This is a genomic window from Allobacillus halotolerans (assembly GCF_018967645.1).
Taxonomy (GTDB): Bacteria; Bacillota; Bacilli; order Bacillales; family Alkalibacillaceae; genus Allobacillus; species Allobacillus halotolerans.
In genome coordinates this window covers 65,728-147,860 of the sequence record NZ_JAHLZF010000005.1, presented here as the reverse complement: position 1 = coordinate 147,860, position 82,133 = coordinate 65,728, and the positions used below count along the sequence as shown (strand labels likewise).

The following is an 82,133-nucleotide window of genomic DNA, read 5'->3' as shown; positions in this document are numbered from 1 at the left end:
TTACCACACAGCTCTTCTACAATCTTGCCTACTTTCCGTGTTGAAACACCATTAATAACCATCTCTAACATACTTAAGACGAGAGCCTGATCTCTTCTTTCATAGCGCTCGAATACACTTGGTTCGAACTCTCCATTGCGCGTGCGGGGAACTAATAGTCTCAGTTCAAATGAGCCAATCATATAGCCACGCTCATAAAAGCCATTACGGTAATCGGTTCTTAGGTCATTCCTTTCGTATTGGCTAGCTTTTAAATACTCTTCCTGCTCTTTCAACATTATTTCATTTAACACCATCACAAGAGCGGACTTTAGTACGTCATCCAGCTTTGAATCCATTACCTTTTCTTTTAATTCATCGATATTTAGGCTAAAATTAACTTGGGTCATCTTTCTCATCCTCCTAAAGTATTTTGTGGTTGAAATCACTTTAACACAGGAGAGAAAGATGGCCTATTCTTTTTACACAATTATATGGACTTTATCGCTTCGTCGAGCGGTTAGCGCGCTTTGTCGAGCGTTTGGCACGCTTCGTCGAGCGGTTAGAGTGCTTCGTCGAGCGGCTGGAGCGCTTCGTCGAGCGTTTGGAGCTGTTTGTCGAGCGTTTGGAGTGCTTCGTCGAGCGGCTGGAGCTGTTTGTCGAGCGTTTGGAGCGCTTCGTCGAGCGTTTGGAGTGTGCTTGTCGAGCGGCTAGAGCGCTTCGTCGAGCGTTTGGAGCACTTTATCGAGTGGCTAAACGCGCTTCATCAAGCGGTTGAATCAATTTTATGGATGGCTTGCACATATATCGGGCGTCTAGGCGCTATACTCAAACGAGCAAGTCACAGCCATATGTTTGAACAGTCAGCCCACTTCGTTCTCACACCTTATTGCCTTTGTATACAATGAAGAAATAGTTACAGTTTAAAAGATACACTTCATTTGGTAAAATAACGTTATGCAGTAGAGGAGGAAGGAAAATGGCTAAAAAAGATTCAAATGCCATTGCAACCAATCGGAAAGCCCGTCATGATTTCTTTATAGAAGAAACATACGAAGCTGGATTAGTTTTGCAAGGAACCGAAATCAAGTCCATTCGAGCTGGTCGGGTCAACTTGAAAGATGCCTTCGCAAGGGTATCTAATGGTGAAGTGTATGTTCATAACATGCATATTTCAACTTACGAACAAGGCAATCGATATAACCATGAACCAACCCGTTCTAGAAAGCTGTTACTTCATAGAAGCGAAATCAACAAGCTGATCGGACAGACACAAATGAAAGGGTACTCGCTCGTTCCACTAAAGATATACATCAAAAATGGAGTCGCTAAATTACTGATCGGTCTCGGTAAAGGTAAGAAAAAGTACGATAAACGAGAAGATCTGAAACAAAAAGCGGCGAAACGCGATGTTGAGCGTGCGATGAAGGAGCACTTCCAGTAAGCTTCCCTTTGTAAGCAACATCTTTTCATTTCCGTGGAAATATGCTATAATACTAATTGTAAGACAAAACATTCATCACAAAATGTTTCCCTTTTTACGGGGACGTTTTGGATTCGACAGGGATAGGTCGAGCTTGAGTTGCAAGTCGAGGCGACGGCTCGTAAAACGTCACTCAGTTAATAATAACTGGCAAACAAAACAATTTCGCTGTAGCTGCGTAAGCAGTTCTACAGGATCCTTCCTGCTATCGCCCGTGTAGCAGATAGAAGGGTCTCAAATGAAGCGGGCTACGCTGAAATCCACCGTCTGAGGATTTCAGAAGAGACTAATCAGACTAGCCACTCGGAAGCCTGTTAGTGGGCCGAAGAGCTGGCGAATGACGAATACGCTAACTAAGCTTGTAGAAGCTTGAGTGCCGATATCTCTGGACGCGGGTTCGAGTCCCGCCGTCTCCATACATCAATACGACGAATAATAAACGTCACATTTCTTGTACATCGAGAGTTGTGGCGTTTTTTATTTTGCTACAGATTTTTTGAAGTAAGTATCAGTAAGCGTGCGTAAATGTTCTGAATAATTGATATATTTATGTTATAATTGTATATTAGCCAACAAACGAACCGTTATAGGGGAGAGCAAAATGAAATTAAAATCAAGTAAGTTCATTTTTATAACAATCTTATTGATCCTTAATTTAGGATATATCTCAATAGAGATTTACAAATCAATTCTAAGCAAACCTTTAGGACCGACCATCACTCAATCAGAGTTTTCCAGAATAAGTACATTATCCGATTTTGCCTATCTGTTCGAAGTTGCTTTTATCCTTGTTTCACTTACATGGATTTTATTAATGTTCATCAAAAGAAACCGAACTCATTTCATACAACACGCTGGTATTCATGCATCATTACTAATATCCTTATTTGTTATTAATTACATTTTAAGTTGGTCCTTTAATGCGCCTGTTGGAAATCTAACGCAATTGTTGTATGGTCCTTTTGTATTTGTGATTGGTGCAATGATTTATTTTGTGCTTACTGAATTACTCTCTAAGATTCGCTATAAAAAAGTATAACGCATTGGTCGGGGACGCAATTGCTACGGAAGCAATTGCGTTTTTTGTATTTTAAGCTAAACATTCAAAAAAGCGTGCTAACCGTTCAAAAGGTCATTGTCACCGTTCAAACAACTGAGCTAACTGTTCAAAAAGAGGCTGTTACCGTTCAAAAGCTCGTACTAACCGTTCAAAACGTCGTGCCGACCGTTCAAAACATCGCGCTAACCGTTCAAAAAATCCCAACAGCCGCAAAAAAATCACTTAAACGACTTAATCAAGCATACCAACCGCTTAATCACACACTCATCCATGAATTTTCCGCTTCCTAATTTTCCATACATGGATAAAAACACACGAAATCGGGTAATTTCTAAAGTAGTAGGAAGGGAAGGAGAAGATGCGGATGATTAAATTATTGAAACGAGGAAACCGTTCATCTGGTTTATCTGCATTAGGGAATGTTGCAATTGCAATTATTAAAGGAATTGCAGCCTTGATCAGTGGTAGTGGTGCCATGTTTGCGACAATGATCCACTCCATCGCAGATTCGCTCAACCAGGGGATGGTTTTCTTCGGAAGTGCTTTAGCTGAAAAGAAGCCAACGAAACGTTTTCCGACTGGATATGGAAGAGTGGTGAATTTATTTGTCTTATTGGCGGTTATCGTCGTATCAATCATGGCATATGAGACCATTTTGAATGGATGGCATATCATTCAAGATCCTGAACCTTCATCCAATTTGTGGTTAATGGTTATTGTCATGGTCATTTCGATTGCGATCGATGGTGGCGTGTTGCTGAAAGTCATGAAAGAAGTCGTCCAGGAAGCGCGTGCTGAAAAAGACGGTAACTTTATAATCGAATCGTATAAAAATATCGAATATGCCCAACCACCGACACGGTTGGTGTTTTACGAAGATAACGTAGCGACGCTTGGTGGGGCAGTAGCTTTAATTGCGATTGCTATATCACATATTACCGGTAATTATATTTATGATGGAATCGGAACAATGATCATTGGTATTTTACTAATTGGGATTGCCATAAAAATCGGTTACGACAATACGATTGGGTTAATTGGTGTTGCTGCACCGAAAAAGATTGAGACGAGTGTCGCACAGATTATTTTAAACGATCCAAAAGTCGTCGATATCCAAAAGATGCGCATTTTGCAAGAAGGTGGAGACTACCATGTGGAAGCTTATCTTGAGTTGGAAAAAGGAATGACGCTTGCCGATGCGGACGATGTTAAATTCCGTGTAGCTGAAAAGATTCTCGATCAATCTTATATTGATGATGTGTTTTTAGGAATCATTGAATCAGATGACAAACAGACTTGGACAGATATTACATTAGATAAGGACAATAAATAAAAAAACGGTTAACGATGTTTCAGTCGTTAACCGTTATTTTATTTTGAGGCTCGTGATAATTAATAAGATGCCTCCAATTAGGCAAACAGCTTTTAATAATGAAATTTTCCCTGCAAGTCCATACAGTCCAATGAGTGTGGTTGAAAGTAAGATCGTTGGACCGACCAATGCTAATAAAGAATTGATCACTAAAGCTTTGGACAAATCATTGAATTTAAACATCATGAATGCAGCGGTGATTTCAATTCCACCTGAGATGATTCGTAAAAAGATGATGGATAATAATGTTCGTTCCATGACCTGCATAATATCCTCCTTGAACACACGACTTTTTACAAGATATGCGACAAGGAGGAGAACTAGTCCATTTATTCAGTTAGGTACGTTCAGGTCGAATGAATAAAACAATGGAGCCGAGAAGGAGAATGCCGATCCCACCAGCAACAATATAGCTTACTGCCAGGAAATTTTTCATTAACAAAGACATCAACGGAGGTCCAGCCGCAACCCCGATAAATCTTGCAGCACTATAAATCGAAGTAATCGTTCCGCGAGCATCTTTTTGAATATTTTCGGTAATCATGGCGTCCAATGTTGGCAGTAATGCGCCGATAGCGAGACCAGTGATGCTGATGACGAGCAGAAGGATTTCAGCTGAATCGGATGAGCCAACAAAGCTGACACTGACAGAAAGGATGATCATCGATAAAATCATGACCGTTTTCATGACTGTCAAACTGCCCTTGATCCACTTACCGATGGTGAAAGCCGTGATACATAAAACAATTAGCGGAACGGCGAGCAGAACCCCTTTTCGCACACCTTCGATACCGTATTCTTTTTCAAAAATATCGGATAGAAAGAATAACACACCGAATAAGACGAGCATCACATATGCTCCTATGCCGAAAATCGTATATAACCACGGACCTTCAATACTGAATATCTTTTTCGTTTTCGCCAAAAATGTTCGAAAGGCGGGTGGTTTGGCAATGTCTCTCGGTACTTTGATAAAAAAGACGACCAATATAAAGGAAATTAAGCTAAAGACAGCAATCGAGATAAACGGTAAATACCAAAGAATCGTTGCGAAAAAGGCGCCGACAATTGGGCTTAACACCTTACCGAATGTGTTGGACGTCTCAACGACACCTAAGTTCTCACTGGCCTTCTCATCATCGTCTTTATACAAATCGCCGACGAGAGGAAGAATAATGGGTGTGGCACCGGAAGCACCGACACCTTGTAAAATTCGGCCGACAACAATCCAAGCAAATGGGTTTTCTATTTTCCACGAAGCGTATGCGGCAATCACACCGCCAATCAAGGTCAAAAGTAAACTCGGCAAAATGACAATTTTTCTGCCGTACCGATCCGATAAATAACCAGCAATAGGTATTAAAAAAATGGCTGAAACAGAATAGCTGGTGATGATTAAGCTTGACTGAAATGAAGAGATGCCGATTTTTTCTTCAAAAACCGGCAACACTGGAATGAGCATGGAATTACCTAATGTCATGACGAGCGGAATGGAGGCTAACGTGATTAGCCCCCAAACACCTAGCGGGTCTTTTTGATTCATTGATTAGCACCTCGGAATTTTTTCATACTATAGTTAATGTGTCCGAGATGATTTTTTCTATGAAGGTAGATGATTGGAAATAAATTTCAAACTGTTCGTTGTTATCTATCGGAAAATCTTTAAAAAGGTGCTATAATAATATTCGTTAAGTTTAATGATGGAGGCTGTTTCATGTTACAAGCAACTAATGTCGGGCTTCGGTTTTCAGATCGCAAGCTCTTTGAAGATGTTTCAATAAAATTTACCAATGGGAATTGTTACGGTTTAATCGGTGCGAATGGTGCCGGAAAATCAACATTCCTAAAAATTCTATCGGGTGAAATTGAACCCCAAGAAGGTCATGTTTCTGTAGGAAAAGATGAGCGGATCGCTGTTTTGAAACAGGATCACTTTGCTTATGAAGAAGAAAATGCCCTCAATGTCGTCATGATGGGACATGAGCGTTTATATGAAGTGATGCAAGAAAAGGATGCAATCTATTCCAAAGGTGACTTTACGGAAGAAGATGGCATGCGTGCGGCAGAGCTAGAAGGCGAATTTGCTGAAATGAATGGTTGGGAAGCTGAAGGTGATGCTGCGACATTACTGCAAGGTCTTGGCGTGAAAGACGAATTCCACGACAAAAAAATGGCGGACCTTCCTGAAACGGAGAAAGTAAAAGTACTTCTTGCACAAGCGCTATTCGGTAACCCGGATATTTTACTATTGGATGAGCCGACAAACGGACTTGATTTACAAGCGATCCGTTGGTTGGAAGAATTTTTGATCCAATTTGAAAATACCGTCATCGTCGTTTCACACGACAGAAACTTCTTGAATAATGTCTGTACACATATTGCTGATTTGGACTTTGAAAAAATTACGCTCTATGTCGGGAACTATGATTTTTGGTATGAGTCCAGCCAGTTAGCATTAAAAATGGCGCAGGACCAAAACAAGAAAAAAGAAGAAAAGATTAAAGACTTGAAAGAGTTTATCGCGCGGTTCAGTGCCAACGCGTCAAAATCACGCCAGGCTACGTCCCGTAAAAAGCTATTGGATAAAATTACGTTGGATGATATCAAGCCATCCTCACGGAAATATCCGTACATTGCCTTCCAACCGGAACGTGAAATCGGCAATGATTTGTTGGAAGTCAACGGACTTTCTAAAACAATCGACGGTAAAAAAGTATTGAATAACGTCACTTTCCGTTTGAACAAAGACGATAAAGTCGTTTTACTCGGTGATGACATCGCGAAAACAACTTTGCTTAAAATTTTAGTCGGTGAAATGGAACCGGACGAAGGAAGCTATAAATGGGGAATCACGACATCCCAATCCTACTTCCCGAAAGACAACAGCTACTACTTTGATGGAGTAGATAAAACGTTGATTGATTGGTTACGTCAATATTCACCGGAAGATGAAAGTGAAACATTCTTGCGTGGATTTCTTGGCCGTATGCTTTTCTCTGGAGAAGATGTGTTCAAAAAAGCAAGTGTCCTTTCCGGGGGAGAAAAAGTACGTTGTATGCTATCCCGCATGATGTTGAGTCATTCAAACGTATTGATTTTGGATGATCCGACGAACCACTTGGATCTCGAATCCATTCAATCGTTGAACGATAGCTTAATCCAATTTAAGGGTTCTGTGATCTTTACTTCTCACGACCATCAATTTATCCAAACGATTGCCAATCGCGTAATTGAAATCACCGATGAAGGTGTCGTTGATAAATCCGAATCATATGAGGATTATATTGAAGCAGAAAAGAAAATTACAACACCTGTTTTGTAATAGTTGTCATATAAGAAACCATCTTTCGTCTCGTGCGGAAGGTGGTTTTTTCACTTCAACTAAGTTTCAGGAATGCCTGACAAGTTGCCTTCTCCCAGGTAATTTTTAATTTGAGTAAAAAGATACTGTTAAAAATCGGGATAATTCATGTATAGTTATACTATGGGAGTGTTGACCAGTGAAAAACCATTTAAAAAATATAGATTATCCACTTTTCGTTATTATATTATTGTTAGCATCGGTTGGTATTGTCATGGTTTATAGTGCGAGCTTTGTGTTCGCAGGATTAGACCCTGATTTAAATAATCCTGATTTTTTCTTCGACCGTCAGAAACGTTTTTTGATTTTTGGATTTTTCGTTTTTGGCCTCACAAGCCTATTCAATTACCGTAAGCTAGGTCCGTTTATTCCCATATTTATATTAGGAACAATCTTTTTATTGGTGTTGGTTTTAATTCCAGGTGTCGGAGTAACGAGAAACGAAGCGACACGTTGGTTGAATTTAGGATTCATTCTTCTCCAGCCGTCTGAAGTGGCTAAAGTTGCTTTGATCTTATATTTTGCGAAAGCTTACACAAACAAACAAGAGAAGTTGCATCATTTTGGACAAGGCGTTATGCCGCCATTGATTGTGTTGTTACTTGTTTTTATATTAATCGTATTTCAACCCGATTTGGGTACGGCCGTTTCAATCATTATCCCTTGTGGAATTATTTTGATGTTTGCCGGGATCCGATTCCGTCACCTATTCTTACTGGGAGGAACAGCATTAGCTGGTGTAATTTTATTGATTTTGACAGAAGGTTACCGAATGGAGCGACTAACCGGATTTCTAAAACCTTTTTCAGATCCAAGTGGTGAGGATTATCAGTTGGTTCATTCATTGATTGCCATTGCGAGCGGACAAATTAATGGCGTTGGATTAAGCAACAGTGTACAAAAGGCCGGATTTTTACCGGAAGCGCATACCGATTTCATCATGTCGGTCATTGCTGAGGAACTAGGCTTACTCGGCGTATTGTTTGTCATCGGCTTATACATTGCATTTATGTTTAAAGGGTTAATGATCGCCAAACGAGCGACAGACCAATTTGGTCAGTTGCTTGCATATGGAATTACTTTTCAGATTACCTCACAAGTATTCATTAACTTAGGGGCGATTACCGGGTTAATGCCAATTACAGGAATTACATTGCCGCTCATCAGTTACGGTGGTTCTTCTTTGTTGATTACCTTTTTCCTTTTGGGTATATTGATGAATATTGCGATTAAAGGAAACATCCGAAGAAGAGGGATGGAACCAAAAAAGAAAGAATCTGAGCGAACATTTCAGGCACTCTAGACAACAAAGCAAAACCCGTACGATGACTTAAACTTTCTTCAGCATCAACGTACGGGGTATTGTAGGATAGTCCGAACCAGATATAAATGACCCAATTGTTAGATATATGAGCCCAAGTCAAAAATATATGAGCCAATTCGAGCGTATATGAACCCAATTCGAACGTATATGAGCCCAATCCACGGATATATGCACCCGAAACATGTGAATATGCACCCAAATACAAAATATATGAACCCTCGCGCTAACTATATGGCAGAGAGCCATAAAAAATTTTATTTACAAACCGGGCATAGACCATAGACTTCGAATTTATGGCTTTCAATCATATATCCTTGAAACTTCGGTTGAATGAAATCCATCGGACATGTTTCGATGGATTTTGTTTTACCACAATTGTTACAAATAAAGTGGTGATGATGATGTTCATGCCCACAAGAAAAACGAAAATGTTTTTCACCATCCAATTCGGTTGATTCCAAAATATGCAGATCATGAAACAAATGCAAGTTCCGGTAGATTGTGTCGTAGCTGATTCCAGGATATTTTACGCTCAACTTTTCCCAAAGATCACTTGCGGTCCGGTACCCATCTTCTTCCGCAAAAAACTCTAAAATATCTTTCCGTTTATCGGTAAACTTATAGCCCTCGTCTTTTAATAGATTCAACGCCTCATTCAAATTCATGAATGCTCACCTTCAATTCTTCCGAGTGATTTAATCTTTTTGGCCAATAACGTCAAACCGAGTAGCAAAACAGCTGTGAGAACAATCGTCCCACCAGGTGGGATCTCTAAATAATAGCCGGAAATCAGTCCGACAATGACAGCTGTTTCTCCATATAGAATACTGTACCAAATCGTTTGTTTAAAGCTTTTTGCCACGCGCATGCTCGTTGCGACCGGAAGTGTCATCAGTGCAGATACGAGCAAAACACCGACAATTCGGATTGAGGCGGCAATCACTAAAGCGGTTAAAATCATGAATAGGTAATGAATGAATCGAGCACGGATGCCGGATACTTCAGCAAATTCTTCGTCAAAAGAAAGGGCAAATAACTTTTTATAAAGGACAGAGACAATTAGGACGACGAATATAGCTGTACCTAAAATCAATAGCAAATCATTTCGACTGACGGCCGCAACGGAACCGAATAAATAGGAATAAATATCTGTGTTGATCCCGTTCGCTAAAGCAATAAATACAATCGCTAATCCAACACCGAGTGAGTGAATAATCGGTATCGCAATTTCTTGGAATTCTCGATATACTGAGCGCAATTTTTCAATAATGACGGCACCAGCGATGGAAAAAATCATACCGAATTGAAATGGTGTAATCATGGTCGCCATCGGTTGTTTTTGCATAAACATGCCAAATGCAATTCCCGCTAATGTGACATGGGAAAGACCGTCCGCAATCATCGCTTGTCGCTGTACAACGATAAATGTTCCGAGCAACGGTGCGATTAAACCGACGAGCAATCCCGTAAAAAATGTGTTTCGAAGTAGTTCGTAATTTATTAGGGCTTCTAGCATCTAATTTCTCCCCTCACCTAATGGTCATGATGGATGACATTGAAGTCATGACCATAAAATGTTGATCTTTTTTCATTGCTTAACTGTTCAAATTCGTTTGGATCTCCATGATAATGCAAGTTTTTATTGAGACATAGCAAGTCATTCACTTGTGTTGTAATTGTGCCGATATCATGGGAAACAAGAATTAATGTAATACCCAGGTCCCGATTTAAAGTGGATAGTAATTGGTAAAATTGCTCAACGTTATCTGTATCGACACCAACCGTTGGCTCATCCAAGATGAGAAGCTTCGGTTTATTGACGAGTGCTCGTGCAATAAATACTCGTTGTTGTTGCCCACCGGATAGTTCACCAATATTTTGATTGGCAAAGTCGATCATGTTGACTTGTTTCAAAGCCTGGTTGATTTGTTCGTTCACATTGGACTGGGAGCGAAAAAGTGAACTGCCAGCGGTCAGCCCCATGCCGACAACTTCTTTAACGGTTGCGGGAAAGCCACGGTTGAAGCTGTTGGCTTTTTGTGAAACAAAGCTAATATGCCCCTTATTCTTAAATCGCTGAATAGGCTTGCCAAATATTTCGATGGATCCTTTTTGGACCCTTTCAATTCCTAAAATCAATTTAATCAACGTCGTTTTACCTGAACCATTTGGACCAACCAAACCAACAAAGCTACCTTCTTCAATATCGAAACTGACATCTTCCAATACTGAGTGATGATTATAGCGATGCGAAAGATGACTGACGGATACTAGCGGTGTGCTCATGAGGCCAACCTCCTTATTTTTTCGTTTCTTTAATGACGTTTAAATTTTCTCGCATTAAATCAAAATAATCTTTGTTTTGCTGAATGTCTCTTTCGGTCAATGATTCGAGTGTGTGAATCTTCAATATACGTAAATCCATTTCTTCCGCAATCGTCTTAGCTAGACGGTCTTGGCTGATTGTTTCTAATATGATGTGATCAATGTCTAGATGATTCACTTCATCAAAAATTTGTTTCAGCTCTTTCTGAGAAGGTTCTTGTGAAGAAGAAACGCCGCGAACCGATAGTTGCTCGACTCCATAACGCTCCGTCCAATAGTCAAATGCTTCATGCGTGACAAACAATGTATAATCGTGAATTGTTAACGTAGCATATTCCTGATCTAACTGTGCGAGTTCAGTTTGTAGCGCGGAAAGATTTTGGCGAAAACTTTCTTCAAATTCTGGATAAATCTCAGTCAAGTCACTAGCAATAATTTCTGCCGCATGGCTCATTCGGACGGGGTCCAACCAAAAATGAGGATTATAATCATGTTGATGCCCGTGTGACTCCTCGTCGTGTTCATGCGTATTGTTAGGATGACTATCATTGTTTGTTTCAAATAGTTCTTCATGATCGGCTAACTGGTAAACAGATAAACCTTGCTCAGCAACTGCATTAGCAAGCGTTTCACCGAAGGCTTCTAATTGATCTCCGATATAAAAAAACGCGTCATTTGAAGATAATTCAATCATTTTTTTCGATGAAGGCTCGTAAACATGCGGATCTGTACCAGGTGGAATGACCGTATCAACATCTACATGCTCGTTCGCAATTTTAGAGATTAAAAACTCAAGCGGATACATTGAAACAGCGACGGAGTGACTTTTTGTCTGCTGTGATTCATTATTCGAATTGCATGCACTCATTAGTACAATAAATAATAGCAATGTCGTCAAAAATATTTTCTTCATTTAGCGTTACTCCTTATAGACGGATATCGTAATGGTTACGATTTAAAATGAACAAAAAAAGTATATCTTATTCAATCCAACTAGTAAATAGGAATGCTTACGATTTATAAAAATATACAACGTTTTTTCTTGATTTTTCTCCATACATACGAAACAATAAAATCACACAAATGAAAGGTGGGAACAAAATGCAAATCACATTAAAAGTATCCGGAATGACTTGCGGTCATTGCAAGCAGTCTGTGAATGATGCACTCAGTAATCTGGAAGGCGTTCAATCCGTAGAAGTTAATCTAGACTCAGGGAACGTAGATGTCGCGTACGAAGATTCCCTCGTTTCAAAGGAACAGTTGATTGAAATCGTTGAAGATCAAGGTTATGACGTTGTCGCTTAAGACATAAAGTGTACAGGTCCCATTTAGGGGCCTTTTTTTATGTGAAATTTCTTTTGCTAGTTGAATTAGTTACATAAATTAGAACTCATGGGACTCCAAGGGCATTATCATACAGGGAAGCGGCCTAGACTCCATTTTAATCCTTTCAATCTGGAGGAATACAAATAGCACAACTAAAGCTTTTAAAAAAGAGCAATCATAAAATAGATTCAATTATTTTAAAAAAACAAAATTCTGAAAGTACAAAATTCACAAATTCCATGATAGAATGGAAAGCGGTTACATAGTTTCAGACAGAGAGGTTGAGGCAGATGGAGAAAGTCATGAGAAAGTTTTTTTTGTTTTTGTCCGATAATAAATTTTTTACGAAAATGGCGAGAAAATATGGATTGAAATTTGGGGCAGGCCGTTTTGTGGCAGGTGAAGAAATCAATGATGCGAAAACGACGATTCAGGGATTAAATGAAAAAGGATTGTCGGTTACGCTTGATTTTCTAGGTGAATTCGTAAGTGAGTCAGACGAAGCGAGATCCAGGGCTGATGAATGTGTAAATGCGATTCAAATGATCGGCGAAAACCAGCTTGACTCTCAGCTTTCTTTAAAATTGACTTCATTAGGATTAGATATATCTGAAGACCTTGTCCTTGAGAACATGGAAAAAATCTTAGAAGCAGGGAAGAAACACGATGTGTTTGTCACCATTGATATGGAAGACTACGCACGTCTACAAAAGACATTAGATATATTTGAGAAGTTAAAGCAAAACTATGACGGGATCGGCACAGTCATGCAAGCGTATTTATACCGCGTATCAGATGACGTAGAAAAGCTGGATCAATACAGTCCGAATTTACGCTTAGTGAAAGGTGCTTATAAAGAATCGTCAGAGGTTGCTTTTCCTGAAAAGAAAGATACCGATGAAAACTTCAAAAAAATCATTGCCCAACATCTCCAAAATGGAAATTACACGGCAGTGGCAACACATGATGACGCGATTATTGAATTCACGAAGAAATTTGCAGAAGAACACGATATTCCACGCGATAAATTTGAGTTCCAAATGTTGTACGGGATACGCAACGAACGACAGGATGAATTATCAAAAGAAGGATATAAAATGCGTGTCTATGTACCATACGGAAATGATTGGTATGGCTATTTTATGAGACGTCTAGCTGAACGACCAGCCAACGTAGGATTTGTGGTGAAAGGGATATTTAAGTAATAGAACGATTTTTGAGCCGCCCGATAAGCGGGGCCGAACCGTCCGACAAACGCGTGGAGCCGCTCGATAAAAGCGTGAAACCGCTCGATAAAAGCGTGAAACCGCTCGATAAACGCGCGGAACCGCTCGATAACCGCGTGGAACCGCTCGACAAATGCGTGAAACCGCTCGACGAACGCGTGAAACCGCTCGACGAACGCGTGTAGCCGCTCGACAAACGTGTGTAGCCGCTCGACAAACGCTTGGAACCGCCCGACAAACGCTTTGAGCCGCTCGATAAACGCGCCGAACCGCTCGACAAACGCGCGGAACCGCTCGATAAAAGCGTGAAACCGCTCGACAAACGCGCGGAACCGCTCGATAAACGCGCCGAACCGCTCGATAAATGCGTGAAACCGCTCGACAAACGCGCTGAACCGCTCGACGAACGCATTGAGCCGCTCGACGACCGCGCGGAGCCGCTCGATCAGCTGTTCCAGCCGCTCGATAAACGGTCCAAGCCACCAAATAAAAAACTTCCTGAAGGGTAGCGTCGAAACTATTGCTCTACCCTTCATGCAGGACAAAAAAAGCAATTAGATTTGATATAAAAAGTTAGAAATTTTGAATAATCATTATAAAATGGTTTGCGAATTATCGGAAAATAATTTATAGTATAAGATAGAACACTTTGGATAGTCATTGACTGTCCAAAAAAATTTTCGAGTAAAATGAATGAGTATTCATTCAAAGAATAGGGGGAAGTTTCATGAACCGTCAAATCAAGCGTGCAGCTGTTTTAGGCTCTGGTGTTATGGGAGCTGGAATTGCAGCACATTTGGCAAACGTAGGAATACCTACATTGATGTTAGATATTGTTCCTCGTGAGCTAACGGAAAAGGAAGAAAAGAAGGGTCTGACATTACAAGACGCTGCTGTCCGAAACCGTATAGCGAATGAAAGTAAAGCAAAATTGAAAAAACAAAAACCTTCTCCAATCACGAGTCAAAAAAGCCTTGATCTAATTACGACTGGGAATTTTGACGATGATATGGAGAAATTGAAAGACGTTGACTGGATTATTGAAGTCGTTGTCGAAAACTTGGACATTAAAAAGAAGGTTTTCGAACAAGTGGAAGAGCACAGAACAGAAGGTACGATCGTTACGTCGAATACTTCAGGTATTTCGATTAATGCAATGGTGGAAGGCCGTTCGGAAGATTTTCAAAAGCATTTTCTTGGAACGCACTTTTTCAATCCGCCACGTTATCTGAAGCTTCTTGAAGTGATTCCGACTGAGAAAACAGATCCGGAAGTCCTTTCATTCGTGAAGGCATTCGGTGAAGATGTACTTGGTAAAGGTGTCGTTGAAGCAAAAGATACACCAAACTTTATCGCGAACCGCATCGGAACGTACGGCTTATTAGTGTCCGTTCAAGAGATGCTCAAAGGTGGATATAGCATTGGTGAAGTTGACTCTGTAACTGGTCCTATGATTGGTCGTCCGAAGAGTGCGACTTTCCGTACGCTTGATGTCGTCGGTTTGGACACGTTTATTCACGTAGCCAAAAACGTGTACGACCAAGTTGAAGGTGAAGAAAAACAAGTTTTTGAAGTGCCAGAATTCATGAAGAAGATGAATGAAAAAGGCATGATCGGTGCCAAAGCTGGCAAAGGATTTTATCTGAAGAAAAAAGGTGAGAAGGGCAGTGTCATTTATGAATTGAACCCTGAAACCTTGGAGTATGAAGATGAACAGAAAAAATTAAAAACTGAAGCAACCGGTCAAGCCAAGCAACAAAAAGGTGCCAAACGAAAAGTAAAAGCACTGGTGAATGCAAAAGGCGACCGTGGTGGCGATCTTGTTTGGAATATTACAAAACCAACGCTCATTTATTCCGCTGAATTACTCGGTGAAATTGCCGATGATGTGAAGGCGATTGATGAAGCGATGAAATGGGGCTTCGGTTGGCAGCTCGGACCATTCGAAATGTGGGACGCAATCGGAGTGAAATCTTCTGTTGAACGAATGAAAGAAGAAGGCGCACAAGTACCTGCTTGGATTGACGAAATGCTTGAAAGCGGATTCGAAACATTTTATAAATCCGAAAACGGAAAAGAGTATTTTTATCACAACGGTGAATATGTGGAAAAAGACGTCAATCCAAAAGAAATTAATTTGAAATTACACAAAGAAACACATGGTGTCATCAAGAAAAATTCAGGCGCTAGCTTGATTGATCTTGGAGATGACGTTGCACTACTTGAATTCCATTCGCAAAGTAATGCGATTGGTCCAGACATTCTTCAAATGATTAACTATTCATTGGAGGAAGTCAATAAAAATTACAAAGGTCTTGTCATCGGCAACCAAGGAAAGAATTTCTGTGTTGGTGCAAACCTTGGAATGATGTTGATGGAAGCACAGGACTTTAACTTCATTGAGCTGGAAATGATCGTTAAACAGTTTCAAGATACAATGATGAACATTAAATACAATGAAAAGCCTGTTGTTGTCGCGCCATTCGGGATGACGCTAGGTGGAGGCGCTGAAGTCAGTCTTCCAGCAGCGAGCATTCAAGCGTCCCAAGAAACGTATATGGGCTTAGTTGAATTTGGCGTCGGTTTAATTCCAGGTGGTGGCGGAACGAAAGAGCTTTACTTGAAGTCACTACGCGGTTTGCCGCAAGGTCCTAATTTTGATTTAACGAAAGTGGCGAATGACGTATTTGAAAAAGTGGCAATGGCACAAGTTTCAACTTCAGCTGCTGAAGCACGTAAAAACGGATTCTTGGATAACCATGACAAAATCAGTGTCAATGGCGATCACTTAATCTATGACGCAAAACAAAATGTGCTTGGCTTGTCAGAAGCAGGCTACCAAGCGCCTAAACGTGAAAAGGTACCTGTTGTTGGTGAACCGGGCTATGCAGCGATGTTACTCGGAGCAAAAGGACTTGTCCAAGGAGGCTATGCTTCTGAGCATGACTTGAAGATCGCTGAGAAATTGGCTTATGTTCTTGCAGGTGGAAAACTAGCATACGGAACAATAGTCGATGAACAGTATCTACTTGATCTAGAACGTGAAGCTTTCATCAGCTTAATTGGTGAAGCGAAAACACAACAACGTATGCAACATATGTTGATGAAAGGTAAACCACTACGTAACTAATAAACGAAACAACTCCAATTCGAAAAAAGGGGGAGAAATTGTGAGAGAAGCAGTCATTGTTGCAGGTGCAAGAACACCTGTCGGTAAAGCGATGAAAGGATCATTTGCGAACACGCGTCCAGATGATCTTTCCGCTGTAACAGTAAAAGAAGTATTGAAACGAGCGAACAATTATGACGGCCCAATTGATGATATTATTATCGGTTGTGCGATGCCTGAAGCAGAACAAGGGATGAACATGGCAAGAAATATCGGAGGTCTTGCTGGGTTGGATCATGATGTACCTGGCATTACAATCAATCGTTATTGTTCATCAGGACTACAAAGTATTGCCTATGCAGCTGAGCGAATTATGCTTGGAAATGCGGAAACGATTATCGCTGGTGGAGCTGAATCCATGAGTTTGATTCCGATGGGAGGACACGTCATCAAACCAAACTTGGACTTAGTCGAAGATGCACCAGGCTATTACATGTCAATGGGACATACAGCAGAGGAAGTTGCACAACGATTCGGGATCTCCCGGGAAGACCAAGATGCTTTTGCTGCTCGAAGCCACGAGCGTGCCGAGAAAGCATTAAAAGAAGGTAAATTTGATGATGAAATCGTTCCGGTTGATGTTGTACAACGCAAAGTCGGTCCAGAAAATAAAGTTCATGAAACGACAGTAACAGTTTCCAAAGACGAAGGTGTGCGTCCAGGTACAACACCTGAAGTTTTATCGAAATTGAGACCTGCGTTCACTATGGGCGGGTCCGTCACTGCTGGTAACGCTTCACAAATGAGTGATGGTGCAGCATCAGTTTTAGTCATGGACCGTGAAAAAGCAGAGAAAGAAGGACTGACACCAATTGTGAAATTCCGTTCATTCACCGTACAAGGTGTCGAGCCTGAAATCATGGGGGTCGGACCAGTTAAAGCAATTCCGAAAGCAGTAGAAATGGCTGGTCTTGAATTGTCGGATATCGGATTGTTTGAACTCAACGAAGCATTTGCTTCTCAATCATTACAAGTCATTCGTGAACTTGGATTAGATGAAAACATCGTTAACGTAAACGGTGGAGCAATTGCATTAGGTCACCCACTCGGTTGTACAGGTACGAAGCTGACTGTTTCATTAATGAATGAGATGAAACGTCGTAACGTGAAATATGGCGTCGTCACAATGTGTATCGGTGGCGGTATGGGTGCAGCTGGCGTATTTGAATTACTATAAAACATTAATTATTGGAGGGTAAACGTATGAGCGAAACACAAGAAAAAGTAATTAAAGGCGGAGGCTTCTTAGTAGAAGACATTGCTGCTGAAGATATGTTAACACCAGAGGATTTTACAAGTGAGCATAAAATGATTGCCAAAACGACGGAGGAGTATGTAAAAGGTGAAGTTTGGCCAGTCCTTGATAACTTGGAAAATCATGAGTTCGATAAGTCTGTTGACTTGCTTAAAAAAGCAGGAGAGCTTGGTCTTCTAGGTGCAGACGTACCAGAAGAATACGGCGGACTCGGATTGGATAAAGTCAGTTCTTCCTTGATCACTGAGAAAATGTCCCTTGCTGGTGGATTCTCCATCACTCACGGTGCACACGTTGGTATCGGCTCGCTACCAATCGTTTTCTTCGGCAACAAAGAACAAAAAGAAAAATATCTACCTGTCCTGGCAACTGGTGAGAAGTTAGCGGCTTACGCATTGACTGAGCCAGGTTCAGGATCTGACGCATTAGGTGCAAGTACTACAGCTAAGTTAAATGAAGCGGGAACTCATTACGTACTTAACGGTGAAAAACAGTGGATCACTAACTCAGCATTCGCAGACGTATTCGTCGTCTATGCGAAAGTCGATGGCGATAAGTTTACAGCATTTATCGTTGAACGTGAATTCCCTGGCGTATCTACTGGACCTGAAGAGAAGAAAATGGGAATCAAATCTTCTTCTACACGTACATTAGTGTTGGAAGATGCAGAAGTACCAGTTGAAAACGTACTCGGTGAAATCGGCCGTGGTCACATTATCGCGTTCAACATTTTGAACGTTGGTCGTTATAAACTAGCAATCGGTGGCGTCGGTGGTGCGAAACGTGCCATTGAAGTCGCAACGAAATATGCAAACGAGCGTAAACAGTTCAACACACCAATCTCAAGCTTCCGAATGATTCAAGAAAAACTAGCAAATATGGCAGCTCGTACGTATGCCAACGAAAGTTCCGTTTACCGTACAGTTGGTCTTTTTGAACAGCGTATGGGTGGCTTATCCCAAGAAGAGTTGAACGACGGATCAGAAGTTGCGAAAAGTATCGCGGAATACGCAATCGAATGTTCCATGAACAAATATATGGCAACAGAACTACTTGATTATGCAGCTGATGAAGCTGTTCAAATCCACGGTGGCTATGGCTTCATGCAAGAATATGAAGTTGAGCGTATGTACCGTGATTCAAGAATCAACCGTATTTTTGAAGGAACAAACGAGATTAACCGTATGCTCGTCCCAGGCACATTCATGAAAAAAGCCATGAAAGGCCAGCTACCACTTCTTGAAAAAGCAACAGCATTGCAAGAAGAGCTGATGACAATGATGCCTGAACCGGTTGGTGACGAAACACTTGAACAAGAGCGTTACCTACTGAAAAACGCGAAGAAAATCGGCTTATTGGCTGCAGGAATCGCTGCTCAGAAGTTCCAAGATAAGTTAGAACAGGAACAAGAGTTATTAGCGAACATTGCTGATATGGCTGGCGAAATTTACAATATGGAAGCTGCAATCCTTCGTACAGAAAAAGCAATCAACAAAGACGGCGAAGAAAAGCATAAACAGAAAGTTCTTTACACACAAGTTTATGTTCAAGAAGCATTTAACAGCATCGAAGCGGATGCAAAAGAAACATTAGTTGCGAGTGACTCTGGGGACAGTCTGCGCATGATGCTTGGTGCCCTTCGTAAACTGACTCGTCATGACCCAACAAACGTAGTTGAGAAAAAACGCGAGATTGCGAAAACATTGATTGAAGAAGAAAAATATACGGTTTAAAGATCGGTTAATAGATTTGCAAAAACCTCAGTGGAGTGCCTTCTGCTGAGGTTTTGCATTGTTTTTTCATTACGTCAACAGTAACCAAAGCTTGTGTCTTCCCTCATCCAAACGGAAATATGCTAAACTAACGGTGGAGGTGTTTTCAGATGACAGTAACGATCTATCAATATCCAAAATGCGGCACATGTCGGAAAGCATTAAAATGGTTGGATGAGAACAATATAGCTTATGAATCAGTACATATTGTCGACAACCCACCAAGTGAATCCGAATTGAAGAAGATTATCGAACAAAGCGATCTGCCGATCAAGAAATTCTTCAATACATCAGGAAAAAAATACCGTGAATTAGGGTTGAAAGACAAGCTGGATGACATGTCTGACGATGAGAAAATCAAGCTACTTGCATCAGATGGAATGTTAATGAAACGTCCATTGGTGACGGATGGCAAAAAATCAACAGTAGGATTTAAAGAAGAGACGTTTGAATCGGAATGGAAATAAAACAGCAAGAATGTGTCATCCATTCAATAAATATAGTAGAATATAAGTAGTTAAATGGTTATAGGAGCATTCCTGTAATAAAAGAATTTAGCTAAAAATAAGCTTATACGGGATTACACAAAAATAGCCCTCCTTGGTAGTATAGAGAGTGTCACGTACGAAATGACCTCGAAAATACCGAAGGAGGACTCAAAATGGATTTTACACAAAATAAAAGGTTAAAGCAAATTACTGAAAACACAATTATTATTGGCGTTGATGTTGCCAAATACAAGCATGTTGCCCGTGCTGTGGATGATCGTGGAGTCGATCTAGTAAAACGATTGGTAATCAAAAATACAGCCGAAGGCTTTACTGAGTTAGTTCGCTGGGCTGAATCCTTATCCAATGAACTGAATCGAACCCACATCATTATCGGTATGGAACCAACAGGACACTATTGGTTAAACTTAGCTTATTTTCTTAAAGATCGAGGTCTGAAAGTCGTACTTGTCAATCCGATGAAGGTAAAAAAATCAAAGGAATTAGACGATGATTCCCCAACGAAAAACGATACGAAGGATGCCAAGGTCATTGCACAAAACGTACGTGACGGTCGTTTTCATGAACCAACTTTACCTGAGGATGTGTATGCAGAATTGCGTGAAGGCATGAGGCTTCATGACATGATTCAAGAGGACTTGAATTCTATTCAAGCTCAAATGCATAATCTATTGGATCGCTATTTCCCTGAGTTTTTGACTGTATTCAAGAATTGGACCGGGAAAGCAGCACTCCATTTATTGAAACAAGGTTATTTACCGAACAAGATTATCGATACTTCAGAAGATGTGTTATTAGCTGAGATAAAATCAGCAACTCAACGTGCTGTCGGCCTAAAGCGTGTTCGAGAATTAAAACAAGCTGCCGATTCGACGGTTGGCATTCAAGTAGGATTGAACATGGCACAAGAGGAATTACGTTATTTGGTCGATCAATACATTCATTTAAACCAACGGTTATTAACGCTTGAAGAATCACTTGAGGAACTCGTAATACATGTACCTGGAGCTTCGGAAATGGTAGCTATCAAAGGAGTTAGTTCCATGACAGTTGTCGCTTTCTTTGCGGAGGTCGGAGACCTCTCAAATTATCGAGATCCACGCCAAATCATTAAATTAGCGGGACTCAATTTAACGATGAATCAGTCCGGAACACATCATGGAAGCACCAGAATTTCCAAACGTGGTAGGAAACGTTTACGCTCTGTCCTTTATCAAGTAGCGATTCCACTTTCTTACCATAATCCAGCGTTTAAGCAATTGCATGGCTATTATCGAAATCGTCCGAATAACCCTCTAACTGGTAAACAATCGTTTATTGCCTTAAGTCGTAAGTTAATCAAGATCTTTTATGTATTAGGAACACATCAGTGTTCATTTAGTGAGTCCAAAATGTTAGATGATATACCCGTATTGGCTAAAAGTAAAGAAGTTGCTTAGTATATTGAGCCGTTTAGACTGCTATTTTAATTGACAATTGAAGCACGGATTAGCCGGTCGTTATTATTTCCGTTAGGGCTTTGACCCACCAAAGGAGCATTTCCGGCATCCACACATGGATAGGTTGAACGAAGGAATTTACGCGCATAGACGCCGAGAGACATGGGAGGGTTTACCGCCATGTGAAAGTGGAGATCCAATCGTGCGATCATACAACTATCTTCCTTTTTTAGGAAATTGAGCTACTAGGCTTATTTATGCAAAACTAACAATTCCAATTTCAACCGAAAATGTTTGAATATACAACTAAACACCCTGCGCTTCTAACTAAGTCAATTAGAAAATCAAAGTAAAACGGCGAAAAACTAAGAAATAATTAATCTATTGAGGGAGGGGTCGAACGATGAATTTACCAAAAGATTTACGTTATTCAAAAGAACACGAATGGGTGAAAGATGAAGACGGTAAGGTTCGAATCGGCATTACGGAATTCGCACAAGACGAACTAGGGGATATTGTGTTTGTTGAATTACCAGAAGTCGGTGACGAATTGGAATTGGATGAGCCATTTGGCAGTGTTGAATCCGTTAAGACAGTGTCTGAATTATACGCACCTGTTTCAGGAAAAGTTGTCGAAGTTAATGAAGAATTAGAAGACAGCCCTGAATTAGTGAACGAATCCCCATACGAAGGAGCTTGGATGGTTGTTGTTGAATTAGACGACTCATCTCAGCTAGAAGAACTAATGGATGCTGACGCATATCAAAAAATGACAGAAGAAGAAGAATAGAACCTTGAAAGCTGATCGATCGTGATCAGCTTTTTCCATAGGTAATGAAAACAAAATTTGGTGATCATACATGGATGAGTTGTCAAAGGTAATTATCGTAGAAGGAAAGCAAGATAAGAAAAAAATTAAACGGGTACTTGAGGATGAAGCTTTTATTTTATGTACATTCGGAACACTTGGTTTACATGCGTTAGATTTAATGATTGAAGAGCACCAGCTAGATGATCGTGATGTGTTTATTTTGACGGACGAAGATGAACCAGGCATCAAATTAAGAAAGTTACTGAATCAAGAAATCTCTCATGCTCAAAACCTCTATATCGACCGAAAGTATCGGGAAGTTGAAGAAACACCTGAGTACGTGTTAGCATCAATTTTACAAGCAGCTGATATAAATGTTGATGTGGATTTTTTGAAAGGGTTTGAATAAGCATGAATGTGATCAACGAAAAAAATGCGCAATTTCTAGTCAAGAAAAAAGAGTATCATATATTATTTATCAATAGCCCCTTCTGTGGTACATGTAAAGTGGCAAAACGAATGCTTCTTTATATAGAAGACACACTGGAAGACAGTAAATTTTATGAACTAAATGGACTGACTGCACCAGATTTTCTACAACAGTACAATATTATGAGTGTTCCATGTTTAATGGTGTTTAAAGACGGCAAGCCAGTCGATCGAATCTATACATTTCACTCTGTGCCATATTTATTGAAAGAACTTGGACCCTACTTGGTCACGGAGAAAAATAAAATATAATTATACTTATACATCTGGCATGCCGAACGAAGGATTCTCCTTGCGTTCGGTATTTTTTATGGAAGGCAAGAAAATGGAAAGCCGCTGATAAACGTCGTGAAGCCGTCGATAAATGCAGAGAAGCCGTCGAAAAAACATGAGAAGCCGTTGAAAAATCGGTAGAAGCCGTCGATAAACGCAGAGAAGCCATCGAAAAGTGCTGTGCAGCCGCTGATAAATGCCGCAAACCCGCCGATAAATCTTCCGTTGAACTCGATTATTCCATAAAAAAAGCACCCCTTAAAGGAGTGCCTTTCAAAAAACGCCTATGCAATCGCTTTGCTAATCACCTGCAAGATCTCCACAAAGTCAGCTTGATCACCGAATCGACCGACCACTTCACCATTCTTATCAATGACGATTGTCGTTGGGACGGAAGTGCAATCATATAGGTCATATACTTCTCGTCCGTTATCTTTCAAAACGGGCTGAGTCAAGAATTGTTCTTGATATTTCAACGCTTCTTCCTCAGAACGTTCCCGGCCAGTCACATTAATCGTAATCATTTCTAATTCATCACTTCGCGTCGTTTTATAAAATTGTTCTTTTTTCGGAAGATCACGTGCACAGTCTGGGCACCAAGATACCCAAAAAGTTAGGACAACGACTTTTTCGCCGAGTACTTCATCGAGAGAGAATGTTCGGTCTTCATTTAAGTATGGTAGTTCGTATTGTGGTGCTTTCATTTTATATTTCCCCCTTCTTTAAAAAATACGATTGACGACCAATTCGCTTCATGATAATATTAACATTAATATAAATCGCATAGCAAAATTTCTTATCAAGAGTGGCGGAGGGAAAGGCCCTGTGAAGCCCGGCAACCATCGAATTTATTCGAAAGGTGCTAATTCCTGTTCATGCTGAATGCATGGCAAGATAAGAGAGAGAGTAAATGTTTCTTTCTTGTTCTTGCAAGGGAGATTTTTTTATGTGTTAGCAACGCATCGCTTTAACGCGTTAAATTTACAATTAGATAAATATACTCTTATCAAGAGAGGCAGAGGGACTGGCCCGATGAAGCCCGGCAACCACTGGATGATATTTAAAATCATCCAACAGGTGCTAATTCCAGCAAAGCAGGGGATGCTTTGAAAGATAAGGGAACGAAGGCCCGATTCCTTTCTGTTCTCTTATGCAGGAAGGTTTTTTTATTTACTAAAGAAAGAGGGAGTTACATGATATCGATTAAAAAGCTTTCGAAACATTTTCAAACGAAGGATCAAACGGTTCAAGCAGTCGATGATGTTTCATTAGATATTGAAAAAGGTGAAATTTTTGGTGTGATCGGTTATTCCGGTGCAGGTAAAAGTACATTCGTACGTCTGTTGAATCGGTTGGAAGAGCCGACGAGTGGAGAGATTACACTTGATCAGCAGTCATTAACTCAATTAGGAAAAAATGATTTACGTAAAAAGCGACAAAAAATAGGAATGATCTTTCAGCACTTTAATCTGCTATGGTCACGTACAGTGTATGAAAACATAGCATTTCCTCTAGAAATCGCAGGGGTGGATAAACAGAACAGTAAAGAAAAAGTGGATGAATTGATTGAGCTTGTTGGCTTGAAAGGACGGGAAAACAGCTATCCTTCTCAACTAAGTGGTGGGCAAAAGCAACGCGTCGGCATAGCCCGAGCACTCGCAAACGATCCCGAAGTACTCCTTTGTGACGAAGCAACTTCCGCCCTCGATCCGGAAACGACGGATGATATTTTGGATTTACTCGTATCCATTAATGAAAAACTGAAATTGACGATCATCTTAATTACGCATGAGATGCATGTCATACAAAAAATCTGTCATCGTGTAGCAGTCATGGAGCAAGGGAAAGTGGTTGAAGTCGGTGACGTGTTGGAAGTGTTCATCAATCCAAAAGAGAAAACGACGAAGCGATTCGTTCAACAATTATCGCCACTTGAACATGACCCGGAACGACTAAAAGATTTCATTACGGAAGATGAAAGCAAAGAAGTGGTGAAGCTGCATTTCGTTGGCGGTACAGCGAGACGGAGCTTAATCAGCGAAGTCGCAAAACAGTTCGATGTTTATGTGAATATATTGCAAGGATCGATTTCACAAACCCAGGAAGGCTCATACGGTACATTATTCGTTGAACTGGACGGGGAGCGAAAAGTGATTGATGTATCGATGGATTATATTCGCAACTCAGGTGTAGAAGTAGAGGTGGTTACAAATGCTTAACGAATTATTTCCGAATGTCATCATGGATGATTTATGGACAGCAACATACGAAACATTATACATGACAGTCATTTCAGTGATCGGTACTTTTATTCTTGGAATCATTCTTGGTTTAGTGCTTTATTTGACCGATCGAGGAAATCTTTGGAGCAACCGGTTGGTGAACGGAATCACTGCGACGCTCGTCAACGTGTTCCGTGCCATCCCGTTCATTATATTAATCTTATTGCTCATTCCATTTACAGACTTTTTGATGGATACCATCCGTGGACCGAAAGCAGCTTTACCAGCATTGATTATCGGTTCGGCACCGTTTTACGCACGGTTAGTTGAAATTGCCTTAAAGGAGGTAGATAAAGGGGTAATTGAGGCAGCAAAGTCAATGGGGGCCAAGACACACACGATTATTTTTAAGGTTTTATTGCAGGAATCGAAACCAGCACTAGTCGGAGGTCTGACGGTTACAGCAATTGCGTTAATCGGTTATACAGCTATCGCAGGAGTGATTGGCGCAGGCGGCCTTGGTGATTTAGCGTATATGAATGGTTTCCAACGAAGAAATAATGATGTTGTCTTTGCATGTACTGTCTTTATCGTCGCCATCGTCTTTATTTTTCAATGGGCTGGCGACTTTACGGCAAAAAAAATGGATAAACGATAAAAGGGGAGTTTAAAAACATGAAAAAATTATTATTGGCTTTATTAGGAATTACATTGATTGTGACGTTGGCAGCGTGTGGATCATCTGAAGAAGAAAGTAATGGTGATTCTAACGGAGAAGATACTACTGAAATTGTCGTTGGTGCAACAAGCGTCCCTCACGCTGAAGTGTTAGAAGAAGCAAAACCACTTCTTGAAGAAAAAGGAATTGACCTAACGATTGAAACGTATCAAGAATATGTCTTGCCAAATGAAGACTTAGATAACGGTACACTTGATGCAAACTACTTTCAACACATTCCTTACTTTGAATCACAGCAAGAAGATATCGGGTATGATTTTGTGAATATTGGTGGAATTCATATCGAACCATTAGGCATTTATTCCAAGAACATCGAAAGTATCGATAATGTGGAAGAAGGAACAGTCGTGCTACTAAGTCGTTCTGTTGCCGACCACGGTAGAGTTCTTACTTTGCTTGAACAGAATGATTTGATCAAAATAGATGAAAATGTAAACAAAGACGCTGCAACTGTTGAAGATGTGGTTGAAAACCCATTGAATCTTGAATTTGATGCAAGTATTGAACCAGCATTGCTTCCGGAATTTTATGAAAGAGAAGAAGATGCATTGGTCGCAATTAACACAAACTATGCAATCCAAGCGGGCCTTGAACCAAGAGAGGATTCGCTAATTATTGAAGAGTCCGACTCACCTTATGTGAACATCATCGCAGCGCGCGCAGAAGATGAAAATAACGAAGCGCTTCAAACTTTGGTCGAAGTTCTTCGTTCAGAAGAAATCACGAATTTCATTGAAGAAAAGTATGAGGGCGCTGTCGTACCGGTTAAATAAAATCTGAATCTTTAGCATTCGAGAGAAATGTTCAGTTATCCATACCAATTATAAGAATGAGGGGTATAACATCAAATAAGATGTTTATACCCCTCTTCATTCGGATAAACCTAATCTATAAGGGTTTTTGAATCCTTAACATTCGTGGTATTCTATATAACATCAAAGACGAAAGGAATGATTTTTCATTATTAATGACAATGAGATTGACTTGAATTACACAGAGGATATGGAGAAATCCATGCAGCAATCTCACGGAATGGGGTACAAAGAATACAGTATGAACCTCAATCGAAGACTACAAGTTGAACAAAAGCGAGAGAATGATTATAAGAAGTGTAATAACTTAGTTTCAGAAGTTGGACGACAATTACATCGTTAATGAATAAAAAAAGCCCATCAACTCCAGCCAAATTATTGGTTGGAGTTGTTTAAATTAGGTGGTGGATCTTTAGGTTACATAAGACCTTCTGGGAGTTTTTGTGAAAAATATCCCGTAGTAGAGAGTGGTTATCAAACACGGAAGCCGATCAATATTAGAATCATCCGTTGTTGAGCGTGCCTATCAAGCCCGGAAGCCGACCAATTTTAGAGCCTTCCGTAGTAGAGAGCGCTTATCAAGCACGGAAGGCGAACAATAATTGAATCTTCCGTAGTAGAGAGCGTCTATCAAGCACGGAAGGCGAATAAAATTAGAAACTTCCGTAGTAGAGAGCGCTTATCAAGCCCGGAAGCGGATCAATTTTAGAGCCTTCCGTAGCTGAGAGCATCTATCAAGCCCGGAAGCGGATCAATATTAGAAACTTCCGTAGCTGAGAGCATCTATCAAGCCCGGAAGCCGACCAATTTTAGAGCCTTCCGTAGTAGAGAGCGCTTATCAAGCCCGGAAGCCGATCAATTATAGAAACTTCCGTTGTTGAGCGTGCCTATCAAGCCAAGAATTCGAACAATTATTGAAGCTTCCATCAAAGCACGTTCTCGACGGCATTTCGCGCTGCACAAGCACTCATTTAAGTATCGAGACGAGAACGCCAATCAAGCCCGGAAGCCGATCAGTATTAGAATCTTGTTTATAGAAGGCTACTAACCCCGCGTTTAAAAAACTGAGTCGGAGAGTCCTATATAAGCGAGATTCTGATTCTCATCATTCGGCCTTTCATTCTCACCATGAAAAACTCCTTCTATATCAATCTAAAACTCCACAATTCCAATGCCAAGAAATCAACATTTTACGAAAAATCAATAACTTACGTCGTTTCAGTTTAATATTCCTTGTATCTTTACTATAATAGAGGTTGTGCCGAATAAAGGTCATTCTTCGGCGGATGGTTGATTATAAATTATAAATGTTATAAACTAAGAATGAGAATAGATTGGGAATGACCAATATATATCATAGAAAATGGAGGTATTGATATGGCTGGATCAACTTTAGAGATTAAAGATCTGCATGTCGAAATTGAAGGGAACGAAATCCTGAAAGGGGTTAACCTAACGATAAAGGGTGGAGAATTCCACGCAGTGATGGGACCGAATGGTACAGGTAAGTCTACATTGGCGAGTGCTATCATGGGTCACCCGAAGTTTGAAGTGACGAAGGGATCCGTTCATTTAGATGGAGAAGATGTTCTTGAAATGGAAGTAGACGAGCGTGCTAAAGCCGGTCTATTTTTGGCTATGCAATATCCAAGTGAAATCAGCGGTGTCACAAACTCTGATTTTCTACGTTCTTCAATTAATGCGAAGCGTGAAGAAGGCAACGAAATTCCATTAATGCAGTTTATCAAAACAATGGATGAGAACTTGGACTTCTTAGATATAGATAAAGATATGGCTCAGCGTTATTTAAACGATGGATTTTCCGGCGGTGAGAAAAAGCGGAATGAAATCCTTCAGTTAATGATGTTGGAACCAGCAATCGCGATTTTAGACGAAATTGACTCCGGTCTAGACATTGACGCATTGAAAGTTGTTTCTGAAGGAATCAATAAAATGCGTAGTGAAAACTTCGGTTGCTTAATTATCACTCACTATCAGCGTCTACTGAACTACATCACACCAGACCATGTACACGTTATGATGCAAGGTCGTGTTGTGAAGTCTGGCGGACCAGAACTAGCTCAACGCCTAGAATCAGAAGGTTATGAGTGGATTAAAGAAGAGCTTGGAATCGAAGACGAAACTGTAGGTCAGTAAGTGATCATAAAGATTGGAGGGTGAATAATGGCAGTAGATACAAAACTACCATACGATGAACAATATATTACTGAGTATTCTCAGAAACGAAACGAACCTGAGTGGTTTCGTGATATTCGTTTAGAAGCTTTACGTCAATCGGAAGATCTCCCAATGGCGAAAGCAAATAAGACACGGATCATTGATTGGAACTTCACGAATTTCAAACATGATGTAGCTGGTGAACCAATCCAGGACTTCGATACACTTCCTGAACAAGTTCGTGTTCTTTTAGGTGAAGAAGGAAGCGCACAAAACTTGATTATTGTCCGGAATAACGATGTAGCGTATGCAAACCTTTCACAAGAATTGAAAGATAAAGGCGTTATTTTTGAAGACATATTCACTGCAATGAACGAACATAGTGACCTTGTTCAAAAGTACTTCATGAAAGATGGCGTTGCGATCGATGAAAACAAAATGACTGCACGTCATGCGGCATTAATGAACAGCGGTATATTCGTGTACGTTCCAAAAAACGTTGTTGTCGACGAACCAATCCAGGTTGTTTTTTGGCAAGAAGATGACGAAGCGGGCATGATCAATCATGTTTTATTAGTCGCTGAAGAAAATAGTGAAGTCACGTATCTTGAAAATTATTACTCAGCAAATGCGAATAAAGAATCTGTTGCAAACTTGGTCAGTGAAGTATTCGCTCACCAAAACGCAAAAGTTTCTTATGGTGCTGTCGATCACTTGGCAGAAGGGACAACGGCTTACGTTAACCGTCGTGGCGTTGCAGACCGTGATGCGAATATCGAATGGGCACTTGGTCAAATGAATGACGGAAATACGATTTCTGACAATACTACCCATCTAAAAGGTGACAATTCTTTCTGTAATGCAAAGTCCGTTTCTGTTGGTCGTGGAAAACAAAGACAGAACTTCACAGCGAAGATTGTAAACTGGGGTAAAGATTCTGATGGTTATATCCTTCAGCACGGTGTCATGAAGGATCGATCTACAGCTTACTTCGATGGAATTGGTCAAATTGAGCATGGAGCAACACGAGCGAATGCGGAACAAGAATCTCGCATTTTGATGTTGGATGAAGGTGCACGCGGTGATGCCAACCCAATCTTATTGATTGATGAAGATGACGTAACCGCAGGACACGCAGCTTCTGTCGGCCGTGTTGATCCAATGCAGTTATACTACATGATGAGTCGCGGGATCTCTAAAGAAAATGCAGAGCGTCTGATTATTCACGGATTCTTAGATCCAGTTGTTCGTGAAATTCCAATCAAAACTGTTCAAAAACAATTGAAAGAAGTTATTGAAGGGAAAGTATACTAATGAATATGGCAGAAGTTCGCAAGCAGTTTCCAATACTGGATCAGGAAGTTAATGGTCATCCATTAGTCTATCTCGATAGCGCTGCGACTTCCCAGAAGCCTCAAGTAGTTATCGATGCGATAGATGATTATTACCGTCGCAATAACTCTAACGTTCACCGTGGTGTTCATACACTGGGTTCACGTGCTACTGAAAGTTATGAAGGTGCACGCGACAAGGTGAGAGAGTTCATCAATGCATCATCCATCAAAGAAGTTGTTTTCGTTCGAGGCACAACGACCGCAATCAACATGGTTGCGTCTAGTTACGGCCGACAGAACTTGTCCGAAGGGGACGAAATTGTTCTGACGAAAATGGAGCATCATAGTAACATCATTCCGTGGCAGCAAGTAGCGAAGGAAACAGGCGCTAAGTTGAAGTATCTTCCACTTTATGAAGATGGAACGATTTCACTGGATGATGTACGTGAAACGGTAACCGATCGAACGAAGATTGTTGCTGTGACACATGTTTCTAACGTTTTAGGTACAATCAATCCTATTAAGGAAATTGCCGAAATTGCACATGAGCATGGGGCAGTCATCGCTGTTGACGGTGCACAAAGTGTTCCGCATATGAAAGTTGATGTGCAAGAATTGGATGTTGATTTTTATGCCTTCTCAGGTCATAAAATGATCGGTCCTACAGGAATTGGTGTACTCTACGGCAAGCAATCGTTGTTAGAGAACATGGAGCCGGTTGAATTCGGCGGTGAAATGATTGATTTCGTTCATTTGTATGAATCAACATGGAAAGAGCTGCCTTGGAAATTCGAAGGTGGCACACCAATTATTGCAGGAGCAGTCGGACTGGCCGCGGCCATCGACTTCCTGAATGAAGTTGGTTTAGATGAAATTGAAAAACATGAACATGATGTTGTTCAATATGCAATGGAGAAAATGAATGAGATTGATGGAATGACAATCTACGGACCGGATGCACAGGAACGCGCAGGTCTTGTTACGTTCAACTTAGAAGGCGTCCATCCTCATGACTTGGCGACAGCGCTTGACTCACTCGGCATTGCAGTTCGAGCAGGTCACCATTGTGCACAGCCATTAATGCGTGAACTTGAAGTCGTTGCAACTGCAAGAGCGAGCTTTTACCTGTATAATGATAAGAAAGATGTAGATCATCTTGTCGAAGGACTAAAAAAAGCGAAGGAGTATTTCGGAGATGTCTTTTAACAATCTAGATACACTCTATCGACAAGTCATCATGGACCACTACAAAAATCCGCGAAATCGCGGTACAATAGAAGATGAAGGTTCGATTACCGTTGAGATGAACAATCCTACTTGCGGAGATCGAATCGATCTACAGATGAAAGTGGAAGATGGAATCGTTCAAGACGCAAAGTTTGAAGGTGAAGGATGTTCCATCAGCATGGCATCTGCTTCTATGATGACGCAGACTGTAACAGGTAAACCAGTTGAAGACGCGCTCAAAATGTCAGAGATTTTCTCTGAAATGATGTTGGGCCAGAATATAGATGAAAAGGAATTTAATCTGGATGATATGGGAGATGTTCAATCCTTGCAAGGAGTAGCAAAATTCCCAGCCAGAATTAAATGTGCGACGCTCGCGTGGAAAGCCATGGAGAAAGGCGTCGGTGACGAACAGTAATCAGGCAGTTACGCCTGGTTCACTGTTTAATCATTACAAGGAGGGTGAAGTATGGCTAAGAAAGCACCTGAAGTAGGCGATTACAAGTATGGTTTTAGTGACCGCGACGTATCGATTTTCCGTACTGAACGTGGTCTGACTGAAGAGGTAGTTCGTGAAATTTCTCGCCGTAAAGAAGAACCAGAGTGGATGCTTGAGTATCGTTTGAAAGCATATGAAATATTTCATAGTAAGCCAATGCCACAGTGGGGTGGAGACCTAGGCGAATTGGACTTTGATGAAATCACTTATTATGTGAAGCCATCTGAGCGTTCTGAACGTTCTTGGGATGAAGTACCTGAAGAGATTAAACAAACATTCGATCGTCTGGGAATCCCAGAGGCTGAGCAGAAATATCTTGCGGGTGTTTCAGCACAGTACGAATCGGAAGTTGTTTATCATAACATGGAAAAAGAACTAGAAGATATGGGTGTTATCTTTAAAGATACGGACTCTGCTCTACGTGAAAACGAAGACTTGTTCCGCGAGTATTTCGGTAAGTTGATTCCATCTGCCGATAACAAATTCTCAGCACTAAACTCTGCAGTTTGGTCTGGTGGTTCATTCATCTACGTACCGAAAAACACAAAAGTAGAAACACCACTTCAAGCTTACTTCCGTATTAACTCTGAAAATATGGGACAGTTTGAGCGTACGTTGATCATTGTAGATGAAGGCGCATCTGTACACTATGTTGAAGGTTGTACAGCACCTGTTTACACTTCCAGTTCACTTCACAGTGCGGTTGTTGAAATCTTTGTGAAAAAAGATGCGTATTGCCGTTATACAACGGTCCAAAACTGGGCGAACAACGTTTATAACTTGGTTACGAAAAGAGCAACAGCAGAAGCGAACGGTACAATGGAGTGGATTGATGGTAACTTAGGTTCTAAGTTGACGATGAAATACCCATCCATTCTATTGAAAGGCGAAGGCGCTCGTGGTTTGACACTTTCCATCGCATTAGCTGGTAAAGGACAACACCAACACGCTGGTGCCAAAATGCATCACTTGGCTCCAAATACGTCTTCTACAATTGTTTCGAAATCCATTTCTAAACAAGGTGGTAAAGTAACGTATCTTGGATTGGTTCACTTCGGTAAGAAAGCTGACAACGCACGTTCGAACATTGAGTGTGACACGTTGATCATGGATAACGAATCCACATCTGATACGATTCCTTACAACGAAGTGTTGAACGAAAACATTTCCTTGGAACACGAAGCGAAAGTTTCTAAAGTATCAGAAGAGCAGCTCTTCTACTTGATGAGCCGTGGTTTGAGTGAAGAAGAAGCGACAGAAATGATCGTCATGGGCTTCATCGAGCCATTCACAAAAGAACTACCAATGGAATATGCTGTTGAAATGAACCGCTTGATTTCCTTCGAAATGGAAGGGTCTATTGGTTAAGTTATAATCAATCTCCCATCACCAAATTGTGTGATGGGGGATTGTTTAAATTACTGGAACGTGAAGAGGCTGGGATCACATTGAACTAGATTTAAATATTACGAGTGAGTAGGCACTGACTGATGTCAGTGCCTTTTTTGTGCGTGAGAAAACGTTAATATTGAAGGCTTTTCAATTAACCCTGAAGCCGCGCGCAAAAACCCTGAAGTTTCACGAATTAACCCTGAAGGGCCGCGCATCAACCCTGAAGCTTCACGAATTAACCCTGAAGCTTCGTGAATTAACCCTGAAGGACCGCGCAATAACCCTGAAGCTGCGCGCATTAACCCTGAAGGTTCATGAATTAACCCTGAAGACGCGCGCAAAAACCCTGAAGGATCACGAATTAACCCTGAAGCTGCGCACCATAACCCTGAAGTCGAGGAAATGTAGCACTAGAAAGGCATCCGCGAAGTGAAAGTTTAATCGCTTTTCTCGATCAACGTTAACGAATAGTCACCAACTTGGTTTTCTTTATATAAATTTGTAACGGATGTCGTGTATTTCTGAATGGTAGCAGGGAATCTTACGTTTAATGCAGGAACGTTTACGTCGAAGTCGTTTTTGTATAAAAAAGTAGCGACACGATGATAGTCTTCGCTCGTTACTTTGAAATCAACGTGTACTGTTTTTCGCTTTTTTCCCGATTGAGGATCGACCACTTCATCCGTATAAAGATTGGTTGCTTCTATTTTTAAATCATCATTTAATATAACTGTTTGTTTCATCGTTTAATCACCTCACTGATCTGTGGAAACATCTTATCATGTAAGCGTTCTTCCCCCCCAAGTCAATTGCTTAGGTCATAATCTCTAAGCAGATTATTCTATATGCCGGTCAACGAGTGATAGAATAAGGTTTGTAATGATGAACATACTTACAATCTAAGACTGAAGTGTTCGTGAAAGGATGTTATATATGAAGTTAAGCGTTTTAGATCAAGCACCAATCACTAGCGGAAATACCGCTGTCGGTGCACTTGAAAAAGCGGAAGAGTTAGCTATTGTAGCTGATGAGTTAGGATATACGCGGATGTGGATGGCAGAGCACCACGGAACGAGAGCATTTGCGAGCTCTGCTCCAGAAGTGACTGCTGCACGATTAGCTGCAAAAACGAATCAAATTCGAATTGGGACAGGCGGCGTCATGATGATGCACTATTCACCATTAAAAATGGCCGAAGTATTTAAAACATTAAGCGCATTCTCGCCAGGACGAATTGATTTTGGTGTTGGACGTGCACCTGGTGGAGACCCTCAATCGATGTATGCATTAGCTGAAGGTCGTCAACCAAGAGTGGATAATATGTATGAAAAATTCGATCACACCTTGCAACTCATCAATGACGAACTGACTGAGGATAAATTGTATGCAATGATTGCAAGTCCACGAGGCGTTACATTACCTGAAGCATGGATGCTCGGTTCAAGCGGAAACAGTGCCCTTGAAACAGCAAGAAGAGGGGTAGGTTACTCGTTTGCACAATTTTTTAATGGACAGTTATCCAACGAAATTTTAAATATGTACCGAGAAAATTTCATTCCATCTCCTTTTATGGAAAAACCTGAAATCAATGTTGCCTATTTAGTGACAGCAGCAGAAACAAAAGAGGAAGCTGAGTATGAAGCAAAGCCACAAGATATCGCTCGATTGTGGTTGATGCAAGGGAAAATGGGGCAATTGCTAACACCTGAAGATGCCAAAGATTATCCGTTGTCTGAAATGGACCTAATGAAAATAGAAGAGAGCAGAAAACTGCACATTGTCGGTTCCGCAAAGGAAGTTGCTGAGAAATTACAAGTTGAGCAAGAACAATATGGATTTGATGAAGCGATGATTTGTAGTATTCAACATTCACAAGAGAAACGATTGCAAGTGTACCGTTTATTGGCAAAAGAGTTATTCTAACAATCGTTTATAAACAGGGTACCTATTCATCACACATGTTAAAAATTTATTCGATAATTTTTGTTGAAAAAACTGCGTACTAATTCTTATTGGATTTGTCTAATCAAGCATACGGTCATCTTTTCGAACGTTCACGCTGAATTAGACATTTTTCCCTCGTTTATTGAACAAAGCAAAGGGAAATCTACATTTATAAGTGGCCTTTTATCACTTGATACATGAATTGCATAAAACTCTGCAACATGTTCAATTTCAACTTAGAGAAGGAGAGGTTTAGCATGTTAGATGAAAAAACAATCAAGACAGTTAAAGAAACAGCTCCCGTATTGAAAGAACATAGTAATGAAATCGGTAAACGATTTTACCAGTTACTGTTTAAGAAAGTGCCCGATCTCTATAACCTTTTTAACCAAACGAACCAAAAACGAGGCATTCAGCAAGAAGCGCTTGCTTATTCGGTTTATGCGGCAGGTGAAAATATAGATCATCTCGAGGCGGTTGAGCCAGTCATTAGACGGGTAACAGAAAAGCATGTGGCAATAGGTGTAGAAGCTGAGCAGTATCCGGTTGTAGGAGAAACATTGTTGGAAGCTGTCAAAGATGTACTTGGCGAAACGGCATCCGATGATATATTGGACGCTTGGGGGAAAGCGTATAAATATATCGCCGATGAATTTATCCGGATTGAGAATGAACGATATGAAGAGTTGGAGAACATGCCGGGTGGCTGGAAAGGATTTCGGGATTTTGTCGTCGACAAGAAAGAAAAAGAAAGTGACTTGATTACATCATTTTACTTAAAACCAAAAGACGGCAAGCCGATTGCTACTTTCAAGCCGGGGCAGTATCTAACAATTAAAGCAGACATTCCAGGAGAAAAGTATACGCATATTCGTCATTATAGTTTATCAGACGCTCCGCGAAAAGATTACTATAGAATTAGTGTAAAAAAAGAAGAAAGTAGTGAGCAAAACCCTTCAGGAATCGTTTCAAACTATTTACACGAATCCGTTGAAGAGGGTGATGTATTATCTTTTTCCGCACCAGCAGGTGACTTTGTTGTCGAGCCATTAGACAAGCCGCTTGTATTAATTAGTGGTGGAGTCGGAATTACACCGATGATGAGCATGTTAAATACGTATACCGAAAAAGATAAAAATCGAAAAATTATTTTCATCCATTCAAGCCGCAATGGAAATATACAACCATTTAAAGAACAATTGACAAACCTTGCACAAAATAATAAGCAAGTTGATTATTATGTTTGTTATGACTCTCCAACTGACGAAGACCAAAGAGAGAAGCGATATAATAAAGAAGGTCATATTGATCTAGATTGGTTAGAGTCAATCTTACCAACGAATGATGCTGACTTTTACCTCTGTGGGCCAATGCCATTCTTAGAAGCGATGGTTGGTCAATTGAATCGTTGGAATGTACCTAAAGAGCAAGTGAAATATGAAGTATTTAACCCTGTTGCAATTTTAGGTGCAGAAGAAGGTCAACAATAAAAATAAAATATAAATATGGCTGCCAGTCCCCTCTCATCCCGTACAGAAAATGAGAGGGGACTCTATATAATTGTTGTTCATTTTCTGAAGTTAATATGCTGACTTAAAAATGATTGATGTGTAAGAGTTCATGATGATCATCAGATACGTGGGTACGGTCTTTAACTACTTGACTGATGCTGGCTAGAGATTGAAGGCTTGGAAAAAATGTATATGAACCGTATTGATCTCCTCTAGTTACTTCACTATGAAACGCTCCTGATTAACGATATAATTAAAGTAGATGCAAAATAAACGACAGAATGAATGCCAACAAAGCGTTTAGCGTTTAAGAAGGGAATCTCGTTCGATGGTTTTTTTGATTATGTTCATGATAGGGGTCACCACTGCATTCATCGGAAGTATAGCCGGATTAGGTGGTGGTGTGATTTTCGTTCCCACCATGCTTTTCTTAGCACAAGTGAGCAGCGAATTTTCTTGGGCGACTCCCCAAAACATCGTAGGGATCTCTCTTGTCGTCATGGTTTTTACAGGATTATCTTCAGCATTGACCTTTATGAAACGAAAACGAGTGGATATCGTCAGTGGTTCACTGTTTTTGGCAGGGAATTTACCTGGTGCCTTGCTCGGTGTTTACTTAAATCAATATATTCAATCCGGTTTGTTTGAATTGTTATTAGGCTTTTTAATGTTAGTCATTGTTGGGCTTTTTTTCATTAAAAAGTATTTACCTCAACGTCAGTATGATGAAAATCATGAGAAAAAGACACATATTCATCGGAAGTTTTTAATCGCGGGTTATGAAGTGAAATACTCTTTCTCCGTAATATTAGGCATACTTGTCGGCTTTACTGTAGGAATGCTGTCTGGCTTATTTGGCATCGGCGGTGGATCATTGATGGTTCCGGCAATGATTTTATTATTTGGCATGCCGGCGCATATCGCAGCACCAACTTCCATGTTTATGATTTTCTTTTCGAGTTTACTATCATCTTCAGCTCATATTCTTTCTGGTCATATTGTATGGACGTATGCATTAGCAGCCATTCCAGGCTCGTATCTCGGTGGCGTATTGGGCGCGCGTGTCAATCAGCACTTAAGAAGCGAATCAATCGAATGGATTTTACGGATTATTATGACCATTGTAGGCATACGATTAATTATATAGCTGTATAGAAGGAGTAGCTTTATGAGAGAAAATATTCATTTGTACTTTACAAGTGACTTACATAGCCATTTTGAAAATTGGCCAAAGATTATCCATTCAATGAAGCATGAAATGAGCAAGCATGCAGATGAATTTCATCTCATTTTAGATAATGGTGATCACCTGGATCGATCGCATTTTTATACGGAAGCAACCCTGGGTGAAGCGAATATCCGATTGCTGAATGAAGCGGATTATCATGTGGTGACTCTCGGCAATAATGAAGGCATTACGTTACCTGAAGAGCAATTATATCACTTATATGATGACGCCGACTTTTCAGTAACTTGTGCGAATATCGCACCGATTAATCAAGATAAACCTGATTGGTTAAAACCTTATGAAGTCTTTGAAAGTGACCAGGGAACTAAAATAGGGGTGATCGGTTTAACGGCTCCTTTTCAATTGTTTTACGAACAACTTGGCTGGACGACTTATGAGCCAATCGAAATGTTAGAGCAATATATGCCAGAGTTAGAAGAGCGTTGTGACATCATCGTGCTACTTTCACATTTAGGTGTTTATCAAGATGAGTTGATCGCGGAAAAGTTTCCGATTGATGTGATTATCGGAGGCCATACGCACCACTTATTTAACCAAGGACAAGTTCATGATGGAACATTACTGAACGCGGTCGGTAAACATGGTTTTTATTTCGGTAAAGTTCATTTGGTGTACGACCATCAGAAGAAACAAGTCATACAAAGTGAAGGCACGGCTGTAGAAATTGGGGATGAGCAAGATGAAGAGACAAAGGCATTGATTGAAAATATTCATCAGGAAGCTGAGGAAGTATTGGGGAAAACAGTGGTTGTCTTAGATGAAAATTACCCTGCGAATTGGTATGAGGAAACAGAGCTGATGAATAACTTTGTTGATGAATTACAAACATGGACAAATGCTGATTGTGCCATGTTAAATGCCGGTGTTTTATTGCATGGATTCTCTGCTGGTGAAGTAACGAGGAAGGATATTCATAGTAGTTGTCCGCATCCGATGAATCCGTGCGTAATGGAAATGACCGGAAAGGAATTGTTGGAAACAGTAAGGATGTTTGAAGGAAAAGAATTTATCGAGTTTGAATTGAAGGGTCTAGGCTTCCGTGGCAAACGAATCGGTAAAATGATCTACTCTAATTTAACCGCTCAAGTCCACCCAAAGACAGACTTTGTCGAGAAAATTTGGTTGGATGAAGAAGAAGTTGAACCGAATCGAGCATACCAAGTTGCAACAGCAGACACCTTTTCATTTCCATCACTAGTACCGACCATTGCTTCCGTTAAAGAGAAACATTACTTTATGCCTGAATTCATTCGTGATGTTTTGGAGAAAAGCGTGACGAAGCTGTAGCTGATTCATAAAAAAGATTTAAAAGTGCTGGCTCAAACAAATTGGGACTGGCACTTCTTTTTTTCCTTTTCATAGGGTAAAAAAGAGGAGGCTGGTTTTATGATTCATACAGAACCGATTTGGATTGAAGGTCACGGATTTACGTTTGTTCATGTCGAGTTACCGAAAACTAATCTATTAGTCATTTATAATGATTTTGGCTACATTATGTGCGGTGCCTTGGACGTCGACCTGCTAAACGATAAGCTAGGTGACAGAAACATTGTAGCTGGCCGTGCGGTCGGAGTAAGAAATCGCGACGAATTGTTGTATGCACCCCTACAAAAAGTAACGAATTATTCTATCGAAAAATTTGGCTGGTATGAAGGCATTATGGGGAAGCAGGCATTATTGGCTTTGACGAAATAAGGTTGTCAGCAGTTGCATAATAATTTATGATGAAATTAGTCGAATAATAGTGATGGGGATAATTTATGAAAACAGCAAAAATCCAAGACCTTAATGAAGGAGATATACTAGCTAGACCAATTACTGACTCATACGGAAGAGTTCTTTTACAAAAAGGAGTTAAATTTACAAACCGGATCATCCAACGGTTGGCGGATTTTCAGTTTAAATACGTCTATGTTCAAGACGAACTGACAGAAGACATTTATCCTCAAGACCTGTTGGATGATCAAATTAGATTTGAAACAATCCATTATATTCGGGAGTCTTTTCGTGCGTTTAATGAACAGCCGACAAATCTAAAGAGAAATCAATACATATTGGAAAAGTCATTGAAAGAAGTTCAAAAAAAAGTTGGAGAAATCAATGAAATCATCCAAGACAACGAGGAAATTTTATCGATTATGTCGGATCTATTTTTGTATGACGACTATGTGTACATGCATTCATTAAATGTAACGGTATATTCGTTGGCACTTGCAAATGAGCTCAACTATCCGAAGCATAAAATCGAGCAAATCGGCATTGGCGCGCTATTACATGATCTAGGAAAAACACAAGTACCTAAATCCATCTTAAATAAACCTGGAAAATTGACGGATTTAGAATTTTCGATTATCAAAGAGCATACAATCTATGGCTATGATCTGCTTAAGCATGCGAATCTTCCGAATGAAGTAAAATACTGCGTCGTTCAGCACCATGAACGATTAAATGGAAGTGGTTATCCATATGGACTTGTCGGTCCCAATATTCATCCGTACGCACAAATTCTCGCGGTGACCGATGTGTTCGACGCTGTCACGACAAACAGAGTTTATCGACCCGGTTTGTTGCCACACGAAGGTTTGGAGATTTTGTATTCCGGAAGCGGCGAATTGTTTCTGCCAGAGTACGTCGATTTATTCCGGCGCAATATCTCTATTTATCCAAATGGCGCAGAAGTCGAATTGAGTAACGGAGCAAAAGGAATTATTTGTGAACAGAATAAACACCTACCAGACCGGCCAAAAGTGCGCATTTTAGAAAATGAAGAAGGAAAGCTACATAAAAGCCAAGTCTATGAAATTAATCTAGCAACAACTTTAGATGTCATGATTACTCAATGTAATGTAAGTTCATTTAATGGATGAAGACTCGCCCGGTGGCGAGTCTTTTCTTTTGGAGTGGGGTTTGTTAGGTTGATCAACAGTAAGCTCGTGTTGATCGACAGTTGGAGAGCTTTTATCGGCAGTCAGTGCGCCTTTATCAACAGTTGGAGAGCTTTTATCAACAGTCAGTTCGCGTTTATCGACAGTTGGGAAGCGTTTATCAACAGTGAGCTCGCGTTTATCGACAGTTGGAGAGATTTTATCAGCAGTCAGTGTGCGTTTATCGACAGTTGGAACGGCTTTATCAACAGTGAGCGCACGTTTATCGACAGTCAACCCCTCTTCATCGACAGTCAGCGCACCTAAATCCATAAGTCATGTCCGCTTACTCTGATGCATAAACTTCAGTGTAAGGGGGTTTTCGTGTGCGCAGACGACCGAATAAGCTAGTTTGGAAGAAAAGAAAGCCCAAAAGTTTAGGCCAGATCCTATCGATGACTTTTGTTGTATTTATTTGTGCGCTTATTCTGTCTGTCTGGGTGATTGATAAAGGAATTGAACCGACTTTAATTGATATCGCAGAAAAAAAAACAAGTCAATTTGCACGAGAAGCCATCAATGAAGCGGTCAGTAAGAGAATTGTTGACGACCTTCAAGTAGAAGATTTGGTTCAAATTGAAACAGACAACAATGGTGAAATTGTATCCGTCGGTTGGAATGCGGTTGTTGTAAACCGGGTTCTTCGAAATACGACGTTTCGTGTACAAAACTACCTGAAGCGAATCGAACGGGGTGAAATTACCCCAGAAGACTCCTTGGATTTTGATATTGATGATGATGTAGTCATTCAAGAAGATACAGTGGAAGAGCATCGGGCGATTGTACGAATTCCGATCGGGCAAGCAACAGGGAATACGTTGTTAGCGAATCTCGGTCCCCAAGTTCCTGTCCATTTCAGTGTAGTTGGTGATGTGCAATCAGACTTTCGCCGGAAAATAACGGAATACGGTATTAACAATGCGATGATTGAGTTGTCGATTAATATTCAAGCAAATGTGCAAATCGTTATTCCTTTTTCTACATCGACAACAGTTGTTGAGACAGATATACCCGTATATGTTGGAGTCATTCCAGGAAAAGTACCGAACTTTTATAGTTCAGGCAGTGATTCTTCATCCGACATTGATCTAGCCGTACCTCCTGAGGAATTTACAGGACAATAGAAGTATGCTATATTATCGGTACGAGTAAAAATTAAAAAATTAAATAGAAAACAACCACCACTGATGGGGTAGAGGCGCAGTTAACAAAAGTAAGTTATGCGAGGGTGACACCGATGACCATAAACGAAAGGGTTAATTGCCGAAGTATGATTGCAGTCACGGCATTCATGCTGGAATGTACTTGAAGAAAGTGCATTCTCTCGTACCGAAATAACGGGGAGCTACAGATCGGGGAAATGGACCAAAAGTAATGGTAGATTTCTCTATCATTACTTTTTTTATTTGTGAAAAATAAAATGCCTAAAATATTTTCCACCAGAAGAAAATAGGCTAGTAGTAAGTCCAAGAAAAACTTAGAAAAGAATGAATTACATTACACAAAAAGGAGTGGGGTCAATGGAAGGTACGATTTATTCATTAATACCGCCGATTTTAATGATTATCCTTGTGTTGCTTACGCGCAAAGTGTTGCTTTCGTTAGGCGCAGGGATAGTTGTTGGGGCATTAATGATTGAGAGTTTTGATATTTTTGAAACCATTAAACGAATTTGGTTTACGTTCCAGGAATTATTTTATGCCGAAGGTGCCTGGGATCTGTGGAGTATCCAGCTAATTATCTTTTTATTATTTTTAGGCATGTTGATTGCATTCTTAACAGCATCTGGCGGAGCAAAAGCTTTTGGGGATTGGGCTATTCACAAAATTCGTACACGCGAAGGTTCACAGTACATGACGGGTTTGTTAGGAATGGGAATTTTCATTGATGACTATTTCAACAGCTTGACGATTGGTCAAGTCTCTCGTCCAGTTACCGATCGACATCGTGTTTCTCGTGCAAAGCTCGCTTACTTAATTGATTCAACATCAGCGCCCGTGACGGTTTTGTCTCCGATTTCGAGTTGGGGGGCTTATATCATCGGGATTATCGCAACCATTATTTCTGCGAATGAGTTGACGAATTATCAGGCGTTTAATTCCTTCATTCAAATGGTACCGTACAACTTTTATGCGATTTCTGCAATTTTACTCGTATTTTTAGTTGCTTGGTTGAACTTAGACATCGGACCGATGAAAAAGCATGAAGATCGTGCTAAAGAAACGGGTCAATTAGTTGATCCCGATAACGACGATATACCAGGGGATTTACAATCAGAGATTTACGAAAACAGTTTAGGAAAAGTCGGGCATTTAATGATTCCGATTGTCGTATTGATCGCTGTGACTCTATCAATGATGATTTATACAGGTATTCAAGCAAGTGGTGAAACCAATTTGATTTCTATTTTTGCTGATACAGACGTTAACCTATCGTTAGTTGTTGGTGGTTTCGTCGCATTGCTCGTATCGATCATTTTCTATTTCAGACAAGGCGGTGAAAAAACGAGTTTTGGCCGTGTAAGTATCGAAGGCATAAAAGCTATGCTCCCAGCAATTTATATATTAGTTTTAGCTTGGATGATCGTTTCCATCATCGACGCTATCGGGACAGATGCTTACTTGTCGGGATTAGTGGAGAAATCGAATATTAATGTTGCTTACTTGCCATTCTTACTCTTTATCGTCAGTGGCTTTATGGCTTTTTCAACAGGAACTTCATGGGGAACATTTGGGATCATGCTACCGATTGCAGGTTCAATGGCCGTGACACTTGATCCAAGTTTATTCATACCAGCATTGGCATCAGTACTTGCTGGTTCAGTATTTGGCGACCACTGCTCACCGATTTCAGATACATCTGTCCTGTCATCAACCGGTGCAGGGGCCAACCATATCGATCACGTATTAACACAGATCCCATATGCCGTTTTAGCTGCAGTGGCTTCAAGCGTTGGATACCTATTATTTGCATGGACGGATTCCCTGCTCTTGTCGCTAATCGTTACGATTGCTACTTTAGTTCTATTAGCCTATTTGGCAAAACAATTATTCATGAAAAAAGATACAGCATAAATTTAGCTCAAAGCCGCTTTAATTACGGATAAAATCGTAATTAGAGCGGTTTTATTTATGTGGTAAAACTAGGAATTTTTTACCTATTAATTTAAATATTTCTTTTTATCAAAATACTTTGACAATAACTGATTACCCTATTATAATAAGCAAATAAGTAGTTGTGAGTATTCTGAACTTTTAAACATTATATGCTCGCAAACTACATAGAATTTTAGTATAAATATCGAAAGGGGAGAGAAACATGAACGAACGTTCACAGTGGGGAACTAGGCTAGGATTCCTGCTTGCGGCGATGGGGTCGGCCATTGGTTTAGGTAACATCTGGCGTTTCCCCGCAGTCGCTTATGAAAATGGTGGGGGAGCATTTTTTATTCCGTACTTATTTGCTTTATTAACTGCAGGTATACCGCTTCTCATCATGGAATATACAATCGGGCATAAGTATCGTGGATCTGCACCGCGATCCTTAAGTGGAATCAGCAAAGGTTTCGAATGGATTGGTTGGTGGCAAGTGCTAATTTCTTTTGTCATTTCAACCTTTTACGCGGTCATTATCGCGTGGGCAGTCATGTTTGCTTACTTTTCATTCGGACAACAATGGGGAGACGATACGAGTGGATTCTTAACTGGTAACTTCCTAGAAATGACGGATCCAGGGAAATTCGGAAGTATTGTTCCATCCGTCTTCATCCCATTAATCTTTATCTGGGTAGTCGTTCTAGGTGTCTTGGTCCGTGGTGTCAGAAGAGGGATTGAGGTTGCAAACAAAATCTTTATTCCGACATTGGCTGTCTTGTTCTTATTGATCGTTATTCGAGCGGTTACATTAGACGGAGCATTAGATGGTTTGAATGCGTTCTTCCAGCCGAATTGGGATCAAATCATGAGCGGTCAAGTCTGGGTCGCGGCATATGGACAGATTTTCTTTAGTTTATCCATTGGTTTTGCGATCATGATTACGTATTCTTCTTACTTGGGAAGAAAGTCAGACATTACTAATAATGCGTTTATTACAGGGTTTGCGAACTCTTCATTTGAACTGCTTGCAGGAATCGGAGTTTTCGCAGCACTTGGATTTATGGCGATGGCAACAGGTCAAAACATCACTGATGAAGGATTTGTACAAGGCGGAATTATGTTGGCGTTTGCCGTCTTCCCGGAGATCATTAACCAAATGCCATTCTTACCAGGTGTATTCGGTTTCTTGTTCTTCGCGTCACTCGTCTTGGCAGGTCTATCATCGTTGATTTCAATTTCAGAAACGTATATCGCTGCTGTTTCTGAGAAATTTAATATTTCTCGTACGAAATCAGTATTATTTGGTGGAGGTCTTGCCGCAATAATTTCCATTGCTTATGCCACGCAAGGTGGGCTTGTATTGCTCGATACCGTCGACCACTTTATTAATAACTATGGTGTAGCATTGGCGGGTCTGTTTGAAGTTGTCGCAGTCGCTTGGTTTGCGAAAGGATTGAGAGATCTACAATCCCATGCAAACTCGGTATCTGACATTCCATTGGCTGCATGGTGGAGAGTATCGCTGGGTGTCATCACACCAGTTGTTTTAGGATATATGATGCTTCAAAACATCAAATCAGAAATCTCAGCAGCATATGAAGGTTATCCGTTAGACTTCCTGTTTAACTTCGGTTGGGTAGTTGCGATTGGTGTCATGATGGCTGGTGCCTTATTCGCAACGAAAAAATGGCCAGCTCAACAAGTAAACCAAGCTGCTGATGACGATGATGAGGAGGTGGCGAACTAATGTCTGCCGGAGCCGTTGTGATGATGATTTTAGGAATGGTTATTATTTGGGGAGGCTTAGCCTCAAGTATTGTTTATGCAAGGAAGAAAGCAAAGGAAAGCTAAATAAAATGATTTCATGAAAGAATCGGTTGCTGATGTTTCAAAAACATCAGTGACCGGTTTTTTTATTGGTTATCAGTCGTTGATCTATAAAGTTTTTAAAAATAATTGCAAAAATTTTGTGATTAAGGGTTGATTTTTAAAAAGATAATACATATACTGTTTTATAACAGCAGTAAATAATAATAGTTGTACTATAAAAGGAGGGTTCATAGTGAAACAGACTTCTTGCTGTGAATGCGGAAAAGTGATTGAGCATAACTGCCAGCATCTTGTATGTGAATATTGCTTATCAAAAAGAGCAGAGTAATTTTTTTGCTCAAACTGTATTAGTACAAATGATAGATATTAAATATGTAGTATAACAATAGGGGTGTAAAGGATGTCTACGACTGATTTATCTCAACATTACGACCAGGTTAAACAGGTGGAGAAAGAGATTTTGACAGAAGGTGCCGTTGATTTTCTTCACAAACTGCACAGAAATTTTAATGAAAAACGAAAATCTCTTTTGGAACAGCGTGAAAAAGCGCAAGAGGCTTTCAATCAAGGAGCTACGCTACACTTTTTAGATGAGACAAAAGATATTCGTGAAAGTGATTGGACGGTTGCTGATATACCTGAAGACCTTCAGGATCGCCGGGTAGAAATTACTGGACCAGTCGACCGTAAAATGATTATCAATGCATTGAACTCAGGTGCAAAGACGTTTATGGCGGATTTCGAGGATTCTTCCAGTCCGACATGGAGCAACATGATCAACGGACAAAAAAATCTAAAGGATGCTATTCGCCGGGAAGTTGATTTCACGGCCGATAATGGAAAGTTTTATCAATTAAACGATAATCCTGCTGTACTAATCGTCCGCCCACGCGGATGGCACTTAGAAGAGACACACTTAACGGTAGAAAATGAGCCAATGTCAGGGAGCCTTGTTGATTTCGGTTTGTATTTTTATCACAATGCGAAGCAACTGATCGAGCAAGGTTCAGGCCCATATTTTTATTTGCCTAAATTGGAAAATCACCAAGAAGCAAGGCTTTGGAATGACGTTTTCGTATTCGCGCAAGATGAGCTTGGCATTCCTCAAGGGACAATTAAAGCAACAGTTCTTATTGAAACGATTTCTGCAGCTTTCGAAATGGATGAAATTTTATTTGAATTGAAAGAGCATTCAGCAGGGTTGAACTGCGGACGTTGGGATTACATTTTTAGCTATATCAAAAACTTTCAGAATCACGAGCATGTACTCTTTCCGGATCGTAAATTGGTGACGATGGAAGTACCGTTTATGAGAGCGTATTCACTGTTGACAATCCAAACTTGCCATAAGCGGAATGCTCCGGCAATTGGAGGAATGGCAGCACAAATTCCTGTGAAAAATGATGAAGCGAAAAACAAAGAAGCTTATGAAAAAGTGCGCAACGATAAATTACGTGAAGTAAAAGATGGCCATGATGGCACATGGGTGGCGCATCCGGCGATGGTTCAGCTTGCAAAAGAAGTCTTTGATGAACACATGCCGACAAAAAATCAAATTGATTGTCAGTTAGATAATTTGCAAGTGACAGAGGAACAATTACTTGAAGTACCTGAAGGGCCGATTACCGAAGGGGGTCTTCGTGCGAATATCGAAATCGGCATTCAATATATTTCAGCTTGGCTAGGGGGACGTGGTGCCGTTCCGTTAAACAACTTAATGGAAGATGCAGCAACTGCAGAAATTTCCCGGGCACAGGTCTGGCAATGGATCAAGCATCCTGAAGGAAAGCTTGAAACGGGGGAAAAAGTGACGATTGATTTAGTGAAAGATTTGTTGGATGACAAGTTACAGGCTGAGCATCCACAAGCTACAAAACTATTTTTAGATCTGATCGAACAAGATTCGTTTGAATCATTTTTAACATTACCAGCTTATCACGTATTAAAGGAAGGGGAATAAAAGATGAATAACAGAGTAGAACAGATGAAAAAAGATTGGGCAGAAAATATGCGTTGGGTCGGTGTTGAACGCCCCTATTCGGCTGAAGATGTCGATCGTTTAAAAGGAAGTTTACAAATTGAACAGACGTTAGCCAAAAGAGGATCTGAGAAGCTTTGGAGGTTAATCAATGAAGAAAACTATGTAAATGCACTTGGTGCGTTAACGGGTAACCAAGCGGTTCAGCAAGTGAAAGCGGGATTGAAAGCTATTTATCTAAGTGGCTGGCAAGTAGCTGCAGATGCCAATATGGCCGGTCAAATGTATCCGGATCAAAGCTTATATCCGGTCAATAGCGTGCCGAATGTCGTGAAGCGGATTAACCAGGCATTGCAGCGGGCAGATCAAATTCATTATTCGGAAGGTGACGACTCTATTGATTGGTTCGCACCGATTGTAGCGGATGCGGAAGCGGGTTTTGGTGGCCAATTGAATGTGTTTGAACTAACGAAATCAATGATCGAAGCAGGAGCATCTGCCGTTCACTTTGAAGATCAACTTTCATCTGAGAAAAAATGTGGTCATTTAGGTGGTAAAGTGTTATTGCCGACGCAGCAAGCCGTGAAAAATTTAGTTTCTGCTCGTTTGGCAGCAGACGTGTTGGGTACGCCAACCGTCATCATTGCCCGAACAGATGCGAATGCGGCAGACTTAATTACGAGCGATGTCGATCCATACGATGCTCCGTTCTTGACGGGTGAACGTACAGTGGAAGGCTTCTACCGCACGAAATCCGGTTTGGACCAAGCGATTGCCCGTGGATTGGCTTATGCTCCGTATGCTGATTTAATTTGGTGTGAAACGTCTGAACCAAATCTGGAGGAAGCACAGCGTTTTGCAGATGCGATTCATGAAAAATATCCAAATAAATTGTTGGCTTATAACTGTTCACCTTCATTCAACTGGAAGAAAAAATTATCGGATGAAGAGATTGCGAATTTCCAAAAAGAACTCGGAAAAATGGGCTACAAATTCCAATTCGTCACATTAGCTGGATTCCATGCATTGAACCACAGCATGTTTGAATTAGCTCGTAAGTATAAAGACGAAGGAATGAAGGCTTACTCTGAGTTACAGCAAGCTGAATTTTTCAGTGAAGAGTTCGGTTACTCCGCGACCCGACACCAACGAGAAGTTGGAACAGGCTATTTCGACGAAGTATCCCAAGTCATTTCTGGAGGCACTTCATCGACAACAGCTCTTGCAGGATCAACGGAAGCAGAGCAATTTAAAAATTAACAGGTATAGAAAACCGCTCCGAGTTGGAGCGGTTTTTTTGAGTGCTATCCTTCTAATCGAGGGTAGCGCACAATTTTTCTTCACTACCGTTGAATAGCACGCCTCTAATCGAGGATAGGGCATATTTTTTGTTCGCTACCGTTGAATAGAACGCCTCTAATCGAGGGTAGCGCACAATTTTCCTTCGCTACCGTTGAATAGGAGGCTTCTAATCGAGGGTAGCGCACAATTTTCCTTCGCTACCGTTGAATAGAACGCCTCTAATCAACGAAAGCACACAGTTTTAGATCACTACCGATGAATAGTCCGCCACTAATCTTCGTATGTTTTAAATCGTTCTCTCTTTATTTTCTTTTAATGGTTTGTTTCAATTTAGCCTTTTCTTTTTTCTGAAAATCTTCGGGCTTAATCGTAAAGTAACTTTCCACTAATTGATAGATCGACAACAGTTCATAAAGTAGAATGAAATGCGATGGAAATGCCGTAGTCCTTGGTTTTTCTTCGATAATTTCACTTTGGTTTCGCCAGAACAGATCGACAAGTTTTTTCAATTGCTCCCGGTGCTCTTCAAGGCTAAAGTCCTCGGCTACTTGAAGGGAATGGGAAACATTTTCTACATGAATAAACAGCATATCTTTTTCCTGTTCGGTTAAATCCAGTGTTTTAGACGTCATATAGTATACGTTCTCAATGTGGTAATTAATTAATTTTAGCTGCGTCAGCTTTTTGTTAACGGCTTTCAGTTCATTGTTCTCAGCCGCAGTTAGCGGGTGATATTTCGCTTCGTCACGTTGATAATTTATGAGCACTTCAATTTTAAACACTCTTTCTTCTAAAATCTCGAGTGTTTCAAGCATCTTCGGGTCTTGTCTTTGGTCACTCAGAGCAGCTGAAAAAATGCACTGGATGGTTTCACCTGTGTCTTGCGCTAATTTTTTCAATTTGTTCGTAATTGACGATTGGTAATTTGGTGGCATCAAAAACATATTCACGAGTGTAGAGACAGCCAGTCCAATCGTTGTCGTTCCAAGACGAATAAAAAACGAGGCCATAAAATTATCGTGAATGACTTCAATCATGGCAACGGACGTCAACGTAGCAACGAGCAAACCATCAAATAACTTAAATCGATACGTCGTGACGATCGTAAACACAGCTGCACAGGCATAGGTCAATGCGGAATGACCAAATAAAGTGATAAATAAAACGGCATAAAAGGAGCCGATTGCGGAAGCTGGAAACCGGATGATTCCTTTTTTGATCGATTGGGCAACGGTCGGCTCCACCGTTACGATTGCTGTAATAACGGCGAAAACCGGTGGCCAACCGATCCATTCACAAATCCATGCGGTGATAAATATAGCGATTCCTGTTTTTAATACACGACTGCCTGCAATTCGTTTCATGATTTCATCTCCAATAGTTCACTATCTCTATTTTTTCACTAAAGGAGAAATATTTCAATTGGCTAGAGCAAGTTATCCGTCAGTATTTCGCTCCCAGCGTTTTAAGGAAGGGTACGGGTCATAAGCCCACTCATATTTTCCGTTATCTTTGTAAATGCCATAATGTAAGTGAGGTGGGAATTTGCCTTGTGTTCCTTCTGGCCCATATCCTGTTGAACCCACATATCCGATAACTTGTCCAGGTTTGACGAGGGTGCCTTCTTCAATCCCTTCTTCAAATCGGCTTAAATGAGCATAGTAATGATAGATGTTATATGCGTCGCGAATTCCGACCCGCCAACCACCGAACTTGTTCCATCCTTTGATCTCAACGATTCCATAAGAGGCTGATTTAACAGGTGTCCCGTATCCGGCAAAAATGTCGGTTCCTTCATGAATCCTTCTTCCTCCATAGCCACGTGAGTCTCCCCACGTATTTTTGTAACTATAATTGAAGTTTTTCGAAACGATAAAGGATCGCTCACTTAAATCAAGTGTTTGAAACTTATGAAAGATTTTTTCCATCAGAGCGATTAAATCGGCAGCTTTTTCACGGTCATAATAAGTTTCTAAAGCTTTTTGCATGGTGCCTTCTTCGTCGGTCAATTGCTGAATGATAGTGGCATAGGTGTACAGCACATCTTCATCATCTTCAATATCAGCAATCCCATCCCCATTTCCGTCCATACCTTTTCCGCCGAACAATTGAATGGCTTCTTCGGAATGCTTTCGCTTATTGTCAAAGTTAAGTAAACCAAACCATGTTTCGGGCTTGATGATAATCCCTGTCATTCGACCATCGATCTCTTTATTGATATTACGTTCATATTGGTCCATGGCTGCAAGTGAATACCAAGGCAAGTCTGTCACAGCAGCCGTCTTTCGGTAAAGTCCCATTCGTTCAAGATATTCATCGTCATTGTCTTCGGCTTGCACTGTCACGGGTATAGCAAGCAAAATAATAAGTAGGCATAGAAATTTTCGCATACAGATTGGAATCCTTTCTCATATCGGAATTTAGCTAATTCTTAGTGTAAGCAGCTAAATTGTTTTCATGTAGAGAATGGATAAGGAAATTATGGTACACTATGTATAACGAGGTGATCTCCATGGAACTTCAAGGAACCAATTATGATTTAATTTACGAATACAGAGAAGCTTTCAATGAAGAAGCTATCGAAGAAAAATATGTGGATTTGCTGGCGAAGTATGATTTCCTCGTCGGTGACTGGGGTTATGGTCAGCTTCGTCTAAAAGGTTTTTATGATGATCAAAATCAAAAAGCGACCTTTGATACGAAAATATCTACATTAGAAGATTATATTTATGAATATTGTAATTTTGGTTGTCCTTATTTCGTTTTGAAACGGATTGACTAATGAAACCTTGTTCTACCCAAGTTGGTAGTGCAAGGTTTTTTATTATTGTTGAGGTTTACATACATAAAAAACCCGAACGATTTAATTGAGAAATCGTTCGAGTATTTGTTTCAATGTTGCTTATCGATTAGCCTCGCTGCAAAGGTAATGTACAACATCTGAATGAGCCACCGGACTTGATGATTTCAGAGAGATCGACGCGTATGACTTTATAGCCTTCGGATTCTAACACGTTATTCAATCGTTCATTTTGAGGAAGGCTAATAACTTTTCCATCACCGATTGAAAGGACGTTTGGTCCCATTTGAAATTGCTCTTCATCGGTAACAGAAATCACGTGATAGTTGGAATGAAGTTTTCTTAAATCTTTTTTAGTAAAAGCATCACTGTAAACAAGAGCAGTGTCTTCGCTTAAGATATTAAAGACGTAATCGAGATGAAGAATATCATCCTTTAACCGTAAAGGTCGCACATTGTAGCTCGGTAATCGTCGTTGTAAATCTTTCACGGCATCGAATGTTGTGCGTCCACTTAGACCAACCCAAATGGTGTCACCGTCAATGATGACATCTCCGCCTTCAATTGAACCTTCTAAACCTTTTTGAAAAGGTACCGATTGTTCATGTAACCATTCCTTTAATTGCTCGGTTTCACCTTGCCGAACTTCTTCGTTCATGGATGCCACGAATAACTGGTCATCAATCACAAAGGCAGTGTCACGTGTAAAGACGTGTTCATTTAAATGAGGATTTGGAGAAAGTTCAGTGACTTCGATGCCATGTGACCTCATAACCTTTAAAAAGTGCCTATGCTGCTTTACGGCGAGCGTTGTATCTATATTAGTGTTTTTATAATGCTTCTGCGTTTCATTAATTACTTGTGTGATTTTCATAAAAGAAGGCTTCACTACAACGGCTTTTTTTAATGTGGCGTATTCAGTACGACAATTTATTTTTTGAGTTGATGTGATCCCTCTCATGCTGTAACCTCCATTGATATCGATAAAGTCGTGATTGGAATATAAATTTTATAGCTTTCTCTTTCCGCGATTTTTATTGTTAGCTATCTTTATGGTGGAAAGGACATTTTCCTTTAATCGGTTCAATGTCATCGCCAATAAAGAATTGCTTCCACTCATTATGATCAGGGTCACCGAAATGACTGATATCCGGGTGTTTTGGAAGACCATCCCAAGCTTCAACGCGGGCACGGACTTTTTCACGGGACATGATGCCGCCTTTTTCTGTGCCTTCGAGCCCTTCAAAAATCTTGCGTGGCTGGAAACCTAAGACGAGACTGTTGCCAAGGTCTCTAGTTTTTCTTTGTTTATAAGCTGGCGCATTACCGAACGCGAATATTGGCTCGCCTGCAAAATGGAAATCCCATAAATAATGTTCAGGGTCTTTCGGCGCGCCAGCTGGCCAATCGAAACGGTCTTGTTCATGTAAATATTGTAGAATATCCCAGAAATACGATCGATAATAGTCGATTGATTTTTCTTCAGACTCAGGCTCCACAAAAATGAATAAACCATGTCTCGTTTTATTTTCCGGTGTGAAGAGACTTAGAAAGCTTTCTACGGCTTCAGGTAAATGATCCCATTTATCATGCTCAATGTAAGAATAACGAAGCTCACCTCTACGCTGAGCCGTCATACCGAAAAAACATGGGAATGTAGGATCTGTAACAGTTTCACTAAACGTTTTATATTCTCGTAACAGCCAATCCGGTAAGTGATCGGCTTGTTCAAAATCATCCTTTGTCAGTAAAAATGAACTATTTTTAGTCAACATTTGAAAACTCCTTTAAAACGCAACTTCTCTCACTTCTTCTATAGGAAATATCCCCGCTATGACGGCGAATTAAACATATCCTTCCAATTGCATGAAGTAGTGTGCGGAACATGAAACATAAAAGCGGTCGTTTTCGATGTTTGGTCACGGGCCTTCAGTGTTAACCCGCGTCGCTTCAGGGTTAATTCGTGCAGCTTCAGTGTTAACCCGCGTCGCTTCAGTGTTAATTCGCACGGCTTCAGTGTTAATTCCCGCAGCTTCAGGGTTAACCCGCGCAGCTTCAGTGTTAAATCGCGCGTCTTCAGTGTTAATTCGTGCAGCTTCAGTGTTAAATCGCGCGTCTTCAGTGTTAATTCGCGTGGCTTCAGGGTTAATTCGTGCAGCTTCAGTGTTAATTCGTTGGCCTTCAGTGTTAACCCGCGTCGCTTCAGTGTTAATTCGCACGGCTTCAGTGTTAAATCGCGCGTCTTCAGTGTTGATTCGCGCGGCTTCAGTGTTAATCCCCGTCGCTTCAGTGTTAATTCGCACTGCTTCAATGTTAACCACATCGCTTTGCGTTTTAGCACAAAAAAAGCACCGACCGAAGTCAGTGCCTCCTCACTATCTAAATTAAACATTCAACAACTCACGAATTTCGTTTTCACTCAAGCTTGTGAAGTTCGTTTCGCCTGGTTGAATCACATTTTCAATCAGTTCTCTTTTGCGTTGTTGTAATGCATGGATTTTTTCTTCAATCGTGCCTTTCGTGATCAATCTGTACACTTGAACAACTTTTTTCTGACCCATCCGATGGGCGCGGCCTGTTGCTTGTTCTTCGACGGCCGGGTTCCACCATAAATCATATAAAATGACTGTGTCTGCGCCGGTTAGGTTCAGTCCTGTGCCGCCAGCTTTAAGTGATATAAGGAAAATGTTTTTCTCTCCGTCATTGAAGCGATCGACCATATCGACGCGGTGTTTTGAAGGCGTTTGTCCGTCCAAATAAAAAACATCTTCACCCATTGCGTTCATTTCTTCTCGAATAATTTTCAACATGCTTGAAAATTGGGAGAAAATCAGAATCCGTTGACCGTTTTGCCTAGCAGTTTCGACCATTTCCAGTAGCTGATTCAACTTGCCGGATTCGCCTTCATATCCTTCGATAAATAAAGAAGGGTGGCAGCATAGCTGGCGAAGTCGTGTGAGTCCAGCTAATATTTTCATTCGGCTTTTCTGGAATCCTTCACTGGAAATGGCGCTTGCAGCCTCTCCTTGAATTTTTTCAAGATACCCAAGATAAAGCTGTTTCTGATCCTTCGTCAATTCAGAATGATTTACTGATTCAATTTTATCTGGAAGCTCCGTCAATACGTCTTGTTTGATCCGACGTAAAATGAATGGACGACTCATCCGGGAAATCTGTTCATGAGGAAGTTCACGGAACGCTTTTTTACTTGGGAAAAAACCGGGCATGATCACATCGAACAACGACCACAACTCATCGAGTGAGTTTTCGATTGGTGTGCCACTTAAAGCAAAGCGTCTTCCAGCACGTATCGACCGGATCGCTTGTGCCTGCTTCGTCAAATGGTTTTTGATCGCTTGCGCTTCATCTAAAATCAGCGTCGAAAATCGTCTATCACGATATTGTTCTAAATCCTGCCGCACTAATGGATAGGAAGTGATCAACACATCGTATTCATCAGCGATTTTAAATAATTCCTCTCGTTCCCCGATACTTCCGTGGATGACACAGACTTTCATCGATGGAGCGAACTTTTTGAACTCTGACTCCCAGTTATATACGAGGGAAGCAGGTGAAACGACGAGGGCCGGCTGATCCTGGTCCGGATTATTTTCTTTTTCAGATAAAAGATAAGCAATCGTCTGAAGCGTCTTCCCAAGTCCCATATCATCCGCTAGAATTCCACCGAATCGGTAACGACTTAATGATTTTAGCCACTGGAAGCCTAAGATTTGGTATTCACGCAAATCAGCATGGATTCCAGCTGGCAATGGTATATCAAAGGATTCAGGATTTTTAATGTCCTCAATCAGTTGTTGAAAAGCTTGATTATAATTTTTTCGGAAATGCTCAGACATCGCTTCGTCCATCTGAAGTCCGCGGTAGGCAGGTAGTTGCACCTTGCCATCTTTTAAATCTTCTGGATTTAGACGCATCTCATCAAAAACGTTCGATATTTGCGCGAAAGAGTCTTCTTCAAGTGGTACGAAGCGGCCATTCGGCAACCGGTAATATCGTTTTTTCTCAACGACGGATTGAATTATATGACTGATTTCGCTCTGGTCGATATCTCCCAAATCAAAATCGATTTCCAGAAAATCACCGTTTGAATCCAAATCCACATGAACGGCGGGAGACTCAATTTCATCTACGAGTAGATTTTTCACCGCATTCGTTAAATATATTGCCACATCTTCATCCAGCTGCGGTAGCAAGTAATACAGAAACGTGAACATATCTTCTTCATCATCCAAGTAAAGTTCATGGCCATTGAACTTAAATCCTGCCGACTCAATTATATTCATCACACGTTGTTCTTTTTCAGTATCTCGCACTAAAATTTGTGAAGAATCTCGTTTTTGAGTATCACCAGGCTGCATCGGATCGATTTCGATATCGTCATACCAATAGCGGATATTCGCCGTTAACCGCTCGCCATCTAAATCTAAATGCATGGTCGCTTGAAGAGACGGATTGATGATTGCCTCAGATACTTGTTCAGAAAGACGAACATCCCCGATTTGTTTCAAGTTCGGCACGACATTCGAAACGAAAGAGTCCATCTGGTGCTTTTGAATCGGAATACTCGATTTCGGATTTCGATACAAAAATCCATAAATATTCTTCATGATCTCCCGTTGGTTTGCGTTCAAATGATAAAAATACTGACCTTCCTGAATGATTCCGTAGTCTTTAAAATAATGGAAATGATCCATCGCATCAAAACCGAGCGCATAGCCATGACTATTTTCATGAAGAGAAAAATCAAATGGCAAAGCGTCTTTGAATAAGTGAATCTCCCGAAAAGTTCCCGTCACGTCTTCGAATGTACAGCCTCTTTCAGAAAGAGCCTGTAGCAGTTCCTTGGCGAAGTACGGTGGAATCGTCATTCCCTTTTGATTGGCAATCGTTTGCCATTGGTTTTCATAGAAAGCGTCACTTCGGTATATATCCAAAAGAATTTGCATCACACGTTGATCTTCTTCTTTGAACATATGTTGTTTTGGATCATAAGAAAATTTCGGTGTAAAAAAATGCTCAGATTGTTCATCGACACTCTTTAAAAACTTCTTCAGGTTTTTGACGACATATGTACGTTCGACACCGGTCTTCATCTCGACAGAAAGTAGCATACCTTTCAATAATTGATGATCGATTTTTAAAATATATTCAGTCTGAAGCGGCTCTTTATGCAAAGTTGAATCCGCTGAATTGGTGTCCATGAAAAGGTTAATTATCCTAGCCGAGAGATCGTCAGTAGGTTTAGGTTCCTTGTTGATTCTTCGGTTAGGCATATCATTTTGCTTACGATTTTCTAAAAAATTATCGAACAGTTGACCTTTGTCAACTGCTTCTCGATTGGCTAATTTTAATAGAACAGCAACAATATGTTTACATTCTCCAAATGTTTCATAGGCAGGGCATGTACATGCATGATCGAACGTATCATCATCGTGCTTCTGTATGGACACATGATACATTTCACTGCCCGACACAGTGCCTGACCAAGACTTTTGAAGTTCATCAAATACGACACGCTCCACCGCTCCTTTGCGATAGTAACGCTTGCCACGCTCGAACATTCTATTTGAAAACATCGATTGAATCGATTGTTCAGTTAACAATTCAAATCACCCTTTAGTATAAGCACTTTCATTCCTCCATCATAACACTGAACGCATGAACTTATTAAGCATGAAACGTTTTTTTAAAAAAGTCCCTCGAAATTTGTAAAACACCTTTAAAATAAAAAAAGCTTGCAGAAAACATGGCATTTTCTACAAGCTTTATCGGGTGCAATTTTCCTTGCTAGTCCTCAGTATCTTCGGCTGGAAAATCATTAGGTGGGTGGGAGTTTGACATATTCCGTTGAGCATCCGCATGTAGTGTTTTATTTTCATAATTGAAAGCGGAATAAGGGCGTCGATTCGGGTTATCGACTTGCGATTGGAGCGGTTGTTCAGCGTTTACCGGCTCCCCGTAAGTTCCTTCAGGGAATTCTTCAGGGATTTGGTAATTTCGATCGATCTCAACGTTTGCGAAATCATCATATTTCTTCTTTTTTGGCATAACTAATCGCCTCCTGTCAGTCAATAGGCTTTCCACTCAGAAGGCGATTATACGTATGAAGTTCGTTTGGTTTTGGCTAAAAACTTAGGCGCTTGGTTTTCATCAACCTTACTTCAAATTTTCTTTCAAGTATTCGAATATTTCCTCTGCCTCATATTCATTTACACGGAAATGGTGCGCATAATATTTTGGCGATTTGAGTTCATCTTTTTTCACTGTCGTATAGTGCGAGCTTTGCAAATCGAGAATGAAAACCTTATCGTCTATCGTTTCACTTTCGAAAAATGCAAAATCATATCTTCTGAATTCGGTGCTAAAGCTAACATATCGTACACTCGTACTTTCTGTTTCATCTTTGATCATGTTTACATTGCTCATTCATTGACACTCCTGACAAATCTTTTACCCCATTTTACCAAAAGTAGCTAATAGGTTCATCCGATAGCCAAAATTCAATGCATTCCTGTAAGGCTTGAGCTTATTAGTTATGTTAAACTATGGGGTGAAAGGATGATGATTATGTATTTTGTCGACCGAGAAAATATTGAAAATACATTACTTTATTACAATGGTTTACTTGAAGTATTGGAGCAACAAGAAGCTGTCAGTTTTTTGGAGAAATTAGGCATTGAACGGTTGGCGCAAATGGTCGTCGAATCCATTATTGATGTCGGAAACTTGATGATTGATGGATTTATCATGAGAGACCCAGGTAGTTATGAAGATATTATTGATATTTTAGTTGATGAGCGAGTGATTCCGAAAGAACACGAAGCTTCCTATAAAGAGATCGTCAGCCTGCGTCCGAAGCTGGTCCGGGAGTATACGAAGATCAACCATTCAGAGATTGAGAAAACGTTAAGAAATAATTTGGATACGATTGAACATTTTCGTCCACTCGTTTTAAATTATTTGGAAAACGAACTCGGTCCTATCAATGCTTTTCATAAACCAAAGGAGTAATCAACAATGAAACACTACGAGGGATATTTAATTGATTTGGATGGCACGATGTTTCGTGGAACAGATGAAATTCAAGGTGCCAAAGAATTCGTTGATGAATTAAATAAACGTCATATTCCACATCTGTTTTTGACAAATAATTCGTCACGGACACTGGAGCAAACAGCAGAGAAACTAAGAGGTTTTGGTATTGAAGCGCAAGTTGAACAAGTGATTACAGCATCACTAGCAACAGCTGCTTTTATTAAAGAAAAATTAACGAGCCGTCGTGCTTTTGTCGTCGGTCAAACCGGTTTAATTTCTGCCCTAGAAGAAGCGGGAATCGAATTGACGGATCAAGAAGCAGAAATCGTTGTCATGGGAATCGATCGAAACGTTACGTATGAAAAAATCACCCGCGCAGCGTTGAATGCACAGAAGGGCGCGTATTTACTTGCGACGAATCCGGACATCAAAGTTCCAACTGAACGAGGTTTTACACCTGGTAACGGGGCTTTCGTCGAATTAGTGAGTCACGTTTCCGGTAAAAAGCCAACTTATGTAGGGAAACCGCAACCATTTATGATGGAATTTGCGCTACAAAAGTTAGGGATTCCACGCGAAAAAACCATCATGGTTGGGGATAATTATGAAACGGACATTATGGCGGGGATTCAATCGGGTTTGGACACGCTTCATGTGCAAACGGGAGTGACATCAGAAGAGGAGTTGGCCAAATATCCGAAGCAGCCAACGTATTCTGTCCGTACATTAAACGAATGGTTTAGCCATATGTAATGCTCAGGCTGTTTTTCGTTTCAGAATAAACAGCCTAAGCAAGACAGTTAGTCATCCTCAGGATCAAGCGCTAGTTCCGAGCTGTGAGCCAAACGACTGGAAGCAGCAGCGGCAATCGCGCCGACGATATCATCCAAAAAGGTGTGCGTACCATATCGTTTATCATTCAATTTTTTCAAAATCCCTGGTTTGATCTTGTCAATATAGCCAAAGTTCGTGAATCCAATCGATCCATAGACATTGATGATCGAAAAAGCAACGATTTCATCGATCCCATATAACCCTTCATCATTTGCGATAATGCTTTGAAGCGGTTCCTCGAATTTATTTTGTTCAGCGAATTTATCCAGTTGAATACCGGTTAACACGGCATTTTGCACTTCCCGCTTTTTGAGGACTTTTCGAATGTTAAACATACATTCTTCCATGTCCAAGTCATCATGATACGCTGACTGCAAGTGATAAACGAGTTCAGCGATGTCTTCAAGTTCGACGCCACGTTCTTTCAATTGTTCGATTGTCATTTGTTCAAGTTTATTCATGTTTCATCACATCCATTTTTCTTTAGTTTGAGTTTATGCAGCGATTTTTTATACATACTTATAAGGAGGCGATTCTGGTGGCTAAACCAATAGTTTATGTGACGCGAAGACTCCCTAATGAGATTATATCAGAATTGACAGAAAAATATCAGGTCAAGATGTGGGAAGAGGAGGAAATGCCAGTGCCTCGCGATGTATTGAAAAAAGAAATTGCCGAGGCAGACGCTGTTCTTTCCATGTTAACTGATACCTTTGATGAAGAACTTTTAAACATGGCAAGCCGGTTGAAAGTGATTGCCAATTTAGCTGTCGGTTTTGACAATATCGATGTGAAAGCTTGTGAAGCGCGTGGGATCACGGTCACTAACACGCCAGATGTATTGACGGATACGACCGCAGATTTAACGTTCGGACTGTTGTTGGCTACGGCGCGAAGAATTCCAGAAAGTGTTGATGTCATTCGGAAAGACGAATGGAAAACATGGTCACCTTATATGATGGCCGGGTCAGATGTTCATCATAAAACGATAGGCATCGTCGGTATGGGTTCAATCGGTGAAGCGGTCGCCAAACGGGCAACAGGGTTTGATATGAATATTTTATACCATAACCGCAACCGAAAACCTGAAGCGGAAGAAAAATTAGGTGCGCGCTATGTTTCAATCGATGAACTATTGGCACAATCAGATTTTGTCGTTTCGATGACTCCATTGACAGAGGAAACGAAGGGTATGTTCGATGCACGAGCTTTCGATCGGATGAGAAAGAGTGCATTTTTCATTAATGCTTCTCGTGGCGGTGTGATGAATGAAGCGGATTTATACCAAGCAATCAAGGAAGAAAAGATTCAAGGAGCTGGCTTAGATGTCTTTGAAAATGAGCCGATTAAAAGTGATCATCCACTCGTGCAACTGGATCGCGTAGTCGCTTTACCGCATATCGGTTCGGCAACGGTTGAAACGAGAAACCGTATGGCCATGTTATGTGTAGAAAATCTGAAGCGAGTGCTAGATGGGATGGAGCCTCTAACACCTGTGAAGGTTTAAGTGAAAAGTGATCGATTCAATAACATCCTTAAATATCTTTAGACACGAAAAAAGCCAGCTATTCATCTAGCTGGCTACAAGGTCAATCTGTATGTTTGTGATTTATTTGACGTTAAAAGATTTGTTCAACTTCTGATACACCAGGCACTTCTGCGACCAATGCACGCTCAATACCAGCTTTCAATGTAATTGCTGAACTTGGGCAGTTGCCACAAGCACCTTTTAAGCGAAGAAGCACGATACCTTCATCGTCGACATCCACTAATTCAACGTCCCCGCCGTCACGAAGTAAAAACGGGCGTAGTTTTCCAATGACTTCTTGAACTTGATCGAACATCGTTTTTCTTCCCCCTTCTTTTAATTGTTAGTATAAATGGTCTCAATTAAAAAATCTATTGAGTTGCTCGAAAAGCGTATCAACGATTTCTTTTTTCAATTGATAATCGTTATCATTTTCTATTTTACATCATTTTCGGTAAAATGAAAATAAGAAACGTTATTTAGGGGGAAAAATATCGTGACGAATCAAACTGAGGTTATTGTGTATGGGGCTGAGGTCCTTTGTCCGAGTTGTGTAAATTTACCAAGTTCCAAGGAACAATATGATTGGCTGCAAGCAGCGATTTCGAGAAAATTTGGTGAAGAGGGTATTCAATACACGTATGTAGATATTTTTAATCCACCTGAAGAAGAGCCTTATCAAAGCTTTGCCAAACGGGTCGTCGATGAAGATTTGATCTATCCTGTCGTATTTATCGATGATGAACTTGTTGGTGAAGGAGACCCACGTTTGAAGAGAGTGTATAAGGCATTGGAAAGCAGAGGTTTTGAGCCAACTGCTTAAAGATTCTCGTTAAACATGTTATCCTAATCGGATAAAAGAGTTATGAACCGAGGAGTGTATGACAGAAAATGAATCCAATCATCGAGTTTTGTGTCAACAACATAGCGAGCGGTTCACAGGAAGCCTTTGAAAAACTAGAAAAAGATCCTTCGCTGGACGTCATTGAATATGGATGTACCAGCCATTGCGGGATTTGTGCTTCGTTTTTATTTGCGATTGTGAATGGTGAAGCTGTCATGGCAGACGATCCTGATGAGTTAGTTGACAAAGTATATAAACATTTAGAAGAAAATCCTTTATTTTAAAAGGAAGTTGGGGAACATTTGATGAAAATTCCTTTTACAAAGATGCATGGACTAGGTAATAATTATATTTATATAGATGGCTTTCAAGTGCATTTGGAAGAAAGTGAGATACCTCAATTGGCACGAAAAGTTTCGGATGTGAACTTTGGAATTGGCTCAGATGGGTTAATTTACATGCTACCTTCTGAAAAAGCCGATGTTCGCATGCGTATTTTCAATAAAGACGGTTCTGAAGGAAAAAATTGTGGAAATGGACTTCGTTGCATTGCGAAATGGGCTTATGAATTAGGTTATGTGACCGATACGTCATTTCAAATAGAAGCCAAATCAGGAATTGTCGATGCAGAGGTTTTCCCTGAAAATGGGTTGGTTGAACAAGTGTCCATTGACATGGGAGTACCCCTGTTGAAACGACGAGAGATTCCGATGGTTGTCGACAATTATGACCCAGAAAGCCGCGTTGTGAACGAACCGTTTCTCGTTGCAGATGCGGAACTAAATTTAACTGCTGTATCTATGGGGAACCCGCATGCTGTCTTTTTTGTTGAGTCGATTGATTCAAGTCCAGTTGAGGAGCTTGGTCCAATTATTGAAAAAGATGATCGATTCCCGGATGGTGTGAACGTTGAATTTGTCGAAGTCGTATCTGGAAAAGAACTTCATTTTCGTGTGTGGGAAAGAGGTTCAGGAATCACGCAAGCTTGTGGAACAGGAGCATGTGCCGCCGTCGTCGCCAGTGTATTAAACGGATATTCCACTGTTGGTGAGGAAATCACCGTACATTTAGAAGGCGGCGATTTATTCATCAGTATGACTGAAAATCAGCGAGTCATCATGCGTGGTCCTGCTGAAAAAGTTGCAGAAGGCATATTTAATTGGCCATCAATTTGAAACAAAAAGAAAGAATTTGTATAATAATGTTAAGGAGGTCGTTGACATGTCCATTGTAATTACAGAACAAGCAAAATTACAAATACAAGATATGATGAAAGAAGAAACGGCAGAAAACGTCTACCTACGTTTTGGCGTAAAGGGTGGCGGCTGCAGTGGTTTGTCCTATCAATTAGGATTCGATTATGAAGTGAAAGAAACCGATAATCAATACATCGAAAACGATATTCCTGTCGTCATCGCGAAAATGGATCAGCCGATTATAGAAAATACAACCATTGATTATAAACAAAACATGATGGGTGGCGGGTTCACAATCGATAATCCAAATGCGATTGTTTCCTGCGGTTGTGGCTCATCCTTTAAAGCAGACGGAAGAGTCGGCGTACCAGGCGATTGCTAAATACTTAAACATACAAACTGTCTTACCTTGATCGGTGAGACAGTTTTTTTGTGGAAAAGAGTTTTTGTAGAGTAGAAAAAGTGATTTTTGACAGATTTAATAAACATAACGATCAATTTTTTCTTAAAAATGAATTTATCGTCATTCGCAGTGCTGCACTACCTTTACTATAATCAAAGTAAAAAGAAAAGAGGATTGCGAATGATTTACAAGCAACGTGAAATGACTGGCGAATTACGATTGCTACATGCACTTGATCGGCGGTTGACCTTGTCACCAAAAGACCGAAAAAATTACTTACATTTATTGAAAGGACTTAAAGGGGAAAGACGATTCGATAAATTGCTGAATAACCTCAAATGCGACCACATTCAAATCCACGATTTATTACTCGAACATAATGGTACTGTATTCCAAATCGACACGCTTTTAATCACGAAAGAAAAAGTATTTGTTTACGAGGTGAAAAATTATCAAGGCGAGTTCTTCTTCGATCAAGAAAGATTCTTCAAAGTTCCCCGGCAAGAAATCATGAACCCACTCCATCAAATCGGCCGATCTGCGCCAGCCCTCACCCAACTGCTCCGAAAACACGGCTATAACTTACCAATCCAGTTTCATGTCGTTTTTGTCAATCCGGAATTTACGTTATTTCATGCCGAGCAAAACACTCCCATCATTCTTCCTACACAAATCAGTGATCATTTACGGATGCTCAACGGATTCGGTTCAAAACTGAACCAAACCCACAAACACCTAGCAGAAAAACTTATTGAACTCCATCTGAAAGAATCGCCCTATCAAAATCGACCGGAGTATGAGTATGATGAGGTGAAGAAAGGGGTTGTTTGCGGTGGATGCGGTTTAATGGCGGTGGAAGTGAAAGGAAGAAAGGTCTATTGCAAGCACTGCAATTGGGTAGAAAATCTAAATACAGCAACTGTGGGGTTAATTAAGGAATATCAATTATTATTTCCTGATAAGAAAGTAACCGTTTCAGCGATTGATGACTGGTGTGATAGTTTAATTTCATTAAAAAGTATTTCAAGAATTTTAGGTCAACATTTTACCCGTAAAGGAAATTTGCGATGGTCGTACTATGAATGAGAAAGTAGAACGAAAGGAATCTCTATACTCCCGAGCGGGCCAAAAATAAAGTTGGAAAGTCTTATAGGAGCGCTCTATACCCCCGAATGGGCACAAAAATATTCCGGAAAGTCCTATAGAAGCACTCTATACCCCCGAGCGAGCACAAAAACTTTCTGGAAAGTCCTATAGAAGCACTCTATACCCCCGAATGGGCACAAAAATATTCCGGAAAGTCCTATAGAAGCACTCTATACCCCCGAGCGAGCACAAAAAACTTCCGGAAAGTCCCATAGAGGCACTCTATACCCCTGAACGGGCACAAAAACTTCCGGAAAGTCCTATAGGAGCGCTCTATACCCCCGGATGGGCACAAAAATATTCCGGAAAGTCCTATAGGAGCACTCTATACCCCCGAGCGAGCACAAAAAACTTCCGGAAAGTCCTATAGAAAACACGTCAGCCTCAACCACATCCAACAAAAAACCGCCACCCACCAAAGGGAAGCGGTTTATTTTAACCGAACATATGAGTAGAGTGTTTTGGTTGAACGCGGGCGGATGGATTCATGCGCACCATGGCGTTGTTGACAGCTGTCGGACCTTCACCAAATCCAGTGGCGATCAGGTTGACTTTCCCTGTATAGGTGCAGATGTCACCAACTGCGTATATGCCTTCGATGTTCGTTTCCATTTTCGTATTCACGGTAATACTGTTCTTGTCAATTTCCAGTCCCCAATTTTTAATCGGGCCAAGTGAAGATACAAAGCCAAAGTTGATGAGCATGTCATCAATTTCGACATTGATTTTGTCATCATCTTTTGGTTTTTGTAACGTGACAGACTCTATTGCCTCGGTACCATGAAGTTCTGTCGGCACATAAGGCGTTAAGATATTCACGGAAGATTGCTTCAACTGAGCAACACTATGTTCGTGCGCGCGGAAATCTTCTCGGCGGTGAACCAATGTCACTTGGCTGGCAATCGGCTCAAGCATCAATGACCAGTCGACAGCTGAATCGCCCCCGCCACAAATCATGACATGACGATCACGGAATGATTCCAAGTTAGTAATGTAATAATGCAGATTGTGTTGTTCATATTGGTCACATTCCGGTATACGTAATTTACGTGGCTCGAATGCACCATTACCGGCTGTGATAATGACTGTTTTAGAATAAAAGGTTTCTTGATCAGTCGTTAGTCGGAATAAATTATCTTCAAGCTTCACAATTTCTTGAACAGCTTGACCAAGTGTGATCTTCGGATTAAAAGGCTTTACCTGATCATATAAATTATCGACAAGCTCTTGAGCTCGAACTTTCGGAAAACCTGCCACATCATAAATATATTTTTCTGGGTATAATGCGGTTAATTGTCCCCCGATATGGGGTAAACTCTCTATGATATGGACATCAGCATCGCGCAAACCGCCATAAAATGCAGTAAATAAACCAACTGGTCCAGCGCCGATGATCGTAATATCGTTAATATTGTCGTTCATAACTATACCTCCAAGTCTTAAAATGACTTTTGACACCAAGAATCATTATAACATTTACAAGAAAATATGCTAAATGGTTTGCAAAAAATAGCGAAAAAGTTCGTTAGGTATCCTGCTTAAAATTCTTATTAAAAATCTTCTAAGCAATAAACCAACCATAATACAAGCAAGAATATGAGACGGGTTTTCAGAAAGGTCTGAATTTAACTTTTAGACTTGAAAAACAGATTTAAAAGTTCTATGATTGTTTTTAGATGTTGAATTTTACAAAAATGTGACATTCTCGTTTAGTTCGTGAAGAAAATCACAAAGTCATCTGGAAATAGGTGGAATCAGTTTTTCTGTGGCGATGTGTACGCATATTTTCATGAAGAGAAGAAATATTATGGATGGATGTGATTAGAATGAGTAGACCTAACATTGTCATACTTGGTGCTGGTTATGGAGGCATTATGACAACTGTTCGTTTGCAAAAAGAACTGAAGGCAAACGATGCGAACATCACGTTGGTAAACAAAAATGACTACCATTATCAAACCACTTGGTTGCATGAAAGTTCTGCAGGTACGCTACATCATGATCGAGTGCGTATTCCAATCGAGGATTTGATCGACTTTAATCGTGTGAATTTTATCCAAGACACGGTTCTATCGATTGATCCTGAAGGTCAAAGAGTTCAACTTGAAGAAGGCGAATTGACGTACGATTACTTAGTGATTGGATTGGGCTTCGAGACAGCAACATTTGGCATCGAAGGCTTGCTTGAGAACGCTTACTCTATTACCAACATTAATAGCTCTCGCTTAATTCGTGAGGAAATTGAAAGTAACTTTGCAAAATACAACAATGAACCAGAAGAGCGTGATGACCTACTTACAATCATCGTCGGTGGAGCAGGGTTCACAGGTATCGAATTTTTGGGTGAAATTGCGAACCGTGTTCCTGAGCTTTGTGAAGAATATGATATTCCAAGAGAAAAAGTCAGAATCATCAACGTAGAAGCTGGACCGACAGCACTTGCTGGATTTGACCCGGAACTTGTGGAATATGCGATGAACCGTCTTGAGGAAAAAGGTGTCGAATTCCGTATTAGCACAATGATCAAAAAGGTAACTGAAGATGGCATTGTCGTTGAAAAAGACGACGAGCAGGAAATGATTCCTTCTAAAAATGTCGTTTGGGCAGCTGGGGTTACAGGAAATTCTATTGTTGGCGAATCAGGATTCGAAGTAAACCGGAACAAAGTACCTGTTCGTAAAGATTTACGTGCACCGAATTATGATAACGTATTTGTCGTTGGTGACTGTGCTGTTCTGATGAACCCTGAAACAGAAAGACCATACCCACCAACAGCACAAATCGCAATTCAAATGGCAGAAATGACTGCTCGCAACTTGAAACAAGTAATCAGTGGCAATAATGAACTAGAAACATTCGAATTTGATAACAAAGGAACAGTTGCTTCCCTTGGAAACACAGATGCAATTGGTGTCGTATTCGGCGACCGTAAACTATTCGGACGTTCTGCATCCATCATGAAAAAAGTAATCGATAACCGTTACTTATTGAAACTTGGCGGTGTAGGTCTATTGTTGAAAAAAGGAAAGCTGGATATGTACCATTAATGGTTAACGAAGCAAAAGCGGTTATATACTGCTTTTGCTTTTTTACTTTCTACCTTTCGTCAAAAAACAGCCATAAAGCTCGAGTAAATCGACTTTGAAAATCACTGCGAATAAGGTAGAATGATGGAGTGTCTAGAGAATTTTTAGGGGGAGCAAGTATGGATATTATTCAAGGGATTGTAGCAGCCGTGCTATTTTTCGTCTTGTTTTTCGGAATCGCTTTTATATTGAATATGTTATTGCGCATGACATGGATCATGTCGTTTATATTTCCGATCGTCGTCATTTTAATCATCGACGATGTTTCGTTCATGAGTTATCTAACAGAACCAGATATCGCATTTCCAGCCCTCGGTGCAAAAGTTACCGGGTTAAAGATATGGGACATCCTCATTTTATTGGCAGGATTCCTCGGAACAATCATTTCTGGAATTTCCATTAAGATGTTACGGAAAAACGGATATCAAATGTTTTAAAGGGTAGTCTAAGAGAAGAATTGAATAGAATATTGTCGAAAAATGTTTAAAAGCTTCTTAAAACGGAAACGCTAAGCCATAGTGAGGTGGTTTACATGCGAACTCCTACAAGAAGCTTTTTATTTATGGGGATGTTCTTTTTGATGAATTCTTACTTCGTACTCACTTCTTATTCAAGTGAAGATGATGAAAGTAAATTCACGTTGGAACTGTCAGCCAAAGAATCGGCTTTGGCGAAAAAAACAGACATAACATTAGTGGATCATACGATAGAAGATTATGAAATTGAACTTACGAGTCTTTCTACTGAAGCATACCGTCAGTTTGAAGTGAAAACCGTCATTGCAACTGGCTATACGGCAGGTGCTGAATCAACCGGGAAAAGCCCGGGTCACCCGAATTATGGGATTACATTCTCAGGTTTAGAAGTACAACGTGATGAGCTTTCAACAATCGCTGCCGATCCGAAATTTTTACCACTCGGAACCGTATTGTACATTCCAAACTATGGGTACGGAATTGTTGCAGATACGGGAAGTGCGATTAAAGGAAACAAAATCGATTTGTACTATGAAACGGTTGATGAAGTATTTAGTCAATGGGGAAAAAAAGAAATTGATGTTTTTGTCATTGAAGAAGGAGAAGGTCAATTGACGGAAGAAGAATTCAATCAATGGGCCGACAAGATCGAAGCAGGCGACTTGCCGACATTTCAAGAAAGCCTATAACAACATGTAACCCGCTGTACAGCTGTGGAAGCTGTGCCAGCGGGTTTTTTAAAACTAAATAAATGAATAAACAACAATAGCTAAAATGATTCCAGTTAATGCGCCAAAGAAAACTTCAATCGGTTGGTGACCAAGCAGTTCTTTTAACTCTTCCTTTTTTTGTTGTTGTTCTTTTTGTGGCCAATTTTTCGCATCAGCTACAAGACGTTGGAAATCTTTAACGAGCTGATTTAAAATCGTCGCATGCTCTCCGGCCTGGCGTCTAATCCCTGTTGCATCGTACATGACAATGATACTCAGAACAGCTGCAATCGCAAAAAAAGGTGAATCGAGACCATTTTCAATACCGATTGCCGTAGCTAACGAAGTGACAGAGGCCGAATGGCTGCTTGGCATGCCGCCTGTACTGAAAGCCAACCCCGGCTTAAATTCACGTGTTGCAATGAAGTGAATAGGGATTTTGACAAATTGCGCAAACAAAACAGCCAATAAAGCAATCCATAGAGGCGTATTCGTAAAAATTTCCATAATATCAACTACCTTTAAACATACTATTCTCATAGTACCCAAAAAATGCTTGAACACAAACGGATATGGTGAAGAAAATATGACAAGCGTTTAAGTTAGGAAGGTTGTCTATTTCGCATATCGAAATAATCTGATATGATAATTGTATACGATAAAAGGAGTGAGGACATGTTTCAACAGACACAAGATGATGTCACAAAGGCATCTACGAAAGCTTTAATTGTTGGCTTATTTGAAGAACAAAAAAATAATCAAACGACCTATGAAGAACTGAATCAAGCGTTCGACCAGCAGTTGGGTGAACTGATGCAAGCAGGAGATCTTTCCAACAAATACGGGAAACTTGGGAAAATACATACGCTAGGAAAGATTGAAGCGGAGCGTTTATACTTCGTCGGTCTTGGCAAACGAGAAGAACTAACGACGAACCGTTTACGAAAAGCCATAGGCAAAACATTTCAATCCATTCAAAAAGATGGTGTCGATCAAGCGGCTGTTTCTATAGCCAGCATCTTTCAAGAAAACCCAACAGAAGAACAGCTTGAAGCAATTGGCGATGCTTTTGCATTATCAACCTTTGAGCAATCTACATGTCATACAAATAGACCAGAAAAAACGAATCTAAGTGCAGTAACCTTCATCAATAGCCAAGAGCTCGATCTATCAACTGTAGAAAAAGGCTACGCTTATGGAACAGGTGCCAACACGGCGAGATATTTAGTCAACCTTCCAAGTAACTTGCTAACGGCAACTGACCTGGCAAATTTCGCTGAAAACATTGCCAATGAAAACGACCTGGAAATCGAAGTTCTCGGCAAAGAAGAAATTGAAGAGCTTGGTATGGGAGCACTCCTTGCCGTCAACCAAGGATCCGATGAGCCACCACGCTTTATCGTCATGAAATATCAAGGAAAAGACACGTGGGAAAACCCAACCGCACTTGTCGGAAAAGGAATCACCTTTGACACCGGCGGTTATTCGTTAAAGCCTAAAGACGGTATTGTCGGTATGAAAATGGACATGGGCGGAGCGGCAGCAGTTGTTGGCGCTATGGAAATAATCGGTAAAACGAAACCGAAAGAAAATGTGATGGGCATTATTGCAGCAACTGACAACATGATCAGTGGAAAAGCATTTAAACCAGACGACGTCATCGTATCCATGAGCGGAAAAACAATTGAAATCCGCAATACGGATGCAGAAGGGCGCTTGGCGCTTGCAGACGCCGTTGCTTATGCAAGAAAAGAAGGCGCAGCAAAAATTGTTGATATCGCTACCCTAACCGGCGGTGTCATTGTCGCATTAGGCGATAAAGTCACAGGAGCCTTAACAAACAACGATGAATGGTATGAGGAAATAAAAACAGCTTCTGAAAAAATGGACGAACCAGTGTGGGCATTCCCGTACATGGATCATTTCCGTGAAGAAGTTCGAACAAGCCATATCGCTGACTTAAACAACTCACCAGGTAGAAAAGCACAATCCATTTTAGCGGCTGCATTTGTCGGCGAGTTTGCCGAAGACACACCATGGGTTCATTTGGACATCGCAGGTACAGCAGTATCTGATTCTGCATATGACCTCGGACCAAAAGGATCGACTGGTGTCATGGCAAGAACATTAGCGAAAGCTGTTCATTTAGGTGAATAAAATCAAAACTGAATGAAAATATGAATAAATACTTTTCATGTAAAAGACCAGCAACCCTCAGCGTTGCTGGTCTTTACCTATTCATTTATCTTTCACTTTCTGTGCTACCGCTATTTTTTATTACTATTTTACATTGCGCGTTTCGACACATAGGCAGCCGTCGAAAAAAGCTGGAAAGCCGTCGAAAAATCGTAGCAAGCCGTTGAAATCTCTCTTGTAGCCGTCGAATAACAGCAACAAGCCGCTGAAAAAAGTCAAAAAGCCGCCGAAAAACTGAAGTAAGCCGCCAAATAAACGCAAAAAGCCATCTTAATAATCGAAGAAAGCTAGGTCATCAGCCTATTGGAAAATTTAAAACGCCATTCACTAAGTGAACGACGTTTTAATCAATTATTGACTCCGCAATGATGGGCTTACTCGTTGGATTCTTGTCACAAAAGAAGGCAGGGTCGCTGCAAGTAAACCAGTAATCACAGCATCCTTAATGAAGAACGGCAACATCGTAAGCATGGATCCATACATGGAAATCGGCACTCCCAACACATTGTTCATCGAAAAATATAAATAAGGTGTTCCGATTAAATAGTTTACGATCAATCCACCGAAAACGGCGAAAGAATACGTAGCCAAACTATTATTGGAAGCTTTTTCAATAATCAATCCAGAGATATAGGCTACAAAAACAAATGAAATCAAAAATCCACCTGTCGGCATTGCAAGGTTGGCAATCCCCGCACTCATTTCTGCAAATACAGGCACACCGACAGCTCCGACAGCGAGATAAACGATCATCGAAAATGCGCCAAGTTTTCTACCTAACAAAATCCCGGCCAGGATCGCAAAGAAAGTTTGCAAAGTAAGCGGAACTTCTCCACCTGCGTATGTAATTTTTAAAGCAGGAACCCAATAAGCTAAGTTGGCTCCAATCATCATTAGGACGACGAAGACCGCTCCCATCGTCAAGTCGACCGTACGAAATCTTTGGTTATTCATTTCAATTACCCCTCTTTTTCTGAATCTTTTTCTTTATAATATATGAGAAGGCAAATGATTGTCAACCATAAAATAAATAGGTTAACAATAGGAAGGTAGTTTTCACGAAGAAATAAAAAAACTTCTCAAAAGCTCGAAAACTTTTGAGAAGTCATTGATTAAACTCAATACTTATCGAATACTTGCTTCCAATGCAACATCAATCATATCACTGAATGTTGTTTGACGTTCTTCCGGAGTCGTTTCTTCACCAGTTAAGATGTGATCGCTCACCGTCAATACAGAAAGTGCACGACAATCATATTTTGCCGCCAATGTGTATAGAGCTGTCGTTTCCATTTCGACACCCAGTACATTGTATTCCGCTAATTTTTCGAACAACTCCATTGCATTGTCACGATAGAAGCTATCGCTTGTAAATACGTTGCCGACACGAAGATTCAAGTTCTTTTCTTCGCCGACGTCATATGCGTTTTTCAGCAATCCAAAATCAGCTGTTGGTGCAAAGTCGATGCCACCAAAATTCATCCGGTTCATCTGAGAATCCGTTGTTGACGTTTGGGCCAGGATAACGTCGCGTACTTTGACATCTTTTTGTAAGGCTCCACAAGACCCAACGCGAATTAAATTTTTCACACCAAATTCATTAATCAACTCATTCACGTAAATCGAAATACTTGGTACACCCATTCCAGTTCCTTGAACCGAAATACGCTCACCCTTATAAGTACCTGTAAAACCTAACATACCGCGAACTTCATTATATTGCGTCACATCATCCAAAAAGTTCTCCGCAATATATTTTGCCCGAAGCGGATCTCCTGGAAGTAAAATTGTTTCAGCGATATCGCCTTTTTTTGCGCCAATATGTGCTGTGCTCATTTCATAAGTTCCTCCTTCATATGTTCTGTTTAAAAGTTATCATAAGATCAGTTAAAAGAAAAAGAAAATCCCTATGCATTCGTTCTGCATAGGGATCAATCGAGTTAAGCAAATACAACTTCTTCGATTACTTTTGTTTCCTCATGATTCAATAAATTTTTATTGACCTTATCTTCTACAGGTTTATTCATTGCGTTTTCCAGTTCATCGGTTTCTTCCTGTGCACCGACTAAATAAATTCGTTGCCAACCATTATCTTTAGCGAGTTTGTCTAATTTAGGGGCGACTTGTTTATACCATCTTTCCCGGTGTGCTTCAAAACGGTCTTTGAATTCATCTTGCTTGGATGATTTCGCTCCTGACGTTCCCATATTTCGATCGGCTAAGTGAGCTCCTTCGTGGAGACGCCAATCCTCTGTATCCAAATCCAATTCAAAAACTTTCGTGTCATTGACGCTTCCAAGGTTGGCATCAATGCATTTGATTTCTTCCTGTTGGGTTAAAATAATGCCCGTCTTCGGAAATTCCTCTTGCATCCGACGGAGCTGATCCAATTTCGCTGTTTCTTCCCAATGGAATTCATTTTCTACGGGCATTTGCAATGTTTTCGCAAACCAAACCGAATCATCCGAAGCGGCTACGATCACGACACTTTTCTTGAAATTCGGTTGTTCATCTTGTACAAATCGTTCTACTTTTTCTTTCACATTCCAGAAGTTATGCTTTTCATCGGAATCATCATCTTTTTCGAGATAGTTTTCAAAGTTTTGCATTGCATTTTTGAAATGAATTTGCCACTTACCTTTTAGATTTCCAGGGTCAGCTGGATCTGTGTTTAAATACATCGTAAATACACGATGAGGTGATTGGAGATATAGTGATTCAAGTTTCTTCAGTTCTTTATTTAAATCCATACAAGATACACTCCTTTTATAAAAACTGACTCTATAGAAGTATTTCCGTTTATAGAAGAGATTAAACGCAGGGGACAATTATACAAACAAAAGGGTAGCAGAATTTTATCAATTAAATTATAATGATGATGAATCATTTAAATATTTGGGTTACGATTCTTCGGGGCAGGGTGAAAATCCCGACCGGTGGTAACAAGTGAGTGCTTGAAGTCCACGACCCGCGCGAGCGGTTGATCCAGTGCGAATCTGGAACCGACAGTCAGAGTCTGGAGGGGAGAAGGATCTGAAACGTTAACGGCCAAAAAAGATTGCTTGATTAGGAGGTTAACGTTTGAAAGAATCAAAAGATTATATGAAACACGCTTTGGAAATGGCAAGGCTGACGATCGGCCAGACGCATCCGAATCCATCGGTTGGCGCCATAGTTGTTAAAAACGGGCGAGTGGTCGGCGTCGGAACACATATGAAGCCAGGTGAGCCGCATGCTGAAGTATTTGCACTACAGCAAGCAGGTGATGAGGCGAAGGACGCTGACATATACGTGACCTTGGAGCCTTGTGCACATTATGGGAAAACACCGCCATGTGCCAAAGCGATTATTGACGCAGGAATTAAAAAAGTTTTTGTCGCAACCTTGGATCCGAATCCGAAAGTTGCTGGAAGAGGCGTTCAATGGTTGCGCGATGAAGGTATTGACGTCGAAGTTGGTTTACATGAAGAAGATGCCATAGAGATCAATAAAGATTTCATGCACTTCATGCGAAATAAACGACCATACGTCACGATAAAAACAGCTGTTTCGCTCGATGGAAAAATGACGGCGAACAGTGGTGATAGTAAATGGATTACCGGTGAAGCGGCACGACGTGATGTTCACGAAAACCGCCACCGACATGATGCGATTTTAGTCGGAATTGAAACCGTTAAACATGACGATCCTCAATTAACAACCCGTTTGCCCCACGGAGGAATTAACCCCATACGAATCATCTTGGATACTCATCTATCCATCCCTTTTCATGCCAAAATACTCACAGATCAAGCCGTTCGCACCATCATTATTTGTGGAAATCATGCGAGCGAATCAACTGAAAAACAATTAAATGAAATAGAACATATTGATGTTTTGCGCATGCCAACAGACGAAATCGATTTAAACGATTTATTGGCACAATTAGCAGAAGATAAAATCATGAGTGTTTATGTAGAAGGTGGTTCAAAGGTCCATTCGTCATTCATACATAAACAACTTTTTGATGAGCTTCATGTTTATATGGCACCAAAGTTGATCGGTGGACCATCCAGTAAACCATTCTTTAACCAAAATGGATTTACAGAAGTAAGCCAAAGCGTAAAGCTGACGTTTGAATCGATCGAACAGATGGATGATGACTTGAAAATTATTGCCAAACCGAAACGGTAGGGGGTTATACAATGTTTACTGGAATTATTGAAGAAGTCGGTGAAATACAAACGATCAACCAAGCAAACGAGTCTCTCGAGTTGGATGTGAAAGCATCGATCGTGACAAAGGATTTGAAATTGGGTGACAGTATTTCTGTTAACGGTGTTTGTTTAACAGCGACTTCTTTTACAGATACGAATTTTACGATGGACGTTATGCCTGAGACATTTCACCATACCGCATTAAAAGATTTAAAAGTCGGTTCAAAAGTGAATCTGGAACGCGCAATGGCAGCCAATGGACGATTTGGAGGTCATTTCGTGTCAGGACACGTCGATGGCTTGGGGAAAATCATTAAACGTGAAACACGTGAGAATGCGGAATACTTTCATATTGAAGTACCTGCAAACTTAAGTAAATATATGATGATTAAAGGTTCCGTATCGATTGACGGGACATCGCTTACGATATTTGGCTTAGAAGATCATGTGTTAACCATCTCGTTAATCCCGCACACACAGGATGCAACAACCTTAACGAGCAAAGGTACAGGGGATTTAGTGAATATCGAATGCGACCAATTGTTAAAATATGTCTATCAGCTCGTACAACCGAACGAAGAACAAAAAGAAAAAGGAGTTTCCTTGGAACAGCTGCGAAAATCAGGGTTTCTTGGTTAATAGGAGGGGCAAACAATGTTTGATTCAATAGAAGAAGCAATAGAAGACCTACGCGAAGGAAAAGCTGTCATCGTTGTAGATGACGAGAATAGAGAGAACGAAGGGGACTTTGTCGCACTAGGTGAAAAAGCAACTCCCGAAATGATCAACTTCATGGCGACAGAAGGCCGTGGATTAATCTGTGCACCGATTACGAAAGAAAAAGCAGATCAACTTCAATTGAACATGATGGCTGATGTGAATACAGACAGTCACGGCACTGCATTTACCGTCAGTATCGACCATGTGGAAACAACGACTGGGATTAGTGCAGGCGAGCGGTCTAAATCCATTATGCGCTTAGCTGAAGATGATGTCGTTCCAACAGAATTTAAACGACCTGGACATATTTTTCCGTTAATCGCGAAAGAGGGAGGCGTTTTGCGTCGGGCAGGGCATACAGAAGCGGCTATTGACTTGGCGAAAATCGCTGGATCAAAACCTGTCGGCGCTATTTGCGAAATCATGAATGAAGATGGGTCGATGGCTCGTGTACCGGAACTTCGTAAATTGGCAGATGAAAAAGGATTGAAGCTGATTACGATTGAAGACTTGATTAAGTATCGTAGAAAACACGAAAAATTGATCAGTCGTGAAATCGAAATCAACTTACCAACTTCATTCGGTGATTTCAATGCGATTGCTTACACAAATGATCTGGACGGCCGTGAGCATATTGCCTTAGTGAAAGGTGATATCAACCCACATGAGCCTACGTTGGTCCGTGTGCATAGTGAATGTTTAACAGGCGACGTATTTGGCTCCCATCGTTGTGATTGTGGTCCGCAATTGGAAGCAGCCTTAAAACAGATTGAAGAAGAAGGAAAAGGTGTTCTTCTTTACATGCGCCAAGAAGGTCGAGGCATCGGCTTGTTGAATAAACTAAAAGCCTATAAGCTCCAAGAAGAAGGCTATGATACCGTTGAAGCTAACCACAAACTTGGTTTTCCAGCTGATTTACGGGATTACGGTTTAGGTGCACAAATTTTAGAAGACGTCGGTGTACGTAAAATGCGCCTACTCACCAATAATCCACGTAAGATCAAAGGACTGCACGGTTATGAACTCGAATTAGTTGAACGTGTACCACTTAAAATGGAATCAAATAAAAACAACGAAAAGTACTTGCAAACAAAACGCGATAAATTAGGTCATTTGTTTTAAGTTAAAAATGAAAACACAATGGAAAACAATAGAGGAGGAATACGAAATGAAAACATACGAAGGAAGCTTAGTCGGAACAGGACTTAAAATAGCGGTCGTTGTCGGTCGTTTCAATGAATTTATCAATGAAAGATTGTTAGACGGTGCCGTAAGTGCTTTGAAACGTCACGGTGTAGACGAAAATGATATCGAAGTTGTTTGGGTACCAGGTGCCTATGAAATCCCACTAGCAACGAAAAAACTTGCAGAAACGAATAAATATGATGCACTCGTTACGCTTGGCTCCGTCATTCGTGGCGCGACACCGCACTTCGAGTATGTAAGTGGGGAAGTATCTAGCGGCGTTGCTTCTGTCAGCAAAGAAACAGGCGTCCCGGCAATTTTCGGCGTCCTGACAACAGATACAATCGAACAAGCAATTGAGCGTGCAGGCACGAAAGCAGGAAACAAAGGGTATGATTGCGCGATTGCTGCCATTGAAATGGCGAATCTTTTAAAAGAAATAGGAAAGTAAATTGTCAAAAAGGTGAAACACTCAACTGACAACACCACATTTCCCTATGTTATACTTGAGCTAATCACATAAGTAAAAGTAGGTGCTTGTCATGCCTTTTATACAATTTCCAATATTAATGCCATTTCTTTATTTTCCTGATGATAAAACGGAATACCTACCAGCCCTATTGACGATGATTGGTTTTTTCATCGTTGCAGTATTGGCTTTCATTCTCATTAAAAAAATCTCTAAAAAACAAGAAGATAAGTTTAATGAAAGATATGGTCCGGTCATTCAAGAAAAAGAAGAGAAAGATCAAACAGATAAGAACTAATGAAACATCCACTCATAAATAGTGGGTGTTTTTTTAGTTGTAGCCGTTTAAAATCCTTACCGACTAGCCAAACTGTCAGGTGAGGTGGTAAAAAAATGAAACGAGCACTATTAATCATTTCAATGTCAGCTTTTTTAATAGGTTGCCAATCCGATCAGAAAACAATGGTAGAGACGGATATTTATAACGCAGATTCAGATATTATCGGAAAAGCAACTGTTTCAGAAGAACCGGAAGGCGTGAAAGTAAAAGTTGCGCTTGAAGGGTTAGAACCAGGCTTTCACGGGATTCATGTCCACGAATTTCCCAAATGTGAAAGTCCGAATTTCGAGTCAGCCGGAAATCACTGGACGATTGACGATTCCAAACACGGTCTAATGCACCCAGAAGGTCCACACATTGGCGATATGCCGAATATCGAAGTTGGCGGAGACGGGACGATTGCTGATTATGAATTTGTTTTATCGGAAGCAACATTAAAAGATGGAAAAGGCTCAGTTTTCTCAGATGAAGGCAAGGCACTGATCATTCACTCCGGCCAAGATGACGGCGTAAGCCAACCATCCGGAGATTCTGGTGAACGTGTTGCCTGTGCAGTCATTAAAAAAGACTCGGAGCTGCAAGAAGGCACAAACCCAGGCGAACAAGTTGAGCAAAAAGAAGAGGAAGAATCGTGAGTTTTTAACGAATACTATTATGTATTTCTGAAGCATAGAGTTTAAGCTCTATGCTTTTTTGTGTTAAAGATTCTACTTCACTAAACACGTCTGGGCTTGACCGTTCAAAAGTTGTGTCTAACTGTTCAAAGAACGTGCGTGACTGTTCAAAACGCGCGCCTAACCGTTCAAAAAGCGTGCGTGACTGTTCAAAACGCGCGCCTAACTGTTCAAAGACAGTGAGTAACCGTTCAATCCACACGGTTGACCGAGCAAAAACGCCTAACCACTCAAATGATATTTCAAGAAAGCGAATAATTTTTTGACGGGAAGAAAAGTAAAAACATCTCTATATAACCAATCTTTAAAGAGGAAAGTACCATCTATTGAACAATTGTCTGGTTTATTTTGATAATTATGATAAATTATATAGTATAGATAAAATCAATTCTTTGCTTAGATGAGAATAATCCTGGCAGTTATTTCGTGCAAAGGTATTAGAAATAGGGGGAGAGTATAGTGCAAGTAGAAGAAGCAAAAAGGGATGCAGCAATCCGAGGGAAAAAAGGAGTCTCATTTATATTAGCAGGTACGGTTATTTGGATCGTCATTACAGCAATCTTTTTGATGCCGAATTTATCATTAGAAACAAAAAATATCTTTATGCTCGTATCTACTGGAATGATGTTTCCGCTCGCTGTTGGTATATCGACGTTATTGAAAGCTGATTGGAAATTGGAAGATAATCCACTAAACATGCTCGGTCTGATCATCAATCTTGCTCAGTTTGCTTATTTTCCATTCATCTTTTGGGCGTTTGCAAAATCGCCTGAACAGGTTGTGTTATTTTTCGCTATCATAACAGCTGCGCATTTTTTCCCATACGGTTGGTACTACGAGTCAAAAGCATATTACATGATTGCACCACTTGTTGCAGTGATGATCACGGTAGTCGGTTGGACATTAGGAGCGAGCCAGCTTTGGTTAATTCCAACTGTTATGGTAGGGTCATTAATTATATTAGCGACGTGGGTTACGGTCGAGAATAGAGAATATGCTACGAAGAATGCTTAATTGAACTGTGTAACTAAGAGCTTGTTGTAGGTTTATATAAAGCTTTATATGGCGGAGTTAAGATTTCTTTTATGACAAATACGATACACGGTTCTGATTTAAAACATAATTAGAAGATTGACATAACCATGATTTAAAAGCCTGTTAAAATTTGTGCAAAAGTTTATAGAAGAAAAGAAAACCCGAACGATTTAGACGTAAATAAATCGCTCGGGTTTTCTGTTTGACTAACAATCCCTCAAAACACTTTGCTTGCACCCACAGGACATAAGACGACATCTGCGATAAATCGAAGTGTCTTCTATACCTTAGGCTGCGTGTACGCTTCTTTCATTAATAAAAGTTATATGGCATTGCAGTCCGAAAATAATAGGCTAACTCCTGCATGGGAGACATAACTTCAGCAGTCAGCAGCCAAACTTCATCAGTCAGCATTCGAACTTCAGTAGTCAGAAGCCAAACTTCATCAGTCAGCCGCCAAACTTCATCAGTCAGCATTCGAACTTCAGCAGTAAGCAACCAAACATCAGCAGTCAGTATTCGAACTTCAGCAGTCAGCAACCAAACTTCAGCAGTCAGCATTCGAACTTCATCAGTCAGCAACCAAACTTCAGTAGTCAGCATTCGAACTTCAGCAGTCAACAGCCAAACTTCATCAGTTAGCCGCCTCACCTGCATGAATTGACGCCAGGCGTCTACGTATTTCAATACCCTTTCTTAAACGCTCACTTCATTGTTATTAAACATTCATATTTGTGCCAGTCTCTTTCGTTTGAGAACTATTATTGTTACTTTACAGTTAAGTTATTCCGAAAAAGCTTCAATAATCCGATTGACTCCATCTTCCACGGTCGAACGCGGTGCTGCGATGTTCATACGCATAAACTGTTCACCTTGTTTACCGAATGTCGTGCCATCATTTAGGCCGACTTTTGCTTCTTCAATCAATATCTTCTTTAACTCATCGTGAGGGATCTCTGTTTCACGGAAATCAAGCCAGACAAGATACGTTCCTTCAGATGGTATCGTACGGATCGGCAGGCCGCTCTCATCAAACATATTTTTAACGAGGTCACGATTATTCTCTAACGTTTTATTCAGTTCTTCAAGCCATTCTTCACCAGACTCGTAAACCGTTTGCATAGCGGTATAGGCAAATGTATTCAACATGCCAATACCTTGCTTTTGAAGTTGCTTGTCGAGCTTTTCTTTTTGTTCTTCGTTTGGCGAAAGAATAAATGAACCTTGCAACCCAGCGATGTTAAACGTCTTGGAGGGAGCCATCAATGTAAAGGTCAATTCTTTCACCTTCTCATTTACTCGAATTGCAGGGAAGTGTTCAGATTGAGAGAAGACGATGTCTGCATGAATTTCATCAGAAAACAACATCACATTGTATTTTACACAAAGGTCCGTAACTTTCTTCAGTTCCTCTTCTGTCCATACTCGACCGACAGGATTATGAGGGCTACAAAGAAGAAGAGCTTTTGCTCCTGCTTTGAATAATTCTTCAAGCTCCTCGAAATTCATTTCATATCCATTGTCACCTTGCACCAACGGATTTTCGACAACTGTACGATTATGCGTTTCAATCACTGAGAAAAATGGTGGGTACACAGGTGGTTGGATGACAATCTGGTCATTCTCTTCGGTGAAAGCTTGAATCACTGCATGTAGACTAGGGATGACACCTGGACTGAAGCTTAGTAAATCCGTATCGATATTCGTTTGATGACGTCTTTTTACCCAATTTTGAATGGTATGTAATAACTCATCATTATGGATCGTATAACCATAAGCATTATGCTCCGCTCGCTTGATCAATGCATCTTTCAACGAAGGTGGTGC

General features: G+C 40.5%; 88 protein-coding genes, 1 other RNA gene and 4 riboswitches (1 of these 93 running past the window's edge). Of the genes, 60 read left to right on the top strand and 29 right to left on the bottom strand.

From position 1 onward, the window contains the following. On the bottom strand, positions 1-389 hold a 389-nt coding region (locus KQ486_RS05440), incomplete at its 3' end, for a transposase (protein WP_216687010.1). Between the two features lie 58 nt (positions 390-447). On the opposite strand from KQ486_RS05440, the gene KQ486_RS05435 reads away from it, so the two are divergent. The 6 genes from KQ486_RS05435 to KQ486_RS05410 all read left to right on the top strand — a co-directional run bounded on the left by KQ486_RS05435 (position 448) and on the right by KQ486_RS05410 (position 3,855). After that, positions 448-693, top strand: coding sequence for a hypothetical protein (locus KQ486_RS05435; RefSeq protein WP_216687009.1), 246 nt, complete (start codon positions 448-450; stop codon positions 691-693). Between the two features lie 265 nt (positions 694-958). Continuing rightward, positions 959-1,423: an SsrA-binding protein SmpB gene (smpB, locus tag KQ486_RS05430; RefSeq protein WP_216687008.1), complete on the top strand. Its 465-nt coding sequence runs from the start codon at positions 959-961 to the stop codon at positions 1,421-1,423. Positions 1,424-1,521: 98 nt separating this feature from the next. After that, positions 1,522-1,881: a transfer-messenger RNA gene (ssrA, locus tag KQ486_RS05425) on the top strand. A gap of 182 nt (positions 1,882-2,063) precedes the next feature. Further along, complete coding sequence (locus KQ486_RS05420; protein WP_216687007.1) at positions 2,064-2,501, top strand: hypothetical protein; 438 nt, start codon at positions 2,064-2,066, stop codon at positions 2,499-2,501. Between the two features lie 44 nt (positions 2,502-2,545). Next, positions 2,546-2,812: a hypothetical protein gene (locus tag KQ486_RS05415; RefSeq protein WP_216687006.1), complete on the top strand. Its 267-nt coding sequence runs from the start codon at positions 2,546-2,548 to the stop codon at positions 2,810-2,812. Positions 2,813-2,880: 68 nt separating this feature from the next. Beyond that, a complete protein-coding gene (locus KQ486_RS05410; protein ID WP_216687005.1) occupies positions 2,881-3,855 on the top strand; it encodes a cation diffusion facilitator family transporter in 975 nt (324 codons plus the stop codon). Between the two features lie 33 nt (positions 3,856-3,888). On the opposite strand, the gene KQ486_RS05405 is transcribed toward KQ486_RS05410, so the two are convergent. Both KQ486_RS05405 and KQ486_RS05400 read right to left on the bottom strand, forming a co-directional pair. After that, the gene (locus KQ486_RS05405) at positions 3,889-4,161 is read right to left on the bottom strand and encodes a YqhV family protein (RefSeq protein WP_216687004.1); all 273 of its coding nucleotides are present in this window, start codon (positions 4,159-4,161) and stop codon (positions 3,889-3,891) included. 70 nt (positions 4,162-4,231) lie between these two features. After that, positions 4,232-5,437, bottom strand: a complete 1,206-nt coding sequence (locus tag KQ486_RS05400; protein ID WP_216687003.1) for an MFS transporter — start codon at positions 5,435-5,437, stop codon at positions 4,232-4,234. A 171-nt stretch (positions 5,438-5,608) separates the two neighbouring features. On the opposite strand from KQ486_RS05400, the gene KQ486_RS05395 reads away from it, so the two are divergent. Next, positions 5,609-7,216: an ABC-F family ATP-binding cassette domain-containing protein gene (locus KQ486_RS05395; protein WP_216687002.1), complete on the top strand. Its 1,608-nt coding sequence runs from the start codon at positions 5,609-5,611 to the stop codon at positions 7,214-7,216. Positions 7,217-7,394: 178 nt separating this feature from the next. Continuing rightward, positions 7,395-8,558, top strand: coding sequence for a putative lipid II flippase FtsW (ftsW, locus tag KQ486_RS05390; protein WP_216687001.1), 1,164 nt, complete (start codon positions 7,395-7,397; stop codon positions 8,556-8,558). 275 nt (positions 8,559-8,833) lie between these two features. On the opposite strand, the gene KQ486_RS05385 is transcribed toward ftsW, so the two are convergent. The 4 genes from KQ486_RS05385 to KQ486_RS05370 are packed head-to-tail and all read right to left on the bottom strand — an operon-like array spanning position 8,834 to position 11,817. Continuing rightward, entirely contained in the window at positions 8,834-9,244 is a 411-nt protein-coding gene (locus KQ486_RS05385) for a Fur family transcriptional regulator (protein ID WP_216687000.1), read from the bottom strand. Further along, positions 9,241-10,095 (bottom strand): metal ABC transporter permease, encoded by an 855-nt coding sequence (locus KQ486_RS05380; RefSeq protein WP_144162975.1) that lies wholly within the window; start codon positions 10,093-10,095, stop codon positions 9,241-9,243. The genes KQ486_RS05385 and KQ486_RS05380 overlap by 4 nt, the downstream gene beginning before the upstream one ends. A gap of 17 nt (positions 10,096-10,112) precedes the next feature. After that, positions 10,113-10,865 carry a metal ABC transporter ATP-binding protein gene (locus tag KQ486_RS05375; protein ID WP_216686999.1) on the bottom strand — a complete coding sequence of 251 codons (753 nt, stop codon included), beginning with the start codon at positions 10,863-10,865 and terminating at the stop codon, positions 10,113-10,115. 13 nt (positions 10,866-10,878) lie between these two features. Beyond that, entirely contained in the window at positions 10,879-11,817 is a 939-nt protein-coding gene (locus tag KQ486_RS05370) for a metal ABC transporter solute-binding protein, Zn/Mn family (protein WP_216686998.1), read from the bottom strand. A 188-nt stretch (positions 11,818-12,005) separates the two neighbouring features. On the opposite strand from KQ486_RS05370, the gene copZ reads away from it, so the two are divergent. Together copZ and KQ486_RS05360 are read left to right on the top strand one after the other, a co-directional pair. After that, entirely contained in the window at positions 12,006-12,212 is a 207-nt protein-coding gene (gene copZ, locus KQ486_RS05365) for a copper chaperone CopZ (protein WP_144162969.1), read from the top strand. A gap of 311 nt (positions 12,213-12,523) precedes the next feature. Continuing rightward, positions 12,524-13,438 carry a proline dehydrogenase family protein gene (locus KQ486_RS05360; protein WP_216686997.1) on the top strand — a complete coding sequence of 305 codons (915 nt, stop codon included), beginning with the start codon at positions 12,524-12,526 and terminating at the stop codon, positions 13,436-13,438. Here KQ486_RS05360 and KQ486_RS05355 read toward each other — a convergent pair. Beyond that, positions 13,431-13,871: a hypothetical protein gene (locus KQ486_RS05355; protein WP_369127212.1), complete on the bottom strand. Its 441-nt coding sequence runs from the start codon at positions 13,869-13,871 to the stop codon at positions 13,431-13,433. The genes KQ486_RS05360 and KQ486_RS05355 overlap by 8 nt on opposite strands. A 315-nt stretch (positions 13,872-14,186) precedes the next feature. Between KQ486_RS05355 and KQ486_RS05350 the strand changes: the two genes are divergently transcribed. The 8 genes from KQ486_RS05350 to KQ486_RS05315 all read left to right on the top strand — a co-directional run bounded on the left by KQ486_RS05350 (position 14,187) and on the right by KQ486_RS05315 (position 23,155). Then, positions 14,187-16,589 carry a 3-hydroxyacyl-CoA dehydrogenase/enoyl-CoA hydratase family protein gene (locus KQ486_RS05350; RefSeq protein WP_216686995.1) on the top strand — a complete coding sequence of 801 codons (2,403 nt, stop codon included), beginning with the start codon at positions 14,187-14,189 and terminating at the stop codon, positions 16,587-16,589. A 40-nt stretch (positions 16,590-16,629) separates the two neighbouring features. Further along, a complete protein-coding gene (locus KQ486_RS05345) occupies positions 16,630-17,805 on the top strand; it encodes an acetyl-CoA C-acetyltransferase (RefSeq protein WP_216686994.1) in 1,176 nt (391 codons plus the stop codon). 26 nt (positions 17,806-17,831) lie between these two features. Continuing rightward, positions 17,832-19,616 (top strand): acyl-CoA dehydrogenase FadE, encoded by a 1,785-nt coding sequence (locus KQ486_RS05340; protein ID WP_216686993.1) that lies wholly within the window; start codon positions 17,832-17,834, stop codon positions 19,614-19,616. A gap of 149 nt (positions 19,617-19,765) precedes the next feature. Beyond that, the gene (locus KQ486_RS05335) at positions 19,766-20,122 is read left to right on the top strand and encodes an arsenate reductase family protein (RefSeq protein WP_216686992.1); all 357 of its coding nucleotides are present in this window, start codon (positions 19,766-19,768) and stop codon (positions 20,120-20,122) included. A 194-nt stretch (positions 20,123-20,316) separates the two neighbouring features. Continuing rightward, entirely contained in the window at positions 20,317-21,603 is a 1,287-nt protein-coding gene (locus KQ486_RS05330; protein WP_144163884.1) for an IS110 family RNA-guided transposase, read from the top strand. 403 nt (positions 21,604-22,006) lie between these two features. Beyond that, positions 22,007-22,393: a glycine cleavage system protein GcvH gene (gcvH, locus tag KQ486_RS05325; RefSeq protein WP_144162955.1), complete on the top strand. Its 387-nt coding sequence runs from the start codon at positions 22,007-22,009 to the stop codon at positions 22,391-22,393. A 70-nt stretch (positions 22,394-22,463) separates the two neighbouring features. Continuing rightward, the gene (locus tag KQ486_RS05320) at positions 22,464-22,823 is read left to right on the top strand and encodes a toprim domain-containing protein (RefSeq protein ID WP_144162953.1); all 360 of its coding nucleotides are present in this window, start codon (positions 22,464-22,466) and stop codon (positions 22,821-22,823) included. Between the two features lie 2 nt (positions 22,824-22,825). Beyond that, the gene (locus tag KQ486_RS05315; protein ID WP_216686991.1) at positions 22,826-23,155 is read left to right on the top strand and encodes a thioredoxin family protein; all 330 of its coding nucleotides are present in this window, start codon (positions 22,826-22,828) and stop codon (positions 23,153-23,155) included. 305 nt (positions 23,156-23,460) lie between these two features. Here the strand turns inward: KQ486_RS05315 and KQ486_RS05310 are convergent, their stop codons facing one another. Further along, positions 23,461-23,880 carry a TlpA family protein disulfide reductase gene (locus KQ486_RS05310; RefSeq protein WP_216686990.1) on the bottom strand — a complete coding sequence of 140 codons (420 nt, stop codon included), beginning with the start codon at positions 23,878-23,880 and terminating at the stop codon, positions 23,461-23,463. A gap of 89 nt (positions 23,881-23,969) precedes the next feature. Next, positions 23,970-24,077, top strand: a riboswitch (SAM riboswitch). 99 nt (positions 24,078-24,176) lie between these two features. Further along, positions 24,177-24,296, top strand: a riboswitch (SAM riboswitch). A gap of 73 nt (positions 24,297-24,369) precedes the next feature. Between KQ486_RS05310 and KQ486_RS05305 the strand changes: the two genes are divergently transcribed. The 10 genes from KQ486_RS05305 (at position 24,370) to KQ486_RS05260 (ending at position 34,012) form a co-directional block, all read left to right on the top strand. Beyond that, positions 24,370-25,395: a methionine ABC transporter ATP-binding protein gene (locus KQ486_RS05305; RefSeq protein ID WP_216686989.1), complete on the top strand. Its 1,026-nt coding sequence runs from the start codon at positions 24,370-24,372 to the stop codon at positions 25,393-25,395. Further along, positions 25,388-26,056: a methionine ABC transporter permease gene (locus KQ486_RS05300; RefSeq protein WP_216686988.1), complete on the top strand. Its 669-nt coding sequence runs from the start codon at positions 25,388-25,390 to the stop codon at positions 26,054-26,056. Before KQ486_RS05305 ends, KQ486_RS05300 begins: the two co-directional genes overlap by 8 nt. Positions 26,057-26,073: 17 nt before the next feature. Beyond that, positions 26,074-26,910, top strand: coding sequence for a MetQ/NlpA family ABC transporter substrate-binding protein (locus KQ486_RS05295; protein ID WP_216686987.1), 837 nt, complete (start codon positions 26,074-26,076; stop codon positions 26,908-26,910). A gap of 211 nt (positions 26,911-27,121) precedes the next feature. Next, positions 27,122-27,292, top strand: a complete 171-nt coding sequence (locus tag KQ486_RS05290) for a YuzK family famiily protein (protein WP_186278617.1) — start codon at positions 27,122-27,124, stop codon at positions 27,290-27,292. Between the two features lie 1,034 nt (positions 27,293-28,326). After that, complete coding sequence (gene sufC, locus KQ486_RS05285) at positions 28,327-29,106, top strand: Fe-S cluster assembly ATPase SufC (RefSeq protein WP_216686986.1); 780 nt, start codon at positions 28,327-28,329, stop codon at positions 29,104-29,106. Positions 29,107-29,133: 27 nt separating this feature from the next. Continuing rightward, positions 29,134-30,441: a Fe-S cluster assembly protein SufD gene (gene sufD / locus KQ486_RS05280; RefSeq protein WP_144162939.1), complete on the top strand. Its 1,308-nt coding sequence runs from the start codon at positions 29,134-29,136 to the stop codon at positions 30,439-30,441. After that, positions 30,441-31,667 (top strand): cysteine desulfurase, encoded by a 1,227-nt coding sequence (locus KQ486_RS05275; protein WP_216686985.1) that lies wholly within the window; start codon positions 30,441-30,443, stop codon positions 31,665-31,667. Before sufD ends, KQ486_RS05275 begins: the two co-directional genes overlap by 1 nt. After that, on the top strand, positions 31,657-32,106 hold the full coding sequence (sufU, locus tag KQ486_RS05270; RefSeq protein WP_216686984.1) for a Fe-S cluster assembly sulfur transfer protein SufU: 450 nt from the start codon (positions 31,657-31,659) through the stop codon (positions 32,104-32,106). Before KQ486_RS05275 ends, sufU begins: the two co-directional genes overlap by 11 nt. Positions 32,107-32,157: 51 nt before the next feature. Further along, positions 32,158-33,555: a Fe-S cluster assembly protein SufB gene (gene sufB, locus KQ486_RS05265; RefSeq protein ID WP_216686983.1), complete on the top strand. Its 1,398-nt coding sequence runs from the start codon at positions 32,158-32,160 to the stop codon at positions 33,553-33,555. A gap of 139 nt (positions 33,556-33,694) precedes the next feature. After that, the gene (locus KQ486_RS05260) at positions 33,695-34,012 is read left to right on the top strand and encodes a hypothetical protein (protein WP_216686982.1); all 318 of its coding nucleotides are present in this window, start codon (positions 33,695-33,697) and stop codon (positions 34,010-34,012) included. 4 nt (positions 34,013-34,016) lie between these two features. Here the strand turns inward: KQ486_RS05260 and KQ486_RS05255 are convergent, their stop codons facing one another. Beyond that, positions 34,017-34,322, bottom strand: coding sequence for a DUF3219 family protein (locus KQ486_RS05255; RefSeq protein ID WP_144162929.1), 306 nt, complete (start codon positions 34,320-34,322; stop codon positions 34,017-34,019). Between the two features lie 190 nt (positions 34,323-34,512). Here KQ486_RS05255 and KQ486_RS05250 point away from each other — a divergent pair, with 190 nt between their 5' ends. The 6 genes from KQ486_RS05250 to KQ486_RS05225 all read left to right on the top strand — a co-directional run bounded on the left by KQ486_RS05250 (position 34,513) and on the right by KQ486_RS05225 (position 41,150). Next, the gene (locus KQ486_RS05250; RefSeq protein ID WP_144162927.1) at positions 34,513-35,502 is read left to right on the top strand and encodes an LLM class flavin-dependent oxidoreductase; all 990 of its coding nucleotides are present in this window, start codon (positions 34,513-34,515) and stop codon (positions 35,500-35,502) included. Between the two features lie 278 nt (positions 35,503-35,780). Next, positions 35,781-37,013, top strand: coding sequence for an NO-inducible flavohemoprotein (gene hmpA, locus KQ486_RS05245; protein WP_216686981.1), 1,233 nt, complete (start codon positions 35,781-35,783; stop codon positions 37,011-37,013). A 349-nt stretch (positions 37,014-37,362) separates the two neighbouring features. Next, complete coding sequence (locus KQ486_RS05240) at positions 37,363-38,181, top strand: sulfite exporter TauE/SafE family protein (RefSeq protein ID WP_144162923.1); 819 nt, start codon at positions 37,363-37,365, stop codon at positions 38,179-38,181. A 21-nt stretch (positions 38,182-38,202) separates the two neighbouring features. Continuing rightward, a complete protein-coding gene (locus tag KQ486_RS05235; protein WP_216686980.1) occupies positions 38,203-39,570 on the top strand; it encodes a bifunctional metallophosphatase/5'-nucleotidase in 1,368 nt (455 codons plus the stop codon). Between the two features lie 99 nt (positions 39,571-39,669). After that, a complete protein-coding gene (locus KQ486_RS05230; RefSeq protein ID WP_144162919.1) occupies positions 39,670-39,978 on the top strand; it encodes a YunC family protein in 309 nt (102 codons plus the stop codon). A gap of 65 nt (positions 39,979-40,043) precedes the next feature. Further along, on the top strand, positions 40,044-41,150 hold the full coding sequence (locus KQ486_RS05225) for an HD-GYP domain-containing protein (protein WP_144162917.1): 1,107 nt from the start codon (positions 40,044-40,046) through the stop codon (positions 41,148-41,150). Here the strand turns inward: KQ486_RS05225 and KQ486_RS05220 are convergent. Then, positions 41,136-41,480: a hypothetical protein gene (locus KQ486_RS05220; protein WP_216686979.1), complete on the bottom strand. Its 345-nt coding sequence runs from the start codon at positions 41,478-41,480 to the stop codon at positions 41,136-41,138. The genes KQ486_RS05225 and KQ486_RS05220 overlap by 15 nt on opposite strands. A gap of 53 nt (positions 41,481-41,533) precedes the next feature. Between KQ486_RS05220 and yunB the strand changes: the two genes are divergently transcribed. The 6 genes from yunB (at position 41,534) to aceA (ending at position 49,370) form a co-directional block, all read left to right on the top strand. Next, positions 41,534-42,331, top strand: coding sequence for a sporulation protein YunB (gene yunB, locus KQ486_RS05215; RefSeq protein WP_274236142.1), 798 nt, complete (start codon positions 41,534-41,536; stop codon positions 42,329-42,331). A 61-nt stretch (positions 42,332-42,392) separates the two neighbouring features. Further along, positions 42,393-42,563: riboswitch (Lysine riboswitch) on the top strand. A 164-nt stretch (positions 42,564-42,727) separates the two neighbouring features. Next, positions 42,728-44,281, top strand: coding sequence for a Na+/H+ antiporter NhaC family protein (locus KQ486_RS05210; protein WP_216686978.1), 1,554 nt, complete (start codon positions 42,728-42,730; stop codon positions 44,279-44,281). 244 nt (positions 44,282-44,525) lie between these two features. After that, a complete protein-coding gene (locus KQ486_RS05205) occupies positions 44,526-46,049 on the top strand; it encodes a sodium-dependent transporter (RefSeq protein ID WP_144162913.1) in 1,524 nt (507 codons plus the stop codon). Further along, positions 46,049-46,153: a methionine/alanine import family NSS transporter small subunit gene (locus KQ486_RS05200; protein ID WP_144162911.1), complete on the top strand. Its 105-nt coding sequence runs from the start codon at positions 46,049-46,051 to the stop codon at positions 46,151-46,153. The genes KQ486_RS05205 and KQ486_RS05200 overlap by 1 nt, the downstream gene beginning before the upstream one ends. A gap of 379 nt (positions 46,154-46,532) precedes the next feature. Beyond that, complete coding sequence (aceB, locus tag KQ486_RS05195; protein WP_216686977.1) at positions 46,533-48,092, top strand: malate synthase A; 1,560 nt, start codon at positions 46,533-46,535, stop codon at positions 48,090-48,092. A 3-nt stretch (positions 48,093-48,095) separates the two neighbouring features. Next, entirely contained in the window at positions 48,096-49,370 is a 1,275-nt protein-coding gene (gene aceA, locus KQ486_RS05190; protein WP_216686976.1) for an isocitrate lyase, read from the top strand. A gap of 344 nt (positions 49,371-49,714) precedes the next feature. Here the strand turns inward: aceA and KQ486_RS05185 are convergent, their stop codons facing one another. After that, the gene (locus tag KQ486_RS05185) at positions 49,715-50,776 is read right to left on the bottom strand and encodes an aromatic acid exporter family protein (RefSeq protein ID WP_144163873.1); all 1,062 of its coding nucleotides are present in this window, start codon (positions 50,774-50,776) and stop codon (positions 49,715-49,717) included. A 72-nt stretch (positions 50,777-50,848) separates the two neighbouring features. Then, the gene (locus KQ486_RS05180; protein ID WP_216686975.1) at positions 50,849-51,802 is read right to left on the bottom strand and encodes a M23 family metallopeptidase; all 954 of its coding nucleotides are present in this window, start codon (positions 51,800-51,802) and stop codon (positions 50,849-50,851) included. A 122-nt stretch (positions 51,803-51,924) separates the two neighbouring features. Between KQ486_RS05180 and KQ486_RS05175 the strand changes: the two genes are divergently transcribed. Then, complete coding sequence (locus KQ486_RS05175) at positions 51,925-52,194, top strand: YutD family protein (protein ID WP_144163875.1); 270 nt, start codon at positions 51,925-51,927, stop codon at positions 52,192-52,194. A 127-nt stretch (positions 52,195-52,321) separates the two neighbouring features. On the opposite strand, the gene KQ486_RS05170 is transcribed toward KQ486_RS05175, so the two are convergent. The 6 genes from KQ486_RS05170 to KQ486_RS05145 all read right to left on the bottom strand — a co-directional run bounded on the left by KQ486_RS05170 (position 52,322) and on the right by KQ486_RS05145 (position 58,659). Next, positions 52,322-53,173 carry a dimethylarginine dimethylaminohydrolase family protein gene (locus tag KQ486_RS05170; protein WP_216686974.1) on the bottom strand — a complete coding sequence of 284 codons (852 nt, stop codon included), beginning with the start codon at positions 53,171-53,173 and terminating at the stop codon, positions 52,322-52,324. Between the two features lie 79 nt (positions 53,174-53,252). Then, positions 53,253-53,987 (bottom strand): YqcI/YcgG family protein, encoded by a 735-nt coding sequence (locus KQ486_RS05165; protein WP_216686973.1) that lies wholly within the window; start codon positions 53,985-53,987, stop codon positions 53,253-53,255. Between the two features lie 144 nt (positions 53,988-54,131). Next, positions 54,132-54,533, bottom strand: a complete 402-nt coding sequence (locus KQ486_RS05160) for a hypothetical protein (RefSeq protein ID WP_216686972.1) — start codon at positions 54,531-54,533, stop codon at positions 54,132-54,134. A gap of 63 nt (positions 54,534-54,596) precedes the next feature. Further along, entirely contained in the window at positions 54,597-57,836 is a 3,240-nt protein-coding gene (locus tag KQ486_RS05155; protein ID WP_246569198.1) for a DEAD/DEAH box helicase, read from the bottom strand. A gap of 184 nt (positions 57,837-58,020) precedes the next feature. Beyond that, entirely contained in the window at positions 58,021-58,281 is a 261-nt protein-coding gene (locus KQ486_RS05150; RefSeq protein ID WP_144163843.1) for a hypothetical protein, read from the bottom strand. Between the two features lie 108 nt (positions 58,282-58,389). Beyond that, entirely contained in the window at positions 58,390-58,659 is a 270-nt protein-coding gene (locus KQ486_RS05145; RefSeq protein WP_144163842.1) for an SAV0927 family protein, read from the bottom strand. Positions 58,660-58,791: 132 nt separating this feature from the next. On the opposite strand from KQ486_RS05145, the gene KQ486_RS05140 reads away from it, so the two are divergent. Next, positions 58,792-59,244 carry a DUF86 domain-containing protein gene (locus KQ486_RS05140; RefSeq protein ID WP_311379124.1) on the top strand — a complete coding sequence of 151 codons (453 nt, stop codon included), beginning with the start codon at positions 58,792-58,794 and terminating at the stop codon, positions 59,242-59,244. 6 nt (positions 59,245-59,250) lie between these two features. Beyond that, complete coding sequence (gene nucF, locus KQ486_RS05135; RefSeq protein ID WP_216686971.1) at positions 59,251-60,021, top strand: 5' nucleotidase NucF; 771 nt, start codon at positions 59,251-59,253, stop codon at positions 60,019-60,021. Positions 60,022-60,068: 47 nt separating this feature from the next. Here the strand turns inward: nucF and KQ486_RS05130 are convergent, their stop codons facing one another. Next, positions 60,069-60,563 carry a phosphatidylglycerophosphatase A family protein gene (locus tag KQ486_RS05130; RefSeq protein ID WP_144163840.1) on the bottom strand — a complete coding sequence of 165 codons (495 nt, stop codon included), beginning with the start codon at positions 60,561-60,563 and terminating at the stop codon, positions 60,069-60,071. A 77-nt stretch (positions 60,564-60,640) separates the two neighbouring features. Here KQ486_RS05130 and KQ486_RS05125 point away from each other — a divergent pair, with 77 nt between their 5' ends. Beyond that, positions 60,641-61,609, top strand: a complete 969-nt coding sequence (locus KQ486_RS05125; protein ID WP_274236141.1) for a 2-hydroxyacid dehydrogenase — start codon at positions 60,641-60,643, stop codon at positions 61,607-61,609. A 112-nt stretch (positions 61,610-61,721) separates the two neighbouring features. Here KQ486_RS05125 and KQ486_RS05120 read toward each other — a convergent pair whose 3' ends face one another. Beyond that, positions 61,722-61,946 carry a NifU family protein gene (locus KQ486_RS05120; RefSeq protein WP_144163838.1) on the bottom strand — a complete coding sequence of 75 codons (225 nt, stop codon included), beginning with the start codon at positions 61,944-61,946 and terminating at the stop codon, positions 61,722-61,724. Between the two features lie 180 nt (positions 61,947-62,126). Here KQ486_RS05120 and KQ486_RS05115 point away from each other — a divergent pair, with 180 nt between their 5' ends. The 5 genes from KQ486_RS05115 (at position 62,127) to KQ486_RS05095 (ending at position 65,159) form a co-directional block, all read left to right on the top strand. Further along, positions 62,127-62,453 (top strand): YuzD family protein, encoded by a 327-nt coding sequence (locus tag KQ486_RS05115; RefSeq protein WP_144163837.1) that lies wholly within the window; start codon positions 62,127-62,129, stop codon positions 62,451-62,453. A 68-nt stretch (positions 62,454-62,521) separates the two neighbouring features. Beyond that, positions 62,522-62,758: a YuzB family protein gene (locus KQ486_RS05110; RefSeq protein ID WP_144163836.1), complete on the top strand. Its 237-nt coding sequence runs from the start codon at positions 62,522-62,524 to the stop codon at positions 62,756-62,758. 18 nt (positions 62,759-62,776) lie between these two features. Next, entirely contained in the window at positions 62,777-63,649 is an 873-nt protein-coding gene (gene dapF / locus KQ486_RS05105) for a diaminopimelate epimerase (RefSeq protein ID WP_375713320.1), read from the top strand. 46 nt (positions 63,650-63,695) lie between these two features. Beyond that, positions 63,696-64,052 (top strand): HesB/IscA family protein, encoded by a 357-nt coding sequence (locus KQ486_RS05100; RefSeq protein ID WP_144163834.1) that lies wholly within the window; start codon positions 63,696-63,698, stop codon positions 64,050-64,052. 201 nt (positions 64,053-64,253) lie between these two features. After that, complete coding sequence (locus KQ486_RS05095) at positions 64,254-65,159, top strand: nuclease-related domain-containing protein (protein WP_216686968.1); 906 nt, start codon at positions 64,254-64,256, stop codon at positions 65,157-65,159. 495 nt (positions 65,160-65,654) lie between these two features. Here the strand turns inward: KQ486_RS05095 and KQ486_RS05090 are convergent, their stop codons facing one another. Then, entirely contained in the window at positions 65,655-66,641 is a 987-nt protein-coding gene (locus tag KQ486_RS05090; protein WP_144163751.1) for an NAD(P)/FAD-dependent oxidoreductase, read from the bottom strand. Positions 66,642-67,045: 404 nt separating this feature from the next. On the opposite strand from KQ486_RS05090, the gene KQ486_RS05085 reads away from it, so the two are divergent. The 3 genes from KQ486_RS05085 (at position 67,046) to KQ486_RS05075 (ending at position 69,470) form a co-directional block, all read left to right on the top strand. Next, positions 67,046-68,266 carry an NAD(P)/FAD-dependent oxidoreductase gene (locus tag KQ486_RS05085; RefSeq protein WP_144163750.1) on the top strand — a complete coding sequence of 407 codons (1,221 nt, stop codon included), beginning with the start codon at positions 67,046-67,048 and terminating at the stop codon, positions 68,264-68,266. Positions 68,267-68,424: 158 nt separating this feature from the next. Next, entirely contained in the window at positions 68,425-68,742 is a 318-nt protein-coding gene (locus KQ486_RS05080; RefSeq protein ID WP_144163749.1) for a YuiB family protein, read from the top strand. Positions 68,743-68,837: 95 nt separating this feature from the next. Then, positions 68,838-69,470 carry a 3D domain-containing protein gene (locus KQ486_RS05075; protein WP_216686967.1) on the top strand — a complete coding sequence of 211 codons (633 nt, stop codon included), beginning with the start codon at positions 68,838-68,840 and terminating at the stop codon, positions 69,468-69,470. A 54-nt stretch (positions 69,471-69,524) separates the two neighbouring features. On the opposite strand, the gene KQ486_RS05070 is transcribed toward KQ486_RS05075, so the two are convergent. Then, positions 69,525-69,998 carry a divergent PAP2 family protein gene (locus KQ486_RS05070; protein ID WP_144163748.1) on the bottom strand — a complete coding sequence of 158 codons (474 nt, stop codon included), beginning with the start codon at positions 69,996-69,998 and terminating at the stop codon, positions 69,525-69,527. A gap of 168 nt (positions 69,999-70,166) precedes the next feature. Here KQ486_RS05070 and KQ486_RS05065 point away from each other — a divergent pair, with 168 nt between their 5' ends. Continuing rightward, on the top strand, positions 70,167-71,648 hold the full coding sequence (locus KQ486_RS05065; RefSeq protein ID WP_216686966.1) for a leucyl aminopeptidase: 1,482 nt from the start codon (positions 70,167-70,169) through the stop codon (positions 71,646-71,648). A gap of 390 nt (positions 71,649-72,038) precedes the next feature. Here KQ486_RS05065 and KQ486_RS05060 read toward each other — a convergent pair whose 3' ends face one another. The 3 genes from KQ486_RS05060 to KQ486_RS05050 all read right to left on the bottom strand — a co-directional run bounded on the left by KQ486_RS05060 (position 72,039) and on the right by KQ486_RS05050 (position 74,437). Next, complete coding sequence (locus KQ486_RS05060; RefSeq protein WP_144163746.1) at positions 72,039-72,641, bottom strand: biotin transporter BioY; 603 nt, start codon at positions 72,639-72,641, stop codon at positions 72,039-72,041. Positions 72,642-72,812: 171 nt separating this feature from the next. Continuing rightward, positions 72,813-73,523, bottom strand: coding sequence for a purine-nucleoside phosphorylase (gene deoD, locus KQ486_RS05055; RefSeq protein WP_144163745.1), 711 nt, complete (start codon positions 73,521-73,523; stop codon positions 72,813-72,815). Positions 73,524-73,627: 104 nt separating this feature from the next. Further along, positions 73,628-74,437 carry a VLRF1 family aeRF1-type release factor gene (locus tag KQ486_RS05050; protein ID WP_216686965.1) on the bottom strand — a complete coding sequence of 270 codons (810 nt, stop codon included), beginning with the start codon at positions 74,435-74,437 and terminating at the stop codon, positions 73,628-73,630. Positions 74,438-74,589: 152 nt separating this feature from the next. After that, positions 74,590-74,723, top strand: a riboswitch (FMN riboswitch). A 45-nt stretch (positions 74,724-74,768) separates the two neighbouring features. Between KQ486_RS05050 and ribD the strand changes: the two genes are divergently transcribed. From ribD to KQ486_RS05020, 6 genes are all read left to right on the top strand, one after another. Continuing rightward, positions 74,769-75,860 (top strand): bifunctional diaminohydroxyphosphoribosylaminopyrimidine deaminase/5-amino-6-(5-phosphoribosylamino)uracil reductase RibD, encoded by a 1,092-nt coding sequence (gene ribD / locus KQ486_RS05045; RefSeq protein WP_246569197.1) that lies wholly within the window; start codon positions 74,769-74,771, stop codon positions 75,858-75,860. Positions 75,861-75,871: 11 nt separating this feature from the next. Next, positions 75,872-76,522 (top strand): riboflavin synthase, encoded by a 651-nt coding sequence (gene ribE / locus KQ486_RS05040; protein ID WP_144163742.1) that lies wholly within the window; start codon positions 75,872-75,874, stop codon positions 76,520-76,522. 15 nt (positions 76,523-76,537) lie between these two features. After that, positions 76,538-77,725, top strand: a complete 1,188-nt coding sequence (locus tag KQ486_RS05035; RefSeq protein ID WP_144163741.1) for a bifunctional 3,4-dihydroxy-2-butanone-4-phosphate synthase/GTP cyclohydrolase II — start codon at positions 76,538-76,540, stop codon at positions 77,723-77,725. A 46-nt stretch (positions 77,726-77,771) separates the two neighbouring features. Beyond that, positions 77,772-78,239: a 6,7-dimethyl-8-ribityllumazine synthase gene (gene ribH, locus KQ486_RS05030; RefSeq protein ID WP_216686964.1), complete on the top strand. Its 468-nt coding sequence runs from the start codon at positions 77,772-77,774 to the stop codon at positions 78,237-78,239. Between the two features lie 91 nt (positions 78,240-78,330). Further along, positions 78,331-78,555 (top strand): hypothetical protein, encoded by a 225-nt coding sequence (locus tag KQ486_RS05025; RefSeq protein WP_144163739.1) that lies wholly within the window; start codon positions 78,331-78,333, stop codon positions 78,553-78,555. A 95-nt stretch (positions 78,556-78,650) separates the two neighbouring features. Continuing rightward, on the top strand, positions 78,651-79,232 hold the full coding sequence (locus KQ486_RS05020) for a superoxide dismutase family protein (protein ID WP_216686963.1): 582 nt from the start codon (positions 78,651-78,653) through the stop codon (positions 79,230-79,232). A gap of 4 nt (positions 79,233-79,236) precedes the next feature. On the opposite strand, the gene KQ486_RS05015 is transcribed toward KQ486_RS05020, so the two are convergent. Next, positions 79,237-79,473, bottom strand: coding sequence for a hypothetical protein (locus tag KQ486_RS05015; RefSeq protein WP_216686962.1), 237 nt, complete (start codon positions 79,471-79,473; stop codon positions 79,237-79,239). 257 nt (positions 79,474-79,730) lie between these two features. Here KQ486_RS05015 and KQ486_RS05010 point away from each other — a divergent pair, with 257 nt between their 5' ends. Further along, complete coding sequence (locus tag KQ486_RS05010) at positions 79,731-80,285, top strand: DUF7010 family protein (RefSeq protein WP_216686961.1); 555 nt, start codon at positions 79,731-79,733, stop codon at positions 80,283-80,285. A gap of 333 nt (positions 80,286-80,618) precedes the next feature. Here KQ486_RS05010 and KQ486_RS05005 read toward each other — a convergent pair whose 3' ends face one another. Both KQ486_RS05005 and KQ486_RS05000 read right to left on the bottom strand, forming a co-directional pair. Next, complete coding sequence (locus KQ486_RS05005; protein WP_216686960.1) at positions 80,619-80,993, bottom strand: hypothetical protein; 375 nt, start codon at positions 80,991-80,993, stop codon at positions 80,619-80,621. A gap of 96 nt (positions 80,994-81,089) precedes the next feature. Continuing rightward, positions 81,090-82,133, bottom strand: partial view of a MalY/PatB family protein gene (locus KQ486_RS05000; protein WP_216686959.1) — the 3' portion only. 126 nt of this gene lie beyond the right edge of the window; 1,044 of the gene's 1,170 nt are visible here — the last part of the coding sequence; its start codon lies beyond the right edge, outside the window; the stop codon is at positions 81,090-81,092.

What these genes read in the sequence shown, in the direction of transcription:
- KQ486_RS05435 (WP_216687009.1), top strand. Translation starts at nt 448, where the DNA reads ATGGCCTATTCTTTTTACACAATTATATGGACTTTATCGCTTCGTCGA.
- smpB (WP_216687008.1), top strand. Translation starts at nt 959, where the DNA reads ATGGCTAAAAAAGATTCAAATGCCATTGCAACCAATCGGAAAGCCCGT.
- KQ486_RS05420 (WP_216687007.1), top strand. Translation starts at nt 2,064, where the DNA reads ATGAAATTAAAATCAAGTAAGTTCATTTTTATAACAATCTTATTGATC.
- KQ486_RS05410 (WP_216687005.1), top strand. Translation starts at nt 2,881, where the DNA reads ATGCGGATGATTAAATTATTGAAACGAGGAAACCGTTCATCTGGTTTA.
- KQ486_RS05405 (WP_216687004.1), bottom strand. Translation starts at nt 4,161, where the DNA reads ATGCAGGTCATGGAACGAACATTATTATCCATCATCTTTTTACGAATC.
- KQ486_RS05400 (WP_216687003.1), bottom strand. Translation starts at nt 5,437, where the DNA reads ATGAATCAAAAAGACCCGCTAGGTGTTTGGGGGCTAATCACGTTAGCC.
- KQ486_RS05395 (WP_216687002.1), top strand. Translation starts at nt 5,609, where the DNA reads ATGTTACAAGCAACTAATGTCGGGCTTCGGTTTTCAGATCGCAAGCTC.
- KQ486_RS05385 (WP_216687000.1), bottom strand. Translation starts at nt 9,244, where the DNA reads ATGAATTTGAATGAGGCGTTGAATCTATTAAAAGACGAGGGCTATAAG.
- KQ486_RS05380 (WP_144162975.1), bottom strand. Translation starts at nt 10,095, where the DNA reads ATGCTAGAAGCCCTAATAAATTACGAACTACTTCGAAACACATTTTTT.
- KQ486_RS05375 (WP_216686999.1), bottom strand. Translation starts at nt 10,865, where the DNA reads ATGAGCACACCGCTAGTATCCGTCAGTCATCTTTCGCATCGCTATAAT.
- KQ486_RS05370 (WP_216686998.1), bottom strand. Translation starts at nt 11,817, where the DNA reads ATGAAGAAAATATTTTTGACGACATTGCTATTATTTATTGTACTAATG.
- copZ (WP_144162969.1), top strand. Translation starts at nt 12,006, where the DNA reads ATGCAAATCACATTAAAAGTATCCGGAATGACTTGCGGTCATTGCAAG.
- KQ486_RS05360 (WP_216686997.1), top strand. Translation starts at nt 12,524, where the DNA reads ATGGAGAAAGTCATGAGAAAGTTTTTTTTGTTTTTGTCCGATAATAAA.
- KQ486_RS05355 (WP_369127212.1), bottom strand. Translation starts at nt 13,871, where the DNA reads ATGCGTTCGTCGAGCGGTTCAGCGCGTTTGTCGAGCGGTTTCACGCAT.
- KQ486_RS05350 (WP_216686995.1), top strand. Translation starts at nt 14,187, where the DNA reads ATGAACCGTCAAATCAAGCGTGCAGCTGTTTTAGGCTCTGGTGTTATG.
- KQ486_RS05340 (WP_216686993.1), top strand. Translation starts at nt 17,832, where the DNA reads ATGAGCGAAACACAAGAAAAAGTAATTAAAGGCGGAGGCTTCTTAGTA.
- KQ486_RS05335 (WP_216686992.1), top strand. Translation starts at nt 19,766, where the DNA reads ATGACAGTAACGATCTATCAATATCCAAAATGCGGCACATGTCGGAAA.
- KQ486_RS05330 (WP_144163884.1), top strand. Translation starts at nt 20,317, where the DNA reads ATGGATTTTACACAAAATAAAAGGTTAAAGCAAATTACTGAAAACACA.
- gcvH (WP_144162955.1), top strand. Translation starts at nt 22,007, where the DNA reads ATGAATTTACCAAAAGATTTACGTTATTCAAAAGAACACGAATGGGTG.
- KQ486_RS05320 (WP_144162953.1), top strand. Translation starts at nt 22,464, where the DNA reads ATGGATGAGTTGTCAAAGGTAATTATCGTAGAAGGAAAGCAAGATAAG.
- KQ486_RS05315 (WP_216686991.1), top strand. Translation starts at nt 22,826, where the DNA reads ATGAATGTGATCAACGAAAAAAATGCGCAATTTCTAGTCAAGAAAAAA.
- KQ486_RS05310 (WP_216686990.1), bottom strand. Translation starts at nt 23,880, where the DNA reads ATGAAAGCACCACAATACGAACTACCATACTTAAATGAAGACCGAACA.
- KQ486_RS05305 (WP_216686989.1), top strand. Translation starts at nt 24,370, where the DNA reads ATGATATCGATTAAAAAGCTTTCGAAACATTTTCAAACGAAGGATCAA.
- KQ486_RS05300 (WP_216686988.1), top strand. Translation starts at nt 25,388, where the DNA reads ATGCTTAACGAATTATTTCCGAATGTCATCATGGATGATTTATGGACA.
- KQ486_RS05295 (WP_216686987.1), top strand. Translation starts at nt 26,074, where the DNA reads ATGAAAAAATTATTATTGGCTTTATTAGGAATTACATTGATTGTGACG.
- sufC (WP_216686986.1), top strand. Translation starts at nt 28,327, where the DNA reads ATGGCTGGATCAACTTTAGAGATTAAAGATCTGCATGTCGAAATTGAA.
- sufD (WP_144162939.1), top strand. Translation starts at nt 29,134, where the DNA reads ATGGCAGTAGATACAAAACTACCATACGATGAACAATATATTACTGAG.
- KQ486_RS05275 (WP_216686985.1), top strand. Translation starts at nt 30,441, where the DNA reads ATGAATATGGCAGAAGTTCGCAAGCAGTTTCCAATACTGGATCAGGAA.
- sufU (WP_216686984.1), top strand. Translation starts at nt 31,657, where the DNA reads ATGTCTTTTAACAATCTAGATACACTCTATCGACAAGTCATCATGGAC.
- sufB (WP_216686983.1), top strand. Translation starts at nt 32,158, where the DNA reads ATGGCTAAGAAAGCACCTGAAGTAGGCGATTACAAGTATGGTTTTAGT.
- KQ486_RS05255 (WP_144162929.1), bottom strand. Translation starts at nt 34,322, where the DNA reads ATGAAACAAACAGTTATATTAAATGATGATTTAAAAATAGAAGCAACC.
- KQ486_RS05250 (WP_144162927.1), top strand. Translation starts at nt 34,513, where the DNA reads ATGAAGTTAAGCGTTTTAGATCAAGCACCAATCACTAGCGGAAATACC.
- hmpA (WP_216686981.1), top strand. Translation starts at nt 35,781, where the DNA reads ATGTTAGATGAAAAAACAATCAAGACAGTTAAAGAAACAGCTCCCGTA.
- KQ486_RS05240 (WP_144162923.1), top strand. Translation starts at nt 37,363, where the DNA reads ATGGTTTTTTTGATTATGTTCATGATAGGGGTCACCACTGCATTCATC.
- KQ486_RS05235 (WP_216686980.1), top strand. Translation starts at nt 38,203, where the DNA reads ATGAGAGAAAATATTCATTTGTACTTTACAAGTGACTTACATAGCCAT.
- KQ486_RS05230 (WP_144162919.1), top strand. Translation starts at nt 39,670, where the DNA reads ATGATTCATACAGAACCGATTTGGATTGAAGGTCACGGATTTACGTTT.
- KQ486_RS05225 (WP_144162917.1), top strand. Translation starts at nt 40,044, where the DNA reads ATGAAAACAGCAAAAATCCAAGACCTTAATGAAGGAGATATACTAGCT.
- KQ486_RS05220 (WP_216686979.1), bottom strand. Translation starts at nt 41,480, where the DNA reads ATGGATTTAGGTGCGCTGACTGTCGATGAAGAGGGGTTGACTGTCGAT.
- KQ486_RS05210 (WP_216686978.1), top strand. Translation starts at nt 42,728, where the DNA reads ATGGAAGGTACGATTTATTCATTAATACCGCCGATTTTAATGATTATC.
- KQ486_RS05205 (WP_144162913.1), top strand. Translation starts at nt 44,526, where the DNA reads ATGAACGAACGTTCACAGTGGGGAACTAGGCTAGGATTCCTGCTTGCG.
- KQ486_RS05200 (WP_144162911.1), top strand. Translation starts at nt 46,049, where the DNA reads ATGTCTGCCGGAGCCGTTGTGATGATGATTTTAGGAATGGTTATTATT.
- aceB (WP_216686977.1), top strand. Translation starts at nt 46,533, where the DNA reads ATGTCTACGACTGATTTATCTCAACATTACGACCAGGTTAAACAGGTG.
- aceA (WP_216686976.1), top strand. Translation starts at nt 48,096, where the DNA reads ATGAATAACAGAGTAGAACAGATGAAAAAAGATTGGGCAGAAAATATG.
- KQ486_RS05185 (WP_144163873.1), bottom strand. Translation starts at nt 50,776, where the DNA reads ATGAAACGAATTGCAGGCAGTCGTGTATTAAAAACAGGAATCGCTATA.
- KQ486_RS05180 (WP_216686975.1), bottom strand. Translation starts at nt 51,802, where the DNA reads ATGCGAAAATTTCTATGCCTACTTATTATTTTGCTTGCTATACCCGTG.
- KQ486_RS05175 (WP_144163875.1), top strand. Translation starts at nt 51,925, where the DNA reads ATGGAACTTCAAGGAACCAATTATGATTTAATTTACGAATACAGAGAA.
- KQ486_RS05170 (WP_216686974.1), bottom strand. Translation starts at nt 53,173, where the DNA reads ATGAGAGGGATCACATCAACTCAAAAAATAAATTGTCGTACTGAATAC.
- KQ486_RS05165 (WP_216686973.1), bottom strand. Translation starts at nt 53,987, where the DNA reads ATGTTGACTAAAAATAGTTCATTTTTACTGACAAAGGATGATTTTGAA.
- KQ486_RS05150 (WP_144163843.1), bottom strand. Translation starts at nt 58,281, where the DNA reads ATGCCAAAAAAGAAGAAATATGATGATTTCGCAAACGTTGAGATCGAT.
- KQ486_RS05145 (WP_144163842.1), bottom strand. Translation starts at nt 58,659, where the DNA reads ATGAGCAATGTAAACATGATCAAAGATGAAACAGAAAGTACGAGTGTA.
- KQ486_RS05140 (WP_311379124.1), top strand. Translation starts at nt 58,792, where the DNA reads ATGATGATTATGTATTTTGTCGACCGAGAAAATATTGAAAATACATTA.
- nucF (WP_216686971.1), top strand. Translation starts at nt 59,251, where the DNA reads ATGAAACACTACGAGGGATATTTAATTGATTTGGATGGCACGATGTTT.
- KQ486_RS05130 (WP_144163840.1), bottom strand. Translation starts at nt 60,563, where the DNA reads ATGAATAAACTTGAACAAATGACAATCGAACAATTGAAAGAACGTGGC.
- KQ486_RS05120 (WP_144163838.1), bottom strand. Translation starts at nt 61,946, where the DNA reads ATGTTCGATCAAGTTCAAGAAGTCATTGGAAAACTACGCCCGTTTTTA.
- KQ486_RS05110 (WP_144163836.1), top strand. Translation starts at nt 62,522, where the DNA reads ATGAATCCAATCATCGAGTTTTGTGTCAACAACATAGCGAGCGGTTCA.
- KQ486_RS05100 (WP_144163834.1), top strand. Translation starts at nt 63,696, where the DNA reads ATGTCCATTGTAATTACAGAACAAGCAAAATTACAAATACAAGATATG.
- KQ486_RS05095 (WP_216686968.1), top strand. Translation starts at nt 64,254, where the DNA reads ATGATTTACAAGCAACGTGAAATGACTGGCGAATTACGATTGCTACAT.
- KQ486_RS05090 (WP_144163751.1), bottom strand. Translation starts at nt 66,641, where the DNA reads ATGAACGACAATATTAACGATATTACGATCATCGGCGCTGGACCAGTT.
- KQ486_RS05085 (WP_144163750.1), top strand. Translation starts at nt 67,046, where the DNA reads ATGAGTAGACCTAACATTGTCATACTTGGTGCTGGTTATGGAGGCATT.
- KQ486_RS05080 (WP_144163749.1), top strand. Translation starts at nt 68,425, where the DNA reads ATGGATATTATTCAAGGGATTGTAGCAGCCGTGCTATTTTTCGTCTTG.
- KQ486_RS05075 (WP_216686967.1), top strand. Translation starts at nt 68,838, where the DNA reads ATGCGAACTCCTACAAGAAGCTTTTTATTTATGGGGATGTTCTTTTTG.
- KQ486_RS05070 (WP_144163748.1), bottom strand. Translation starts at nt 69,998, where the DNA reads ATGGAAATTTTTACGAATACGCCTCTATGGATTGCTTTATTGGCTGTT.
- KQ486_RS05065 (WP_216686966.1), top strand. Translation starts at nt 70,167, where the DNA reads ATGTTTCAACAGACACAAGATGATGTCACAAAGGCATCTACGAAAGCT.
- KQ486_RS05060 (WP_144163746.1), bottom strand. Translation starts at nt 72,641, where the DNA reads ATGAATAACCAAAGATTTCGTACGGTCGACTTGACGATGGGAGCGGTC.
- deoD (WP_144163745.1), bottom strand. Translation starts at nt 73,523, where the DNA reads ATGAGCACAGCACATATTGGCGCAAAAAAAGGCGATATCGCTGAAACA.
- KQ486_RS05050 (WP_216686965.1), bottom strand. Translation starts at nt 74,437, where the DNA reads ATGGATTTAAATAAAGAACTGAAGAAACTTGAATCACTATATCTCCAA.
- ribE (WP_144163742.1), top strand. Translation starts at nt 75,872, where the DNA reads ATGTTTACTGGAATTATTGAAGAAGTCGGTGAAATACAAACGATCAAC.
- KQ486_RS05035 (WP_144163741.1), top strand. Translation starts at nt 76,538, where the DNA reads ATGTTTGATTCAATAGAAGAAGCAATAGAAGACCTACGCGAAGGAAAA.
- ribH (WP_216686964.1), top strand. Translation starts at nt 77,772, where the DNA reads ATGAAAACATACGAAGGAAGCTTAGTCGGAACAGGACTTAAAATAGCG.
- KQ486_RS05025 (WP_144163739.1), top strand. Translation starts at nt 78,331, where the DNA reads ATGCCTTTTATACAATTTCCAATATTAATGCCATTTCTTTATTTTCCT.
- KQ486_RS05020 (WP_216686963.1), top strand. Translation starts at nt 78,651, where the DNA reads ATGAAACGAGCACTATTAATCATTTCAATGTCAGCTTTTTTAATAGGT.